Source organism: Mesorhizobium sp. P2_C4, from assembly GCF_056404575.1.
The window spans coordinates 396847-509448 of record NZ_JBFUDT010000004.1 but is presented as its reverse complement, the minus strand read 5'-3'; the positions used below and the strand labels follow the sequence as shown (position 1 = coordinate 509448).

The following is a 112602-nucleotide window of genomic DNA, read 5'->3' as shown; positions in this document are numbered from 1 at the left end:
GACGATGAGGCGGGCATCGAGCGCGCCGGCATTGTTCATCGCCTCATAGGCCATGCCGGCCGACATGGCGCCGTCGCCGATGACGGCGATGACATTGTTGCGGCCGCCGGAGAGATCGCGCGCGGCCGCCATGCCAAGGCCGGCGGAAATCGAAGTCGAGGAGTGCGCGGCGCCAAACGGATCGTATTCGCTCTCGGCGCGCCGGGTGAAGCCGGACAGACCACCCTCCTGGCGCAGCGTGCGGATGCGGTCGCGGCGGCCGGTCAGGATCTTGTGCGGATAGGCCTGGTGGCCGACATCCCAGATCAGCCGATCGTCCGGCGTGTTGAAGACGTAGTGCAGCGCCACCGTCAGTTCGACCACGCCAAGGCCGGCGCCGAGATGTCCACCGGTGTGGGACACCGCATCGATCAGCTCGGCACGAAGCTCCGCGGCCAGCTGCGGCAGCTCGCTTTCGGCAAGCGTGCGCAGGTCAGCCGGAATGCGGACCTTGTCGAGAAGCGGCGTGTTAAGCGTTGCGTTCACTTGTTGAGGGGCCTGCTCAGATATGATGTTCATGCGCGTCGATCATGGGCGAAATATGCCTACGACCGGCGAATGTAAATGCGTGTCAGTGACGCGGGTGGTTGTGACGTTAATTGTCCGGTAACGGAATGAACTCTTCCTCGTCTCCAGGAACGATATCGAAGCGACCTGTCTTCCATTCCTGCTTGGCCTGTTCGATGCGTTCCTTCGACGACGAAACGAAGTTCCACCAGATGTAGCGCGGCGAGCCGAGCGAAGCGCCGCCGAACAGCATGAAATGGGCACCAGCTTCCGACGAGACGATGATCTCGTCGCCCGGCTTGAACACCAATAGCCGCTCGGCCGGGAAGCGATCGCCTGAGATCGAAACCTCGCCTTCCAGCGTATAGATGGCGCGTTCCTCGGCATCGGCGGGGATTTTCACGCTGGCGCCGGGCGCCAGCCTGAGGTCGGCGTAAAGCGTATCCGAGGCGGTGGCGACCGGCGACCGCAGCCCGGAAAAGGCGCCGATGACGATGCGGCCGCTGACGCCTTCGGCGTCGACTTCGGGCAGACGTAGCGCTGCGGTGTTCTCGAACACCGGCGCCACCTCCTCCTTGCCGTCGGGCAGCGCCAGCCATGTCTGCAGGCCGGAGACCGACATCGGCGCGCCACGCAATTCTTCCGGGGTGCGCTCGGAATGGACAATGCCGCGGCCGGCGGTCATCAGATTCACATCGCCGGGCTGGATGACCATTTCGGTGCCAAGCGAATCGCGATGCCTGATCTTGCCGTCGAACAGATAGGTGACGGTGGACAGGCCGATATGCGGATGCGGCCGCACATCGAGCGCCTGGCCGGCGCGCAGGATGGCAGGCCCCATGCGGTCGAAGAAGATGAACGGGCCGACCAGCCGGCGTTTGGCAGTCGGCAGGGCGCGGCGAACCTGAAAGCCGCCAATATCCTTGGCGTTCGGAACGACCATCAGCTCGATCTGGTCGCTGGCGAAGGTGTCACCAGGCTGCGGGTCGTTGCCGGGGAAGAAGCTCATCGGATGTCCTCAGGCGAAGCGGAGTGCGGATTTGGCCTTTGCCTTGGCCGCCACCTCCTCGCGATTGCGCGGATGATGATGGGTTTCCATGGAATGGAGCAGCTCGTGCGCCGATGCGGCAATTGCCTCGACTGCACGGTCGAAGGCCGCCTGATTGCGCTGCGAGGGCCGCGTCGTTCCGCTCAATTTGCGCACGAACTGAAGTGCGGCGTCGCGGATCTCGTCATGGGTTGCCGGCGGCTCGAAATTGAACAGGGTCTTGATGTTTCTGCACATGCTTGAACTCCTTACCTGCTTTCTCTGCCCGCCCCGTTTTGCAACCTATTCTGCGTCGAGTGGCTCCGTCCCGACCGGCTTGCCGTCGCGTGACAGCCTGATCTTCTCGACCTTGTCCTCGGCCGCCTTCAGCAGCCGGTCGCAATGCAGCTTCAGCGCCTCGCCGCGCTCATAGATCTTGATCGACTGGTCAAGCGGCACGTCGCCGCGTTCCAGATCATCGACGATCTTTTCCAATGCGTCGAGTGCCTGCTCGAAGCTCATCGCCTTGACGTCTTCGTTCACTTCGCCAGCCATCCTCTATCCTTTCATCAGTCGCCCGACATGGGCGGCGACCGAAAATGCCAGTCCCTGCAGATCGTAGCCGCCCTCAAGCAGGCTGACGAGCCGGTTGCCGCTGTGGCGCGCGGCGCGCTCGAGCAACTGGCCGGTCGCCCAGTCGAAATCGTCCTCGGTCAGGTTGATCTGCGCCAGCGGGTCGCGATGGTGCGCGTCGAAGCCGGCGGAAATTATGATCAGGTCGGGCGCGAAATTGTCGAGCGCCGGCAAAACCCTGGACAGGAAGGCATCGCGGAACAGCTCCGAGCCGGTCTCCGGCGCCAGCGGCGCGTTGACGATGTTGCCGGCGCCGGTCTCGCTCTTGGCTCCGGTGCCGGGATAAAGCGGCATCTGGTGCGTCGAACAATAGAGCACCGACGGATCGTCCCAGAAAATGTCCTGCGTGCCGTTGCCGTGATGCACGTCCCAATCGACGACGGCGACGCGCTCGACGCCGTGCCTGTTCTGCGCATAGCGGGCGGCGATCGCCGCGGTGTTGAACAGGCAAAAGCCCATCGCTGTGGTCTTTTCGGCGTGGTGGCCGGGCGGCCGCGCGGCGACAAAGACGTTGTCGGCACGGCCCGAAAAAACATCGTCAACAGCGGCATTGGCGGCGCCGATCGCCGTCACCGCGGCCTGCCAGCTTTTTGGGCTGGCGCTGGTGTCGGCGTCGATCGAGACGATGCCGGTCTCGGGTATGGCGGCGCGGACGCGGGCGACGAAATCCTGCGGGTGGGCATAGAGGATGGTTGCCTCGTCACCTTCCGGCGCCTTGACGCGATCGAGCGCGGCAAAGGCCTCGTCGTCGAGCACACGCTCGATGGCGCGCAAGCGGTCGGGCCGTTCCGGATGACCGGGCGGCGTCAGGTGTTCGAGAAAGATCGGGTGGGTGTAGAGCCTTGTGACCATGTCCCGATATAGGCGCGCCCGGCCGCTTTGACCATGTTTTCGCGTTGGGAAAGGACGACGTTCAACAGAGTTTAGGTGCCGGGCGTCGGCTGGGTCCAGCGCGAGCCGCCGAACGAGGCCAGTGCCTTTTCCTTAAGCTCCCTAAACTTCGACGAAGCCTCGGCCAGCCGCCGGTCCCAGTCGGGATTTGGCACCTGGCCCTGGATGGTCTTGAAATAGACCTGCATCAGGCAAGCGATAGCAAAGGGTTCGATGAAGGCGGCCTTGAAGGCCCAGGCAAAGACGATGGCGAGCACGAAGGCCCAGCCTGCGAGTTGCCCCGGCATGAGGTACAGGATGGCGGCGGCTGGTGCCAGCATCAGCAGGAAGATGACCAGGGACACGCCCCACATGATGACCGCCAGCCAGACGGCGTTCTTGACCATGGTCTTGCCGTTCTGCGCATAGAGCACGACGCCTTGCCGCGCCGTCTCGAAGGGCGAGGCAGAATTGATGCGGATGTTGTAGCCGAGGATGATCTCGTCGACATAAGTCAGCGACAGGCGGATGACGGTGTTGATGAAACTGACCACGCCACTCAAGCCGGGAATGGGCAAGAAGGCGGCAATGCCGCCGATCAGGCCGGTAATGGCGCGGATAGCGCCCTTGACCAGCTGGTCGAGCACGAAAAGGATGTTGGCTTCGGCGAAACGCTGCGTCACCACATCCCTGGCATAGGCGATCTGGCTCTGGCCGCCGGGAACGTCGCGGCCGTCGATCAGGTGGACCATCACCGCGATGTGGCCGGCCTTGACGATGTAGAGGATGTATTCGCGGATCCAGTAGACGGCGATCGAAACGACCCCGATACCGACCACGCCGCCCCACAGGGCAAACGACATTGGCCCGTCAGGATCGGTCGAGATATGGCCGACGCCATAGCCAACGCTGGCGCCGGTGCCGGTCGCCACGATGTAGGCCAGCGTGATGCCGAAATAGACGATCATGCGAAGGACGATGAAGGGCCATGTCCGCATCATGATGGACACCGACCTGCCGATCTCGAAATCCCACATGTCCCGAATCTCCGCTCAGAGATGGGGGCAGAGGATGAACCCAGGCTGGCGATTGTCAATCTCAAGCCGACCGACGACCACCGATTATCCCGGCAAATTGCCAGCTCGCTTGAGCAGCCCTTCGAGAAGAACGTTGAATGCCTTCACCGCCTTTTTCGACGTGGCTTCGGGATCGTCGGAATTTGCGATCCACTGCGCCGCATGCAGCGAAGCGCCGCTGACCAGCCTTGCCGCGGCTTCGGCATCGACGCCGATGATGGTGCCCTCATCGCTGAGCCGTTGAAGGTTCTCCGTCATCAAGCGGATGCATTCGTTCTGGCTCGGCCATTGCGAAGGATCGCCAAGCACCGCCGGCCCGTCGCGCAATACGATACGCTGGATCTCCGGCTCGAGCGCCATCTCGATATAGGCCGTGCATTCATCGACAAAGCCGCTCCAGAGCATGTCCGCTTTGGCTGAAACGACTTTCAGCCGGGCAAACATCTCGGCGTCGATCTCTGCGATCACCGCCTGAAGAAGCCCCTTCTTGTCGCCGAAGTGATGATAGAGCGCACCGCGCGTCAGCCCGGCCGATGCGGTGAAATCATCCATCGATGCCTCGGCATAGCCGACGGTGCCAAAGGCGTGGCGCGCAGCCGCCACCAGCTTGGCACGAGTCTCGGCGATCATCTCCTTGCGGGGTTTGTGCATGGTTCTGGCCCTACTAACATACGTCTCGTATGCCAATTGACATACGCGGCGTATGCTCTATTTGACATTCATACGCAACGTATGTAATTGTCAAACCGGCCTTTGTCGAGGAGCCAGACCATGCGAAATCCCTATTCGGAAATCTTTCGCGCCCCTGGCGCCAAAGGTTTCGCCGCCGCCGGCTTCGTTGCCCGGCTGCCGATCGCCATGGCGCCGATCGGGATCGTCGCCATGCTGTCGCAGACGCATGGCGAATACTGGCTGGCCGGCGCTGTCTCGGCGACATACGCACTGACCAACGCTTTTCTGGCGCCGCAGATATCCAGGCTGGTGGACCGCCTTGGCCAGACCCGCATCGTCGTGCCGACCACGATCCTTTCCGTGCTGGCTTTCGTGATCCTGATCGCGGCGGCCAATCAGCACTGGCCGACATGGACGCTGTTCGTGTCGGCGCTGCTGGCCGCCGCCATGCCCAGCATTCCGGCAATGGTGCGCGCGCGCTGGACCGAGATTTTTCGGGATCGCCCCGAGATGAACACCGCGTTCGCCTTTGAATCGGCAGCTGACGAGCTGGTCTATGTCGCCGGGGCGTCGCTATCGGTGGGCCTGAGCGTCGCCCTGTTCCCGGAAGCGGGCATGCTGGCGAGCACGTTGTTCCTCGCCTTCGGCTCGATGGCCTTCATCCTGCAGCGCTCGACCGAGCCACGGGTGCGGCCGGTGGGACACGGTTCGCGCGGCTCAGCAATCCGCCTGCGCGCCGTTCAGATCATCACCTTCGCCCTGATCTTTATCGGCGCGACTTTCGCCACCACGGAAGTGAGCACCGTGGCGATCACCAAGGAGCTTGGCCTGCCAGGTGCTGCCAGCCTCGTCATCGGCGTCTATGCGCTGGGATCGTTCGTCGTCGGCATCATCATCGGCACCTTGAACCTGAAAACGCCGCTACAACACCAGCTGGCCATCGCGATCGCCGTCATCACGCTCACCACGCTGCCGCTGCTGATTGCCGACACGGTGCCGCTGCTGGTGCTGGCGGTCTTCGCCAGCGGCGTGGCGATCTCGCCGACCTTCATCACCGCATTCGGCCTGATCGAGCGGCGCGTGCCGGAGGCGATGCTGACCGAGGGCATCACCTGGGTCACCACCGGCATCGGCATCGGCATGGCGCTGGGTTCCTTCGCCGCCGGCGCGGTGGTGGATGCGTTCGGTGCACAGAACGGCTTCTGGGTTTCCGTCGCGTCGGGTGGGCTAGCGCTGACAACCGTGCTGCTCGGCATGCGCAGCCTGGCCACCCATGGCTGCGAACTGGACGGATGCGCAGCTGCAATCCCGACCGAGTGACGTGGACAAGCATCCAGCCGTCTGTGTCGAACGCGGACGTTCAGAATTGGCAGCGGCCTCCGGGACGTCGTCATCCCAGGGCGAAGCAGGAGCGAAGCTCCGTCGCGGAGACCCTGGGATCCATGCCGCGACTTTTTGCCGTAAAGTGCAGCGGAGCAGAGTTCTGAACCGTCGCAGCGTGTCGAATTCACGGCATGGATCCTATGGTCTGCGCCGCGTCGCTTCGCTCCTTGCTTCGCCATAGGATGACGACTGCACGGAGGCTTCAGCCAATCGCCAACGCATGCGACCTGCCCGCAATCCTTCCGATGCGTCACGCTTGCACGAACTACAAAATCTCGGTCTTGGCGATATGGATGCCAAAACCTTCGAGGCCGACATAGTGGCGCTCGCGAGAGGCGATCAGGTTGATCGAGGAAATGCCGAGATCCTTGAGGATCTGCGCACCGAGGCCGATCTCGCGCCACTCGTTTTCGCGGCGGCGCGCTTCTTCGTGATCCTCGCGATCGGTGGGAGCGGGACGCTTGCGCTCCTGATGAGCGACGCCGACCGAGCCCTCTCTGAGATAGACGATGACGCCGCGCTTGCGCTCGCCCATCGCTTGCATGATGCCGTCGAGCTTGTGACTGGTGCCGAACACGTCGCTGACCACATCCTCGGAATGCAGCCGCACCGGCACATCCTCGCCGTCGCGGATGTCGCCGAAGACGATCGCCACGTGGTGCATCGAATCCCAGGGCAGCGTGTAGGTGAAGACCTGCGCCTTGCCGCCGGGCGTATCGATGTCGGAACAGGCGACGCGCTCGACCAGCGTTTCCTTGCGCTGGCGGTAGGCGATGAGGTCGGCGACTGAAATCTGCTTCAGGGTGTGCTTTTCGGCGAAGGCCTGCACCTGCGGGCCGCGCATGACGGTGCCGTCGTCATTGACCAGTTCTGAGATAACGCCGATCGGCGGCAGGCCGGCGAGCTTACACAGGTCGACCGCGGCTTCGGTATGGCCCGAACGCATCAGCACACCGCCCTCGCGGGCGATCAGCGGAAAGATATGGCCGGGGCGGACAAAGTCGGAGGCGCCGACATTGCCGTTGGCGAGGTTGCGCACGGTCAGCGTGCGATCGTCGGCCGAAATGCCGGTCGTGGTGCCATGCTTGAAATCGACGCTGACAGTGAAAGCGGTGGTGTGGGCCGAATCATTGTCGGCGACCATCGGCGACAGGTTGAGCCGTTTGGCCTCCTCGCGCGGCATCGGCGTGCAGACGATGCCGGAGGTGTTGCGGACGATGAAGGCCATCTTTTCCGGCGTGCAGTGGACGGCGGCGACGATCAGATCGCCCTCGTTCTCGCGCCCGTCATCGTCCATGACGACGACGATCTCGCCGCGCTCGAAGGCGCGCAGGGCCTCGACGATTTTCTTCTGGTCGTAAGGCATGTCGTCCCGCTTCCGCTCGAATGGCAAGGTTGAAGATCAGACGCGTCCGGTCTGGCCGCGATGACGCAGATAGTGATCGGCAATAGCGCAGGCAACCATCGCCTCGCCGATCGGCACGGCGCGGATGCCGACGCAGGGATCGTGGCGGCCCTTGGTCATGATATCGACGTCGTTGCCGTCCTTGTCGATCGACTTTCGCGGCGTCAGAATCGACGAGGTCGGCTTGACGGCGAAACGCGCGATGATCGCCTGGCCGGTCGAGATGCCGCCAAGAATGCCGCCGGCATTGTTGGACAGGAAGACCGGCTTGCCGTCATTGCCCATGCGCATCTCATCGGCATTCTCTTCGCCGGTGATGCGGGCGGCCTCAAAACCGTTGCCGATCTCGACGCCCTTGACGGCGTTGATCGACATCAGGCCGGAAGCGATGTCCTGATCGAGCTTGGCGTAGATCGGCGCGCCAAGGCCGGCCGGCACGCCGTCGGCGACGATCTCGATGACCGCGCCGACCGAGGAACCAGCCTTGCGAATGCCGTCGAGATATTGGGTGAACACCGCGACCGATGCCGGATCGGGGGTGAAGAACGGGTTTTCGGCGTCGCCGATGAAATTCCAGTTCCAGTTGGCGCGATCGATCGATTTGACGCCCATAGACACCAGCGCGCCGCGCACCACCATGCCCGGCACCACCTTGCGGGCGAGCGCGCCTGCCGCCACCCGCGCTGCCGTCTCGCGGGCCGAGGAGCGGCCGCCGCCGCGATAATCGCGCACACCGTATTTGGTTTCGTAGGTGTAATCGGCATGGCCCGGCCGGTATTGGCGGGCGATCTCGCCATAGTCCTTGGAGCGCTGGTCGACATTGTCGATCTGCATCGACACCGGCGTGCCGGTGGTGATCATCGTCTCGCCATCCTCATCGAGGATGAAGCCGGACAGGATTTTCACCTCGTCGGGTTCGCGACGCTGGGTGACGAAACGCGACTGGCCCGGGCGGCGCTTATCGAGATCGGCCTGGATTTCTGCGCGGGTGAAGCGGATGCCGGGCGGGCAGCCATCGACGACGCAGCCGAGCGCCGGGCCATGGCTTTCGCCCCAGGTGGTGACACGGAAAAGATGGCCGAACGTGTTGTGAGACATAGAAACCAGCCCTGACCGACTTCAGGTCGATCCATGGGCTGCCTTCTATTGGCGTTTTCCACAGGGGTCAAACTGTGATCTGGCGGATTTAGTTTTGACACATTCGGTTGGTTTCTGCTCTGTTCCATTCACCCGTTGGACACTCGCCGCCATCGTGCCGGCGCAATGACAAAGAGGACGATGATGCGTAGCCTGATTGGCGCTGTTGCCGCCGTGTTGCTGATTTCCACTGCCGCCTATGCCGGCCAGACCGAAGGCCTGATCAAGACGGTCGACAAGGACGCGCTGACGCTGACGCTGGAGGACGGCAAGTCCTACAAGCTGAACGCCGAAACCGATCTCGATGCGCTGAAGCCGGGCATGGACATCGTCATCGCCTATGATGTGAGCAATGGCGAGAATGTCGTGACCGATATGGAACTTCCGGACACCGAGTAGTATTTCCGGCTCTCCAGTGACGGGCACCAGCCTTTGTAGGGCGCTTGCGCCACTTTGGAGCGGCTGCTGAGCCGTCGTCTGTCATCACCCCGTTTCGACTCCCGGCGTTGAGGCGCTTTGGGCAAAGGCTGGACCTTGCCAGCGCCGTTTCTTGGGCGCAATCTCAGTTTGCAGATAAAGCCACGGTGGATTTCGACCACCATCAGAAGATCGGCGATGGAGCCGAACAATGTGCAGCGACTGCAAGCGTAAAGGGGTTGACCGGAGGGGCTTTCTCAAGGTCGGCGCGGGACTGGTCGCGATCGGTCTTGGTGGGGTTTCCTGGTCGGCACGCGCCGCAGAGGCTGCGCCCGCGGTGCCCCCCGATGAAGCGCTTGCTGCGCTGAAATCCGGCAACGAACGCTACATCAGCCACCCGGAACTCTGCTCGATCGACCTTGCCGCGCAGCGGAACGCTGTCGCCGCACATCAGGCACCCTGGGCCACGATCATCAGTTGCGCCGACAGTCGCGTTCCGCCGGAGCTGATCTTCGGCGGCCACGGCGTTGGAGAATTGTTCGTCGCCCGCAATGCCGGCAATCTCGTCGACACAGCCACGCTCGGCACAGTCGAATACGGCGCGGCGGTGCTCGGCTCGCCGTTGATCGTCGTCCTCGCGCACACAAGCTGCGGCGCCGTCAAGGCGGCATGCGACGTGGTCGCCAAGAACGCGACTTATCCGGGCGCCATCGGCCCAATGATCGAACCAATCCTGCCCGCGGCGATCGCCGTGCGAAGCGAAAAAGGCGATTTCGTCGACAACGCCGCCAAGGAGAGCGCGCGCAGGACCGCGCGGCGCCTGACCGTTTCGAGCAAGCTGTTGGCCGGTCTCACCGCGGCGGGGACGCTGAAGATTGTCGCGGCGATCTATGACCTACAAACGGGTACGGTCACCTACATCGAATGACAGCTACAGCCACGCCAGGCTCCGGCCATCCAGCCGGAGCACGCGATCCTGCCGCACTTCCAGGCGCGCCGCCTCTCGTTCGGAAACACCTTCCACCAGACGAAACAAGGTCCGTATGACGCCGCCATGGGTGACGCAGACTGTCTGGCGGTCGAGCGCATCGAGCCACGGCTCTATCCGTTCGAGCAGCATCTGGTAGCTCTCGGCGCCCTCGCCCGGTGGCTGGAAATTCCATTTGTTCCGGCGGCGCGCCTTGGTCGAGCCGGGATCCCTGGCCTCGATTTCGGCAAAGGTGAAACCCTGCCAGTCGCCAAAGTGCACCTCGACCAGGCGCGGATCGGTGCGGTAGGCGTGCGGATCGAGCTGCATCGCCGCACGGATGCGCTCCATCGTCTCGCGCGTGCGGCGCATCGGGCTGGCGACAAAGTCGAAATCTTCGGGGTTGTGGACCAATTCAGCCAGATGTCGGCCATTTTCAGTCGCCTGCTCGCGGCCGAGCGCGTTTATGTCTGTGTCGGCCTGCCCTTGTAGCCGGAAGTCAGCGTTCCACTGCGTCTGGCCGTGGCGCACGATGTAGACGAGCGGATACATCAGGTCTTCCGGAAGAACGTCGTGGCAGGCGGGCGAGCGGCGGTGTTCGCGGGGGGCTAGTCCTTGACCGTCGAAATATCCGGTGCGTCGACCGCCTTCATGCCGACGACATGGTAGCCGGAATCGACATGATGGATCTCGCCGGTGACGCCGCGCGACAGGTCGGACAGGAAATAGACGCCGGAATCGCCGACCTCTTCCTGCGTCACCGTCTGCTTCAGCGGCGAATTGTATTCGTTCCACTTCAGGATGTAGCGGAAGTCGCCGATGCCGGACGCGGCAAGCGTCTTGATCGGGCCGGCGGAGATGGCGTTGACGCGGATCTTCTTGGCCCCGAGGTCGACGGCGAGATAACGCACGCTGGCTTCGAGCGCCGCCTTGGCGACGCCCATGACATTGTAATGCGGCATCACTTTTTCGGCACCGTAGTAGGTCAGCGTCAGCAGCGAGCCGCCATCGGCCATCAGCGCCTCGGCGCGCTTGGCGATGGTGGTGAAGGAATAGACGGAAATGTCCATGGTGCGCAGGAAATTGTCGCGAGTCGTCTCGACATAGCGGCCGGTCAGCTCGTCCTTGTCGGAAAAGGCGATGGCGTGGACGAGGAAGTCGAGCTTGCCCCAGTGCCTGGCGATGTCGGCGAACACCGCATCGAGGCTCGCCGGATCGGTTACGTCGCAATGGCCGGCGATATGCGCGCCCAATTCCGCCGCCAGCGGCTCGACGCGCTTCTTGAACGCCTCGCCCTGATAGGTCAGCGCGATCTCGGCGCCATGGTCGACGCAGGCCTTGGCGATGCCATAGGCGATCGACCTGTTATTCGCGACGCCAAGGATAAGCCCGCGCTTGCCGGCCATAATGCCCTGTCCACCCGCCATGTGAGCGCTCTCCGCAAGATTTTCTGCTTTGTGGAGAGCCTATCGCACAGGCACAGAGTCCCTTCAAGCGCACAAAACCGACAGTTCGGGGGACAAAACGCCGGCTCTAGCCTTTTCGGCTGCGCATCAGCGCCTCGAGTTCGCTGTCGCCGCCCTCCGGCAGCATCAGCCGCACATGGGCGTAGAGATCGCCGTGACCACCGGCTTTTTCAGGCAGGCCGCGGCCCTTCAGCCGCAAAACCTTGTCCGAGCTCGACCAGGCGGGAATGTTGACCGCAAGCTTGCCGGTCGGCGTCTCGACCGGCACTTTGGCGCCCGACACCGCATCGGCCAGCGCCACCGGCAGGTCGGCATGCAGGTCGCGGCCCTCGACGCGGTAGCGCGGATGGCGGCGGATGTGGATCTTGACCAGCGCATCGCCCGGCTGTCCCGGCCCTTGCTCGCCTTGCCCCTTCAGCCGGATGGTCTGGCCGTCCTCGACATAGACGGGGAGCTTGACCGCGACCTTGCGGCCGTCAGGGAACATCGCCGTCACCTTCTCGGCGGTCGCCGCTTCCTCGATGGTGACGTCAAGCGTCACGTTGAGGTCGGCGCCGGTCGGCGCCTGGCGGCGGTCGCCCGCGCCGGCGCCGCGCTGCCCGGAGAAGGCATCGCCAAAGATCTGGCTGAAGATGTCGCTGTTGCCATCGAACGGATCGCCGCCCGGACGCCCCGAGCGAAACTCGAATCGCGAGCCGCCCGCGCCACCCTGCTGTCGGCGAAAGCCGCCGAAGGGATCGCCGCCACCGCCCGCTGCACCCTCAAAGCCCTGAAAACGCGGCTTGCCGTCGCCGTCGATCTCACCGCGATCGAAAGCAGCGCGATTCTTCTCGTCGCCGACGATCTCGTAAGCCTGGTTGGCAGCGGCAAACCGGTCCTTCGCCTTGGGATCATTCGGGTTCTGGTCCGGATGATGCTTCTTGGCGAGTTTGCGGTACGCCGATTTTATGTCCTTGGCCGATGCGTTTTTGGCAACGCCCAGCACCTCATAGGGGTCGCGCATGATTCCTGCCTGCAAGAAGGGTGAATTTACAGTCGCCTTTCATATGCGTCTGTATAGGAAGAAATTCCAGTGCCGTGAACCTGATATCGACGCGAATCTCAGAGTGCCTTGAAGTCCTGCACAAGCCAGGCACCGGCACCGGCCAGGCACACTTCGCCCTGGAACATCGTGACGCCATCGAAGCTTTCGCGCGAGGCTTTGAAGCGGCGGCAGGTCTGGCCGTTGTCCTTGAGTTCTGCCAGCTCGGTGATCGAACCGCGCGATCCGGTATCGGAATTCGCCCACGGCACGGCCTGGCCGGCAAGTTCCTCGATGTCGGCGGAAGACACGGCGTTGCGGATGGTGGTCTGGTCGGAGGCGCGATCCTGGTCGAGCGGCGCGGTCGGGTCAGGCGCGCTTGCGGTGAGGATCGAACGGTCGACCTCGGCCTTTTCAAGGCTGAAGCCGCCTGCCCCGCAAGCGGCGAGCGGTAAAGCGGTCGCCACGATCGCAGCCCTCATGATCGCAGCTTTGACGCTGGCCGAAGCGATAACGCTCCAGTGCCTGCTGTCAAAAGCTTGCGCGATACGCGACAATCGGCAATCTCCCCCAGCCAGCGACAAATTTGGGAAAACTATGAGCGACTCAGAGTTAACAAGCGGTGACTTTACCGAGGCGGCCGAACCTTTCCGCCTCTTTGCCACGTGGCTGAACGATGCGACGAAGAGCGAAATCAACGATGCCAACGGCGTGGCGCTGGCGACCGTCGATGCCGATGGCATGCCGGATGTACGGATGGTGCTGCTCAAGGGGTTCGATGAGGAGGGATTTGTCTTCTACACGAATTTCGAGAGCGCCAAGGGCCGCGAGATTCTTGGCAGCATGAAGGCGGCGATGTGTTTCCACTGGAAATCGCTGCGCCGGCAGGTGCGCATCCGCGGGCCGGTGGAGATCGTCAGCGACGCGGAAGCCGATGCCTATTACGCGACACGGCCGCGCGGCAGCCGCATCGGCGCCTGGGCCTCGAAACAGTCGCGGCAACTGGAAAGCCGATTCGCCTTGGAAAAGGCCGTTGCCGAATACACGGCGCGCTATCCGATCGGCGAAATCCCCAGGCCAAAACACTGGTCGGGCTTTCGCATCGTGCCGCAGACGATCGAGTTCTGGCACGACCGGCCGTTCCGGCTGCACGACCGCGTCGTCTTTTCGCGCAACGCCGAGCGCGGCTGGGACAAGACAAGGCTTTATCCATAGGTGTTTCCGAAAAGCCATCTCGGCTCAAAGGGTGTCCCCATGAACCTGTTCCTTGCCTTTCTCGGTGTCTCGTTCTTCGTGATTGCCACGCCCGGCCCCGACACCGCCATCACCATTCGCAACACCTTGCTCGGCGGACGCATGGGCGGCGTGTTTACCGCGCTTGGCATTTCCAGTGGCCAGATAATCTGGGCTCTGGCCACCAGCGCCGGCATCGTCGCGCTGCTCGTCGCTTCAGAACCTCTGTTCCTTGCGGTCAAATATGTAGGTGCCGCCTATCTCGTCTATCTCGGCTTCAAGGCGTTGCAAGAAGCGGTTCGACCATCACATCGTCAGAGTGCCGGCGCTATTGTCGGACAAGCACGACGGCTGACGGCGGCGAACGCCTATCGGCAGGGTTTGATCAGCGATCTCGGCAATCCCAAGATGGCTGTGTTCTTCGCCAGCCTGTTGCCACAATTCGTGCCGTCGGGCGGGGAGAGTTTTTCAGCGTTGCTCGGTCTCGGAGCGGTCTTCGCCGTCATGACGTTCACCTGGCTGGCACTCTACGCAACGCTGGTCGCCAAGGCGGGAGATTTCCTGCGCCGCCCATCGATCCACCGTTGCATCGAAGGTGTGACCGGCGTCGTGCTGATCGGTTTGGGCATCCGCATTGCGACCGAGCACCGGTAGGCTGGCTAGCTTCACCCCCACCCGGCCCGCGGGCCGACCTCCCCATCGAGGGGAGGTAGAAGGCTGAGCTACTTCTTTCTGGTCATGAACGCGGTGAGCGCTGCGCGCGCCTCGTCCGACTTCAGCCGCTCGCGGAAATGCGCGCTTTCCTCGCCAATGCGGGCGACGAGGTCGTCGCGCGAGCCGCGCATCAGGTCGCGGGCGATCTTTAGCGCCTGCGGCGGCTTGGCCGCGATCTGGCCGGCAGCGGCCAGCACCGAGGCTTCAAGCGCGTTTTCCTCGACGACTTCATAGATCAGCCCGGCGGCTTTTGCCCGTTCGGCGGAAAAACCCTCGCCAAGGCCAAGCAGCGCGAAGGCGCCTTGGCGTCCCAGCACCTGCGGCGCGAGCAGGCTGGAGCCCGCCTCGGGCACCAGGCCGAGATCGACAAAGGGCGTGCGGAACACGGTGCGCGGCGTGGCGAAGGTCAGGTCGCAGTGGAGATTGAGCGTGGTGCCGATGCCGACGGCGATGCCATCGACGCCGGAGACCATCGGCTTTTCCACCTTGGCCAGTGCCATCAGGAAGTCCCAGACCTCGGTGCCACCGTCGCCGCCAGTGGCGACGACCAGGAAATCGGCGAGATCGTTGCCTGAGGAGAAGGCGCCGGGTGCGCCGAGGAAGACATGGACGCGGACCGCCGGATCGGCGTCGCCCGCGGCCAAGGCCGCCGACATGGTCGCGTACATGGCGCGCGTCAGCGCATTCTTCTTGTCGGGACGGTTCATGCGGATGATCTGGATGGCGCCCTGGCGCTCGACGAGAATATGGTCTGTCACGGTCTTTTTTCCCTGGTGAACGTCAAGCGGAGAATTCAGGCGGAGATCAGCGTCTTGCCGGCAAGAGCAACGCTTTCGGCGCCGTCGAGAATGCGTGCCTTCAAAGCATGTGTCTCGCCAAGCAGGTTTTCGGCGAAGAAGCGGCAAAGCGCGATACGGTTCTGGTCGGCAAGCCCACCGCGCGCCAGATAGGCGCCGCCGGCGGCAAGCGAGATCAGTCTGAGATAGGGCGTGGCACCGGCCATCGCGTCGTCGGAGCGACCGTCGGCCAGCAATTTCTGCAGGAAGCGCGTCGCTTCGATCAGATCGTCGAGCGTCCGGTCGAGGTTCTCCGCGGTGCGGCCGAAACCCTCAAGGTTGGAGGTCCGCACCGCATTGGCGACGGCCGCAAGTTCGGCGATGTAGCCGTGCACATGCTCGCCGCCACCGAGCGGCAGTTTGCGCGCCACCAGATCGATCGCCTGGATGCCGTTGGTGCCCTCATAGATCGGCGCTATGCGGGCGTCACGGTAAAGCGCTGCAGCCCCCGTCTCCTCAATGAAACCCATGCCGCCATGCACCTGAACGCCAAGCGAAGCGACGTCGACGCCGACATCGGTCGAAAAGGCCTTGGCCAGCGGCGTCAACAGATTGGCGCGGTCGCGCCAATGCGTCGCCGCCTCGCCGGTGGACACGCGCGCGCTGTCGATGGCGTGGGCGCAGGAATAGCTGATGGCGCGCGCGATCTGCGTCAGCGCCTTCATGGTCAAAAGCGTGCGCTGCACGTCCGGGTGATGGACGATCGGCGCCATGCCGGCGCCGTTGTAGCTTGCGGCCTTGCCTTGCCGGCGGTCATTGGCATAGGCGATCGCCTTTTGCGTTGCGGCTTCGGCGACTGCGACGCCCTGCATGCCGACGCAAAGCCTTGCATTGTTCATCATGGTGAACATGCAGGCGAGGCCCTTGTTCTCCTCGCCGATCAGCCAGCCGATGGCGCCGGGTGCGGCGCCTTCAAAACCGTCGCCATAGATCATGGTGCAGGTCGGCGAAGCGTGGATGCCCAGCTTGTGCTCGAGCCCGGAGCAGAAGACATCGTTGCGGGCGCCGAGCGACCCATCGTCGCCGACCAGGAATTTCGGCACCAGGAACAGCGATATGCCACGCGTGCCGGCCGGCGCATCGGGCAACCGCGCCAACACCAGATGGATGATGTTGTCGGTGAAATCGTGCTCGCCATAGGTGATGAAGATTTTCTGGCCGAAGATGCGATAGGTGCCGTCGCCGGCCGGCTCGGCTCGGGCGCGCAAGGCAGCTAGGTCCGAACCCGCCTGCGGCTCGGTCAGGTTCATCGTGCCCATCCATTCGCCGGAGACGAGCTTAGCCAGATATTTGGCCTTGAGCGCCGGTGAGGCATGCTTGTCCAGCGCTTCGACCGCGCCCATGGTCAGCGTCGGCCCGATGCCGAAGGCCATGGCGGCGGAGTTCCACATTTCGAGCGCGGCGACGCCGAGCATAGTCGGCAGCCCCTGGCCGCCAAACTCTTCAGGCCCCGACAGCGCGTTCCAACCGCCGTCGATCCAGTGGCGATAAAGCGCTTTCCAGCCTGGCGGCATGGTGACGGCGGCGTCCTTCAGCACCGCACCGTGCTCGTCACCGATCTTGTAGAGTGGCGCTACCTCTTCGCTGGCAAAGCGGCCGGCCTCGGCCAGGATGGCGTCGACAAGGTCTTCGCCGAGATCGCCAAAGGTGCCAGCATCGAGCGCAGGCTTGAGGCCGGCAACGTGCTTCAGCGTGAAGGCAATGTCCTCGACCGGTGCCCTGTACATGCTGCTTGCTCCTCCCTAACTTTGCGGGCCGACCCTAGAACCAGCGCGGCCGCAAAACCATCCGCCTTTGGGCGGTCTCCCCTCTTCTTTTTACGTAAACGTCAAACTTTGTCACGCGGATTTTGCAATCTGCGAGGCGCGCCTGAGGCCGTCTCAGCTGTGGCTCAGACCCCAAAAGCATTTCCTTAACCATAGCGGTTCACCATCGGTGTTTGGTCAGCGGGGATTCCCTGTTTGAAAACGCCGGCGCATCTTTTTCGCCGCTCAGCGCTCGCTCTCGCGGCGATGGTGACGCTGACAACGGCCGCACAGGCCTCGGATTTCGCCGAGCCGTGGAAGAGTGCCGACCGCGCTCTGGTCATCGACGCCTACGAATACAATTCCATCGACTGGGGGCAACTGGCCACCGACAAGCGCGTCGTCGGCTTCATCAACAAGGCCTCCGACGGACTGCCGCCGCCCTATTTCTGCTCCGGCGACGAGACCGAAATCAGGCTCTGCAAGACGCTGTGGAAACGCTATGCGGTGACGCGCGAACTGTTCCAGACGCGCAAGGTGGTGGCCAAGGCGCTCGGGCTGAAATGGGGTGCCTATCACCTCGCCCGCCCCGGCAACCCGATCGATCAGGCCAATAGTTTCATCGATTTCGCCGAACCGGCGCCGGACGATCTGATGGCTCTGGATGTCGAGGGCAACGATCCGACGCAATGGATGTCACTCGAGGATGCCGAAGAGTTCGTGCGCCAGGTGCATCGACGCATTGGCCGCTTCCCGGTGCTCTACACCAACGGCAAGACTGCCCAGTACATTGCAGACAACCGCTACAAGTACCGGCTCTTGTCGCGGCTGCCGCTTTGGTATGCGCGCTACAAGCCCGACATCGACGTGCATTTTCCGATGGGCAACTGGCAAGGCTACGCGCTCTGGCAGTTTTCGGCGCAAGCCAATTGCGGCCGGTTGCACTGCCCCTATCGGGTCGCGGGCACACCTAACGACATCGACGTGAATGTGGCGCCGATGGATGCAGCTGCGCTGCGCCAACAATGGGCCTTTGGCGGCCTGATCGACGTGCCGGCGGACTATCTCGCCTCGATACCGGTGCCGGTTTCGCGCCAGGCGGGGCTGGCCGGCAATGTCACCATCACCTACGCTTCGGTGGCGACACCGCCGACGGTCGAGGAGATGGTCGCAGTGATCGGCGCACGCTGGTCGAGATTCCGCGACGGCTTCCGCATCCCGGTGGTGAAGACGGTGCCGCGGCGGCCGAGTTTCGGCATTGTCCAATATGTCGCCTGGAAGCGGACGGAACAGCGTTCACCGGCACAGCTCGAGGCCGCCTTCACCGCGGCGGCCGACCCGGTCAGTACTGCTTCGACGGGACTCGCCAGCGGCAAAGGCCCGTCTCGCCCATTTTAGAGGGTCAGCCGACCTTCTCGCGCGCCACAGCCTGCCAGCCGATATCGCGGCGACAAAAACCTTGCGGCCAGTCGATGCGGTCGAGCGCGGCATAGGCTTTTTTCTGCGCCTCGCCGACGGTCTTGCCGGTCGCGGTGATGTTGAGCACGCGGCCGCCATTGGCGACCAGCGCGCCGCTGTTGATGGCCGTGCCGGCATGAAAGATCTCGACGCCATCGCTGGCGGCTTCGTCGAGGCCGCGGATGACCGAGCCCTTTTCCGGTGCACCGGGATAGCCCCTCGCCGCCATCACCACTGTCAGTGCCGCCTCATCGCGCCAGCGCACTGAGGTATGGGCAAGCTGGCCATCGGCGGAAGCATTGAGCAGGACCAGCAGATCGTCCTTCAGCCGCATCATCAGCACCTGGCATTCCGGGTCGCCGAAGCGGGTGTTGTATTCGATCAGTTTTGGGCCCTTGTCCGATATCATCAGCCCGGCAAACAGCACGCCTGAAAACGGCGCGCCTGTTTCAGCCATGCCGCGCATGGTCGGCTCGATGATCTCGCGCATGGTGCGTTCGATCATCTCTGCCGTCATTACCGGCGCCGGCGAATAGGCGCCCATGCCGCCGGTGTTGGGGCCGGTGTCGCCGTCGCCGACGCGCTTGTGATCCTGCGCGGTGCCGAAGGGCAAGGCAGTAACGCCGTCGCACAGGCAGAAGAAGCTGGCCTCCTCACCGGTGAGGAACTCCTCGACCACGACCTCGGCGCCGGCCTGGCCGAAGGAGCCGTCGAAACAGGCATCGAGTGCGGCCAGCGCCTCATCCAGCTTCATGGCGACGGTGACGCCTTTGCCGGCGGCGAGACCGTCGGCCTTGATGACGATCGGCGCCCCCATCTTCTCGACATAGGCTTTCGCCGAGGCCAGATCGCCGAAGCGGCCATAGGCAGCGGTCGGGATGTTGTATTTGGCGCAAAGATCCTTGGTGAAACCTTTCGAGCCTTCCAGCCGCGCCGCAGCCTTCGAAGGGCCGAAGACGCGGATGTTTGCGGCACGAAGATCATCGGCAATGCCGGCAACCAGCGGCCCTTCCGGCCCGACCACGACGAGGTCGATTTTCTTCTCAGCGCAGAAGGCGGTCACCGCCGCATGATCTTTGATGTCGAGCGTCACCAGCTCGGCTTCGCGGCCGATGCCCGGATTGCCCGGCGCAGCGTAGAGTTTGGTCAGCAGCGGCGATGCGGCAAGCTTCCAGGCCAGGGCATGTTCGCGGCCGCCTGAGCCGATCAGTAAAACGCGCATGCCAACATCCCTTGCCATTCCAAGACAAGGACTGCGCTATTGCCCGCCGGGCGATGGGTCAAGACTTTTGCGGTTCTTGAGACCGATTGCGCACGGGAACGTTGGGCAATCAACGTCCCCGATGCGTCGAACCGGCGGTTCTGTCAGCTCCGGAAGACGGCTTAGCTGCTGAAGATGGTGGGAAACCAGTCCTCGCGTAGTTTCTGCCCCGGCTTCATGTCATGGCCGGGATAGGGCGGCGAGGTGCGGCCGGGCCGTTCGACATAGCGCGCATCGTCGCCGACCCAGCGCAGCGACAGCGCCCGGCGCCGGGCCGCGGTCATGTTGCCGCGCGCGCCGTGTGCGGTCCTGAAGTCGAACAGGATGGCGTCGCCCGGTTCCATCTCCCATTCGAGAACCTTCAGCGATGGGTCGTTGTCGGGGTCGGGCACCGGCCGATAGTCGCCCTCGCCGGCGTAGAAATTGGCATCGTTCAGCCAGCGCACCGGCAGGACCATCTTTTCCCATTTGTGCGAACCGGCGATCAGCCTCAGCGTCGCCTCCTTGACCGGATCGATCGGGATCCAGAAGCTGACGGTCTGGCTGCCATCGACGAAGTAGTACGGGATGTCCTGATGCCAGGGCGTCGGCTTCTGGGTGCCGGGCTCCTTCACCAGCACGTGGTCGTGGAAGAACTGGGCGCTGCGCGACTGCATCACCGCCGCGGCCAGTTCGGCAGCCGGCGAATGGCGCACCACGTCGACGAATTCGGGAATGCGTTCCCAGTTGCAGTAATCGTCGAAGAAGCTGCCCTTGCCATTGGCGATATCCGACGCCGCAGCGCTACGGTTCTGCATGTTGCGCTCGATGCCGGCGGCGATGGTGTCGACCCAATCCTTGAAGGCGCCGCGGATGCAAACGGCGCCATCACGCTGGTAGTCGGCAATTGTCTCGGCATCGATATGTTGGGCAGCCATCAGTTCGCTTCCTTCTCTCAGGGGATGACCGACTATCGCAGCAGCTGTCCATCAGGTAAAATAATAACTTTCCATGCAAGGCATAGAACCAGACTATGAATTTGACCCTGGTACAGCTGCGTTATCTCGTCGCCGTGGCGCGTCACGGCAGCGTCACCGTGGCGGCGCGAACGCTGAACGTCTCACAGCCGTCGATTTCGGTGGCCATCGACAACGTCGAGAAGAATTTTGGCCAAAAACTGTTTGTCCGCCAGCGTGGCAGCGGCATTTCGCTGACCTCGTTTGGCCGGACAGCGGTGGCGAAGGCGAAGCAAGTGCTAGCCGAGGCGGACGAACTCGCCGGCCTTGGATCGCGCGAAGCGGCTGTCGCCGGCGAGCTGGTGCTGGGATGCTTCGAGGATCTTGCGCCCTATTTCGCGCCAGCTCTCATCCGCGCCTTCTCGGAGCGCTGTCCGGGCGTCGAGATCGTCATTCGCGACGAGACGTTCGAGACGCTTGGACGGCGGCTAAGCGACTCTGCGATCGATCTCGGCCTCAGCTATGATCTCGGCCTGCCCAGCCATTTTGCCCGTATCCTGCTGCATGAGCTCAGGCCGCATGCGCTGCTGCCGGCCGGGCACGCACTGGCGAGCCGTGCCACCGTCAGCCTGGCGGACCTCGCGGCCTACCCATTGATCACCACCGACCAGCCGCACAGCTGGCAGCATATGCTCGACCTGTTTCGCAGCCGTGGCCTTTCGCCGGTGGCCGACGCCAGGACAAGTTCGTTCGAGCTGCAGCGCAGCATGGTGGCCAATGGTTTCGGCGTCGCCGTCAGCTACACCCGCCCGCATGGCGACCTGAGTTATGACGGCCTGCCGCTGATCTGCAAACCGCTCTCGGACCCGCTGCCCATGCAGCGCATCATCCTGACCCACGATACGCGCCAGCGCCTGTCGAATGCCGCGCTGGCGTTCATCGATGTGGCGAAAGGCTGGTTCTCCGCCCACGATATTTTCACCTGACGAGATCGGTCTTGACGGCTTTCGCCGCTGCTGCCACTCCAGCGGTATGGAAACCGTGCAATCGAAAGCAGCGCAGGGCCGCGTCGCCGACGCGCCGAGCGGCCATTGGGTCTACCGCGTTCTGCCGCGCTGGCTATGGCCCTTTGCGCAACTGGCCCGATGGGACCGGCCGATCGGCTGGCAGTTGCTGTTGTGGCCGTGCTGGTGGTCGGCTGCCCTGGCGGCAAGCGCCTATCCCCGCCCCGGCGATCCGCTGCTCTCGCTCCTGCCGGCGCCATGGTATCTCGTGCTGTTCCTGATCGGCGCCATCGCCATGCGCGGCGCCGGCTGCACCTATAACGACCTGGTCGATCAGGACATCGACAACCAGGTCGAGCGCACGCGCTCGCGGCCGCTGCCGTCGGGCAAGGCGACACGCCGGCAGGCCTGGATATTCCTCGTTATCCAGGCATTGGTCGGCCTGGCGGTGCTCTTGCAGTTCAACGACTTCGCCATCCCGCTCGGCATCGCTTCGCTGTTGATCGTCGCCGTCTATCCGTTCATGAAGCGGTTCACCAATTGGCCGCAGCTGGTGCTTGGCCTCGCCTTTTCCTGGGGCGCGCTGATGGGATGGGCGGTGGAGTTCGGCGATCTCGATGGGCCGGCCGTGATGCTCTATATCGGCTCGATCCTGTGGGTGATCGGCTATGACACGATCTATGCGCATCAGGACAAGGAAGACGACGCCATCGTCGGCGTGCGCTCGACGGCGCGCCTGTTCGGCGACAACACCAAGACCTGGCTCGTCGGGCTCTATGGCGGGGCGCTGGTCTGCTTTGCCATCGCCTTTGCCTCGGCGCAGGCACCGGTGCCAGCGCTGGCCGGGCTGATCGCCGCCGGCGCCCATATGGCGCGGCAGATAGCCAGGCTCGATATCAACAATCCGGACCAATGCTTGCGGCTGTTCAAATCGAACAACCAGGTCGGCTGGCTGATCTTTCTCGGCCTGCTCGGCGGCGCGCTGTGGGTGACGCTGAAACCGCTGGTGTAAGCTCCCTTCTCCCCGTCACTATACGGGGAGAAGGTGGCGGCAGCCGGATGAGGGGCAGCGCCAACCTTTGAGGCAAAGTGAAATGCACGGCGGCGATAGCGCGTGCGTCAGATCAATTTTGAATTAGACAACCGGCTTGGTCAGCGCCGCCCCTCATCGCCCTGCCGGGCACTTCTCCCCGTATAGTGACGGGGAGAAGAAGCTGTCGTTGGCGGTTTCGCCAATCGCCGGCCAAGCTACTCTCTGGAAATAATCTCATGGCCGTCGACGACCAGCCTGAGGCCGAGATCGCCGGCCCTGCGGCGGGCAAGGAACCGCGGCCGGCGGGTGGTCGAGACGCGGCCCTTGCGGCGGTCCTGCGGCGGCAGCGCCTTGATGGCGGCGCCGAGTGATTCTTCCAGCGTGCGGGCAATGCCGTCGGCTTCGATCAGCAGCATCTGCAAGCGATAGGCTTCGGCCCAGGCGCGCCAGTCGGCGGCGACATCGTCGAGATCGTCGGCGACCAGCAACGGCACCGACAGCATCGGATCATTGTGCAGAAGTTCCAGTGTCACCGTGACATTGCCTTCCGGATCTTCCATCGCGCGGGCGGCGACGCCGCGAAACGCGTTGGCGGGCAGAGCGATGATCGCCGGCACGCCGCTCATCTCGAGCGTGCGGCGGATAACGGCACCACGCTGGTCGATGGTGAAAGTCACGTCGCCATAGTCGTCGCGCGTGGCATAGCTCACCACTTGCGGCAGGCGAAATGGGTCGAGGCGCATGTTGCGCCCAGCCCAGATGGGCTTCAGTACACTGTTCATCTACTGCCTTCCTGTGTTTCTCCTGAGAGCCGTTTTCACGGATCCCACCGGGCCGGTTTTCCCAGCCTCGTTATGGCGAAACAGTAGCGCGGGCTCCTTACCGCCCGGCTTAAGAAAGTCGGTTAAATTTTGCTGATCTCAGGGGATGGTTATCGGAATGAGACTGAGCGCAAGATGTTGAAAGGATCAGATAACCTTACCGGGATTCATGATCCCGGCGGGGTCGAAAGCAGCCTTCACTCTGCGCATCAGGTCGATCGCCATTGGCGGCGCGGTCGCGATCAATTCGTCGCGCTTCAACTGGCCGATGCCATGCTCGGCCGAGATCGAACCGTGAAAGGAGCGCACGACGTCGTGCACGGCCTTGTTCATGGTGTGATAGAGGCCGAGAAAGGCCTCGTCATCGCCGTCGACGGGCCGGGAGATGTTGTAGTGCAAATTGCCGTCGCCCATGTGGCCGAAGCAGACCACCCGCGCACCGGCACTGACCGAAGCCACGGCGCCGGCGGCTTTTCCAATGAATTCTGGGATCGATGATATCGGCACGGAAATGTCATGCTTGATCGAGGCGCCCTCGGGTTTCTGGCACTCGGGCAGCACCTCGCGGAAATTCCAGAAGGCGTCGCCCTGGGCGAGGCTCGCCGCAATCACCGCGTCGCCGACGATGCCTTGCTCCAGACCGGCCGACAGCACCTCCTCGATCAGCGCCTTGCCGTCCTCTTCCGAACGGCCGGAGGAGACCTGCATCAGCACATACCAGGGCCAGTCCTCGGCCAGCGGACGGATAACGCCCTGCGCATGCTTCAGCGTGTAGTCGTAGGGCCTTTTGGCGATCAGCTCGAAAGCGGTGAGCGACGCGCCGGCCCGGCCCATTGCCAGGCTGAACAGCGACAGTGCCGCCTCGGGCGACGGCAGACCGGCAAAGGCCACTTCGCGGCCCTTGGGCTTGGGGAACAGCTTAAGCACGGCGGCGGTGATGACGCCGAGCGTGCCTTCGGCGCCGACAAACAGGTTCTTCAGATCGTAGCCGGTGTTGTCCTTCTTCAGCTTGCGCAGATCGTCGAACACCTCGCCGGTCGGCAGCACCACTTCGACGCCGAGGCAGAGTTCACGTGCATTGCCGTAGGCAAGCACACCGGTGCCGCCGGCGTTGGAGGAGAGATTGCCGCCGATCTGGCAGGAGCCTTGCGCGGCGAGCGACAGCGGAAACAGCCGGTCGGCGGCATCGGCCGCTTCCTGCAAAGTCTGCAGGATGACGCCGGCCTCGACGGTCACCGTGTTGGAGAGGACATCGATCTCGCGGATGCGGTTCAGCCGCGATAGCGACAGCACGATTTCGCGACCGGATGTGTCCGGCACCTGGGCGCCGACCAGCCCGGTGTTGCCGCTTTGCGGCACGATGGGCGTTCCGGTCTCGCTCGCCAGGCGCATGATACGGCTGACCTCGTCGACGCTGCCGGGCCTCAGCACCAGCGCCGTCCGGCCGTGCCAAAGTCCGCGCCGCTCGGTGAGGTAAGGCGCGATGTCCTGCTGGTCGCGCAACGCATATTTGTCCCCGACGATGGAAGCGAAGCGATCGATGAGAGCGGGGGCGAGGTCTGCGAGAATTTCGGTCATGGCTGAAAGCTATGTCTCGGACGCGGAGATGTCACGAGGGGCGGCGGCACGCGCAAGCCGGTCGTTGATCGCTTCGCCCAAGCCGTCGAACGGGATCGGCTCGACGGCAATGCTTGTCGCGCCGCTGCGGTCGAGCTCCTGAAGCTGCGCGAAGAGATTGCTGGCGGCTTCGCGCAGGTCGCCTGATACGGACAGGTTGAGCACGGCGGCCGCACCTTGCCAGCCTTCGGCACGGCGGCCACCAAAGGCCAGCAGAGCCTCGCCCTTGGCGATTTTTTCGGCGTTGAGCCGCACCGCGGCACTCGGCGCATAGTGCGAGGCGAGCATGCCGGGTGCCTCGATGCCCGCTGTCGCGCCGCGCAGCAGTTTTGTCCCCGCGACCGCCTCGATCTCCCTGGCGGCGATGCCGCCCGGCCGCAGCAGCCGCAGCGTTGCGCCTTCTACCTTGACGATGGTCGATTCCAGCCCGACCGGAGTCGCGCCGCCATCGACCACCAGCCTGATCCTGGCACCGAGATCGGCGGCTACTGCCTCAGCTGTCGTGGCGCTGATTTTTCCCGAGGAATTGGCGCTGGGCGCCGCCAGCGGGCGGCCAAGCCTGGCAATCAGGTCGCCGCCAAAACCTTTCGGCATGCGCAGCGCGATCGTGTCCAGCCCGGCGGTGACCAGCGGATGGATGCCGTTGCCGGCCCGCTGGGGCAGCACCAGCGTCAGCGGCCCCGGCCAGAACGCCTGCGCCAGCCTTTTCGACAGCGGATCGAACAGCGCAATGCGCTCGGCCATCGCCAGATGGGCGATATGGGCGATCAGCGGATTGAAGCGCGGGCGGCCCTTGACCTCGAAAATGCGCGCCACGCCGATGCCATTGGTCGCATCGCCGGCCAGCCCATAGACCGTTTCGGTGGGGATGGCGACGACATCGCCACCTTCGAGCAATGCCAGCGCCCGCTCCATCGCCTCGCCGGCGGCAACTATCTCAGCCACTGTCATCACCTCGCAGATGCCGGGTGCGTAGTACGGTGGCGCTTATGGGGCAAGTCCGGGCGTTGGCGAATTATCAATCCCTAAAATGCTATGCTTCCTCGCAAGCCGGCATCAATTCCCTAACGCTATCGTGTCGGCTTTATGGCAAGGGGGAATATCATGGTGTCAGTGCGTATGCTTGGAGCGCTTGGTTTCACCCTGGCGGCGATGACCGGCGGGGCGCAGGCCTCTTCAATTCTCGTTCTCGGCGCATCGACGTCGACGCCGTCCGTGGTCAGGCTTGGCTCGCCCGAACCGGTAAAGATCGCTGCCTCCACCACGCCATCGATTGTGGCGCTCGGCGACCCTGAGCCCGACGTCACCTATGAAAAGGTCGCGGCGATCCCGGGCGAACACAAATCTGGCTCCATGCAGCCTCCGATGATCATTCGTGGCGGCGTCGTCGGCGGCGCCTTCGCGTCGCCCGCCGCACCGGCCAAGGCCGCGACTGCCGCCGCGCCGGCAGCCGGCGACAAACCTGCGGTTGACACCAAGCCTGCAGGGGCAACGACCGAAGCCTATGGCAAGCCACAGCCTGAAGCACAATCGCAGCCTCAACCGGCAGCAGCGGCTCAGCCGGCGACACCGCCGGGACGCCCTGCAGAAAAACTCATGTAGACCGTTCGGCTTGACGCCGATCCGCCGGCGGGCGCACCATCACGCCATAGCGCCGCGCCGGGTCTCCCGGCTCAGGACAACGGGGGGTTATCATGAACAAGGCTAGATCATTTGCCGTCGCCGGCCTGTTGCTGACATCATTGCTGGGCACGGGAGCTGCCCGTGCCGATGACATGCTGGGGTCCTATGTCGCGCGCATTTCCGACCGGGACCACCATGCCAGCGATGGCTACGAACTGGACAGTGCCGCGCAGATGGTGCGGCAGGACCGCGCCAACTGGCACAAGTTTCACCGGCGCGACGCCGACGACCAGGGTGACGACTGGTTCGGGAGCAATGATGACCGCGCGAATTTGCAGCGCATGCTGCAGCGCGGCGGCGCGATGAGTTCCTCGACCAAGCGCGCCATCGTCAATGGCGAGCCGCTGATCCAGGTCGACGTCTACGAAGACAGCGTGCACGTCAGCATTCTCGAGGATTGACTTCGTCAACCTCGGGAGGACTGACGAAGTCAGCTTCCGGGAGACCGACAAAAAACAGGGCGGCTGATGTGCCGCCCTGTTTCGTCACCGCAGTCGATTGAGAAATCTCAGGCCGCTTCATCCTTGTCGTCGGCGGCCTCGTCGGACTCTTCCTTCTCGTCAGCGTCGTCGCCTTCGGCCTTCACGCTGTCGTCGTCCTCGTCGTCATTCTCTTCGTCTTCTTCGTCCTCGTCGTCGCCTGACAGGACGGCAGCCTTGTCGTCTTCCTCGTCGGTATCTTCGCTGTCTTCGTCATCGCCATCCTCGTCGTCATCCGACAGATCGGCAGCTTCGATTGCAGCGGCAGCGGTTTGATCGAGGGTGGTTTCGGAAGCGGATTCAAGCGCCTCGGCGTCGCCCGAGGTTTCTTCTGTCACTTCGATTTCGTGAGCGGAATTCATGGAAGCCTCCGTTGGGTTGGGGAACATGTCCCTTTTGCCACGGAGAGATCATCGTCATATGACTGTAAGCCGGCTCGAACGCCGTCCGGCGAATTTTTTCCAGCGGTTTTTGTTGGGCATGATCTTATCCGAAAACCGGTTCCCACTTTTCGGGATCATGCTCTTAACCGGCGATCTTCGAGAAATCCGCGACCTGATCGGTCGCCGCGCGGATACGGGCGAGCAGCGCCAGGCGGTTGGCGCGCACGGACTGGTCCTCGTCATTTACGAGCACTTGCTCAAAGAATGAATCAACCGGTTCACGCAATACGCTAAGCGCCAGCATGGCGGCGGAAAAGTCTTCATTCTGAATCGCTTCGCCGGCTTGCTTCTCAGCCTGATTCACCGCCGCAAACAGCGATTTCTCGGCATCTTCCCTGAAAAGATCCGGCTCAACAGTGCTTGCAATCGCCGTTTTCTTCTTCTCCTCGGCGGCCAGAATGTTGGCCGCGCGCTTGGTGCCGGCCAGCAGGTTCCTGCCATCCTCGGTGTCGAGGAAAGAGCCCAGTGCTTCGACCCGGCGAACGATCTGCAGGAGGTCGTCGGATTGCGGCGTGATGACCGCATCGATGAGATCGTGCCGCGCACCCTGGTCGCGGAGGTAGACCTTCAGGCGGTCGTGGAAGAAGGCGAGGAGGTCGCCAATGAATGGGACCAGCGAGGCTTGCAGCTCCATTATGCGCTGGCCGTCGAAGAACTCCCGCTCCGGATCGGAAGAGCCAAAGGTTTCGGCAATTGCCTTCTCGAGACCGTTCTTCACCAGATCAGCGACAAGACCCGCTTCCGGCAAGAGACGGCTTGTGCCTCTGTAATCGTGAATGCGAGAATCCAGCATGGCAACCACGCCACGACTTTCTGCGCCCTCACCGAGACGTTCATATGCCGCGAGCGCCGATGAGACCGTCGCCGCTATGGCAACCCCGAAGGAAAGCTTGATCCTGTTTTCGAGCACGATCCTGACCACCCCCAGCGCTGCTCTTCGCAGCGCATAGGGATCCTTTGACCCCGTCGGCTTTTCGTCGATGGCCCAGAAGCCGACCAGCGTGTCGAGCTTGTCGGCAAGCGCTACGGCAATCGAAACCGGATCGGTCGGCACGCGGTCGGACGGGCCCTGCGGCTTGTAGTGCTCTTCGATGGCCGCGGCGACGGAAGCATGCTCGCCCTGCAGCAGCGCATATTTGCGGCCCATCGCGCCCTGCAGTTCCGGGAACTCGCCAACCACTTCGGTGGTGAGGTCGGCCTTGGCCAGTACGGCAGCGCGTTCGGCGCGCTCGCGCAGGTATTTTTGCTCGGTGTTCAGATCGTCGGCCGACAGCAGCTTGCCGTCGAAGAAGCTCGCCTGCTTCGAAAAGATGTCGGCAATCTCGCCGGCCAGCCCTTTGATCCGCTCCACCCGCTCGCCCTGGGTGCCAAGCTTGGCATGGAAGGTGACGCCAAGATGGTCGAGGCGGGCCATGCGCTGGTCGAGCGGCTTGTTAAGATCGAGGGCGAATTTTGCCGCCGAAGCTTGCAGCTGGTCGAGATCAGGCACGTTGCCCTGGTCGGTCTTCCAGAAATAGAGCGCATCGGACAGGCGGGCGCGCACCACCTTGCCGTTGCCGTGCGCGATCTCCTTGCCGCCATCCTTGGCCTCGATGTTGGCGGTCAGAATGAAGCGGTTGGAAAGGCCTTCATTGGTGCCTTGCGGGCGCGTGACAAAGCACTTCTGGTTGGCGCGGATGGTGAGCCTGATCACCTCGGCCGGAATGGCGAGAAAATCCTGCTCGAATTCGCCCATCAGCACGACCGGCCATTCGACCAGGCCTGACACTTCCTCTAGCAGGCCCTCGTCCTCGACCAGGTCGAGCCCGTTGGCGAAAGCGAGGTTCCTGGCGTCGGCGAGGATGATCTCCTTGCGGCGGTCGCCATCGAGCACGACCTTCGCCGCTTCCAGCTTGGTCACATAGTCATCAAAGCGACGCACGGTGATGGCATCCGGCGCATGAAAGCGGTGACCGTAGGTGACATTGCCTGCGCGGATACCGTCGATCTCGAAATCGACCACGACCGGTTCCTCGGTCTCCGGACCAAACGTGCACAGGATCGACTGCAGGGGGCGCACCCAGCGCAAGGAGCCGGGCTTTGCCGAGGCCGGGCCCCAGCGCATCGATGTCGGCCAGGGGAAGCTGCGGATGATGGCCGGCACCAGTTCGGCGATGATTTCTTCCGCCGCCCTGCCCGGCTTCGCGATATGCGCGACATAGAAGTCGCCCTTCTTCGGATCGGAGTGGACATGCGCCTCGGCGATCGAGGCCAGCCCGGCCTTGCGCAGGAAACCCTGGACCGCCTGCTCCGGCGCCGAGGTCGCGGGGCCCTTGATCTCCTCGTGAATGTCCTTCGAACGCGCGGTCAGGCCGCGAATATCGAGCGCTAGGCGGCGCGGCGTCCAGTATTCGCGCGCGGCGTCATAGGTCAGCCCGGCCTCGACCAGACCATCGGTCAGCATCTTCCTGAGGTCGCCCGCCGCCTTGCGCTGCATGCGGGCGGGAATCTCTTCCGAGCGGAGTTCTAGAAGCAAGTCAGGCATGGATAGGGCTCACGCGGCAATGGTCCGGGCGGGGCATAGCAACTCGGCTGGCCGCTGTCACCCTTTCCCGCGCCGATCGTCGGCTTCAACCGATTTCCGGGAATTTTCCCTGCCCTGTCGGGACGACGCCGGCCCGCCCGTCCTTGGTTCAAAGATTTCCATGAACCGAACGCCGCGCTGAAGCGACCCACGCTCAGGCAGAGAGCTATTGGCTGAACGACCATGAAGACGATATCGACATTGCTGCAGATCCTCGCACTCAGCGCCTGCTTCACGGCGCAGGTTCATGGTGCATTCGCGATGCCGGGCGTTCGCCGCGCCTTGCAGACGATGGAAGCCTTCACCCTCCAGTCAACGGCGCGCTAAGCTGCCAGGCCGCCTGCCTGCGTCAGCAAGAACGCCTCGCCGCAGGCTTTCGCCAGATTGCGCACCCGCAAGATGTAGCTCTGCCGTTCGGTGACAGAAATCACGCCGCGCGCGTCGAGCAGGTTGAAGACGTGGCTGGCCTTGATGCACTGGTCGTAGGCCGGAAAGACCATGCGGTGCATCGGCAGATTGTCGTTCGAAGCCGGCGCGCCGGCATCGAGCAGCGCCTTGCACTCGGCTTCGGCGTCCTCGAAATGGCGCAGCAGCATCGCCGTGTTGGCGAATTCGAAATTGTGGCGCGAATATTCCTGCTCGGCCTGCAGGAAGACGTCGCCATAGGTCACCTTGTCGGCGCCTTCGCGGCCGTTGAAGTTGAGGTCGTAGACATTGTCGACGCCTTGCACATACATGGCCAGCCGCTCCAGCCCATAGGTCAGCTCACCCGCCACCGGCGCGCATTCGATGCCGCAGACCTGCTGGAAATAGGTGAACTGCGACACTTCCATGCCGTCGCACCAGCACTCCCAGCCCAGCCCCCAAGCGCCCAGCGTCGGGCTTGCCCAGTCGTCCTCGACGAAGCGGATGTCGTGCAGCAGCGGATCGACGCCGATCGCCTTGAGCGAGCCGAGATAGAGCTCCTGCAAATTGGGCGGATTGGGCTTCAGGATCACCTGGTACTGGTAATAATGCTGCAGCCGGTTCGGGTTCTCGCCATAGCGCCCGTCCTTGGGCCGCCGCGAGGGCTGCACATAGGCGGCGTTCCAGTGTTTTGGCCCGAGCGCGCGCAGCGTCGTCGCCGGATGAAAGGTGCCGGCGCCGACTTCCATGTCGTAGGGCTGCAGGATGACGCAGCCATAGTCCGCCCAGTAGTTGTGCAAGGTCAGGATCAGCCCCTGGAAGGAGCGGCTGGGATGCATGTGGGCGGGAATAGTGACGGTCACGGCGGCCTCGACGGAGCGGCGGAATGGGGCATTCCCTAGAGGCCTGGCCGGCAAGCGTCAAGGCGAGGCATGCCGGCACGGGATCGCTGCGAGGGTGCAAAGGGCACGTTGAAAGCTTTGCCGGCGGCTGGCCCATTGCCGCCTATGGCAGGCTGCGGTCTGTTCGATGCTCATATCGCCCGTGTCAACGACAGCAGGTTCAGCAATGTCCAGCCCCATCACCGTCCGCCCAGTCACGCGACAGGATTTCGAGCAATGGCTGCCGCTGTGGGACGGCTACAACGCATTTTACGACCGCTCGGGTGAGACGGCCCTGCCGCGCGAGATCACCGAGATGACATGGTCGCGCTTTTTCGACGCCTATGAGCCGATGCATGCGCTGGTTGCCGAGAGCGACGGGCAGCTGCTCGGCCTGGTGCACTACCTCTATCACCGCACCACCACGGCGATCGCGCCGAACTGCTATCTGCAGGATCTGTTCACGTCAGAGGCTTCGCGTGGCAAGGGCGTCGGCCGAGCCCTCATCAACGCCGTCTACGACATTGCCAAGGCCGCAGGCTCAGGCCGGGTCTACTGGCTGACGCATGAGACCAACCACACGGCGATGAAGCTCTACGACAAGATCGGTGACCGTTCCGGGTTTGTCGTCTATCGCAAGCTGTTCTGATCAAAAAAAACGGGGCCGACATCGGCCCCGTTTTTTAGAATAGTCAGGACAGACCGCTCAGCCCTTCGGAGCCGTCGCCGGCTCGGGCTTGACCTTCGGGGTTTCCTGCGCCGTGTTGGATATGATCGGCGGCAGGCCCTTCAAGAGCTTCTGCTGCAGGACCGCGAGCACATCGGGGTCCGGCTTCAGGTCGCGGGCCTGGTTCCACTGGAAGGTGGCTTCAAGCTTGCGGCCAACGCGCCAATAGGCATCGCCGAGATGGTCGTTCAGCACCGGATCTTCCGGCTTCAACGACACGGCCCGCTCCATTTCGCGCACGGCGTCTTCGAACCGGCCCATGCGGAAATAGGCCCAGCCCAATGAATCGACGATGTAGCCATCGCTCGGCCTGAGATCGACGGCCTTCTGGATCATCGCCAGGCCTTCCTTGAGGTTCATGTTCATGTCGACCCAGGAATAGCCGAGATAGTTCAGAACCTGCGGCTGGTCGGGCAACAGTTCCAGCGCCTTGCGGAAATTCGGCTCGGCCTTCGGCCATTCCTTCAGCCGCTCATAGGCGATGCCGCGCTGGTAGTAGACGTTCCAGTTGGCCGCGCTCGGGGTCTTCAGCACCGCGACCGCCTTGTCGTAGAGATCGGCCGCCGAGCGGAAATCGTCCTTCGAGGAATAGACGCCGCCGAGCGCCAGATAGGCGCGCATGTCGTCTGGGTGAGCGGCGACGAACGCCTTCAGATGGGCGATCGCTTCATCATGGCGGTCGAGATCGGCAAGGTTCAGACCGAGTTGCAGGTCCGAAAGCTCCTTCAGCGGCGAAGTTGCGGGGATACGGCGATAGAGCGCGATGGCGCCTTCGCCGTCCTTCAGCTGCTCGGAGACGGCGGCGAGCTGCACCAGGGCAGCGTCGCTCTCGGGCTTCAGCGCCAAAGCGTATTGCAGATACAGGCGGACGAACGGCTCGCCGCCGCCGCGATTGAGCGCGGTGGCGAGGTCGAGCAGGATTTCCGAAGCGCCGTCCGACGGACCGGTAACGAAAGGCTCAATCTTTTCGCCCTTGCTGATCTTGCCACGCAGCGCCGCTATTTCCAGCTTGCCTGGCGAAAACGCCTCGGCCTGGTCGAGCACCGACAGCGCCTTGTCCTTGTCGCCCTTGCGGGCGAGGAAAGAAGCGTAAGCCTGCGCATTGCGCATCCAGGTTTCGGGCGAAGCGCCACCGGCGGTGGTGTCGGCCAAGGTGGCGGCGTAGATCGCATCGGCTTTTTCGGACTGGCCCGAGGCGTCGGCGATCAGCGCGCGATGGAAGGATTTGAACAGGCCGAACCAGTCCGGGCCCTGGAGCTTGTCGACGGAGGCCATTGCTTCGGTGGCGTCGCCGGCGCCCTGCTGCGCCCAGCCGGACATGACACCGGAGATGAGCCGGTCGAGATCGGATTCGAGCGACAGCTTGAGCCAGTACTGCGCCTTGGTAAAATCCTTCTTGTGGAAGGAATCGACCGCCAGCGCCAGGCGCGAAAAGCGCTCGACGTCGGGAACTTCCTTGAGCTTGTCGGCATAGGCCAGGGATTCGTCGAAGCGGCCCTGCGCGATCAGCGACAGCATCAGGCTCTGCTGCAAGGAGGTGTCGCCGGGAGCGAAGGCGAGCGCCTGCTTGTAGTAGGCGATGGCATTGTCGAGGTCGTTGTCGCCTTCGGCGATCCGCGCGGCCAGATAGGCTCCGGAAAAGGATGTGATCTTGACCGGTTCGGTGGTCTGTTTGGCGTAGGCCGGCAGACCAGAGATCGCCATGCCCGTCACAATTGCCAGCCCTGTCAGCCAGCGCGCACGTCCTTGCCGCATCGTATCCCTTTCAGCCAAACGCGAGCCCCGCGTCAGCGGGACCGCCGTAGACTCGATCTTTTCCCGACAAAGCATGGCCTTTTTGGGGTCAGGCTTCAATCCGCCTCAAATTCACAATCGAGTCATGCGATTAACAAACCATCGCAAAAGTGGCATCGAACGACGCCATCCGGCTAAAAAGGCGGATGGCCGGGCTCAGATCGAGATCGGGAGCCGCTCAGTTCACTCTGGCGATGCAGAAATCGATGACGTCGATCAGCGCCGATTTCTGCGGCGTCGCTTCCAGCGGCGCCAGCGCATCGCGGGCGATCTCGCCGAAATGGCGGGCGCGGCCGATGGTGTCGGCAATGGCGCCATGACGGGTCATCAGGCCGATCGCCTTTTCCAGCCCGGCATCGTCGGTGACATTGTCCTCGATGGCGCGCTTCCAGAAGGTGCGCTCGGCCTTGGTGCCGCGCCGGTAGGCGAGGATCACCGGCAGCGTCACCTTGCCCTCGCGGAAATCGTCGCCGACATTCTTGCCGAGATCCTTGCTGGAGCCGCCATAATCCAGCGCATCGTCGATCAGCTGGAAGGCAAGGCCGAGGTTCATGCCGTACGAACGGAGTGCCGCGCGATCGTTGCGCGTCGCCAGCGCAATCACCGGACCGACTTCGGCGGCGGCGGAAAACAGCGCCGCGGTCTTGGCCTTGATGACCGCAAAATGCTCATCCTCGGTGGTCTCAAGGTTCTTGGCGGCGGCAAGCTGCATCACCTCGCCCTCGGCGATGATTGAGGCGGCGCTGGACAGGATGTCGAGCGCCTCGAGCGAGCCGACATCGACCATCATGCGAAAAGCCTGGCCGAGCAGGAAATCGCCGACCAGCACGCTCGCCTGGTTGCCCCAGATCATGCGGGCGGTCTTCTTGCCGCGCCGCATGCCGCTCTCGTCGACGACGTCGTCATGCAGAAGTGTCGCCGTGTGCATGAATTCGACCGAAGTGGCGAGCTTGACGTGACCCTCGCCGGAATAGCCGAACATCTGGGCGGCGGCGAGTGTCAGCATCGGCCGCAATCGCTTGCCGCCGGACGAGATCAAATGGTTGGCAACCTCCGGGATCATCTCGACGTCGGAGCCGGCCTTGGACAGGATCAGTTCGTTGACGCGACCCATGTCGGCCGCCGTCAGGTCGATGAGATCCTTGATGGAGGCGGCTTCCCGCTTCCCGTTTTCGATGTTGAGAACGACACCCACTACAATCACTCCCGTCTGATAGCACGCGCGCGACGGCCCTTGTCCCTACATGACTCTAGGGCTGCACCCACGGGCACGGCAAGAGGCGAATTGGCGCGGTTGCGACGACGGCGTGTCAACCTGTGCGTTTACATCAACGCCGCAAGCTGCGAGTTTCATCCGATGATAGAGCTCATCCGCACCAACGACGCCGTCATCATCTCCTTTGTCGAATCGCTGATGCGCGATGCCGGCATCGGCTGTTTCGTCGCCGACCAGAACATGAGTGTGCTCGACGGGTCGATCGGCATACTGCCGCGGCGCATCATGGTCGACGCCGATCAGGCTGATATGGCCCGGCGCATCCTGACGGATGCCGGCATCGCCAACGAGATCCGTCAAAAATAATGGCCGCGTCATCAGCCGCCTCCGTCCCGGACACGCCGGCCCACACCGTCGACGCCTTCCATCGCGGGCGGTTCTGGCTGGTGCAGCCGCGGCAGGCAGGCCATCGCGCCGGCATGGACGCCATGATGCTGGCGGCTGCCGTTCCATCCGCCTTTACCGGGCGCCTCGCCGATTTCGGCGCCGGTGCGGGTGCCGCCGGGCTGGCGGTGCTGTCGCGCTGTCCGGCAGCCGAGGTGGTGCTGGTCGAACGCTCCGCCGAAATGGCAGCCTTCGCCACAACCACGCTTGCCCACCCCGGCAATGCGCATCTCGGCAACCGCGGCTCGGTGCTGACAGCCGATGTCACGCTGTCGGGCCGGGCGCGAACGCAAGCCGGCCTTGCCGACAATTCCTTCGATTTCGTCATCATGAACCCGCCTTTCAATGCCGCCGAGGACCGCGCCACGCCCGACCGCTTGAGGAGAGAGGCGCATGTCATGGAGGACGGGCTGTTCGAGAGCTGGATCCGCAGTGCGGCGGCGGTGGCCAGGCCGCGCGGCGGGCTTGCCGTCATCGCGCGGCCGGAGCAGCTCGGCGTCCTGCTCGAGGCGATTTCAGGCCGCTTCGGCGACGCCGAAATGCTGGCAGTGCATCCTCGCCCCGAGGCGGCGGCGATCCGTATCGTCGTCAGGGCGGCACTCGGCGCGCGCGGCAAACTGTCGATCCGCCCGCCGCTGATGCTGCATGAACAATCGGGCGATGGGCCATCGGAACGAACCGAGATGATCAACAACGGACTGGCGTCGCTGTTCGGCGACTGATTTTGCCCAGCCGGTGCGGCGGCATTGCCGTTGGCCGGCGAATCCCTACATGCGCTCGAGCAATTGACCGGAGATAGTGCCCTCGTGAAACGCCTTTTGAACCGCCTGCTGCCAAAATCCTGGCGCTCCACCGTCGTCACCGTTCCGGTCATCCGGCTGCACGGCACCATCATGTCGGGCGGCGGCCAGTTCCGGCAGAACCTGTCGCTGGCCTCGACCGCCGGTCTCATCGAAAAGGCGTTTTCCTTCGACGCGCCCGCGGTCGCCATCTCGATCAATTCGCCTGGCGGCTCGCCGGTGCAGTCGCGGCTGATCTTCAAACGCATTCGCGACCTGGCAACCGAGAAGAACAAAAAGGTTCTGGTGTTCGTCGAGGACGTGGCGGCGTCGGGCGGCTACATGATCGCGGTCGCCGGCGACGAGATCTTTGCCGATCCGTCCTCCATCGTCGGTTCGATCGGCGTGGTGTCGGCCTCGTTCGGCTTTCCCGAACTGATGAAGAAGATCGGCGTCGAGCGGCGCGTCCATACTGCCGGCCAGAACAAGGCGGTGCTCGACCCGTTCAAGCCGGAGAAGAAGGAAGATGTGGAACGGCTGAAGGCGCTGCAGCTCGAGGTTCACGACACCTTCATCGACTTGGTCAAGGAGCGGCGCGGCAGCAAGCTGAAGAACGACCCGGACCTGTTCACCGGCCTGTTCTGGACCGGCAAGAAGGGGCTGGAGCTTGGCCTGGTCGATGCGCTGGGCGACATGCGCACCGTGCTGAAGACACGTTTCGGCGCCAAAACCCAGCTCAAGCTGATCACGACGCCGCGCGGCTTCCTCAGCCGGTTCGGCCTGTTCGGTTCGAGCCAGGGCTTTTCGGCGCCGGATATTGCCGCCGCCGCCGCGACCGGCGTGGTCGATGCGGCGGAAGAACGCGCGCTGTGGGCGCGCTTCGGGCTTTGAAAAACCGTGGAAAACGTCTAGCATGAGTGCTTGACCGACCCCACCGGCCGCGTTTGCCAGCCCTGCGAGGGAGGAGTTTTGACATGCCACAGATCATTTTCTTCGCCGCTGTCGGGGCGCTGGCCTATGTCGGATACCGTTCCTTCGTCAGGGAAGCGCAGCGCGTGACGGCCAAGATACGGCGCACTGAAAAGCAGGCGGCCAACGGCACGATGGGCACGCTGGTCAAGGATCCGAAGACCGGCGAATACCGCCTGGCCAAGGACTGACCGTCATTTCCCTCGCCGCCGAGACCGTGAATTCCGACGCCCGGACGTGGCATGCGCATGCCAAGATCAACCTGGCGTTGCACGTCACCGGCAGGCGGCCGGACGGCTACCATCTGATCGAAAGCTTGGCCGTGTTCACCCGTTTCGGCGACAGGGTGGAGACGGCGCTTGCCGACAGCGATCAGTTTTCGGTGTCCGGCAAATACGCAGCCGCGGTGCCTCTCGACGGCGACAATCTGGTGGTGAAAGCGCGCGATGCGCTGCGCAAGGCGGCCGGCGTCCGGCAGACGCCACCGGTGACCATCCGGCTCGAAAAGAACCTACCGGTTGCCTCCGGCGTCGGCGGCGGCTCGAGCGATGCGGCGGCGGTGCTACGCGGGCTGGCGCAGACATGGCGACTGGACATCGACGAGGCTGAACTGGCGCGCATCGGCCTCTCGCTTGGCGCCGACGTTCCGATGTGCCTTGCGGCAAAACCGCTGATCGCGCGCGGCGTTGGCGACGAGCTGTCGATGGTGCAGGATTTTCCCGCCCTCGGGCTGGTTCTGGTCAATCCCGGCACCGCCATCTCCACCGCCGATGTGTTCGCAGCCCTTGCCCGTCGCGACAATGAAGGGCTGCCGCCGCTGCCGCGCAGTTTCGATTTTCACAGCGTCCGCAACTGGCTGGAGATCACCCGCAACGATCTTGAGCCGGCGGCCAGCGCCATCCTGCCCGCCATCGGCAGGGCGCTCTCGGTGCTGAACAGGGCCGGATCGGGGTTCTCGCGGATGTCGGGTTCCGGCGCTACCTGCTTCGGACTGTTCGAGACCGGCAATGTGGCCAAGCGCGCGGCCGCCGAAATCCGCAGCCGTGAACCGAACTGGTTTGTCGCCGCGACGCGCAGCATCGCATCGGAGGGAGCTGATGGCCAGAATTGACGAGAGCCGCGCCTTTGTTCCGGTGCGCATCGCGGTGCTGACCGTTTCCGATACGCGCAGCCTTGCCGACGACAAATCCGGCCAGACGCTGGCCGATCGCATCACTGAAGCCGGCCATATCCTGGCCGCGCGCGACATCGTCACTGACGACCGGGACAAAATCCGCGACACGGTTTTAGCCTGGTCGCGGGACAAGGATATCGATGTGGTGATCACCACCGGTGGCACCGGCTTCACCGGCCGCGACGTGACGCCGGAGGCACTGGAGCCGATCTTCGAAAAGCGCATGGACGGCTTTTCCGAAGTGTTCCACCGCATCTCCTACGACAAGATCGGCACTTCGACGATCCAAAGCCGGGCTACGGGCGGCGTCGTCAACGCCACCTTCGTCTTCGTGCTGCCGGGCTCGCCCGGCGCCTGCAAGGATGCCTGGGACGGCATTTTGAAGCCACAGCTCGACTACCGGCACATGCCCTGCAACTTCGTCGAGATCATGCCGCGCCTGGATGAGCATCTGCGGCGCGGCAAGTAAGGCGTGTTGATATTCAGGTGATGCCGGCCTGCAAACGACGGCTTTCTGCGCTTCCGGTGCTCACGTACCTTAAGTACGCTCCGCTCCGGTTCTCGAAAACCGTCGTTTTCGGCTCGGCCTGACCAGAATCTCAACACACCTTAATCCGGTTTTAGCGAATGACCGGCTCGCCATGAAAACGCCGGCGCGAGGGTGGTGAAACGCCGAAGCCGACCTCCATCATCAGCCGCGGCGTGCGCGTTGGCACGGTGCCCATGTGGAAGCCAAACGGGTCCTCGACAAAGCCGAGACCCGCCTCGCCGGTCAGCGTGACCGGGCTCTCGTCGCCATAGACGCCGAGCACGTCCCGCGCCGGATGGCCGACGAGCAGCGTCAGCTGATGCTTGAGGGCGCGGCGCTTGTGGCTGCCTCTGACATAGACATGCGGACCGGTGTCGGCATCGACAGGCTTCAGATAGAAGAAGAATTTCAGCATCCGCCAGTCGTCGAGATCGAAATGGTATTTGCCGAGCGAGGCCAGGTTCTTGTCGGCGTCCGAGGCAGCGCCGGTCGGAAAGCTCCACCAGACGCGCGTGGTGATCAGTTTCGCCTGGCCACCGAGATAGCGCGCGGCAATGTCGAGAAGCAGTGGATCGCGCTGGATGGCGAGTGCTGCGTCGCAGTCCAGGATACGTTCGAAAAAGTGGCCGCTGAGCAAGGAGCGGCCGAAGCGTTTTTCGGCCTCGGCATGATCGGCCGGCATGAATTCGAGACGGCGGTCGAAATTGCCGAAGCAAGGCGTGCGCTGCGCAAAGCTGGTGATTTCCTCATGGATCGCCTGCGGCAGGACAAGCCCGGAAAACAACCCATCCGATTTCAACGCGCCAACAACCGCGGCGCGATCGACGCCGGCAAACATCGTATCCCCTGCGTTGCGTGCCGGCCTGGCCGTTTTGGCGCCAAGCCAGTGCAGGCGCCGCCCCGGCATGGTGCGGGCCAGCATGAACATCGGCAGCCAGGCCGGATTCTCGCGAAGATCGGTCAGATAGGTCGGGATCCGCGCGGCTATGCGGCGCAACAGGCTGCCGTTTCGCGCAATTGCCTCCAGGCTGGCGGCGCCGGATTTGTCAGGGCTTGTAAAGGTCATCGGGTCCTCGGGTATGAACGCGGCACCGACGCAGCATCGGTGCTCACCGCTCCGGCATTACCCAAACCCTGATATCCCGCATCGAGGGAATGCTACGCCCGCGTCAGATTTTGTGCAATGCACAATAAAAGTGTGCCCTGCAAAATCTGGTGAGAGGAGGCGTAGGCTCTCACTTCCTCGGCGCCACCCAGATGTCGGCGTTGAGCCGTTTGGTGGCGAGGCCGCGTGCAATGGCCTCGGCGCTGCGCGCGTTTTTCGACAGGGCCGTCGCCTGCCGCTTGCTGATCACCAGCCCTTCGGCCAGCGCCCGGTTTCCCGAAAAGACCCGCGACAGGAACGGTGTGCGGCTGCCGCGAGCGCGTGAGAACCGCGCCGGCATGGTCTGCCTGGCCGTGTGGGCGACGACTTCGTCGATCCAGCCTTCCGCCAACCGCGCGCCCGGTTCCAGCAACAGCAGCCACTCGCCTTTCGCCTGCCTGATGCCGGCCGCAACGCCGCCGCTGACATAATGGCAGCCGGCATGTTCGGCCACCCGGTGCGTCTGGTCGGTGGAACCGGTGTCGCAGACGATGACATCGCGCACCACGCCCTCGACCGCACCGCCGATCAGCGAGGCGAGCGTGCGGGCAAGGCCCTCTTCGTCATCAAGGGTTTCGATCAGGACGGTGAGCATGGTTAGCCGCATAGCGGAAAGCTGCGCTCGGCGCCAGTTTTCGCATCGCGGCATAAAAAGTTCTTGCTTTGTTCTCATCGACAAAATAGGAATAGTTTCATGAACAGAGCGATTCGACAGCCGACCGACAGTCCCTGGGAGAGGGCAAAAATGGAACATATCGTGCGTGCGGACATTGCAGCCTTCGGGGCAGGACGAGCCGAGATGGCCAATGCGATGATCGAGCAGAGCGGCATGCGCGTCCGTCCGGACCGCAATCGCGGCCGCTCGGCCGGCATCAATCCGTCCGGCCGCTTCGAGCCGGTCAGCCGGCATGTCTTCGACGATGGCTGGAATTCACTGGAGGAACTGCCGCCTTTCAAGACCGAGGTGCAGGTCGAAAAGCCGCGCACCATCATCACCCGCAACGAATCGCCGGACATTTCCTTCGACCGTTCGATCAATCCCTATCGCGGCTGCGAGCATGGCTGCGTCTATTGCTTCGCACGGCCGACGCACAGCTTCATGGGCCTGTCGCCGGGGCTGGATTTCGAATCGAAGTTGTTTGCCAAGCCGGATGCGGCACGGTTGCTCGACAAGGAGCTGTCGAAGGACGGCTACCAGCCGCGCACCATTGCCATCGGCACCAACACCGATCCCTACCAGCCGATCGAAAAGCAGTACCGGATCATGCGCGAGATCCTCGAAGTGCTTGAGGCGCGCGGCCATCCGGTCGGCATCGTCACCAAATCCGCTCTGGTGACGCGCGACATCGACATCCTGTCGCGCATGGCCGAGCGCGGTCTGGCCAAGGTGGCGCTGTCGGTAACGACGCTTGACCGCATGCTGGCCAGAACGATGGAGCCACGCGCCTCGACGCCGACCAAGCGGCTGGAGGCGATCAGGCAGCTTTCGGACGCCGGCATTCCAGCCTCCGTCATGGTGGCGCCGATCATCCCCGGCCTCACCGACCAGGAGATGGAGCGCATCCTTGATTCGGCACGCGCTGCCGGCGCACGCGAGGCCGGCTATGTCGTGCTGCGCCTGCCGCTGGAGGTCAGCCCGATCTTCAAGGACTGGCTGCTGCGCCATTATCCCGACCGCTATCGCCATGTGATGTCGCTGATCCGTTCGATGCGCGACGGCAAGGACTACGATTCGGAATGGGGCAAGCGCATGAAAGGTGCTGGCCCCTATGCCTGGCAGATCGGCCGGCGTTTCGAGATCGCCGCCAAGCGGCTTGGCCTCAATGCCGAGCGGCGCACGCTTCGGACCGACCAGTTCGTCGCCGCCGCCAACGCAACCGAGCAATTGATGCTGCTTTAAAAATCATCATCTGCCTGCCCTCGCTGGCCGGCAGATGAAGAAATCCCGTCCGGCCTGTCCCCCGGCCTGCAGACGGTGCCCTCCCGGTCTTGCCCCACCTGACCCTGGAGGGACTTGCGGAGAATCGGAGCCGATGCGAACCTCGCCGCAACATGGCTCGCGCGCGTTCCGATTCTCCGCTTCTTTTCGAAATCGTCGAGAAGCCCGACTTCTCCTTCGAGACGAAGGCGATGGCCGAAGGCCTGTGGCCGGTGGCGGGGATGGACGAGGCCGGTCGCGGACCGCTGGCTGGGCCAGTGGTGGCGGCAGCGGTGATCCTCGATCCCGCCAACATTCCCGAAGGACTAGACGATTCCAAACGGCTCAGCCACCTGCAGCGCGAGGCTCTGTTTCTCAAGATCCTCGGTTCCGCCTTCGGTGTGTCGATGGCCTCGATCAGTGCGGAAGGCATCGACGGCAGCAATATTCTCAAGGCCAGCCTGGAGGCGATGCGCCGCGCGCTGGTCGGCCTGCCCATACAGGCGAAACTGGCGCTGGCCGACGGCCGCGACGTGCCGCCGGGCCTGCCTTGCCTGGGGCGCGCGCTGATCAAGGGCGACCAGCGCTCGCAGTCGATCGCCGCCGCCTCGATCGTTGCCAAGGTGATGCGCGACCGCATGATGTGCGGCTGCGGCAGCCACCACGAGAACTACGGTTTCCAGGTTCATATGGGCTACGCCACCGCCCGCCATCGCACGGCGATCGAAGCGCACGGACCGGTGGCACGGCTGCACCGCGTGTCGTTTGCGCCGTTCCGGCTGGGTGGGGCTGAGGTTGTGGAAGAAGAAAGCTTCGCCGGACTGGACTAGCGCCGACGGCGGTGCTCTCGTCATCCTCGGGCTTGACCCGAGGATCCATGCCGTGACGCTTGCCGAGGAATGCGGCCTATCAGAATTCGGGACAGTCGCAACGCTCGAAGGTCGCGGCATGGATCCTAGGGTCTACGCGCGTCGCTGCGCTCCTTGCTCCGCCCTAGGATGACGAACTGCTAGGCCTGCAAACAAAAAAGCCGCCAGGTTGCCCGGGCGGCTTTCGATGATCCGATCGATGCGATCGTCTAGTTCAGCTTGGACTTCACGTCCTGCAGCGAGGCCTTGAACAGGTCGGCGCCGGCCTTGGCGTCGATCTTGCCGGCGAGCAGGGCGCGGGCGGCTTCGACGGCGATGTCGACAGCGCTGGCGCGCACTTCGGCAACCGCGTCGCGTTCGGCTTGGCCGATCTTCTGCTCGGCAAGTGCTGTGCGCCTGACGACATAGTCCTCGGTCTTCTTGTGTGCCTCGGCGGCAAGCAATTCGGCCTCGCGCTTGGCGGCGGCGACGATGCTTGCTGCCTCCTGCTCGGCTTCCTTGCGCTTGCGCTGGTATTGGCCGAGCAATTGCTGGGCCTCCTCGCGCAGCCGGCGCGCTTCCTCAAGCTCGTTGCTGATCTTGGCGGCGCGGGCGTCGAGCGCCTTGGCGATCAGGCCCGGCACCTTGATGTAGACGGCAATGGCGAGGAAAATGACGAGGGCAACCGTGGCCCAAAGCGTCGCGAGAGATGTGGCGTCCATAATGCGCTCCTCACCGGGCCACGGATTTGACCGCAGCCGCGATCTCGGCCTTGCTGGTCTTGCCGCCGACAAGCGCCTCGACAATGGCCGAAGCCGTATCTTCGGCGATGCTGCCGACTTCCTTCATGGCGTTGGCCTTGATGGAAGCAATGCTGGCCTCGGCCTCACCGAGCTTCTTGTCGAGGGCGACCTCGACCTTCTTGCGCGCGGTGTCGGCTTCCGCCTTGGCCGCGTCGTTGGCCTGCTGGCCGATCGCGTTGGCCTTGGCCTTGGCTTCCGCCAGTTCCTGCTCATAGGCAGCAACGGCGGCGTCAGCCTCGCCCTTCAGCCTGGCGGCATGGTCGAGATCCTGAGAAATGCGATCGTTGCGCACGTCGATGATGCCACCAAGGCGCGGCATCACCACCTTCTTCAGGAACAGGTAGAACAGCCCGAAGGTGATCGCCAGCCACAGAAGCTGCGACGGGAACGTCGCCGGATCGAATGGCGGGAACGCGCCGTGCGCTTCGGCAGGCACACCGGTGCCGGAATGCGTGTCGCCTTCCGTCGCGGCAGGCGCTGTCTCTTGCGCAAAGGCAGATGTCACGAACATGGACTATCCCCGAAATTCAGGCTTGGCCGCAGGATTGCGGCCGGCCTGTCCAATCTTCTCAACGCTTGCCTGAAGGGCTCAGCCGAACAGGGCCAGAAGCGCGATGAGAAGCGAGAAGATGCCCAGAGCTTCGGTCACGGCGAAGCCGAAAATCAGGCGACCGAACTGGCCATCGGCTGCCGACGGATTGCGCAGCGCGCCCGCCAGGTAGCTGCCGAAGATGTTGCCCAGGCCAATGCCCGCGCCACCCATGCCGAGGCAAGCGATGCCGGCGCCGATGTACTTTGCTGCTTCTGCGTCCATTTGTTCAACTCCTTTGGATCTGAAATTCCGTTGCGATTCCATCCGGCACGACTGCCGGAAACTCTTGATCAGTGCCCCGGGTGCAGGGCGTCGTTCAGGTACATGCAGGTCAAGACGGCAAAGACGTAGGCCTGCAGGAAAGCGACCAGCAGTTCCAGCGCCGTCAGCGCCACCGCCATGGCCAACGGCAGGATCGAGCCGGCGATGCCGACAGCGCCGAGCGCGCTCAGGCTGACGACGAACCCCGAGAACACCTTCAGCGTGATGTGGCCGGCCAGCATGTTGGCGAACAGACGAACCGAGAGGCTGACCGGGCGCGAGACGAAGGAAATCACTTCGATCAGCACCACCAGCGGCAGCAGGAAGACAGGAACGCCGTGCGGCACGAACAGTTTGAGGAAGCCGAGGCCGTGCTTCATGAAGCCGTAGACGACCACGGTCCCGATCACCAGGGCGGCGAGGCCGAAGGTGACGATGATATGGCTGGTGACGGTGAAGAAGTAAGGAAAAAGCCCGAGCAGATTGGCGACCAGCACGAACATGAACAGCGAAAACACCAAGGGGAAGAACTTCAGCCCCTGGGTTCCCGCGGCGTCCCTCAGCATGTTCGAGACGAACTCGTAGGCCATTTCCGAAACCGACTGCAGCCGGCCGGGAACCAGGCTGCGGCTCGACGTCGAGAGGTAGAGAAAGGCGGATGCGACGGCCACGGTCGCGAGCATGAACAATGCCGAATTTGTGAAGGAAAGGTCATAGCCGCCGATGTTGATCGGCAGCAGTTTGATGATATGGAACTGGTGGATCGGATCGACCTTGTCAGCAGCCACTTTACATCCCCGTCAAAGCCGCGCGCGGCTTGAGTGTCTTGTTCATTGCGCCGGCAAGCAGCGCCTTCATTCTTTCGGATCGCGCGATTTGTCGCCCTGTCCGAATTCCGCCACGACGCCTGCCGTACGCAGGACATTGAGCACACCGGCGCCAAATCCCAGCAGCAGACCCACGATCAGACCCCATGGCGATGATCCCGCCACACGATCCAGAAACCAGCCAAGGCCCACGCCCACCACTATACCGGCGATAAATTCGCTGGACAGCTTCAGGGCCTGGCCATATCCGGCCACCGCTTTCGCGTCGTCTTTCCCCTCGCTCCGGTCCGGCCGTCTTGTCGCAAGCGTTGCTTCAAGGTCGCGCCGGCGGCGCTCAAGTTCGTCGTCGCGGATGTCGGCATCGTGCTGTTTGCCGCGGCCGGTTTCTCCGGTTCCGTCTGGCCCGTTCTTGTCGGCCATCGAACCCCCCTGCCCGGTCAGAACGTCGCCGTCCGTCCGCTTCTAAAGTCGCCGGCAACATAGTTAGAGGGTTTGCGCCCGTCAAGCCACGGGCGGAACTTCAAAGCCATGTATTTTCTATAGTAAAATCAATGACTTGAAAAGGTGCGACATCGTGCCCGGCGCAGCAGCGGGGATGCAGGCCCCGAATCCTCCCGGCAATGGCGGTTTGACCGACCTGATGTCAGCGAAAAGATATGGCGGTTGGCGAGCGCTCAGCTCCAGCCGCCGCCATAGGTGCGGTAGAAGATGTGCAGGCCGATCTTGGTCATCTTCTGCATCGTGCGCGCCCAGCCCGGATGGACATAATTGGCGTAATAATGGGTCGACGACCCGACTTCCGGAATGAAGATCTTGCCGGCGGTGACCGCCATGGCGACATCCTGCGCGGTCTTGTAGTGGGCGGGGCTGTCGATGCGCTTCTTCCTGCCGTCGCAGGCGAAGGAGAACTGGCAGCGGTTGAGCCAGTTGTCGTTCTGGTAGACGACGCCGCAGATCGAATTCGGATAGGCCGGGTTGCGGACGCGGTTGAGGATGACCTGGGCAACAGCCGCCTGGCCGCGCACGGTCTCGCCGCGCGCCTCGAAATAGATGCCGTTGGCAAGGCATGTCTGCTCCTTGCTGGAGAAGACGCTTGCCGGCAGCGGGTTCTGGATCCACGAATGATCGCCCTTGGCCATCGGTGGAATGAAGCGGCCGTTGTTCGGCTCCTCGTCCTGCAGCAGGGCTTCGAAGGGCGAGGCCTTGGCATAGTCGGGCTCGGCCGATGCATAGGCGGTGGCCAGCACGTCCGGGTGATCGTTGTTGACCAGCGCGGCAAGCATTGCTGGCATGCCGGGATCGGGCTTCTTGTCCTCACGCGTATGGAACGCCTGGGCGATCTGGATTTCCTTGCCTTTGATCTGCGGCCTGGCGAAGGCCATCTTGAGGCCGCTGTCCATGCTGGGGCGCAGCAGCGAGGAGGTGCGCTGGAAGATCGAGCCGGCGTTGAAGTCCTTCGGCGGCGACACCGGCGAGACCTGGATGATGCGGCCCTTCTTGTCGGAGCGCATGACGCGATCCTCGTCGGGCGTCACGCCGGCGACGCTGCCCTTGCCGCGAAACGAGATGGTGCCGATGCCGGGCAAGCGGACGCCGGAGCCCGAGATCGAGCCGGTGCTGACGGAATCGACGAACGGCATTTCGGCGGCATGGACGGAACCGGCGACGGATTTCTCGACATAGGAGTTCCAGCGCGCATTCGGCGCCTCGAGGCCGGAGACCAGGCTCGTCATATCCTGGTAGGCAATATCGGTCGGAAAGCCGACCCAGATGCCGAGCCCGATGATGAACGGAGACAGGAAGGAACGTTTTTTCTCACCGGCGGCGGCGATAAGCCGCTTCAAAACACGTCGATGCACTGAACTCTCCAGAAACGCAGAACCGAACCCACTGGAGAGGGACAATGATGCATTAACCTTGATGGGGCGTTAACGCGTCCGATCGTGTTTTTTTCATGTTGGAGCGACAAGGACAGGGAAAGCCGGCGAAGGAATCAGGCGGGCCGCAGGAAGATCGGCCAGGCAATCAGCGCGCATGCGGCGCCCGCCAGCCACACACAAGTCCACGACCCGACCAACACCAGCAGCCCCGGAATGGCGATCGGCACCAGGAAGAAGGCAACGAAGACGAAGCTGTTGGCGAGGCCCAGCGCGGTGCCGGCATGGCTTGCGCCGGCAAGTGTGACCAGTTCGGTGTAGGCAACACCGTGCCACGAGGAGACACAGATGCCGGCGACAACCAGCAGGGCGACCAGCGCCGGCAACAGCATCGACACGGGCAAGTCGGCGGATGCCATGACCAGCAATCCAAGGGCGGCGAAGGCCAACACGCTCAAGACGCTGCAAAGACGCAGGAACGATCGGCGGTTGCCGCGGCGATCGGTGAAGCGTCCGCTCCAGACTCGCATGACCATTGCGCCGACCTGGACCGTGGCCAGGCTGGCGCTGATCACGGCCGTGCCCATGCCGGCGAAGTCGTGCAGGAAGACGGAAGCGAAAGTCAGCACCGCCACTTGCGGAACGCACAGCATGCCGATGGCAATTGCGATGCGCCACACCGCGACATTGCGCAGGGGCGCCGGGCCGACTGATGTCGCGGCCCGTGTCGCATTGGTCTCCCCGCCCTGCGGCGGCTGATGCAGCCAGAGCCAGGTGAAGAAGACTGAGACAGCGGACGCTGCCGCCAGCAGACCGAAGACCGCGGCAAAGCCATGGACTGAGGCCAGTGACGGCAGGACGACGGCGCCGAGCCCGCCGCCGAGTGGCACCGCCGTCTGCCTGATGCTCATGGCAAAGCCGCGCTCGCCTTCACGAAACCAGGCCATGATGGCGCGGCCGCTCGACCCGTTGACGCTGCCGCCGAGCAGGCCGGTGACCAGCAGGCTTGCTGCCAGAAGCGGAACGCTCGGAATATGTGCAGCTGACGGCACGACAAGGAATGCCATGAACAGGAGCCATGCGGCGGTTGCGCCGAGCCCTGTCAACAGCACGCGGCGGTCGCCCCAGCGATCAGTGAGCAGCCCCCATGGCAGTTCGCTCAGCATCACCCCAAGGCCCATGAGCCCCAGCACCAGACCGAGTTGGCCGTTGCCGAGGTGATAGCCTGAACGCAAGAACACCGCCGTCGCCGGGATGCCGGAGAAGATGGCGGAGAAGCAGGCATTGGCGGCGACCCCGATGCCCAGCACCTTCCAGCGATGATTGCTGCGAAATGCCGGCGCGCTGGGTGCGGCAACGGTCAGGCCCGGCTTGCAAGGAGATTCGGAAACGACAGCGGACATGGGACAGGCTCCATGGATGGATCGGCAAGGCTGGGCCTTGACGCACTGTCTCTACCGCCATAGCTTTGTCCCGAATATCAGGAAGTTTTTGATCGTATGTCCTAAAAAACAGGATCATTGCTATGCGACGCGTAGCCCTCGACCTAGACGTTCTCCGCAGTTTCGTCACCGGCATGGAGCTGGGCAGCTTCGCCAAGGCTGCCGACCGGCTCGGCCGCTCGACCTCAGCGGTGAGCGCGCAGTTGAAGAAGCTGGAGGAGCAGGCGGCGACGCCGATCTTCCGCAAATCGGGACGCGGCCTGGCCTTGACGGAGGCCGGCGAGACCATGCTTGGCTATGCGCGCCGGCTGCTCGATCTCAATGACGAGGCGGTATCGGCCATCCACGACGTCGAGCTGGAAGGCTGGGTGCGGCTCGGCCTGCAGGAGGATTTCGGCGAGGCAGTGTTGCCGGAGGTGCTTGGGCGCTTCGCCCGCGCCCACGCTAAGGTCAAGATCGAGGCCAGGATCGCGCGCAGCGCCGAACTTGCCGAACGGATCACCTCGGGCGGCCTCGACATCGCGCTGGCCTGGCACAATGGCACGACGCTGCCCTACAGCCGGCATGTCGCCGATGTTCAGATGCGCTGGATCGGCCCGGCGAAGGTTATCGAGACCGGCCTGCGCGATGGCGAGGCGCTGCCGCTGGTGGCGCTGGAAGCGCCGTGCCTGTTGCGCACGGTGGCGACGGAAGCACTCGACCGCGCCGGCCTGTCATGGCGGATGGCCTTCTCCAGCCCGAGCCTTGGCGGCGTTTGGGCGGCGGTCGCGGCCGGGCTGGGCCTGACGATCCGCACCGATATCGGCCTACCGGCCACTGTCAGGGCGATGACATCAGAGATTGCCGGGCTGCCTGCCCTGCCCAAAATGGCGCTGGTGCTGCATCGCAAGGAGGCCGAACTCGATCCGGTGGCGGCGCGTCTCGGCGACATCCTGCTGCAGGCAGCCCTGCAAGCGCTGCCGGAAGGTGCGCAGCTGCGCAACGCGGCCTGACGCCTGGGCCTTGCCCCTCAACTGCGCTTCTTGGCCCTGCCGGCGAACGGATTGTCCGAGGTGCGCAAGGCGATGCGGATCGGCACGCCGGGCATGTCGAAGGCCTCGCGCAGGCTGTTCGAGAGATAGCGGACATAGGATTGCGGCATCGCATCCGGCCTTGAGCACTGGACGACAAAGCCCGGCGGTCGCGTCTTGGCCTGCGTGACATATTTGATCTTCAGCCGGCGCCCGGCGACGGCGGGCGGCGGATGATGCGCCAGGATGCCTTCCAGCCAACGGTTGAGCTTGCCGGTGGAAACGCGGCTGTTCCACACCTTGTGCGTCCGGATGACAGCATCCATCAGCTTGTCGAGACCGCGTCCGGTTTCGGCCGAAACCGTCACCGCCTGCATGCCACGCGCCTGCGGCAGCAGCCGCTCGGTCTTCTCGCGCAGTTCCGCCAAGAGTTCCTGCGGGTTGTCGATGAGATCCCATTTGTTGAAGGCGATGACTGGCGCGCGACCCTCGCGGATGATCAGGTCGGCGATCTGCAGGTCCTGCTTCTCGAAGGGGATGGTGGCGTCGAGCACGATGATGACGATCTCGGCAAAGCGGATGGCGCGCAGGCCGTCTTGCACCGACATCACTTCCAGCTTTTCGTGGATCCTCGCCTTGCGGCGCATGCCGGCGGTGTCGAACAGTTTTAGCCGGCGGCCATGCCAGTCCCAGTCGACGGAGATGGAATCGCGAGTGATGCCGGCCTCCGGTCCGGTCAACAGCCGCTCCTCGCCGATCAGTGCGTTGATCAGCGTCGACTTGCCGGCGTTCGGGCGGCCGACGACGGCGATGCGCATTGGCTTGGTGTCGTCATAGGCGGGCACATCTTCGGCGTCCGGGTCGAGGATGTCCTCGCCGATCAGCACTTCGCCGGCGGCAACCTCCTCGTCGCCGCCCTCCTCGTCGAAGGCGCGCGCCTCGCCAAGGGCCAGGATCACCGCGTCGCGCAAATCGGGCATGCCCTGGCCGTGCTCGGCCGAGATCGGGATCGGCTCGCCAAGGCCAAGTTCCCAGGCTTCCAGCATGCCGGCCTGGGCGCCCTTGGCCTCGGCCTTGTTGGCGACCAGCACCACAGGCTTGCCAGATTTGCGCACGATTTCGGCAAAGGTCTTGTCGTCGGGCATCAGGCCGGACTTGGCATCGACGGTGAAGAAGATCAGGTCGGCCTCGCGGATGGCGATCTCGGTCTGCGCGCGCATGCGGCCCGGCAGCGTCGAGGCCGCGGCATCTTCGAAGCCGGCGGTGTCGATGACGTCGAAATGCAGGTCGTAGAGCTTGGCGGCATGGACGCGACGGTCGCGGGTGACGCCCGGCGTGTCATCGACAAGCGCCAGCTTCCTTCCCACCAGCCGATTGAAAAGGGTCGATTTGCCGACGTTAGGCCGGCCGATGATGGCGACTTTGAATGTCATCCTGCATTACGACGCGCTGCCCGACCCGCGGATCAGCTCGGACATCAACGTCGCCCGCTCGCGCGTGTTGCGCGGGGCACCGTCATCCGAAGCGATCTGGTCGAACAGTTTGAGTGCATCCTGGGTCTTGCCTTCCTTCCAGGCGGCAAGGCCGAGTGCTTCGCGCGCCGTATGGCGCAGCGTGTTGGTGTCTGATGTCAGCGCCTCGACACGGCTGGAGACATCGGCGAAGGAGCCATGATCGACGAGCAGGAGTGCTGCCCTGAGGCGCGCCATATCGCGAATGCCAGACGGGATGGCGGTGTCGGCGGCGACGCCGTCGAAATCCTTGACTGCCGCATCGAAGTCGCCCTTGTCCGCCTTGACGGTCGCCGCGCGCATGCGGGCGAGCAGCGGATAGGCGCCGTAGCCGTCCGTTTCCAGCGCGGCGAGCGCGGTCAGCGCGTCGTCGCTCTTGCCGTCATTGGCCAGCTTGAGCGCCTGCGAGAAGGCATCACCCGAGCGGTTGGCGCGGGTCTCGTCCCAATAGCGGTAGCCGACGACAGCGGCGGTGCCGATCACAACCAGAATGGCAAGGCCAAGCAAGGCAGGGCCAAAGCGGTCCCACAGCGCCTGCGCCTGGTCGCGCCGCATCTCTTCGTTGACTTCGCGGATAAAACTGTCGTCCGACATCGATCAAAACCATTCCTGCCCGGTCCGGGCCCGTTCTTGAGCCCGCGTTTTAGCGAAATTTTGTCGGCATGGAAGGGGTACGCCACGAAAATCGGCTAATCGCCACCCAGGCCACTGCCGGCTGCGACCGCACCCACGCCACATTTTGTCGATAGCCGGCCTTTGACCGCTTCCAGATGCAGATCAGATTGCCGATGCCTCGTTTGTCCCGCGTTCTTGCGTTTTCCGTCGCCGCGCTCGCCACGGCGGGTGCTGCGTTCGCCGATCCGCCAGCGGCGCCACCGCCGGCCAAGCCGAAGCAGATCGTCATCATCTCGTTCGACAGCGCCCGCGAGATTTCGCAATGGCAGCGCAGCCGCGCACTGGCACAGCGCACCGGCGCCCACTTCACCTATTTTCTCTCCTGCGTCTTCCTGCTGTCGCAACAGACGCGCGCGGAATACACGGCGCCTGGTAAGACCGCAGGCAAATCCAATATCGGCTTTGCAGCTTCCCAGCAGGAGGTGGCGGATCGGCTCGACGAGATCGGGCTCGCCGCCACTGAGGGCCACGACATTGCCAGCCATGGCTGTGGCCATTTCGACGGCAAGGACTGGAGCAAGGCCGACTGGTTGCGAGAGTTCGCCTCGTTCGAGCACATTTTCGAGAACGCCTATTCGATCAACAGCATTGTGCCTGAGCCCAAGGGCTGGCGCGACTTTGCGCGCCATGCGGTGATCGGCTTTCGCGCGCCGTATCTGTCGGCCAACAAGGCGCTCTATGAAGCGCTGCCGGCGGCCGGCTACCAGTTCGACGCCAGCGGCGTCTCGCAAGGCCCGATGCTGCCGCCGACCAGCAAAGGTCTCACCCATTTTTCGCTGCCTGAGATCCCGGAAGGCCCCAACTCAAGGCCGGTGATCGCCATGGACTACAATCTCTTTGTCCGCCATTCCGGCGGCTTCGAGCGGCCGAGCGGAGCGGCGGAGTTCGCTGAGCGGAGCTATCAAGCCTTCCACGCCGCTTTCGATGCGCAATACCGGGGCAAGCGCATGCCGCTGGAACTCGGTTTTCATTTCACACAGATGAACAACGGCGCCTACTGGACCGCGCTGGAGCGCTTCGCCGGCGAGGTTTGTGTGAAGGCCGATGTCGAGTGCATTAGCTTTCGCGACTATGTTTCGCGGCAAGGCGAGAAACAGGCGTCGGTGGGCGGCTAAGCCGCCCACCGACGCGAACGGCTGTTAGGCCGGGTCGGGCTCCTTTGCCTGGCGCTCAAGATAGCGCTTGTCGATATCAGGCAGAGGTGCACCTTCAAGCGTCGCCTCGAAGGCGCGGAGGCGCTTGTAGATCGAGATCAATTCGACGATGGTCGGCCATGAATTGACAAGGTACTGGAATGAATTGGTAACCTGCGAAAAGGCCGCTACCACCTGCTGAAAGACGCCCAACGTAATTCTGCCAGCGGCTACAGTCGGCACAAGGATGAACATAGCAAATATGTTGTCAACTTGCAGATATAGATAACGCACCATGTCGAAATAGACATAGTTCAAGTATAGCGTGAAGTAATTCTTGCGCACATTTCTGAACAGCTCCGCCAGCACAGGCGGCTGAGCGCGGTTCGGATCGTCTTCGCCGAAAACAAGTTCCTTCCGAAGGGCAGCTTCGACACGCTGGTTGCGAAATTCCAGGCCTGGAAGCTTGATGCCGACAATAGCCAACAAGAATGTGCCGAACAGCGACCACAAGATAGCCACGATAACAAGGGGATACGGAATTGAGCCTACGATGGGCAGTTCCTTCACATGCACGGAGAGGGCGGCGAGAACGGGGAGAAATGCAATCAACGTCATTACGGAATCGACCAGGTTAATGCCCAGGTCTTCCATAGTGCGCGAAAAACGCATCGTGTCGTCCTGTACTCGCTGAGATGCTCCTTCCAGGTGGCGCAGCCTCGGCCAGTAAGACGAGAAATAGTCGTTCATCGCTGTCCGCCAGCGAAAAACGTAGTGCTTGGCAAAGAACAAGTTCAAAACAGCAATAGACATGTAAACGGTGGCAAGTGTCAGGAACTGCCAAACCCCTAAATATAATTCACCGGGTGAGACCGAACCGGGCGTCGCCAAGGCTCGCTGAACCATGTCGTAAAACATGCCACGCCAATCGTTCAACGCGACGCTGATCTGAACTATGAAATTGGTAACGAAAATAATCAGGGCTGAACCAAGGATCGACCAATTTTGCCAACGATGCGGCGCATGCCATGCCCAGAACAGGTAGAAGATCATGATGCCGGCGAAAAAGTAGGTGTAGAACCACAAGAAAGATGGCGTCAGGAAGCGCAACGGGCTGATGATTGGCGGCGCCTGCGGATCAATGGGCGGCATACCGAGCATCGCACCCAGATGCTCACCCCCCAAAAACCACAAGATGACGAGCAGCAGACTCCAGACGACTGCCGAGGTGAAAAACAGCTTCGGCTGCGGAAAAAACGATACGAACACTGTGGTGAAATCCTCGAGTCGGTGGGCAAATCAGCTGATATCGGCGGGCATAAGGTCACACATTAGTTGGAAAGAAAATGCCGTGCCCGATGCCCGGCATCGAGCAAGACCACAATCATGGCGATTTTGGCGCAGCCGACCAGGTGATCACGCCCGAAACCAGCAACACAGCAGCAGCTACGATCGAGGCGAGGACAAAGTTGCCGGATGCCTGCGCCAGCAAACCGGCGACGATCGGGCCGACGATCTGGCCGAGGCCGAAGGAAGCCGTCATCACGGCAAAGATCCGGCGCGGCGCCTGCGGGACAAGTTGCCTTGCAGTCTGCAGGCCAAGCGCGGTGATGGCGATGAAGGTGCCGCCGAGCAGGAGGCCGCCGAGCAACGGCCCGACGGTGCCGCCCATGGCGACGCTGGCCGTGACGCCGACCACTTCGACGAGGCAGCCCAAGGCATAGGCCGCGTAGAGGCCGATCCGTGCTGATATCTTCTGCCAGAGCCAGACGGAGGGAAAGCCGGCAAGGCCAGTGACCAGCCAGACGATGGCCTCGAAGACGCGGCCGCCGCCACCCTGGCGGACAATGGCAACCAGGAACGTCGCCGTCACCACATAGCCGAAGCCGAACAGGCCGTAGGCGACGATGATCTTCAGCAACGACCGGTCCTTCGGCAGCGCCGGTTCGCGGCCGGTGACGCCATTGGCGGGCGCGGTGCTCCCGACCAGCAAGGCGACGACGGCAAAGCCGCAGACCGAAAGCGCGGCCGACCACAGCCAGCCCGCCGCCCAGCCGGCATGATCGGTGACGAGAACCGCCATCAGCGCCGAGGACGCCGCAATGCCGAGGCCGACGCCGCCGAAATGCAGCGCCTGCAGATCGTTGCGGCTGGCCGCCAGCAGATGGCCAAAGACGATGCTGGACATGAACACCATGACGAAGGCGCTGGCCAGCCCGGCAAGAAAGCGGATGAGGAGAAAAGCAGCCATGCTCTCGGTCAGGCCCATCGACCCGGCCAGCACTGCGCTGGCGGCAAGGCCGGAAAACATCAGCAGGCGCTCGCGCCCATGCGCCCAGCCGCCGGCGGCGGCAAGTGCCCCGACGAGGTAACCTAGGTAATTGGCAGAGGCGATCCAGCCGGCATCGGCCGTCGACAGGCCGAGCTCTTCCATCATGCCGGGCAGGATCGGCGTGTAGACGAAGCGGCCGATGCCCATGGCGACGGCCATGGCAATCATGCCGGCCACGGCGAGACGCAAGGGTGAAGCGGCTTTCATCGCAGCGCACAATAGATTTGCCGGGTGCCGAAACAATCCGCTTTTGTTGGGCCAGCCCCTTGCTTCGTCGCGCGCGCAGATCTTCAACGCAGCGCCGCCCCTCATCTGCCTGCCGGCATCTTCTCCCCGTGAACGGGGAGAAGGGAGCTGACCGCAACGTCGGCGCCTCTCCCTGCAACGCTGGCGACCAACGAAATCGGCGATGACGGCGTCCTTCTCCCCGTCACCATACGGGGAGAAGTGCCCGGCAGGGCGATGAGGGGCGGCGGGGCGTCGACAATATCGGCTCTTCCCTGTCACCGCGTCCGTGATTTTCAGTAGCAGCTGACCGCGCCCGTCTCGTAGGCGGTGCGCCGGGCCGTTAGCCGGAACGGCACGTCGCCGAGTTCACGCTCCGACATGGTGTCGAGCACCGGATGCGACAGCGGATCGGTCACCCAGTTGGCGATCTCGTCATGGCGTGGGCCTTGCCCTGCTCCCGAAACCGAAAAGGCTCTTAGCAATGACAAAATCTTGACCATCCTTGCCTCCTCGGTCTGACTGGCCTTACTAAAATCTGCCTTCCCGACCTGTCTTTCAATTGAGATTTCGGCCGCCTCGGTTTAGAAAAACTGTATGGCTATTTTGAACCGCGTCCATCTCAACGGCTTGCGTGCCGTCGAAACCGTCGCCCGGCTGGGGTCGCTTGCGGCGGCGGCCAGAGAGCTTGGCGTTTCCGTCAGCGCCGTCAGCCAGCAGATCAACCGAACGGAAAAACAGCTCGGCCAGGCTCTGTTCGAGCGAACGGCGAGCGGCCTGGTGCCGACCGAATTCGGCACTGTCTTCACGACCCGCCTGGGCGCGGGCTTCCGCGAACTCGCCCAAGCGGTGGCGCTCGCCGACGAGGCAAGCGAATGCACGCTGGTGGTTTCGGTGGCGCCGGCTTTTGCCTCGAAGTGGCTGCTGCCGCGGCTGTCCCGTCATTTTGCCCGGCACCCGAACGTACTGCTGCGCATCGACGCTTCGGGGCGGATCGCCGATCTCGACCGTTCCGACATCGACGTCGGCATCCGGATGGGCGACGGCAAATGGGCCGACGTGCGCGCGGAACTGCTGCTGGCGCAGGAGGTGTTTCCGGTCTGTGCGCCATCGATCGCGGCCAGACTGACATCGATCCAGGACCTGGCACAGACCTGCGCCATCACCGACGAGCGGTCGATGATCAGCTGGGACAGCTGGTTCGCGGCAGCGGGCGTCGAACCGGTCACTTTCCTCAAGGGCGCCCGCTTCACCGATCCGATGCTGTGCCTGGAATCGGCGATTGCCGGTCACGGCGTGATGCTCGCCTGGCAATTGCTAACGGCCGACGCTCTCGCCGACGGCCGGCTTGTCGCGCCCTTCGGCGTGCGCGCGGACAGCGGGCTCGGCTACTGGATGGTGACTTCCGCCGCCAAGAGCGAAAGCCGCAAGGTCCGGGATTTCAAGGTCTGGGTGCGCGAGGAAATCGAGGCGACCATGGCGCAGTTCAGGTCGCTCGAAAGCGCGGCCTAGGTCTGGACCAGCGCAATCGCGGTGGAAAGGACGGTGGCGTCGGTCTATGTAGAGTATCGGACCCCACATCACGGCAGGCAAATTCATGACCACACATTCGCGCGGCGTTTCCGCAACGATCGACCCGGTGAAGCTCGACAGGCTGGCCGAGGTTGCCATCAAGGTCGGGCTGCAATTGCAGCCGGGGCAGGATCTGGTGCTGACCTCATCGATCGCCGCGCTGCCGCTGACGCGGCGGATCGTCGAGCACGCCTACAAGGCCGGTGCGGGCCTGGTGACGCCGATCTTCAACGATGACGAGATGACGCTGGCGCGCTACCGTTTCGGAGCCGATGCCGGCTTCGACCGCGCCGCCGGCTGGCTCTATGAGGGCATGGCGAAAGCTTTTGCCAACAATGCAGCGCGGCTCGCCGTGCGCGGCGAGGACCCGTCGCTGCTGTCGGCGCAGGACCCGTCGAAAGTGGCGCGCGCCAACAAGGCGAACTCGATGGCCTACCAGCCGGCGCTGGAAAAAATCACCGGCTTCGACATCAACTGGAACATCGTCGCCTATCCTGATCTCGCCTGGGCCAAGCAGGTTTTCCCTGACGATGCCGACGACGTCGCGGTGGCCAAACTCGCCGACGCGATCTTCGCGGCGTCGCGGGTGGATGTGGAAGACCCGATCGGCAACTGGACAGCGCACAATGCGGCGTTGCGCGGCCGCACCGAATGGCTGAACGGCCATAATTTCCATGCGCTGCATTTCACCGGCCCGGGCACCGACCTGACCGTGGGGCTGGCCGACGGCCATGAATGGATGGGCGGCGCCTCGACCGCCAAGAACGGCATCACCTGCAATCCCAACATCCCGACCGAAGAAGTGTTCACTACGCCGCACGCAAGGCGCGTCGAGGGACATGTCTCCTCGACCAAGCCGCTGTCCTACCAGGGCACGCTGATCGACGAGATTTCGGTGCGCTTCGACGGGGGCCGCATCGTCGAAGCCAAGGCTTCAAAGGGCGAGGACGTGCTGAAGAAGGTGCTCGACACCGATGAAGGCGCGCGCCGGCTCGGCGAAGTGGCGCTGGTGCCGCATTCGTCACCGATCTCGGCCAGCGGCCTGTTGTTCTTCAACACGCTGTTCGACGAGAACGCCGCCTGCCACATCGCACTCGGACAATGCTACTCCAAGTGCTTCGTCGACGGCGCCTCGCTCAGCCAGGACGAGATCGCGGCGCGTGGCGGCAACAAGAGTTTTATCCACATCGACTGGATGATCGGCTCGGACAAGATCGACATCGATGGCGTCCACAAGGATGGCCGCAAGGTGCCGGTGATGCGCAAGGGGGAGTGGGCGTAAAGTTCGCGGCTGGCGTTTAGGCGTCGGCGGGACAGCGCCCCCCTCTGTCCTGCCGGACATCTCCCCCACATGGGGGGAGATCAGACGTCACGTGGGGCTTCGCCAATCGCCAACGTTGCAGGGTAAGCGAGGCGCCCAAACCGCCAATCTCCCCCCTCGTGGGGGAGATGTCCGGCAGGACAGAGGGGGGCGCGAAGGATCGCGGCGATTAAGGGTCTACTTCACAGCCACCTCATAAGCCTCCGGCTTGAACCCAACCAAGATCGCGTCGCCAACCTCCAGCACCGGCCGCTTGATCATGGTCGGCTTGGCCAGCATCAGCTTCTTGGCCTTCTTCTCGTCGAGACCCGCCTTGTCCTTGTCGGGCAGCTCGCGAAACGTCGTGCTGCCCTTGTTGAGCAGCTTTTCCCAGCCGACCTTGCCGACCCAGCCGTCCAGCTTGCCCGCGTCGATCCCTTCGGCCCGGTAATCATGGAACCGGTAGGGCACATCATGGCCCTCCAGCCAGACGCGCGCCTTCTTGATCGTGTCGCAGGTGGTGATGCCGTACATGGTGATCGTCAAAGGCGTGCTTCCCAGGCTGACAGTCGAATCTGCGGATCAGCCTAAAACCGCCTTTCCCGCTTTGCCAGCATCCCGACCGCCATCGATGCATATTTAGGCTTGCCAATACTAAGGGATTTTCCTAAGTATTGGCAAGAACGGGAAAGGAAAAATCATGGGCAGGATCGTCGTATCCGAACTGATCTCCGTCGACGGCGTCATGGAGGCGCCCGGTGGCGAGCCGGGCTACCGGCACACCAACTGGGTCGGCAAGCGGCACGAGGCCGGACAGATCGACTACAAGTTCCAGGAGGTGCTCGACCATGAAGCTCTGCTCATCGGCAGGGTTACCTATGAAAGCTTCGCCAGCGGCTGGCCGACCTATAAGGGGCCGTTCGCCGACCGCATGAACGGCATGCCGAAATACGTCGTCTCCTCGACGTTGAAGAACCCGGCATGGAACAACACCACCGTTCTGCAAGGCGAGCTCATGGCCGCGGTGCGCAAGCTCAAACAGGATCTGAAGGGAGATCTCATCGCCTGCGGTAGCCGCAGGCTGGTCAATGCGCTCAAGCAGCACGGTCTCGTCGACGAATACCGGCTGATGATGTTTCCGGTCATTCTCGGCAGCGGCGCGCAGTTGTTCGACAGGACCGAGGACGCGACCGACCTCAAGCTGGTCGACACGCGCTCCTTCGCCAATGGCGCCGTGGTGCTCACCTATCATGTGGAGACGACATCGCCATGAGCAGTCTGCAGCACGCTACGCCTGGCCCGCCGCCAATCGATGGCATCTTCCGTGCGCTGGCCGATCCGACGCGGCGGCGCGTTGTCGAGCGGCTGAACCGCAGCCCCGCGTCGGTCAGCGAACTGGCCCAGCCCTTCGAGATGGCGCTGCCATCCTTCATCGAACATCTCAAGGTGCTCGAAGGCTGTGGGCTGGTGCGCTCGGAAAAGATCGGCCGCACCAGGACCTATCAACTGGCGCCCGAGCCGCTGCAGCTTGCCGAAAACTGGCTGGCCGAACAGCGCGCGCTGTGGGAGCGCCGCCTCGACCAGTTCGACGCTTATGTGATGAGCCTCAAGGAGCAGGAAAAGTGAGCTACCCCTTCAAGACCGACCCCAGGCTGGATCTGACGCTGGAGCGTGTGCTCGACGCGCCGCGCGAACTGTTGTGGCGCGCCATGACGATGCCAGAGCATGTCAAGCAATGGTTCACGCCGAAGCCATGGTTGATCACCGACTGCGAGATCGATCTGCGGCCAGGCGGACTGTTTCGCACCCGCATGCAATCGCCCGACGGCAAAGAGGTCAACGACCGCCATTGCTGCTATCTGGAAATCGTGCCGAACGAACGCTTGGTGTGGACGGATGCGCTGCTGCCGGGCTACCGGCCGTCAGGCGAGCCCTTCATCACCGCGGTGATTTCCCTCCAGCCGGACGGCAAATGCACGCGCTACACCGCCACTGCCATCCACCGTGATCAGGCCACCCGCAACAACCATGAAGAGATGGGTTTCTTCGACGGCTGGGGCACGGTGGCCGATCAGCTGGCGCAGTATGTGAAGACGATTTGAGCTTTTCACAGGGCGGCCAGGACGATGTCCCGGCCGCCATATTTAGATCATGCAAGCGAGCAGGAAGCCGGCGTGTTCCGGCTTAGTAGTAAAAGCGCTCTTCGGTGATCTTGCCGTTCTTGACCGTGTATAGGCCAACCTCGTCCATGGTGGCGCGCTCGCCGGTGGCCTTGGGCGTTATGTCGAACTTGAAGCGCACCGCGAACTGATCGCCGTTGACATAAGGGCCCTCGACCGAGCCGCCATGCACTTCGTTGTTCGCTTGCCACCATTCGCCTTTTTGCCTGAGAGCCTCCTTGCCACGGACCATTGCCATCGGCCCTTCCATGGCTTCGTAGCTGGCGATGTCGTCGGCATTGTATTTTTCACCAGCACCCAGGTGATCGCCCTGCTTGAGCAGCTCGGTGAAATCCTTGGCAATTTCCGCGATGGACATGTGTGTTCCTCCTGTTGAGACTGGGTTGAAGTAGGGAAGCGCTTGCCGGCCCGCCACCTTTGCCCGCCCGACAGCTGACAAGCCGTGTCAGGACGATTGATATAGCTCGGTTATGTGACGACGATTTGCGGGAAAGCCGACAGCGACTTCGGTTGCAGACACAAGCCAAGTCCGCAATGCTAGGCGCATGTGCAACCTCTACAACATCACGACGACGCAAGAGGCGGTCCGCCAATGGACCCGCACATTGCGCGATATCAGCGGCAACCTTGAGCCTTCGGTCGACATCTATCCCAACCAGGCGGGGCCGGTCGTTCGCAACGCGGCGGACGGGACGCGTGAGCTGGCGAAACTGCTTTGGGGTTTGCCGACGCCGCCGGAGCGCATGAAAGGTAAGGCCGACTACGGCACGACCAACGTTCGCAATCCACAATATTCGCACTGGCAACAGTTCGTCGGCGTCGAGCATAGATGCGTCGTGCCGGTGACCAGCTTTGCCGAGCCTAGCCCTACCCCGAACGACAAGGACCCGGAAACTGGTATTCAGCGCAATTACTGGTTTGCCCGTGACGAAGGCCGGCCGCTGTTCTTCTTCGCTGGTTTCTGGACACGCTGGCAGGGCGTGCGAAAGGTCAAGGACGGTCCCGGCGACTTCGAACTATACGCCTTCATGACAACCAAGCCTAACGCTCTCATCGCGCCGATCCATGAGAAAGCCATGCCGGTGATCCTGACCACGCCGGAAGAGACTGAGGCCTGGCTGACAGCGCCGTGGGCAGAGGCACGGCATTTGCAGCGGACAGCGCCTGACGATGCATTGGTGATTGTCGAGAAGCCAGCCACACAGATCAAGTTTCCTCAGCAGCTGCCAGCCCAGGGGTCTCTGTTTTAGGCTGCGGGATCAGCTTGCAGGCCGCTGCCTCAATCGTCGTCTCGCCAGATCACCCGACGAACCATGCGGATTTCGACAAGGCGTCTGACACGAATTTTCAAGCGTTCAGCGGCGCTCGGAAGGATGATGCCGGCGTCAAGTTCGCGACGTTTGCAGCGCTCGCACCGCATGTGCCGTTCCACGTCCCAAAAAGGAATGTCACCGACCAGCTTTGCGAGGTCGCCGGGCAGATAGTGTCGAGTGATGTTGCAGTTCAGGCATCGGACACGAACTAGCTGCCCGACTTCGTGGGCCAAGGAAAGGGTTTGCACATTTCGGCGCGGCCGGCTGCTTGGTTCGGGCATTGGCCAAACTAGGAATGAATTCTTATCCGAGTCAATTCACACTTAGTTCCATGGTCTTTTTGTTCACAGCCGGCAGGAAGGACCACATAGGCGGCCCACCCGGCCGGCGTGATTGATCCGAAGCCTACGCCCCGTAGCCGATGATGCCCTTGACCTCGAGGAAATCGTGGATTGCCCAATCGGCATATTCGCGGCCGTTGCCGGACTGCTTGTAGCCGCCGAAGGGCGCGAACGTGTCCCATTCCGGATAGTTGATCGAGACCTGACCGGCGCGCAGCTGTCCGGCAACCTTGCGCGCATGCTCGATATCCTGCGACTGCACATAGGCGGCAAGGCCGTAGACCGTGTCGTTGGCGATCTTCACCGCGTCGTCGTCGTCGCTGTAGGAAATGACCGACAGCACCGGGCCGAAGATTTCTTCCTTTTCGATGGTCATGCCCGGCGTGACATGGCCGAACACGGTCGGCCTGACATAGTAGCCACGGTTGAGGTGTTCCGGCCGGCCGGGGCCGCCGGTGACCAGCGTCGCACCTTCAGCGATGCCGGCTTCGATCAGCCGCTGGATCTTGTCGTACTGGATGTTGGAGACCACCGGCCCGAGCTTGGTGTCCTCCGAGCGGGGGTCGCCGACATTGTGGGCTTCGGCCGCCTTCTTGGCGATGGCCAACGCCTCGTCGTGGCGGGCGGCCGGCACCAGCATGCGGGTCGGCGCGTCGCAGGACTGGCCGCTGTTGCCGAAGCAACCCTCGACGCCTTTCCTCACCGCGGTCTCGAAATCGGCACCGGGCAGCACGATGTTGGCGGACTTGCCGCCAAGCTCCTGCGCCACGCGCTTGACCGTTTCGGCCGCCGTCTTGGCGACGATGATGCCGGCGCGCGTCGAGCCGGTGAACGAGACCATGTCGACATCCGGGTGGCCGGCCATGACCTGGCCGACATCGGGGCCGTTGCCGTTGACCATGTTGTAGACGCCCTTAGGCACGCCGGCGGCCTGCATGACTTCGGAAAAGACGATGCCGCTGATCGGCGCGATCTCCGAGGGCTTCAGCACCACGGTGCAGCCGGCGGCGATGGCCGGCGCCACCTTGCAGACGATCTGGTTGAGCGGCCAGTTCCATGGCGTGATCAGCGCGCAGACGCCGATCGCTTCCTTGACCACCATGGTGCCGCCGCGCTTCTCCTGGAATTCATAATCCTCCAGCGCCTTGATGGTAGCTTCCATATGCGCCCGGCCCGCCCAGGTCTGCGCCTCGCGTGCCCAGGTGATCGGCGCGCCCATCTCCTGGCTGACGGCCTGGGCGATGTCTTCATAGCGCTCATTGTAGACTTCAAGGATGCGCTTCAGAAGCTTCAGGCGCTCGGCCTTGCTGGTTTGCGAGAAGGACGGGAAGGCCGCCTTGGCCGCTGCCACTGCCTTGTCGACATCGGCTTTCGAGCCGACCGAAATCCTGGTGTAGGCCTCTTCCGTCGACGGATCGATCACGTCCAGCGTCGCCGGCACGACGGGCGCGACCCACTTGCCGTCGATGAAGAAATTCAAATGATTGCTCAAGATCGGGCTCCGATTTTTTCTGGAAATGGAAGGAAGATCAGTTGGCCAGCATAGGGCAGTTGGCGCCACGGCGCAGGCTGATATGCGCCACGTCGCCGACGCTGAATTGAAAACCCTCGGCCTGACGCGGGGCGTCGATCACCACCGGCATCCCCTGCCCGAGTTCAGCGTGCAGGCGCAAGGTGCGGCCGTGGAAGACGATGCTGTTGACCCGCGCTGGCGCAGTTCCTTCGGCCGCCTCCGTGGCCGCCAGCAGATCTTCCGGGCGCACGCCGATGGTGCGCACCGCGCCTTCGGCCAGTGCGTCGCCGGTTTCTGAAACGGCTTCCAGCGGCAAGGCGCCGGCGGCGAAGCGCAGGCGCTCGCCATCGCGGCCGACGAAGCGCGACTGCAAAAGGTTCATCGTGCCGATGAAGCTCGCCACGAATTTGGTGGCGGGCCGGTCATAGAGCGTCGCCGGTGCTGCGATCTGCTCGATGCGGCCCTTGTTCATGACGACGATGCGGTCGGAGATCGACAGCGCCTCGGTCTGGTCATGGGTGACCATGACGAAGGTGGTGCCGAGCCGTGACTGCAGCCGCTTCAGCTCGACCTGCATCTGTTCGCGCAGATGCGCGTCGAGCGCCGACAGCGGCTCGTCGAGCAGCAGCACGCGCGGCTCGCAGACGATGGCGCGGGCGAGTGCGACGCGCTGGCGCTGGCCGCCCGACAGTTCGGAGACGCGGGCGCCGATCTTGTCGGCGAGGCCGACCATGTCGAGGGCCGCGCCGACGCGCTTGGCTTGCTCGATGCCGGAGAGCTTGCGCAAGGACAGGCCGAAGCCGACATTTTCGGTGACATTCATGTGCGGAAACAGCGCGTAGTCCTGGAACACGGTGTTGACCGGCCGGTCGAAGGGTCGGAGCGCGGTGATGTCACGGCCGTCCAGCAGCACACGTCCGCTCGACGGGCTTTCGAACCCGGCGATGACGCGCAGGCTGGTGGTCTTGCCGCAGCCGGAAGGGCCGAGCAAGGTAAGGAACTCGCCGCTGGCGATGTCGAGGTCGACAGCGTCCAAGCCGACGATGCCACCGGGAAAGGTCTTCGATACGGCCTGCAGCCGCACCAGTGGATCAAGCGCCATCGCGAACCTCGGAGGGTTTTGTCGTGTTGACCCAGAGGATCTGGCAGCGCTCAGCACCCGGGTTGCGGAAGGCGTGCAAAAGCGTGCTCTTGAAGGCAAAACTGTCGCCGGTCTTCAGCCCGTAGGTGGTGGAATCGACAACGAGCTCGACCTCGCCCGACAGGACGAAACCGAATTCATGGCCGGCATGGGCGTAGGCTTCGGCGGTGCCGCCGCCGGCGTCCACCGTTACCAGCATGCCGGTGAGTGTCGCGGCGGGCGGCGACAGCAGTGCCTTGGCGATGCCTTCCGATTTGACCGGGATCTGCCGCCGGCTGTTGGCACGCACGCAATAGAGATCGTTGACGGCATCGTTGCCGTCGGCGATCAGCGCCGACGGCTCGATGTCGAGGGCAGCGGCAAGCGGCCAGATCACTCGCACCCGCAAGGAAGACATGCCGCGCTCGATCTGGCTCAGCGCCCCGATCGACACCCCTGCCTTGGCGGCAAGATCGGCCAGCGACAGATTGCGCTCCAGCCGCAGCGCCCGCACGCGCCGGCCGACGCGAACGTCGGCGTCGTCCTTCAGCTTTCCCGCGGCTTCGTCCAGCATGTCCATGCGTAATTCCTCGTAACTGTCCTATTAGCGCGGCGCCGCGCCGAAGAGCTCCCCTTCTCCCCTTGTGGGAGAAGGTGTCGCCGGAGGCGACGGATGAGGGGGGCTCCAGCTTGGCGATGACGGCGATCCGTCCAACACCCCTCATCCGTCTCGGCGCTGCGCGCCGATCCACCTTCTCCCACAAGGGGAGAAGGCGAGGTCAGCGCTGCGTCAGCCGCCCGCCTTCACCTTTTCGAACATCTTGGCGAGGTCGTCATTCTGTTTCATCGGTCCGGTGAAGACGGTGGTCTTCAGCATCACTTCGGGATCCGACGGCAGCTGCAATTTCTCCAGCTCCTCCTTCGGCACCGCGGCAAAGGCCGAGCTGGTCGAGCTGCCATAGCCATAGGCCTCGATCAGGTATTTTCCGGAGTCCGTTTCCAGCCGGCTGTTGATGAAGTCATAGGCGAGGTCGACATTCTTGGCGTCCTTGAGCATGACGAAGCCGCAGGACCAGGTCAGCATGCCTTCCTTCGGCTTCATGAACTCGACCGGCACGCCCTGCTTCTTCAGCGAGGTGGCCGAGGCGTTCCAGGTCATGGCGGCAACCAACTGGCCGCTGGCCAGCGCCTGTTCCACCGAGGTCATGTCGGTGGTGTAGTTGGAGAGCAGCGGGCGCTGCTCGCGCAGCTTTTCCGCCACCTTGTCCATTTGCTCCGGCGTCATGTCGAACGGGTTGACGCCGGCCAGAAGGGCCGCCACCACCGGTGTGTCATGCACGGCGTCGATGGTCGCCATGCGGCCGGCATACTGCTTGTCCCAAAGCAGGTTCCAGCTGGCCTCCGGGTTCTTCACCAGATCGGTGCGGTAGAGGATCGAGGTGTTGCCCCAGTCCCACGGCACCATCCAGACCTTGCCGTCGCCGGCCTGAATGTCAGGAAGGTTCTTGAAGACCGGGAAGATCGAATCCCAGTTCTTGATGCGCTTGGTGTCGATCGGCTGCAGCAGGCCTTCCTTGTTCCAGCGCGCCACTTTGTCGTAGCAGGGATGCGCAATGTCAGGCCGGAAGCCGGCCTTGACCTTGGTGAAGGCATCGTCGTCATCGCCGAACATCGAGGCCTCGACGCCATCGGGATGCGCGGCCAGGAAGCTCTTGTTGAAGTCGGGCAGTTCATAGCCCGACCAGGTGAAATATTGCAGCTTGTCGCCCGCAAACGCGACGGTCGACGACAGCGCCAGTGCCAAGGCGGCCAGTCCGGCGCGAGCTTTGTTTCCGGTTATCGATTTCAGGTCGAATGCCATTGCAGTTCTCCTCTTTTGGTTTCTTCTGGTTTGGACGGATTGGCGGGCGCCGGCCGCTGAGCGGCGGTGAGCCCGCGATGGCGCAGGAATTCGGCAAGGCCGGCAATGATGAAGGACACGGCGAGGATCGCGGTGCCCAGCGCCATGACTGTCGGCAGCGATTTCGGGAAGCGCAGCTGGCTCCAGATGTAGAGCGGCAGCGTCGGCTCGGTGCCGGCAAGAAAGAAGGCGACGATGAACTCGTCGAACGAGGTCAGGAAGGCCAGCATGAAGGCCGAGACGATGGCCGGCAGGCTGAGCGGCAGCATGACCCGCCTGAACGTCGTCCAGTCGGAAGCGCCGAGATCAAGCGCTGCCTCGCGGATGGTCTTGGGGATGACGGCAAAGCGGCTGCGCATGACCACCACCGTCGTCGGCAACCCCACCAGTATGTGGCCGAGCACGATCGCAATGCGCGACGGGCCGAAGCCGAGCAGGTTGACCAGGATCAACAACGATATGCCGACAATGACGCCGGGGATCAGGATCGGCAGCCGGGCGATGGTGCTGATGGTGGCGGCAAGCGGGGAGCGGCCGTAGAGATCCATGTAGGACACCGTGATGCCGCAGAGCGTGGCGCCAGAGGCGGCGATCACACCGATCACCAGGCTGTTGGCCAGCGCGCCGGACAGTGCCGAATTGCCGAACAGCGTCGCATACCATGCAAGGGTAAAGCCTTGCAGCGGAAACGCCGCCTGGATCGAATCGTTGAAGGAAAACAGCGGGATCAGCGATACCGGCAAATAGAGGAAGACCAGATAGGCAAGCACGTAGACGCCGAGCCAGCGGCCGCCGGATTCTGTCCGCGCCGCACTCATGTGCGGCTGCCAAAGCGGCGGTCGGCAAAGCGCACGACCAGCACCACGCAGAGGATGACCAGCATGACGGCGACGGAAAGTGCGGCGCCGAAGGGCCAGTCATTGGCCTTGCCGAACTCGGCCTGGATCAGCGTGCCGATCATGGTGCTGGCGGGGCCGCCGACCAGCGCCGGGGTGACATAGTCGCCGACCGTCGGCACGAAGACGACGAGTGCGGCCGCCAGCACGCCCGGCATCGAATTCGGCAGCACGACGCGGCGGAAGCTGCTGAACGGTTTTGCGCCAAGGTCTGACGCGGCTTCGAGCAGCGATTTCGGGATCGTCTCCAGCGCCACATAAATGGGCAGGATGGCGAAGGGCGCATAGGCGTGCGCAAGCGTGACGACGACGGCGGCCGGTGTGTTGAGAAAGGCGAGCGTCGGCTCGGACCAAATGCCGCTTTCGATCAGCGCCGAGTTCAGCACGCCATTGTAGGCAAGCACGATCTTCCAGGCGAAGACGCGTAGGAGGTAGCTGGTCCAGAACGGCAACGTCACCAGAAACAGCAGCAGGCCGCGGCGGCGGCCGGCATGGAAGGCAAGATAGTAGGCGACGGGATAGGCGGTGACGACGGTTGCCAGCGTCACCAGGCCGGCAATGGTCAGCGAGCGCAGCGTCACCGTCCAGTAGAGCGGATCGGACACCACGCTGACGAAATTGGCCAAAGTGAAACCGGCGCCGAGCAGCGAACCGTCATTGTTGCGGAAGGCAAGGAAAAGCACGAGGCCAAGCGCAAACAGGATCAGCAGGAAGGTGACCAGCGCGCCCGGCAGCAGCATGGCGAAGCGGAACCCCGAAGACGATCGGGATGTTGCCGGCGCTTCTGTAGCAACGATGGTCGACATCGGACTGTCCATCGGCAATCTGAAATTGCCTAAGCTTTTTTCATATTCATGAAACTGTCAAGACAAATCAGCGCTCGAACGCATCCAGCATGCGGTACCAGGCGATCGTCGCGGCAACGCCGACCTGCCGAAAGGCGTGGAACGGGATCGGCCGGATCGGCGAAATGGGGAACGGCAACTGCATGGCGTCGCCGCTGTGGAGGTAGAGTGCCACGCGCGCGCCTAGCGCGGTCATCAGGCCGAGGCCACGGCCCTGGCAGCCGACCACGGCCAACAGGCCCGGCTCGGGCTCGTGGATATGCGGGAGATGGTCCGGCGTCATCGCCAGCCGACCGAACCACCGCTTCTCGATGGCGACATCGGCCAATGCCGGATAGAGCCGCCGCAAGGCGCGCTCGAGATGCGCCCAGTCGGCCGGGCTGGTCGGCAGCGCCATGCGGCCGCGCCCGCCAAGCACCAGCCGGCCATCGGCGCTCTTGCGGTAATAGACGAGGATGCGGCGTGAATCCGACACCGCTTGTCCCTCCGGCAGGATGGTGGCCGCCAGATTGGACGACAGCGGCGCTGTGGCGACCTGGAAGGAATGCAGCGGAACGATCGTCTGAGCCAAGCCTGGGACGAGACCGCCGGTATAGGCGTTGGTCGCCAGGACGACCGCCTTGGCTTGAAATTCCGTGCCGTTTTCAGTCGAGATACGCCAGAGACCAGCACTCTTGCCAAGCCGCACAACCTTCTGACGCTCGCCGATCTTCACGCCCGCCGCCGTGGCAATCCGGGCCAGTTCCGAGACATAGGCGAGCGGATCGATGACGCCGGCGCGACGGTCGAGCCAGCCGCCGAGATAACCATTTGCGCCGGTCTTTGCTGCGATCTCGCTCTGGCTCAAAAGCCGGACATCGGCGCCACGCGCCCGCCATTGCCGGTCCCGGTTGGCCGCCGCCTTCAGCGCCGTCTCTGTGTGCGCGGCCTGGATCCAGCCGTTGCGAACGAAGGGCACCGCCAGTTTCTCGTCGCGGATCAAATCGAAGACGGCGTCCGCCGTCGAGGCGGCGAAATCGACCAGCGCCTCGCCGTGTTCGGGACCAAAATTCTGCAGCAGCCATTCCGGATCGTATTTGAGACCGGGGATGACCTGGCCGCCATTCAGGCCGGACGCGCCCTGGCCGATTTCGCCGGCGTCCAGCACCTGCACGGACATGCCGAGACGGGCGGCATGCAAGGCCGTCGATAGGCCCTGGATGCCGCCACCGACAATGACGACATCGGCGGTTTGGCCGCCGGGGAAAAGCGACCGGAATTTGGCTGCAGTTTGCGGCTTCTGCCAGATCGGATCGGAAAACGGCACGGGCAAGGGCTTCACCTGAAATGCGCTTCGTGAAATGAAAATCCTAGTGACGATTTCATTATTTTGAAAGAGCGTTTTCGGCTCAGCGTCGACCTATTGCAATCGAAGAGCATCCGGTGAAGCGAAATGCGGTCGAAAAAGCGGCGTATTTCGATCGTCGGGACGGGTAGACCTTTGCGGGGAATTTGTTGAAAGTGCCGCCGCCGATCCGGCCAAGCTCACCTTTTCTGTCTCTCAGAGGATTCCAAGCCATGACGAACCCGACGCATCTGCCGACCGAGGGTCTTTTCGTCGGCCGCGCCAGGGCCAGCGATGCCTCGCATCCGCTGGTGGCGACGGTGCGCGACGGCACGGTCTTCGACATCACCTCGAGCGCGGCCCCGACCGTGCGTGACATCTGCGAGCTGGCTGACCCGGCAGGCCACGTTCGCGCGGCCAAGGGCAAGCCGATCGGTTCACTCGACGCGATCGCTGCCAACAGTTTCCAGGCTGCTCGCGATCCGGCAAAACCCTACCTGCTCTCCCCGGTCGATCTGCAGGCGGTCAAGGCGTCGGGCGTCACCTTCGTCGTCAGCCTGCTGGAGCGGGTCATCGAGGAGCAGGCGCGCGGCTCCGCGGAGAAGGCCGACGCCATTCGCGCCGACATTGCCGGGCTGATCGGCCATGATCTGTCGAAGCTGAAACCCGGCTCGCCGGAAGCGATGGAGATCAAGGCCAAGCTCATCGCGCGCGGCGCCTGGTCGCAATATCTGGAAGTCGGCATCGGCCCGGATGCCGAGATCTTCACCAAATGCCAGCCAATGGCCTCGGTCGGCTTCGGCGCCGATGTCGGCCTGCATCCGGTTTCCACTTGGAACAATCCGGAGCCGGAGATCGCCATGATCGCCGCCAGCAGCGGCAGGATCGTCGGCGCCACGATCGGCAACGACGTCAATCTGCGCGATGTCGAGGGGCGCTCCGCACTCTTGCTCGGCAAGGCCAAGGACAACAACGCCTCTGCCTCGCTCGGACCGTTCATCCGGCTGTTCGACGACACGTTCTCGATCGACGATGTGAAGCAGGCCATCGTGCGCTTGAAGGTCGAGGGCGAGGACGGGTTTTCGCTGGAGGGCGCAAGCTCGATGGCAGAGATCAGCCGCTCGCCTGAAGAGCTGGTTGCCGCTGCCATGGGACCGCATCACCAATATCCCGACGGCCTGGCGCTCTATCTCGGCACCATGTTCGTGCCATCCAAGGATCGCGGCGAAAAGGGCAAGGGGTTTACCCACAAGGTCGGCGACATCGTCACCATCTCGTCGGAGAAATTCGGTGCGCTGGTCAATCGCGTGCTTCTTTCGCCGGACTGCCCGCACTGGAACTATGGCGCCAGCCATCTCATGCGCGACCTCGCCCGGGCCGACCTCATCTAGCAGCGGCCAAGAACCGGCGGCAATCAGCACAATTTTATGTTGTACCCCCGGTGACTGCGGACGCAAATCACTCCAAGATCGCCGCGCGGTCGGGGGGCCGCTCATATGGCAGATACGCCGCTGGTCTTGGTACGCAATGCCGCCAAACGCTTTGGCGGCACCACCGTGCTCGAAGACGTGAGCCTTGCCGCCAGGCGTGGAACCATCCACGCCATTGTCGGCGAAAGCGGCGCCGGCAAATCGACCTTGGTCAAGCTGCTGGCCGGCATCTTGAGGCCTGACAGCGGCACGATCGAGATCGGCGGCCAGAAGGTGGCCCTCGACAGTCCGAATGCCGCGCGCAAGCACGGCATCGGCGTGGTGCTGCAGCAGTCGGCGCTTTTTCCCGACCGCCCCGTGCTCGCCAATCTCTTCGTCAACCGCGAGCCGCTGCGCAGCGGCCTTGTCTCCCGCCGCGAGATGGCGGCGCGCAGCTTCGACCTGCTTCGCCAGCTCGGCCTTTCCGTCGACGTCCGCGCCCCGCTTGGCGAACTCGATGCGGCCGAACGCCAACTGGTCAACATCGCCCGAGCGCTTTTGGAGAACCCGAGGCTGCTCTTGCTCGACGAGCCGACCGAAGCGCTCGACCGGCGCCAGAGCGAGCGGCTGTTTTCGGTGCTCAACGGGCTGAAGGCCAGGAGCATGACCATGCTCTATGTGTCGAACCGACTGGAGGAAACGCTTGGCCTTGCCGACGAACTGACGGTGATGCGCAACGGCCGCGACGTGCTGTCGAAGGCGCGGCACGAACTGACGGCATCCGAGGAAGCCATGATCGGCCGGTTGCGCCACGCGCTGTTCCCGGTGCCGTTGCGCTCATTGTCGACCGTCGCCGGCACGCTGCGGCCGCAGCTTGCCGTGACAGGCTTGAGCGGCGGCCGGCTTGCCGGCGCCGACTTCAGCGCCCGTGCCGGCGAGATCGTCGGTCTTGCCGGGCTCGCCGGCTCCGGCGTGTCGGATCTGCTTGCCATGCTGTTCGGGCAGCGCAAGGCGCGCAAGGGCAAGGTGCGTTTTCCCGATGGCGATGGCCTGCCGAAGAACCGGACCGAAGCGGCGCGCCGCAGCATCTGCCTGATCTCGAACCAGGGCGGCGACGGTCTGATGCCCGACAGATCCATCGCCTTCAACCTCTCCAGCGTGGTTGTCGGCGCGCGCGACTGGGGGCGGCGCTGGTATTCACCGGCAGCGGCAACCGAGCGCGCGGCGCGGCAGATCGAGGCGCTGCGTGTCCGCAGCGGTCCCGATGAACTTGCCGGCACGCTGTCGGCTGGCGGCCGGCAGAAGGTGGCCGTCGCCAGGTGGCTGGAGATCGGCCCGCAGGTGGTGCTGCTCGACGATCCCGCGCGCTGCATCGACATTTCCAGCAAGCAGGAGATCTACGGCTCAATCCGCCAGATGGCGGCGAGCGGCTGCATCGTGCTCATGCACTCGACCGAGATGTCCGAACTGGCCGGGCTTTGCGACCGCGTCCTTGCTTTCCATCGCGGCCGGCTTGCCGGTGAGGTGGCGGGCGCGGATATGGATGCGGTTGCCGTTCGCAGGCTGATCACCGGCGACGAGACGGCCGCGCCGGCCGAGCAGGCGACCACAGGCCGGAGGGATGCGGCATGACCGAAACCGTCACCGTCCCGCGGCTGGCGGGGTCGGCCGTGCCCAAGCCAAGGCGAAGCTTTCGCCTGCCAGGGGCGATGGGCGTGGTCCTTATGCTGGCCGTGCTCATCGGTCTGCTCGGCCTGCTGCACCGCCCCTTCCTTGAGCCCGCCAGTCTCGTCGCGCTGCTGGAGCAGGCCGCCCTGCCCGGCCTGCTCGCCATCGGCATGGTGTTCGTGCTCGCCGTTCGCGGGATCGACCTGTCGGTGGCTGCCGTGTTCCACATCACGGCGCTGCTTGCCGCGCTGCTGATGAGTGGCGGCGTCGATCCCTGGCTGTCCGCTGTGGCCGGCGTCGCGCTCGGCGCCGGCATCGGCCTCGTCAACGGGCTGCTCGCGCTGGCACTGCGTGTCCCGGTGCTCATTGTCACGCTCGGCACCTGGTGGATGATCGACGGGCTGTCGCTGGTCCTCGGCAAGGGACAGGCGATTGCCCCGCCGGCGGGAGACAGCAGCCTCTTTGCGACGCTCTCCGGCAAGGCCTTCGGGATCGTGCCGGCGACGGTCGTGATCTTTGTCCTGCTGGCGCTTGCGTTGCAGGTGGTGCTGCAGCGGACCCGCTTCGGCTACCGGGTACAGGCGACTGGCAGCAATCCCGAAGCCGCCGCCCATGCCGGCATCGCGACCGGCAAGGTCCGGCTGACGGCGCTGGCGCTGATGGGCGCGCTTGCGGGGCTCGCCGGCGTCGTCCATCTCGGCGCGCAGGGCTCGATTTCGCCCAATGATGGCAACGGCTTTGCGCTGCTGGCGATCGCCGCGGCGCTACTTGGCGGCACGAGACTGTCGGGCGGCCACGGCAGCGTCATCGGCGCCGCCATCGGCATGCTTGTCATCCAGGCGGTGCTGAGCGGGATCGCTCTGCTCGGCATCGATGCCACATGGACCAGTTTCGCCGTCGGCGCGCTGCTGGTGCTGGCGCTGGCGGTCGACCGGCTGGGCAGGACATGGCGCGGCTGGCGCGCTGAGCGCAGGCAGGACGGCGCCCGCGGCTGAGGCCTACCCCGCCTACCTCACACAAATATCACCCGAACTGATGCAATCTGATGGGACCGCTGATGGCGCCTGCGATTGCGTTGACTTCCACTGATCGATGGAGGCTTGCCAACCGTCGAAAAAGGGAATGCTCTGCTGCATCCAGATCGGCGCTGGCAAGAAAATGCGATCAGGGCTTTGCCGTGATCAAACGTCGGATGCGGGAGGTCATTTCAACATGGGAGGAAAGCAAATGCTGACGAGGCTACGATTACTTGTGCTTGGCTTGATTGTGGCGCTGGCCATTCCGGCAGCGGCGCAGGCCAAGACCTTCTACTGGATTTCGCATGGCGGCCCGGCCGACCCGGTGTGGACCTACTTTCTCGCCGGCGCCAAGCAATGGGCGAAGGATACCGGCAACACCGTCAACACCTCGTTCCACAATGGCGACGTGGCATCGCAGCAGGAGGCTGTGCGCGCGGCGATATCCGCAAAGGCCGACGGCATCGTCACCACCAGCCCCGATCCGGGCAGCCTGGTCGAGATCGCCAAGGAAGCCAACACCGCCAAGATTCCGATCATCAACTTCAACACGCCCGATCCCAAGGCGAGCTTCAACGCCTATGTCGGCGGCGACAACACAACCTTCGGCAAGCACTGGGCGCAGTATCTGGTCGACAAGGGCCTGGTGAAGAAAGGCGACTTCGTCTGGATGCCGGTCGAAGTGCCCGGCGCCACCTATGGCGTTCAGGAAGAAGAAGGCATCAAGAGCGTCTTCGAACCGCTCGGCATCACCTATGAAATCACCGAAGCCACGCTCGACCAGGCCGAAGTGATCAACCGCATGGTCGACTACCTCACCGCCAACAAAGCCAAGGTCAAGGCGATCATCGGCCTCGGCGATCTGGTGACCGGCTCGATCAAGCGGGTGTTCGACCAGGTCGGCATCAAGCCGGGCGAAATCCCTGTCGTCGGCTGGGGCAACTCGCTCGACACCACCCAGGAAGTGCTGAACGGCTACGTCAATGCCGGGCAGTGGCAGGACCCGCAGGCGACCAGCTATGTGGCGCTTTCGCTCGCCGCCATGGCTTCTGCCGGCATTCCTCCGGGCTTCAATGTCATCACCGGCGCGCTCTACGAAAAGGACACCGCGCAGGTCTACGACAACATCCTGTCCGGCAAGTAATCCGAGACCCAACAGTCGCGACCGTATCCGCGGTCGCGGCTGTCTTGTCCCTTCCGCCGAGCCTGCGCAGACGATGTGCAGATCTCAGCCAATTCCCCATCATGCCGCGGGTCCCAATTGGAAAATCGTTCGCTCATTCAACGCCTGATCGCGAGGCCGGAATTCGGGCCTTTCGTGCTGCTGGTCATCGAGCTCGCCGTGTTCTGGGGGTTCAACCACGACTTCCTGTCGCCGCAGAACATCTCCAACATACTGGCCTTCACCGTCGAGCTCGGCCTGATTGCGCTGGCGATGACGCTGCTGATGACATCGGGCGAATTCGACCTTTCGGTCGGCTCGCTGTTCGGCTTCTCGCCGGTGCTGATGTGGACGCTGTTCAACAGCGGCCTCACCTCGCTGGAGGTCGGCTTCGTCGTTGCCTTGCTGGTCGCCGCCTTCATCGGGCTGATCAATGGCTGGTTCGTGACGCAGCTCAAGATTCCGTCCTTCCTGGTCACGCTCGGCATGCTTCTGGTGGTGCGCGGCACCGCCTTGTTCGTCACCGACGGATTTCCGCAGCGCACCTGGAGCGCCGAGGGCAGTTGGCTCGCAGAAGTGCTGGTCGGCGATTTCTTCATCGGTCCGTTCCGCATCTACATGTCGCTGTTCTGGTTCATCGCCGCCGCAATAGCGCTCGGCTACGTGCTGACGCAGAGCCGGACCGGCAACTGGATCCAGGCCGCCGGTGGCAACCCCAGTGCTGCCAGGGCGCGCGGCGTCAATGTCAGCGGCGTCAAGATCGGCCTGTTCGTGCTGTCGTCGCTGATGGCCTCGTTCGCCGGCGTCATTTCTTCGCTGCGCACCTCGGCAGCCAACCCCAACAGCGGCACCGGCTACGAGCTCGAAGTCATCGCCATGGTGGTGATCGGCGGCACGGCGCTGACTGGCGGACGCGGCACCATCATCGGCACCGTGCTCGGCATCCTGATCCTGCGCGTGATGCGCAACGGCATCGTGCTGATCGGCGTGCCCGGCCTTGCCTACAACATCTTCATCGGCGCCATCATCCTCGGGATGATGGCGCTGCATTCATGGCTGGAACGCCGGCATCAGGCAGGGACTTGAACCATGGCTGAACCGCTTATCCGCATGGAAAACATCCGCAAATCCTACGGGCGCGTGCAGGCGCTCGAGGACGCCAATTTCCATGTCAACGAAAGGGAGATCGTCGGGCTACTCGGCGATAATGGCGCCGGTAAGTCGACGCTGATCAAGGTTTTGTCGGGGGCGGTGCCGCTGACAAGCGGCGACATCTTCATCCGCGGCAAGAAGGTGAACCTGCGCAGCACCAGCGACGCCATCGCCCATGGCATCGAGACGATCTACCAGGATTCGGCGCTGGTCACGCAACTGTCGATTGCGCGCAATCTGTTCCTCGGGCGCGAACCGATCAAGCCACCGCGTTTCCTCAACCGGATGGACCAGGAGGCGATGAACGTGGTTGCCCGCGACCTGCTCAAGCAGGTCGGCATTTCGAAGAACATCCCGCCGACGACGCCGATCGGCTCGCTGTCGGGCGGCGAGCGGCAGGCGGTGGCGATCGCGCGCGCCATGCATTTCGACAGCGACCTCATCATCCTCGACGAGCCGACCAACAATCTCGGCGTCGCCGAGACGCAAGGCGTGCTGAGTTTCGTGCGCAGCGCCCGCGATTCCGGCCATTCCTGCATCTTCATCGCCCACAACATCCATCACGTCTTCCAGGTGGTCGACCGCATCGTCGTCATGCGCAGGGGCAAGGTGGTTGCCGACGACATCGACCCGAAAAAGACCAATGTCGCCGAGGTCGAACGCATCATCACCGGCATGTCGGACAAGGAGATCCACGACGCCGTCGTCGAAGGCACGCAGCGGCCCGGCTAAGCAGCCATCGCGGCTGCTTCACGTCGCTGTCTGGCAGGAGATCGCATCAGCTCTAACTGTTTGTGGAGCATGATTTTTGGGACAAACGGTTCCCGTTTGCCCGAGTAAACCGGTTCCCACTTTTCGGGATCATGCTCTATGACTGTGACCATGAAAGCCACCGTTGCCGATATCGCCAGGAGCTGCGGGCTGTCGACGGCGACCGTCGACCGGGTGCTCAACAACCGGCCCGGCGCCAGTGCCGCCAACCGGCAACGGGTGATGGAGGCGGCCAAGCAGCTCGGCTATCTGCCCGTCGTCGACCAGGTGACGCTGCCCTCGCGGCCGGCACATCTCGAATTCTTCCTGCCGATCGGCAGCAACGCCTTCATGATGGATCTGGCCGGCCACATCGAGGACTACGCGGCACGCCTGCCGCTGGTCGCCTCCTGCCGGATCCACAATCTTGCTGGCATCTCGCCAAGCGCTTTGCAGGCGGCTGTCGAAAACCTCTCGCTTAGGGCGAACGGCGTCGGCGTCATTGCGGTCGACCATCCGAGAACCCGCAACATACTGCGCGAGATCGTCGACGCCGGCATACGCCTCGTCACGCTGGTGTCCGACGTTCCGGCGGCACCGCGCTCGGCCTATGTCGGCATCGACAACCGGGTGGCCGGGCGCACCGCGGCATTGCTGATGGGACGCTTCCTGGCGGGGCGCCCTGGCCATCTGGCGATGGTCGTCGGTTCACGCTCCTACCGCGGACATGAGGAACGCGAAATGGGCTTTCGCTCGGTACTGAGCGAAGAGTTTTCCAACCTGACCATCACCAGCGCGGTCGAGATCAACGACGAACCTGAGGGCAGCTACACGGCGACGATGAAGGCGCTGCACAACGAGCCGGAATTGCTCGGCATCTATTGCGTTGGCGCCGGGCGCTCAGGCGTGGCGAAAGCGCTGCGTGAAGCCAAGCCGCAGAAGAAACCGGTGTTCATCTGTCACGATCTGACCAAGGAAACGCGCGGATACCTCGTCGACGACCTGCTCGATGTCGTCATCGACCAGAATGCACGGCTGATCGCCGAACAGTCGGTCATCCGCCTGCTCGGCTCGATCGCCTCATCGGCGCCCTATTTGACGAAGAAATTCATCGAGCCGCGGCTGATCTTCAAGGAAAACGTTCCGGTTCAATAGCTTAGCGCACCGGGGCAAGATCGCTTTGCCCGGATTTGTCAGAGGATTGGCGGGCGATGCGGCAATTCTGCACACCAGCTATGCAACTTTTATGGTTGCCGAATCATTAAGCAATCGGTAGATATCTGGGTGTCGGCCATCTACTCCTCCCAGATGCGATGCCGACGCTGAATGCGGCGCACCTCCTCCCGCGTCTCATTCGAAATCGAGCCCGCTGCCACCTCCTCCCGGCAGCGGGCTTTTTTCGTTCTGGCCTATCGGTCAGAGGCAAGGAGGGCGAGGCTCCGTGGGGGAAGACGGAGCCTTCGGCGGCAATCTATCGTGCCGCGGCGCCCCTGAAAGAGGCGATGAGCCCTTCCGCCATGCGCACGAACTGAGCGCTGGGGCCTTCGGCGCCGACGCTTTGCTGGCTGACGCGGGCGCCTTCAAGCAGCAACGACAAGGTATCGGCGAGCAGTTCCGCCTGACCGATGCCGGCATCCCGACACAGCGTCACAAGGCGATCGCGCTGGGCCTGCTTAAGCTCCTTGATCACGCGTCTGGCCGGATGGTCGGTTTCGCTCAACTCGACGGCGGCATTGGCCATGTCGCAGCCGCGGCCGTCGGCCCGGAGCATATCGGCGGCCTTGCCAACCCAGGCGTGCAGCTGCGCGAGCTTGTCGCCAGGATGCTGAGCCTCAAATGCATCCCACATCGCGCCGGCCTTGGATGCGGTGGCGCGCAGGCATTCGATGATCAGATCGTCCTTGGACTCGAAATGACGGTACAGCGTCATCTTGTTGGTGCCGGCGGCTTCGGTGATGGCGTCGACGCCGACGCCCTTGATGCCATGCTTGTGAAACATGTCCTGCGCCGTCTCCAGGATTCGATCCCGGGGGCGCACGCGTTCCGAAGTGCCGTCTGTCATCGAAGTCTCCTTGTCTCCCTAAAAATCCGGCACGCCTCTTGACTAGGGTGTTACCGGTCTGTAACGTCATGAATGTTACTTACTGGTAACACCCATATTGCCTCCCGTCAACGACAGTATCGCCACAGGGCCTGCCGGGACGAAATAGGGCAGGAACACTGCAAGTCATGCGGCTTCGGCCGGTGAGAACGACAAAAAACGGTTCGCGATCATCCGATGCGAATCGCAAGCCAAGGAGCCGCTCCAATGTTGCAGCGCAAGGATCTGACGATCGATGAAGCCATCCGGGATCCGATGATCCGGCTGGTGATGAGGGCGGACCGCGTCGACCCGCAGTCGTTTGAAGCGATGCTGCGGTCGCTGGCCGATGAGCAAGGCCTGAGCCGCAAAGCGCCGTCGGGTTTTCTGACGGACCCCGGTTCGGGGCGCAGCCGGCGTCTGTCGAGGGTTGCCAGGGCGTTTGGTGAAGCCAAGGCATTTGGCGAGGCGTGCGTCTCATGGTGAACTTCTTCATCCACCGTCCGATCTTCGCCTCGGCGATCGCCATCATCATGGTGCTCGCCGGGACGATTTGCTATTTCCTGCTGCCCGTCTCGCAGTTTCCCGACATCACCCCGCCCCAGGTAGTGGTCAGCGCCCACTATCCCGGCGCCAGCGCGCAAGTCGTCGCCGACACCGTGACGACGCCGCTCGAACAGCAGATCAATGGCGTCCAGGGCATGACCTACATGTCGTCGTCGAGCTCCAATGACGGCTCGTCGACGATCACCATCACTTTCGACGTCGGCTACTCGCTCAGCACTGCCGCCGTCGACGTCCAGAACCGGGTATCGCAGGCGGCGTCCTCGCTGCCGGCGATCGTCAACCAAGGCGGCGTGACGATCAAGAAGCAGAACCCCAACTTCGTGCTGATCGTCGACCTAACATCGCCGGACGGCTCCGTCGATCCGGTGGCGCTGAGCAACCTTGCCTATCTGCAGGTCGTCGATCCGCTGAAGCGCCTGCCCGGCGTCGGCGACGTGCAGATCTTCGGCGAGCGGCGCTATTCGATGCGCATCTGGCTCGACCCCGACAAGCTCGCCAATCTCGGCATCACCGCCGTCGACGTGCAGAACGCCATCGCCGAGCAGAACGTCCAGGTGGCGGCCGGCAAGATCGGCCAGTCGCCGGCTCCGGCCGGCACTGCCTTCGAAATGCAGGTCAACGCGGTCGGCCGGTTGAGCGATCCGAAGGAATTCGGCGACATCATCGTGCGCGCCAATGCCGCTTCCGGCTCGCTGGTGCGGCTGCGCGACGTCGCCCGCATCGAACTCGGCGCGCTGCAGTATTCGTCGTCGGCCTTCTTCGGCAAGGATCCGACCGTGGTGCTCGCCGTCTATCAGATGCCGGGTTCCAACGCGCTCGATCTGCAGCAGCGCGTCAAAGACAAGATGCAGGAGCTGTCGGGCCGTTTCCCCAAGGGCGTCAGCTACGCCATGCACTACGACACGACGCGCTTCGTCTCGGCCTCGATGCATGACGTGCTGATCACGCTCGGCGAGGCGCTGATCCTGGTTGTCGCCGTGGTGTTCATCTTCCTGCAAAGCTGGCGCACCACGATCATCCCGACCATCGCCATTCCGGTGTCGCTGATCGCAACGCTCGTGGTCATGGAGATGCTGGGCTTCTCGCTCAACATGCTGAGCTTGCTCGGCATGGTGCTGGCCATCGGCCTCGTCGTCGACGACGCCATCGTCGTGGTCGAAAACGTCGAACGACAACTCGAGGCCGGCCTCAAGCCACTGGCCGCGACAAAGGCGGCGATGGCAGAAGTCACCGGTCCGATCATCGCCACCACCGCCGTGCTGATGGCGGTGTTCGTGCCGGTTGCCTTCATTCCCGGCGTGTCCGGTCGGCTCTACAATCAGTTTGCGTTGACGGTGGCGATTTCCGTCGGCATTTCCGCCTTCAATTCATTGACATTGAGCCCAGCACTCAGCGCCGCCTTCCTGCGCCATCGCGGCGAGACGCAGTTCGTGTTGTTCCGCTGGTTCAATACGGGCTTCGACCGGCTGTCGCATGCCTATGCCCACGGCGTGCGCATCCTCATCCGTCTGCGTTGGATCATGCTCGGCCTGTTCGCGGCCGGACTGGTCGCCACCTATTTCGTCTGGCAGCGCCTGCCCTCGACCTTCCTTCCGGTCGAGGACCAGGGCTACTTCTTCGTCGTCATCCAGTTGCCCGACGGTGCCGCACTTGAGCGCACCGACGCGGTGGCGAAGAAGGCGCGCGACATCCTGCAGTCGACGCCCGGCGTCGATATCGTCGGCTCGATCTCAGGCCTGAACTTCCTGACCAGTGCCGCACAGTCGAACTCGGCGGTCGAGTTCGCCATCCTCAAGCCATGGGATGAACGCGGACCAGACCAGAGCGCCTCGAAACTCGTCGCCGACGTGCGCATGAAGCTGTTGCAGATACCGGAAGCCTTTGCGCTGAGCTTCGATCCGCCGTCGATCCCCGGGATCGGCACCACTGGCGGCTTCGAATTCCAGGTCGAGGACCTGACCGGCCGCGGCGCCATTGCGCTCAACGATGCGACGCAGGCCGTGCTGGCCGAAGCGCGCAAACAGCCCGAGCTCAACCCGCAACAACTGTTCTCGTCGTTCTCAACCTCGACGCCGCAGTTCAACTATGAGCTCGACCGTAACAAGGCCAAGCTGCTCGGCCTCAACCTGCCGGATGTGTTCAACACGCTGCAGATCTATCTCGGCTCGCTCTATGTCAACGACTTCAACCTGTTCGGCCGCACCTTCCGGGTGACGATGCAGGCCGACAAGGATGCGCGCGCCGGTGCCGCCGACATTTCGCGGCTCTATGTGCGCAACGCCTCGGGCGGCATGGTGCCGCTGAGCACGCTGGGCAAGCTGGTGCCGATCGTCGGTCCGGAAACCGTGCCGCATTACAACAACAATGCGTCGGCGTTGATCAACGGCGGTGCCGCACCCGGCTTCTCCTCGGGCCAGGCGGTGGCAGCGATGGAACGCGCGGCGGCGACGGCCCTGCCGAGGGATTTCGGTTTCGAATGGACCGGCATCACCTATCAGGAGCTCAAGGCAGGCTCGATTGCGTCGGTCGTCTTCGGGTTGGCCATCGTCTTCGTCTTCCTGATCCTCGCCGCGCAGTATGAGAGCTGGGCGATGCCGTTCATGGTGCTGCTGGCGGTGCCGCTAGCCCTGTTCGGCGCCTTCGCCGTGCTCTGGGTACGCGGCATGCAGATCGATGTCTATTCGCAGATCGGATTCGTCATGCTGATCGGCCTGGCGGCCAAGAACGCCATTCTGATCGTCGAGTTTGCCCGGCGCCGGCGCGAGGAAGGTCTCAGCATCGTCGACGCGGCGATGGAAGCGGCACGGCTGCGGCTGCGGCCGATCCTGATGACCGCCTTTGCCTTCATCCTCGGCGTGCTGCCGCTGATGTTCGCCACGGGTGCCGGTGCTGCGAGCCGTCAATCGATCGGCACCACCGTGTTTGGCGGCATGGTCGCGGCGACCATCCTGTCGCTGGTGTTCGTGCCGGTCTTCTACGCGGTGATCGAACAGCTGCGCGAACGCCGCAGCGTCGGCGAAGCCGTTTCTGAACCAACCGTACCAGATGCCGAACCCGTTTTTGCGCCCCTGGCGCAAGCGGCTGAATAGGATTGGAGACTGATCATGCGTAAATGGAAAATCGCGTTGGGCGCAGCTGTCGCCCTGGGGGCGATCTCGGTGGCGAGCGTTCACTGGCTCGACATGGGCAATCTTAGCCTCAATGCCGGCACGGCAGCAGCGACGCCCGCTCCAGCGGCATTCGTCATGCCGGTGCCGGTGGTCAGCGTCGTCAAGAAGACGATCCCGATCTATCTCGACTATGCCGCCCGCACCGAGCCGATCCGCAGCATCACGCTGCAGGCGCGCGTGCCGGGCTATCTGCAGGAGCAGGCTGCCGCCGACGGTGTCGACGTCAAGCAAGGCGACCTTCTCTACAGGATCGCCCCGCAGGATTTCCAGGCGGCTCTCGACCAGGCGAAGGCGCAGGTCCAGCGCGACACGGCAACGCTCGACTATGCCCGCTCCAATCTTGGCCGCGGCAGCGAGCTCGCCAAGAGCGGCTACATCGCCAAGGATGCGTTCGACCAGCGCACCAGCACCTTGCGCGAGGCGGAGGCGTCGCTGGCCGTCAACCAGGCGGCGGTGCGGACGGCCGAGCTCAATCTGAGCTATGCTGAAATCAAGGCGCCGTTCGCCGGCCGCATCGGCCGCAATCAAGCCTCCGTCGGCACGCTGGTCAGCGTCGCCGGCACGGTGCTCAACACGCTGGTGCAGCTCGACCCGATCTACGTCACCTTCAATCCGAGCGAAACCGACCTGGCGCAGATCGAGGAAGCGCGTGCGACGGGGCCGATCGATGTCGACATCCTGCTGCCCGGCGATACCGAAGCGCGCCAGAAGGGCGAACTCACCTTCATCGACAACACGATCGATCCCTCGACCGGCACGATCACGGCGCGGGCGACGATCGGCAATGGCAAGTTCACGCTGCTGCCCGGCCAATATGTTCGGGTCAGGCTGCACATCAAGCAGCAGCCTGATGCGCTGATGGTGCCGCAGACGGCGCTGGGCTCGAGCCAGCTCGGCAAATATCTCTACGTCGTCGGCAAGGGCAACACAGTCGACCAGCGCATCGTTTCGCTCGGCCCGATCAACGGCGATCTGGTGGCTATCCTGAGCGGCGTGACCGAAGGCGACCAGGTGATCACAGGCAATCTGCAGAAGATCGGACCCGGAATGCCGATCTCGCCATTGCCTCAGGAGAAACCGGCCACCTGACAACCCCCATCAGGTCTGGTCGTGTGGCGCCCTCGGTTCCCACGCCGAGGGCGCCGTTTTCTATATTTGTATTACGCAATTCCCAAGGGAAAGCGCTACGCGCTTTGCCCGGGAAAACCGCTGCCCACTTTTCCTGGAATTGCTCCAAGGAGTGCGACGAGCCCGGCGACATCGGCGCGATCAGCCTTGGCCGCAGGCATGAAGGCGCAATAGGGATGGCCAAGGCGCACCGACACGGATGAGAGCGCGATGAGGCGGCCGGCTTCCAGATCGGCGTGGGCCATGACCCGCTGGCCAAGCGCTATTCCCAGGCCCAGCCTTGCCGCTGATATCGCCAGGCTGGACAGGCCGACGCGCCGCCCATGCGAAGGATCGGGCGAGCGGTTGCCTCCTGAGGCCGCGAACCAGTCCGCCCAGCTCGGATGCGTGGCATAGTTCGGACCCCAGTTGGTGTGGATGAACAGGCTCTCGTGCAGCTCGGTCAGGTCGGGCGCGCCGCTGCCATGCCGGTGCCAGAACTCCGGAGAGCACACCGGCAAGACGTCGTCATGGACGAGACGGACAAGCTTCAAGCCGGGATAGTGATAGTCGCCATAGGAGATGCGCAGATCGATGTTCTGGCGCGCAATGTCGACCGGGTCATCCTCGACGCGGACGTCGATGGCCATGTGCGGAAAGGCCTCGAGCAACACGGCCAGTCTTGGCGCCAGCCACAGTTCGGCCAGCGAAAACGGCACGCTGACGACAAGCCGCGTTCTCAAAGTCCCTTCCAGCATGCGCTGGCCGATCGCGGCGATGTCGCCCAAGGCGCGTGCGGTTTGCGGGTAGATCGCATGGCCGGCATCGGTCAGCGCGATGCGGTTTTCCGTGCGCACGAACAGCTGCTTGCCGAACCAGGTCTCGAGATTGCGGATCTGCTGGCTGACCGCGGCGGAGGAAACACCAAGTTCTGTCGCCGCCAGCGTGAAGCTGCCGGCACGCGCCGCCACTTCAAAGGCCTTGATCGCGTTCAGCGGTGGCAACCGTTCCATCAGGGATCCATAGGTTTTTCTTTCGCAACCCTAATAATTTTCGGCGTTGAGAGAAAGATTTTTTTGCCGTCTTCTGCGGTCTCAGCTTTGGAGCAAGAGACATGAAAGACATTCTCGACCTGGACCGCTACCCGCTCGACCGCGAAGGCAGCGCCGAATGGAAACACCTCCTGGAAACCTCCAGAGCGGCGCTGGCCGCCGACGGCATGTTCAACCTCGAAGGTTTTCTGCGGCCCGGCGTCGCCGAAAAGGCGGTCGGGGAAATCCAGCCGGTGATGGACACGCGCTCGCATGTGCACAAGCGCATGCATAACATCTACTTCAAGCCTGACATTCCCGAGCTTTCGCCCGACCATCCGGCGCTACGCAAGGTCGAGACCATCAGCCATACGGTATGTGCCGACCAGATCCCCGGCAGCGTCGTGCTCGCCATCTACGAATACGAACCGCTGCTGCGCTTCCTGGCGGCTGCGATGGGCAAGACGAAGCTGCATGTGATGCAGGACCCGCTGGCGCGCGCCAATGTCATGGGCTATCGCGCCGGCGAAGCGCTGAACTGGCATTTCGACCGTTCGGAATTCACCACGACGCTGCTGTTGCAGGCGGCCGAGGGTGGCGGCGATCTCGAATACCGCACCGATCTCCGCTCGGACGACAACCCCAACTATGACGGCGTGGCGAAACTGCTCGAAGGGCGCGACCCCGAGGCCAAGATCCTGCGCATGAAGGCGGGCACGCTGAACGTCTTTCGCGGCAAGAACACCGCTCACCGCGTCACCACCGTCGAAGGCGAGCGCGAACGGATGATCGCGGTGTTCTCCTACTACGAGAAGCCTGGTGTGATGTTCAGCAACGAGGAGCGGGTCGGCTTCTACGGCCGGGCGGCCTGAGAGACCGCTTGGAAATTCTACTCTGGCGGCCATCTGATGGCGGTTTCTGCGCTTCCGGTGCTCACGGACCAATGTCCGCTGCGCTCCGGTTCTCGAAACCACCACCATATGACTCGCCAGAGCGAATTTCGAAACGGTCTCGGGTGCGTCCGCCAATCTAAAAAGTCAGAATCCCGAAAACGCCCTCTTGTTAGATTGTCGACAATCTGCTTGTCTTGCTTTCGGTTCCATCTGGAGTGGCCGAATGGCGAAGCTGGATTTCAGTCCGATCGCGGATACGACACGCAGGGCCGAGATCGTGGCGCTGCTCAGGCGCGCGATCCTGACCGGCCAGCTGGAACCCGGGCAGAAGCTCAACGAACTCAGAATCTCCGAACAGATGCGGGTCAGCCGCGCGCCGTTGCGCGAGGCGATGCGCGAACTGGTGCAGGAAGGCATCCTGACCAGCATCCCCTATGCCGGAACCTTCGTCATCGACGTCACCGCCAAGGACATCGACGATGCCTATTCGTTCAACAAGGTGATGGACGAGTTCGCCATCGAGCAGACCTGGAAGCTGCGCGACCAGCGCTTCTTCGACGAGCTCGACCGCCGCCACGAGGCAGTGAAGCAGGCGACGCGCGATCTCGACACCACAAGACAGATCGAAACGGCGCTGCAATTGCACGGGCTGATCTATGAGTGGGCCGACAATTCGGTGCTGCTGGAGACCTGGCAGCGGCTGACTAGCCGGCTGCAAATGTATTTTGCGCTCCACCAGCATGCGCGCAACGAGCCGGTGCCGGCCGAGGACGTGCACGAGACCTATGTGCAACTGCTGAAGGGCACGGACATGCGCGCTGCCCAGCGCCACGCCAGGGAGCATATCGGCCTCGACTACGAGGAACTGATCGCCTATGCGCGCGGCCTCGAACAGCGGACGTCCAAGGGCGGAGGAGCCGATCGTGCCGGCCCGGCGCGCCGCCGGCCGGAAGGCGGCTGAACCGCCGCCGGTCCAACCGCCCCACTCCGACACAATAGACAACGGACAGACAGCGTGCAGATCAAGACCATAAAAACCTACCATGTCGTGCAGCCGTTCGTGGACGGACCCTACCGCATGTCCAAAGGGCGCGAGGCCGACGCCTTCGACGCGGTGATCGTCGCCATCACCTCGGACAGCGGCGTCACCGGCTGGGGCGAGATGGCGCCACTCGGCAACTTTTACTCCGCCGCCTTCCCTGCCGGCACGCGCGCGGGCGTCGTGGAAATCGCGCCGCATCTGATCGGCCACGACCCGCGCGGACTGGCCAGCGTCGGTCGGCTGATGGACACGGTGTTCAAGGGCCATCCCTACATCAAGTCGGCGCTCGACATGGCGTGCTGGGATCTGGCGGCGCGCGCCGCCGATGTGCCGCTGGTGACGCTACTCGGCGGACGCGAGAGCGAGACGGCGGAGCTCTACAAGGTCGTCACCCATGGCGGCGTCGACGCCATGGCGGCACTCGCCAAGCGCATCGTCGCCCAGGGCTTTCACCGGCTGCAGGTCAAGGTCGGCGGCAACGTCAATGACGACATCGAGCGCGTTGCCGCCGTCGCCGCTTCGGTGCCGAAGGGCACCGTCATCTTCTGCGACGCCAATGCCGGCTGGACGCCCTATCAGGCGCGCCAGTTCGCGGATGCAACACGCGCCATCGACTATACGTTCGAACAGCCCTGCACGACGATCGATGAGAACATGTCGGTGCGCCGCATGCTCGACAAGCCGATGGTGCTCGACGAATCCGTGACGTCGCTCGAGGAAATGCTGGAAATTCATCGTCTGGGCGCGGCCGACGGGCTGACGCTGAAGATCTCGCGGCTGGGCGGCATCAGCAAGACCCGCCAGATCCGCGATGTTGCCGTCGACCTCGGCTTCATGATCACCGTCGAGGATACCGGCGGCGCCGAGATCGATACCGCCGCGATGGCGCATCTGTCGCTGTCGACGCCGGAGGAACGCAGGCTGCACGCCATCGCCTTCCACGAATGGGTGACGGTGCGCACCGCCTCCAACAAGCCGCCGGTCACCGGCAGCCGCATGGGCATTCCGGACGGTCCGGGCCTCGGCATCGATGTCCTGCCCGACCTGCTGGGCAAGCCCTTCTTCGAAATCGGCGGCTGAGATGAAGATCCGCCGCATCCATGCCACGCCAATCAACCTGCGGCTCGAAGCACCCTACGCCTGGGTGTTCGGCGAGCTCGACGGCTTCTCACCGACCATCGTCGAGGTCGAAACCGAGGACGGCCTCGTCGGTCTCGGCGAGGCGCCGACGCCAGCCGCCGCGGCGATCATCAACGATGTTCTGGCGGCACGGCTGGTCGGCCGCGACGCCTTCGACATCGCCGGCGCGGAAGAAGTCTGCCTGCCCTACTGGACCGGTGTCCAGTCCATCAACGATCGCACTCGCATCATGGCCTTCGGCGCCATCGAGATGGCGCTCTGGGACCTGCGCGGCAAGGCGTGGAAGCAGCCGCTCTACCAGCTGCTCGGCGGCGCGGTGCGCAAGGACATCCCGTTCACCGATTATTTCTCGCTGCGCGGCGATGGCCCAAAGGTCAAAGGCGAGACAACGCCGGAGCAAGTCGCCGACTATTGCGTCGAACTGCACGAGACCTATGGAACGACGTTCTTCGAAGGCAAGTTCTCGACGCAGGATCCGAAAATCTCGCTCCGGATGGTCGAGCTGGTTCGCCAAAAGCTCGGCGACGATGCGATGATCCGCATCGATTCCAACCAGGCCTATTCGCTGGCGACAGCGCGGCGGCTGGCGCGGCCGCTGGAGGAACTCGGCGTGCGCAACTGGGAAGACCCGGTGGCGACCATCGAGGAAATGCGCGAGCTGCGCCGCCATTGCTCGATCCCGTTTTCGACCCACAACATCGACATTGCGCGCGCCATGGAGACCAAGGTGCCGGACGCTTTCGTCGGCAACCCGACGGTGCATGGCGGCATCGGCCGCATGCTGCGCTTCGTCGGCGCCTGCGAACATTCCGGCATCGACTACTGGTGCTACAGTGGCGACAGCGGCATCGGCAGTGCGGCCTATCTGCATCTGTGCGCGACGCTCGGCTGGATCAGGGAACCGAACCAGTCGCTGTTTCGCATGCTGCCGATGGACGTCATCGAGGAAGGACCGTTCTCGCCGAGGAACAATGTCGTGCGGGTGCCCGAAGGCTACGGCCTCGGCGTCACCCTGTCGCGCGCAAACCTCGCCGCCTGCCACCGCGACTTTGCCGAGAACGGGCCGTGCAACAAATATCACGATCCGGTGAAGCCCGGGACGTATCGCCGCCTGCCGCTGAACTAGGAGGACAGGACACCAGGAGACGAACACCAGAAAACAGAAGCCTGCAGCCGGGATTTCGATCGGAATGCAGGACGAAACGGGTGGAAGCAGTGCCTCGAAGAAACCCGGTCTCTCCTCCGCAAGGACCGGATGGACCAGGAAAGATCGCATGCTACAGTCCCGGTCGGCAGACCTCATTGACGCCCGGGATACGGAGAACATCCACGGTACTCGTCAATCACAAAGAGCGTTCGTAGTTACAAAAAACACAGGGGAAAGGGTTAAGCCCATGAGCAACAATTATCGCATTCTCGACTTCATCCGGCGCAGCCGCTCGCCGCTCGAAAACCACCTGATCGACGGGCTGGTCGATGGCCGGGTCAGCCGCCGCGATTTCATCCGCCACGGCAGCCTGCTCGGCCTGTCGCTGCCGCTGCTCGGCCGCATCGGTGCCGCCGCCGGCTTCGGCGCCATGCCGTCTCTGGCTCGTGCAGCGGGCGCGGCCGGCGCCACCATTCGCGTGGCGAGCAGCGTGCCCGCCGCGGCGATCGACCCGGTGACCATCGCCGATGCCGGCGGCCTCGTCGTCCTGCAGCAGGTCGCTGAATTCCTCTGCGTCGACGGCCCCGACCTGGTGCTACAGCCGTCGCTCGCCGAAAGCTGGAAGCCGAACGACACCGGCACGGTGTGGACCTTCACGCTGCGCAAGGGCGTGAAATTCCACAGCGGCGGCGAGATGAAGGCGGACGACGTGGTGGCCAGCATCGACCGGCTCGCCGACCCAGCGAACTCGTCCAACGCGCTGTCGGTGTTCACCGGCATCCTGCAGAAGGGCGCCACCAAGAAGGTCGACGACTACACAGTGGAATTCCACCTGGACGCACCGAACGGCAACTTCCCCTACATGCTGTCGTCCGACAACTACAACGCCGTCATCCTGCCGGCGAGCTACAAGGGTGACTACGAAAAAAGCTTCGACGGCACCGGGCCATTCAAGCTGGAGAAATACACGCCCAAGGTCGGCGCGTCGTTCGTGCGCAATGACGGTTACTGGGGCGAAAAGGCGTTGCCGGACCGCACCGAGTTCACCTTCTTCGCCGACACGCAGCCGATGATCCTGGCGTTGCAGGGCGGCCAGGTCGACATCATCAACCAGTTGCCGGTGCTGGCCGGCGTCGGCCTGCTCAGCGATCCGAACATCGACATCATCAGCCTGAAATCGGTGGCGCATCAGCAGGTGCACATGCGCTGCGACTCCGATCCGTTCAAGGATCCGCGCGTGCGCCGCGCCATCGCGCTCTGCCTCGACCGCGACAAGCTGGTGGCCGGCCTGATGAAGGGCCGGGGCGTGGCCGGCAACGACAGTCCGTTCGCCTCCGCCTACCCCTCGACCGATGCGAGCGTGCCGCAGCGCAAGCAGGATATCGCGCAGGCCAAGCAGTTGATGGAAGCGGCGGGCGCCGGCGCGGGCTTCAAGGTGACGCTGACCACCGAGCGCTATCTGGAAATCCCCGAATACGCCCAGCTGATCCAGAACTGGGTCAAGGAGATCGGCATAGAGCTCGAGCTCAACATCCTCGACCAGGGCGCCTACTATGGAGACGCGGTATTCGGTAAGTCGAACTGGCTGGATTCGGTGATGGGCATCACCGACTACGGTCACCGTGGCGTGCCGAACGTCTTCCTGGCCGCGCCGCTGAAGAGCGACGGCACCTGGAATGCGGCGCATTTCAAGAACAAGGATTACGACACGCTGGCGACCAGCTACATCGCAGCCCTTGATCTCGAAGCGCAAAAGGCGGACGCCGGCAAGATCCAGACCCTGCTGCTCGAGGAAACGCCGGTCCTGTTCGGCTATTTCTACGACTATCTGACGGCGACCTTGAAAGGCGTCGCCGGCGTGCAGCCGACGGCCATGTCGCAGCTCTTCCTCAGCGGAGCATCGAAAGCCTGAACGGGAGGAGAAGCCCACCCCGCAACCGCCAGCCCCATGTTGGGGCTGGTGCTTTCGTGGCCAGTCAGGCAAGGCGCGGCGCGCTCGCCTGACGTGGAGCCTCGCCGTTGCGGGGCGATCCATCATTGACGCGTCCCATGGAGTCCGAAGCCCTGCTCACCACCTTGCATTGGGGGACATACGAAGTCAGTGCCGAGAACGGCAGGCTTGTCGGCGTCGAACCATGGAGTGGCGACGCCGATCCGTCGCCGATCGGCAGGTCGATGCTCGGCACGGTACAGGGAGACCTGCGGGTTTCCCGCCCCGCCATCAGGCGCGGCTGGCTGGAGGGAGACAGATCCAGCGCCAACGGCAAGCGGGGCAGCGAACCCTTTGTCGAAGTTCCCTGGGAAACCGCATTGGACATCGTGGCAGCCGAACTGGACCGGGTTCGCGTCGCGCATGGGAACACCGCGATCTATGCGGGGTCTTACGGATGGGCGAGTGCGGGGCGATTCCACCACGCCCAAAGCCAGGTCCACCGTTTCCTCAACACCATCGGCGGCTATACAAGATCGGTCCTCAGCTATTCCTACGGCGCGGCCGAGATCATCCTGCCGCATGTGCTTGGCGGGACCGACGGGCTGACGGGCAATCATTCCACCTGGGACGGGATCGAGCGTCATAGCGAGCTCATCGTCGCCTTTGGCGGCCTGCCCTGGCGCAATGCGCAGATACAGGGTGGCGGCGCGGCACGGCACGAGGCGGCGGCAGCCTTGCGCAACGCCGTCGGCAACGGCGCCCGGCTCATTAACGTTTCGCCCGTGCGCGATGACGCGCCGCGTGGCGTCGAGACCGAATGGCTGCCGCTTCGGCCGAACAGCGACACTGCTGTGATGCTGGCTCTATGCCATGTCCTCATCAACGAGGGCCGCCACGACGAGGCATTTCTGGCGCGATACTGCACCGGCTTCGAAGTGGTGCGGGCCTATGTCATGGGGGGAACCGACGGCCAGCCGAAGAGCCCCAAATGGGCTGCCGCCCTGAGCGGCGTGGCCGAGGACAGGATCGTCGCACTGGCCAGGGAAATGGCTGCCAAACGCACCATGCTGATGGTCAGTTGGTCGCTGCAGCGTGCCGACCATGGCGAGCAGCCATACTGGGCGGCAATCACCCTGGCCGCGCTGCTTGGCCAGATCGGATTGCCGGGCGGCGGATTTGGCTTCGGCTATTCATCGACAAACGGTGCCGGAAGACCGGAGATGGGATTTCGCTGGCCGTCCCTGCCGCAAGGCAAGAACGGGGTGCCCCACTTCATACCCGTCGCGCGCATTGCCGACATGCTGCTCGACCCAGGCGGCGCTTTCGAATTCAACGGCGCCGCCATGTCCTATCCTGACATCAGGCTCGTCTATTGGGCCGGCGGCAATCCATTCCACCATCATCAGGATCTGAACCGCCTTGTCGAGGCGTGGCAACGTCCGCAGACAATCATCGTTCACGAACCCTTCTGGACAGCAACAGCGCGCCACGCCGACATCGTGCTGCCGGTCACCACACCTCTGGAACGAAACGATCTCGCCTTTTCGAACCGCGAGAACCTCGTGGTCGCCATGAAACAGGCGATCGACCCGGTCCAGGAGGCACGCGACGATTATCGCATCTTCGCCGGCCTGTCGGCGCGGCTGGGCACACATGAAGCCTTCACAGAAGGGCGCGAGGCCGACGAATGGCTTCGGTTGCTTTACGACCAGGCCAGAAGGAATGCGAGCGCCGCCGGGATCGAGATGCCGCCATTCGACCGGTTCTGGCATGAGGGGCACGCCGAGCTCGTCCGGCAGGTCACGTCGCAGACATTGCTTGGCTCCTTCCGTGCCGATCCGGATCGGCACCGGCTGGCGACCCCGTCGGGCCGCATAGAGCTGTTCTCCTCAACGATCGATTCCTTCGGCTATGACGACTGCCCGGGCCATGCCGTGTGGCGAGAACCGCGGGAATGGCTGGGCAGCGACCTTGTTGGCCGGTTCCCGCTGCATCTTTTGTCACCGCAGCCAGCCGACAAACTTCACAGCCAATACGATCACGGGTCGGTCAGCCGCGCGGGGAAGGTGTCGGGCCGCGCGCCGTTGTGGATAAATCCAGTGGATGCCGAGGCGCGCGGCATCGAAGACGGAGCGGTCGTCCGCGTTTTCAACGACCGAGGAGCATGCCTCGCCGGCGCCGTGCTGACAGATGGCTTGATCCCTGGCGTCGTGCAGTTGCCTACCGGGGCATGGTTCGACCCTTTAGAGCCAGGACAATCGGGCAGTCTGGAAAAACATGGTAATCCGAATGTCCTGACAGCCGACCGAGGTACGTCGCGCCTCGCCCAATCGCCGACCTGCAATTCGACACTGGTTCAAGTGTCGCGATTTACGCAAGCTGTCCCGCCCGTGACAGCATTCGATCCACCTGTCACAGTGAGTTTACCCGACGTGTCCGGCATGCCCGGGCCAAAGGGTGCTTCATAAGGAGTCGATGCCATTTTCTCCTTTCTCGTCCGGCGTGTTTTCCTGTCGCTCGTCACGCTGTTCCTGCTCTCGATCATGGTGTTTCTGGGCGGCCAGGTGCTGCCCGGAAATGTCGGGCGCGCCATATTGGGGCCGTTTGCCGACCAGCGCGCCGTCGACACGCTCAATCACACGCTCGGCGTCGACCGGCCACTGCTCACCCAATATGGCAGCTGGATCTGGAACTTCATCCAGGGCGACATGGGCACGTCCTATATCTTCCGCTCGCCGGTAGCGCCCTTCGTCATCGATGCGCTGGGCAATTCGATGAAGCTGGCCGCGGTTGCCTTCGTGCTGGTGGTGCCGATCGGCATTCTCGGCGGCGTCATTGCGGCGCTCAATCTCAACCGGCCGCTCGACCGCATCATCAGCCTCGGCGGCCTGTCGGTGACGGTGCTGCCGGAATTCGTTACCGGCATCATCCTGATCCTGATTTTCGGCGTCTGGTTGCGCTGGCTGCCGATTTCCGCCGCATGGCCACCCAATGCCGGCTTCTTCACCCAGCTCTATTACCTGATCCTGCCTTCGCTGCCGCTGTTCCTGGTGCTGTTTGGCTATATCGCCCGCATGGCGCGCTCGGGTATGATCGAGGCGCTGGATTCCGACTACACCAGAACCGCCGTGCTCAAGGGCCTGCCGTGGCGCACGGTGATCTGGCGGCATGTGCTGCGCAATGCGCTGCTGCCGACCATCACCGTCATTGCGACGCAGACCGGCTATCTCATCGGCGGTCTGGTCGTCATCGAAACGCTGTTCCGCTACCAGGGCATCGGCTCGCTGATCTTCACCGCCGCGCGCGGCAAGGATTTTCCGATCCTCGAAGCCGGCATCCTGACCATCGGCATCGTCTATGCGGTCGCCACTTTGGCCGCCGACTTTCTCTATTCCGTGCTCAATCCGCGGATCCGGCTGGGGACAGACCAATGAGCGCCACCGATACCAGCCTGCCGACGCCCGACGACACCAGCCGGCGCGGCCCCATGGCCGAGGTGTTCTTTTCGCTGCTGCGCTCCGGCACGTTCCTCACCGGCCTTGTCATCGTACTGTTCTGGGTCGCCTGCGCATTGTTCGGCGAGCATTTCGCGCCCTACGACCCGCTTGCCGACGACATCATCAACGCGCTGGCGCCGCCTTCGGCCGAGCACTGGTTCGGTACCGACCAGATCGGCCGCGACGTGTTCTCGCGTGTCATCGTCGGCTCGCGCGACATCCTGACGGTCGCACCTCTGGCGACCTTGCTGGCCACCATTGCAGGAACGGCACTAGGCCTGTTCACCGGCTATTTCAGAGGCATCGTCGACGACATCGTCAGCCGCATCCTCGAAGCCTTCATGGCCATCCCGGTGGTCATCGTCGCGCTGCTTGCCATCGTCGCGCTCGGCACGTCCAAGACCACGGTCATCGTCGTCATCGGCCTTAGCTTCGCGCCGATCATCGCCCGCACGGTGCGCTCGGCGGTGCTGGCCGAACGCGAGCTCGACTATGTCGCCGCCGCGCAGCTGCGGCACGAAAGCGCGCTGCACACGATGTTCGTCGAGATCCTGCCGAATGTCGTTCCGCCGATCCTGGTCGAGACGACGGTCCGCCTCGGCTATGCGATCTTTGCCGTCGCCACGCTCAGCTTCATGGGTTTCGGCATCCAGCCGCCCTCGCCCGACTGGGGGCTCTCGATCTCCAGCAACTACGGCATGATCGGCGGTGGTTTCTGGTGGACGGTGCTGTTCGATGCGCTCGCCATTGCCTCGCTGGTGATCGCCGTCAATCTGGTGACCGACGGCGTGCAAGGGGCGCTCAATGACTGAGAAGGCCGCCAACGCGCTCGAACTCTCCGACCTCTCCGTCGCCTACCGCGTCGCCGGCCGCAACCGCGCGGTGCTGCGCAACCTCAGCCTGACCATCGGCCAAGGCGAAGCCTATGGGCTGGTCGGTGAATCCGGCTGCGGCAAATCGACGGTGGCGCTTACCGTCGTGCGCTATCTCCCCAGGAACGGCTCGATCACCGGCGGCGCGATCTCGCTCGACGGCCAGGACGTGATGAAGCTCGACGCCGAGGCGCTCAGGCGCGCCCGCGCGGAAAGCGTGTCGATGGTCTATCAGGATCCCGGCAAGGCGCTGAACCCGTCGATCCGCATCGGCCGTCAACTGACCGAGATTTTCGAGCTTGGCGGCGTTACGGGACAGGCCGCCGCCGACAAGGCGATCGCCATGTTGAACCGGGTGCGCATTTCCGATCCGGTCAGCGTCATGCAGCGCTATCCGCACCAGCTGTCGGGCGGCATGCAGCAGCGCGTGGCGATTGCCATGGCGCTGGCCAACGACCCGACCATGTTGATCCTCGACGAGCCGACGACCGGCCTCGACGCGACGGTGGAAGCCGAAGTGCTCGACCTGATCGCGCAGCTGCGCCAGGAACTGTCGGCCTCGATCCTGTTCATCAGCCACAATCTCGCCGTCGTCTCCAACATGTGCGACCGCGTCGGCGTGCTCTATGCCGGCATGCTGGTCGAGGAAGGGCCGACGGAGGTCGTGTTCAACGATCCGCGCCACCCCTATACGGTGGCGCTGTTGCGCTGCCTGCCGCGCGGCGGCCAGCGCAAGGATCAGGGTCGCCTCGACACCATTCCGGGCTTCCTGCCCAGCCTTGGCGCGGCTATCAAGGGCTGCGCCTTCGCTGATCGCTGCGCGCTGGCCACAGACCGCTGCCGCACCGAATTGCCACCGCTCTACGATCTCGGCGGCCGGCTGTCGCGCTGCCACTACCACGAACAGGCGCAGTCGCTGCCGCGCGCCACACCGAGCGATGCTGCTGCCGCGCCGAAGGCCGCAGCCGAAGCCGTATTGCGCGTCGAGGGGGTGAACAAGACCTATGCCAGCCATGGCCATGCGCTGCGGGCGGTGAAGGATGTTTCGGTCAGCCTGAGGCCCGGAGAGACACTTGGCCTGGTCGGCGAATCGGGCAGCGGCAAGACCACATTCGCCAGGCTGCTGCTCGGCCTGGTGCCGCCGGACGAGGGCGGCAGGATCGAACTCGAGGGCAAGCCGCTGGCGCCGCGGCTGGACAGTCGCACCGCCGACCAGATCAAGGCGATGCAGATCGTCTTCCAGAACCCGGATTCGGCGCTCAACCGCTCGCACTCGATCCGCCATCTGATCAGCCGGGCGCTGAAACGGCTGGCGGGCTTGAGTGGCGCCGCATTGCAGGCCCGCCTCGATGAACTCGTCCGTTCGGTCCGGCTTACCGACCGGCACCTTGCCGTCAAACCGCGCCAGCTCTCGGGCGGGCTGAAGCAGCGCGTCGCCATTGCCCGCGCCTTTGCCGGTGAGCCACGCATCGTCGTCTGCGATGAACCGACCTCGGCGCTCGACGTCTCGGTGCAGGCGGCGATCCTCAATCTGCTCGCCGACCTGCAGTCGAAGGAAGATGTCAGCTATATCTTCATCTCCCATGATCTCGCGGTGGTGCGTTATCTCTCCGACCAGATCGCCGTGCTCTATCTCGGCCGCATCATGGAACTCGGGCCTTCGGAAAATGTCTTTGCCGGCCCGCATCACCCCTATACGGAAGCGCTGCTGTCGGCGGTGCCCAAGCTCGACCAGACGGAGACGTCGCGCATTCGTCTCGACGGTGAAATCCCCAGCGCCACCCATCCGCCATCGGGCTGCGTGTTCCACACACGCTGCCCGCGCAAGATCGGCGCGATCTGCGAGCAGCAGGAACCGCCGCTGGCCGAGGCTGAGCCCGGCCACACGATCCGCTGCCACATCCCCTATGCGGAGCTGGCGAGATTGCAGAAGCAGGTGGTGCAAGCGGAGCCGGCCTGAGCGTCGTTTCGGTAAAGCGCAATTCGCCATGTCGTTTCCGCAGATGGCCGGAACGCGGTGATCCTTCGCGCCCCCCTCTGTCCTGCCGGACATCTCCCCCACTTGTGGGGAGATTGGCAGTTTTGGCGCCCCGCTCATCTTGCGACGTTGAAGAACAACGACAGCGGCCGGGCGACGGCCAATCTCCCCCCTCGTGGGGGAGATGTCCGGCAGGACAGAGGGGGGCGCTGCCCCGCCAGCGTCAAAGGTTCTCACCGCCGCGAGCCCTCGCCATCAATTTGTATCCTGCCGCGATTGCCAAAATTGCCGGTTGAAATATTGTTCATTTGTAAATAGGAATGTTCAAAATGATGACCTCGACGCTGTGGCGCGTCAGGAACTGGAGGAAGCGACATGTCCCATCCGCAATTTGCAGCGGAACTTTTGCAGCGCGCTGAAAGCCAGGGACCGATCACCATCGGTCTTGCCGGCGCCGGGCAGATGGGTACCGACATCGTCGTTCAGGTCGCCTTGATGCCGGGCATGCGGATCGGTGCCATTTCCGAGGTCAGGCCGCAAGCGGCGATCGACGCCGCACTGCTCGCCGGCCACGACCGTTCCGACATCGTCCATGCGCCCAATGCCTCGGCCATCGACCGCGCCATCGAGGCCGGCAAGATCGCGGTGACCGAAGATTTGCATGCGCTGGCGGCAGCCGGCCGCATCGACGTCATCATCGATGCGACAGGTAATCCCAACATCGGCACGCTGTTTGCGCTCGAGGTGATGAAGAACGGCAAGCACATCGTCATGCTTAATGTCGAGGCCGACATCACCATCGGCCGTTTCCTCAAGGAAGAAGCGCGCAAGGCCGGCGTCGTCTATACGGGTGCTGCCGGCGACGAGCCTGCCTGCACGCTGGAGATCATCGGCTTTGCCAGGAGCCTCGGCTTCAACATCATCGCCGCCGGCAAGGGCAAGAACAATCCGCTGAAGATCGATGCCATGCCGGCCGACTATGAGAAGGAAGCGGCCGAGCGCAACATGAATGCGCGCATGCTGGTCGAATTCGTCGATGGCTCGAAGACGGCGATCGAAATGGTGGCGATCGCCAACGCCACCGGCCTGGTGCCCGATGTGCCCGGCATGCACGGCCCGACGGCAACGCTCGACGAACTCGCCAGCGTGCTCTGCCCGCGCGAGGATGGCGGCGTGCTGCACCGCAAGGGCGTGGTCGACTACTCCATCGGCAAGGGTGTGGCGCCCGGCGTGTTCTGCATCATCGAAACCAGGCATCCGCGCGTGCTGGAGCGCATGGTCGACCTCAAGGTCGGCAAGGGTCCGTATTTCACGATCTTCCGCCCCTATCATTTGACCAGCCTGGAAGTGCCGCTGTCGGCGGCGCGCGCGGTGGTCTACAAGCGCGCCGACATGGAGCCGCTCGACCATCCGGTCGCCGAGGCGGTGGCTGTCGCCAAGAGCGATCTTGGCCAGGGACAGTCGCTCGGCATGATCGGCGAGAACGACTATCGCGGCTTTGCCATGACCTGGGAAGACGCGCGCGCCAAGGGCGCGCTGCCGCTCGGCCTTGCCGAACGCGCCAAGGTGGTCAAGCCGGTCAAGACCGGCGACTTCCTGACCTATGAAAATTGTGTACCCGACGATTCGATGGTGATAACCCAGATCCGCCGCCGTCTCGACCAGTCGGATGGACGGTTCGTGACCAACGCCGCCTGACGCCGCCGGATCTCCGCCTGATGGACGATGTCGTAATCGGGATCGACGCCTCGACGACGGCCGTGAAGGCGATTGCCTTCACGCGCGACGGCGAAGAACTGTTCCAGGCGCGCGAGGCCTATCCGCTCGCCAATCCGAGACCCGGCCATTTCGAGCAGGACGCCGAACATTGGTGGACGGCGCTGCTTGGCGCGCTGAGGCAGGTCACTGAAAAGGTTGGCGCTTCCCGGGTGGCGGCGATCTCCGTCGCCCATCAGCGCGAGACCTTCACGCTGATCGATCATGCCGGCAAGCCGCTCATTCCCGCCATCCTGTGGCTCGACGAACGCGCCCGCCCGCAGGTCGCCAGGCTCTCGGCCGAGCTCGGCCGCGAGGCGATCCGCGACTGGAGCGGCAAGCCGCCGGACCCGACGCCGGCGCTCTACGCCATGGCCTGGCTGGCCGAACACCAGCCGCAGGCGCTCAACCAGGCAGCGGCGCTGGTCGACGTGCACGGCTTCTTCGTCCACCGTTTGACCGGACGGCTGGTCACCAGCACGGCAAGCGCCGATCCGCTCGGACTTCTCGACCTTGGGAGCGGCATCTGGCATCCCAAGCTTGTCGCGGCCGCGGGGCTGCGGCCAGAGCAACTGCCGGACCTTATCGCGCCGGGTGCCGTCTGCGGCGGCCTTGGTGAAAGTGTGGCACGGCTGACCGGGCTGAAGGCCGGCACACCCATTGTTGCCGGCGCCGGTGATGGCCAGGCGATGGGCCTCGGCATGGGCGTCTATGGCGAGGGCAAGACCTATCTTTCGCTTGGTTCCGGCGTCGTCAGCGGCTGCTATTCCAGCACCGTCACCACCTCGGATGCGTTTCGCACACTGGTCTCACCGACCGGCTTCGGCTTCATGCTGGAGACCGTGCTGCGCTCGGGCATGCAGCTGGTCGACTGGATCGTGCGCACCACCGGCTCGCCATCCGCAGCAATGCTGGAGAAGGCAGCGGTCGATGTTGCCGCGGGCAGCGACGGCCTGCTGGTCATGCCCTATTGGGCCGGCGTCATGAGCCCCTATTGGGACGGTGCTGCGCGCGGCGCCATTGTCGGCCTGTCGCTCGACCACCAATCGGCGCATCTCTTCCGCGCGGTGCTGGAAGGCATCGCTTTCGAACAAGCCATCGCCACCGAGGCGATGGAAGCACAGACCGGCGGCAAGCCGACTGCAATGATCGCTGCCGGCGGCGGCACCAATTCGGCGCTGCTGATGACGATCATGGCCAGCGTGCTTGAGCGACCGATCTCGGTTTCGCCGGTCAACGAAGCCGCCGCCCTTGGCGCCGCCATGCTGGCGGCTTGCGCGATCGGATGGTTTGCTTCGCCGCAGGCGGCGGCAGCGGCGATGACGGCTGCACCCACCAGGCACGTCGATCCCATCGACGAACTTGTGCCTTTCTACCGCGCCCGCAAAGCGATCTACCGCGACCTCTATCAGGCGACGCGCGACATCCACACAAGGCTCGGCAACGCGTGAGCCCCGCTCGCCGCTGATTTTGCGTGTACTCCCGCCAATGCTAGAATCGCTGGATCATGAAGACAGCGTTTCCTCTTGCGGCCCTGCTTTGGATTGCTTTCGCCGCAGTCCCGACGTCGGCGCTCGCGCAAGATGAGCCGCCGGCCGAGGCGCCATTGCAGGCGACGCTCGACATGGACCATGACGGTCGGATGGACCGCGTCGTGGTGGTTCAGGATGCCGACAGCGGCGAAGCCGTGCTTGCCATCTATCTGGGCGCCGGCGACGAAAAGCTCGACCCGTCGCGCAAGCCGACCTTCGTCAAGAAAGCCGTTACCGAAGGCCGGGTTCTCGAGCTCGCAGCCAAGGGCAAGGGCTCGCTGACCATCACCTCCTGTTTCGGCTGCGGCGCCAACAAATCATGGGAAGAGACGCTGACGATCGTCTATCGCGGCGGCAAATTCCTGGTCGCCGGCTTCAGCCGCAACTGGGACTGGAACGTGCAGAAGGCCGACCGCACCGTCGAGACCACGCTCGGCAGTTGCGACATCAACTATCTCACCGGCAAAGGCGTAGCTTCGCAGGATTTGAGCGACGGCAAGCCGGTCGCAGGAAAGTTCACGCTGAAGTCGCTGGCGAACTGGTCAGCCGACAAGCGCCCCAAGCCCTGCGAATTTTGAAACACCTCAACCGTTGAGCAGGCCCTTGGCCGCATCCTCGTCGGTGATCAGGACCGAGATCTTGTTGCTGGCAAGTGCTGCCCGCATGACGGCGATTTTTTCCTGACCGCCTGAAACCAGGATGATGTTGGGAATCTCCGACAGATCCTGCAGCGGATAGGCACAGACCCGCCGATTGACCTCGTGGTCGACCGGACGGCCCTCGGCGTCAACGAAATGGCACAGAATGTCGCCAACGGCGCCGGCGGCCTGCAATTCCTCGAGCTCGCTGGGCTTGATGAAGCCGTAATTGGCAATCGGGCTCTCGTTGGAAAACGAGCCGACGCTGAGCACGGCGATGTTTGCCCTGCGCGCACGAAAGACAACGTCCTGAACGCTGCGTTGGCTCATGAAGGCGTCGCGCTGCTCAGGCCTGTCGGCATAGACCGGCACCGGCAGCAGGAAACACTCGGCACCGATCTTTTCGGCGAACTCCCAGGCGCTTTCGGTCGGGTTGAGTGGTTGGGCGTGGGTGAGGCCACCCAGCATCGAGACCACGGTGGTCCTGGCGATCGGCCGCCGCGGCAGTTCCTTGATGGCAAACTTCAACGTGCGGCCCCAGCCCAGCGCAATGACGTCGCCGATGTTCACATTGTCGGCGAGATAGGTAGCAGCGGCATGGCCGATCATCAGCGGCGCGTTGCTCCTGTCGGCGGCCGACGGCACCACCACGGCCTGGCTGAGGCCAAAACGCTGCTTCAGGCTCTCCTCCAGCACCACGCATTCGACGACTGTGTCGCGAATGCGGAACTGGACGATGCCCTCCTCGCGGGCGGCGGAAAGAATGCGATGCACCTTGATGCGGCCGATGCCGAGGATCTCGGAAATGCGCTCCTGCGTCAGTCCCTCGACATAATAGTGCCAGGCCGCTCGCGCCTTGAGCTCGGCGTCCGGGAAGCGCGAGGCCTTCTCGTTCTCCATCACCGCCATCTTTTTGTCCTCCCGCGGCCGTGCGTAGCGGCCCGATGCTTTTCAACCGGCATTTGCAAACGGAACAACCGCCAGGCGTCCCTCGACATATCGCCGCGCGAAATGAAAACCGAAATAGTCAACATTTACTTTGTCTTGGCCGTCCGCCTCTGTTTGGCCGGCTAAAATGATCGAAAGAGAAAATCCACGCTTAAAACTCGACATTCCGCGCCCTTTCGTAAGCCAAACCGAACTGCAGCGCAAACCAGCGTCGAATGAAGCGGCAGGCCTTGACAATTTTCCGACGACCGGTTTAGCTGAACAAAGTTGCATATCAAAGATAAATTGTTCACGGGGGAGGGGCCTGGTGAACAAGAGCGGATGGCGAGGCATCGCCGTTTTGCTGGTGGAGGAGACGAATTGGCTGTGAGCAACGACACAAGCGAGTTGAAAGCCGGCACCGGTGCGCAGGCCGCGGCGGGCGCCAGGCTTTCGGCGCTGTTTGCCGGAACCATGGGACCGCTGATCGGACTGCTGCTGCTGTGCCTGGCGCTGACGCTGACCACCGACACGTTCCTGACCATGCGCAACATCCTCAACGTGCTCGACCAGATCACCGTGCTCGGCATCATGGCGATCGGCATGACGCTGGTGATCCTGATCGGCGGCATAGACCTGTCGGTCGGCTCGGTGCTGGCGCTCGCCGCCATGGTGATGGGCTATGTCGCCCATCCCGACTATCTCAATCTCGGCCTCGCGGCGGGTGTCGTTGCGGCCCTTGTCGTCGCCGGGCTTTGCGGGCTGGTTTCCGGCATGCTGGTGACGATCACCAGACTACCGCCCTTCATCGCGACGCTGGCCATGATGTCGGTGGCGCGTGGCCTCGCCAACATGATCACCGACGGCTCGCAGATCGTCGGCTTCCCCGACTGGTTCACCAACCTGTCGATCATCCGCCATTTCGGCTTCCTGTCGGTCACCGTCGGGCTGATGATCGTGCTGGCGATTGTCTTCGCCATCTTCCTCAACTACCGCGCCACCGGCCGCAGCCTCTATGCGATCGGCGGCAGCGCCGAGGTCGCCCGGCTCTCCGGCATACCGGTGAAGTCGCTGACCAACTGGGTCTACGTAATCTGCGGCGTGCTGGCCGGACTTGCCGGCATCGTGCTGGCGGCGCGTCTCGATTCGGTGCAGCCGAGCTCCGGCCTGGGATACGAACTGGACACGATCGCCGCGGTGGTGATCGGCGGCGCCAGCCTGTCGGGCGGCGTTGGCTCGATCGGCGGCACCGTGGTCGGCGTCCTCATCATCGGCGTTTTGCGCAACGGGCTGAATCTGCTCGGCGTCTCGCCCTTCATCCAGCAGGTGGTGATCGGCGTGGTCATCGCGCTCGCCGTCGCCACCGACACCTGGCGGCGAAGGGCGCAATGAGATTCGCCCGATATTCGGGCGGAATACGGATCGGTTGATCCGAAACTGGGAGTGTTCGGCCAAGGCGCCAGGGTGCGCCGGCAGAACAGATTGACCTTATCAACGGAGGAATAACATGCTGACCAAACGTTCACTCTTGCTTGCCGCGGCCGCCGTCATTCCGCTGCTCGGCCTCACCGACATGGCTTCCGCCAAGGACGCCAAGAAGCTCGGCCTCGCCGTCGCCAATCTGCAGGCCGACTTCTTCAACCAGATCAAGCAGTCGGTCGAAGCCTACGGCAAGGAAAAGGGCATCGAGATCGTCACCGTCGACGCCAAGGGCGATTCGGCAACGCAGGTCAGCCAGGTGCAGGATCTGATCACGCAGAACATCGACGCGCTGATCTACATCCCGGCCGGCGCCACCGCCGCCACCGTGCCGACCAAGACGGCGAAGGCTGCCGGCATTCCGGTCGTCAATGTCGATCGCAACGCCGATGGCGCACCAGGCGACACCTTCATCGCCACCAACAGCGTCGCCTCGGCCCAGGCGGTTTGCGACTACATCGCCAAGCAGGCCGGCGGCAAGGGCGAGCTGATCATCATCCATGGCCAGAAGGGCACGACGCCCGAGGTCGACCGTTCGAAGGGCTGCGGCGAAGCGCTCAAGGGCTACCCTGATATCAAGGTGGTCGGCGAGCTGTGGAGCGAAGGCTGGCACCAGGACGAAGGCTTCAAGCTGACGCAGGACCTTTTGCAGGCGCATCCCGACGTCTCCATCGTCATCGGCCAGGCCGATGCGCTGGCGCTCGGTGCGGCACAGGCCGTCAAGGTCGCCAATCCCGGCCACAAGGTCTGGGTTGCCGGCTTCGACGGTGACGTTGCGGCGCTCAAGGCGCTGAAGGACGGCGTCTTCGACGTCACCGCGACGCAGCAGACGCAAGGCATGGGCCGGCTCGCCGTCGACGCGGCGATCAAGCTGGTGGCCGGCGAGAAAGTCCCCGCCGAAGATCTGCAGGACGCGACGCTGACCACCAAGGACAATGTCGAGCAGTTCATCGCCAAGCATCCTTGAGACTTGAGAGTTGACGAGCGCAACGATGTCTCCTGACCCACGCCTCAGCGAAAGCCCGCACAACGGGCTTTTCGTCCACGGCCTCTGCAAGAGCTACGGACCGGTGCAGGTCCTGGCCGATGCGAGCTTTGAGGTGCGGCCGGGCGAGGTCGTGGCGCTGCTCGGCGAAAACGGCGCCGGCAAGTCGACTGTTTCGAACATCATTGCCGGATCGACCAAACCCGATGCTGGCACCATCACCTGGCGGGGGAAACCCTATTCCCCCGCCTCTCCCGCCGCGGCCATCGAGGCCGGCGTCGGCATGATCCACCAGGAACTGAAACTGCTGCCGGATCTGTCGGTTGCCGAGAATGTCTATGTCGGGCGCCTGCCGATGCGCGGCGGCCGCATCGACCGTGCGGCCATGAACGCGCAGGCCTCTGCACAGCTCAAGCGCCTCGGTCTCGACGTCTCGCCGGAGCGCAAGGTGCGCACGCTGCGCATCGCCGCCCAGCAACAGGTCGAGATCGCCAAGGCGCTGACGCTGAATGCCGAACTCCTGATCCTCGACGAGCCGACCGCAGCCCTTGGCGGCGAGGAAACGGAGCTTTTGTTCCAGCAGATCCGCAAGCTCAAGGCCGAAGGCATGTCCTTCATCTATATCAGCCACCGGCTGGACGAGATCGCCCAAATAGCCGACCGCGTGGTGGTGATGCGCGACGGACGCATCGTCGCCCGGCATGAGCGCGCCGATATTCCGGTGCGCACCGTGGTCGAGCAGATGGTGGGGCGCAGCGTCGAGCGGATGTTTCCGCCGCTGTCGCCGCCGGGAGCGGACACGCTGCTCGCAGTCGAGAACCTGTCCTCGCCCGAACGCAGCTTCAACAACGTCTCCTTCTCGGTGAAGTCAGGTGAGATCCTTGGCATCGCCGGACTGATCGGCGCCGGACGCACGGAGCTGGTGCGGGCGATCGCCGGCGCCGACCCGATCTCGTCGGGCTCGGTGCGCGTTGCCGGCCAAGCGGTGCATCTCAGTGGACCGGCGGCGGCGATCAGGGCCGGCGTCGTGCTGGTGCCGGAGGACCGCAAGGCGCAAGGCGTGGTGCTCGACCAGACCATCGGCGAGAATCTGGCGTTCGGCAATTTCGACCATGTGGCGCCGAACGGCTGGGTGTTTCCCAAGGCGGTGCAGAAATTCGCCGAGGCCGGCATCGCCAGGCTCGGCGTCAAAGGCAAGCCAGGCCAGGCGGTCAGCAAGCTGTCCGGCGGTAACCAGCAAAAGGTGATCATCGCCAAATGGGTGTCGCGTCCGCCCAAGGTGTTCATCCTGGATGAGCCGACGCGCGGCATCGATGTCGGTGCGCGCGCCGCGATCTACGATGTCATCGCCGACCTCGCCCGCTCCGGCATGGCGGTGGTGGTGGTGAGCTCCGACCTTGAGGAAGTGCTCGGCCTGTCGCATCGCGTGCTGGTGCTGAGCCGTGGCCGCCAGCGCGGCATTCTCGACCGCAGCGAAGCCAGCAATGTCGCCGTCATGGAACTCGCGACAAGTTAGGGTGACAGCACAGCAGGTGATATCCTCCCAAGGACCGGACCGCGCGGGGCGCCAGCAAAAAAGACTGGCGCCCCTTCATTTCGAGCGGCCGGCAGTTGGAGCAGAGGGACCGACGATGAAACTATTCGATCTACATGGAGACGTAGCGCTGGTAACCGGAGCCGGCAGCGGTATCGGCCAAGCGATCGCCATTGGCCTGGCCGAAGCCGGCGCCGATGTCGTCTGTTTCGGCCACACCTCCAAGGGCGGGCTGGACGAGACCGCGCACAAGATTTCGGCGCTTGGCCGTAAGGCGCTGGTGCTGACCGGCACGGTGACCTCGGAGGCCGACCTCGCGGCGGCGATCGAGCGCACCGAGAACGAACTCGGCGCGCTGACCATCGCCGTCAACAATGCCGGCATTGCCGGGGCCGAACCGGCCGAGACGATGTCGCTGGAGACCTGGCAGAAAATCTACGACGTCAATGTCAGCGGCGTGTTCCTGTCCTGCCAGGCCGAGGCGCGCAGGATGCTGACGCGGCGCAAGGGCTCGATCATCAACATCGCCTCGATGTCGGGCTCGATCGTCAATCGCGACCTGACCCAGGCGCACTACAATTCGTCGAAGGCCGCAGTCATCCACATGTCGAAGAGCTTGGCCATGGAATGGGCCGATCGCGGCCTGCGGGTCAATGTGGTCAGCCCCGGCTACACGCTGACGCCGATGAACAAGCGCCCGGAGGTCGCCGAACAGGTCAAGATCTTCGAGCGCGACACGCCGATGGGGCGCATGGCAACGCCGGAAGAGATGGTCGGCCCGACCGTGTTCCTGGCCAGCCGCGCCGCGAGTTTCGTCACCGGCATCGACCTGATCGTCGATGGCGGCTTTGTCTGTTGGTAGGAGGAAGAATGCAGAAGCGTTTCGAGGGAAAGACGGTCGTCATCACCGGCGCCAGCGGCGGCATCGGGGCGGCGATGGCGAAACGCTTCGCGGCTGAGGGTGCAGCAGTCGTCGTCAGCGCCATCGACCCGCGTGTCGACGAGGTCGCCGCCAGCCTGAAGGCGGCCGGCGCCAAGGTGGCATCGATGCGGATGGACGTGACCAAGAAGGATGAGGTCGCCGCCCTCTATGATCTGGCCGAACGAGAATTCGGCCGCGTCGACATTTCGGTGCAAAATGCCGGCGTCATCACCATCGCCAGGATCGAGGCGATGACCGAGGCCGAATGGGACAAGGTGATGGCGGTCAACACCAAGGGCGTGTTCCTGTGCTGCCAGGAGGCGATCGCACGCATCCGCAAGCACGGCGACGGCGGCCGGCTGATCAACACCGCATCCGGCCAGGCGCGGCAAGGCTTCATCTACACGCCGCATTATGCGGCGTCGAAATTCGGTGTCGTCGGCATCACCCAGAGTCTCGCCAAGGAAGTGGCCAAGGAGAAGATCACCGTCAACGCCATCTGCCCGGGCATCATCGACACCGATATGTGGGCCTACAATGACGCGGCATGGGGCAGGCTGATGGGCGACTACAAGCCCGGCGAGTTGATGGCCGAATGGGTGAAGAACATCCCGATGGGCCGCGCCGGCAGCGGCGAGGATGTTTCGGGCCTGGTCAGCTTTCTCGCCAGCAACGACGCCACCTACATCACCGGCCAGACCATCAATGTCGATGGCGGACTGATCATGTCGTGAGCAAGCTGTTCACGCCGTAAGCAATGCCCGACCGAGCCGACGCTGGAAGCGTCGGCGACCAGGCAACGCCGCTCGAAATTCGCGCTACGGACGGCATTGTGCGTTGCGCGAAGTGAACGTTGGTATATATAATTTCATCCCATGAAACGGCTTTGGCGAGATGGGGCTTGCCAGGCTGACAGCCGAGATCATGGGACCTTGATGGCTCGCACGTCTCAGAGCGCCGCAAGAGCGGCGATCGATCCGCGGATGATTGCTCGCGCAGCAATCCATCGGCAGCCATGACGCGGTCCGCACGACATCTTCACGGAATTGGGCACCAAGCCCTCTGCGCCGGCATCAGCACCGGCAGCTTTGTGGTGCCAACGGCCTTGCGCAACGACGAGCTTTCCCAACACAATCAAGAAAAGACGCAAGAAGGGAACGACTGAGAACTTCCACGTGGTTTGACAGGAGAACAAGCATGTCATTTCGGAGTGTGATTTCGAGACTATCAATGGGAGCCTTCGCACTTGCCGCGGCAAGCGCACTGACATCTTCGGCCCAGGCGGCCGCGCCTGAATCCAACGACCCAATCAAGATCGCGCTGTTCGACTGGACCAGCGTTAATCTGAACGCCAAGATCCTCGGCGGCATTCTCGAAAAGCTCGGCTACACCGTCGAATACCCGACCGCCGACTATCTCTCCAGCCTGACCACCGGCCTGACCAATGGCGACCTCGATGTCGGCCTGGAGTTCTGGGACACGACGGCAGGCGAAGCCATGAAGGCGTCCGACGCGACCGGACAGACGGAGCGCCTCGGCAAGCTCGGGCCGAAAGCCAAGGAAGAATGGTGGTTTCCCGAATACATGAAGGAAAAATGCCCGACCTTGCCGGATTGGCATGCACTGCTCGACGCGACATGCGCGGCATCGTTCTCGACGGCGGAGACCGCACCCAAGGGACGCTATCTCGGCGGCCCGGTGACATGGGAAGGGTTTGACGACGAGCGCGTCGAGGCGTTGAAACTGCCCTTCACCGTCATCCATGCCGGCACCGATGCGGCGATGTTTGCCGAACTGGACTCGGCCTATCAGCGCAAGGCGCCGATCATGCTGTGGATCTATTCGCCGCATTGGGCGCCGGCCAAGTACAAGGGCGAATGGGTGCAATTCCCCGAATACACGCCCGAGTGCTACAACGACCCGAAATGGGGCGTGAACCCCGACGCCAAATATGACTGCGGCAAACCGCATGGCGAGATCTGGAAATATTCCTGGTCCGGCATGAAGGACAAGTGGCCGGTCGCCTACAAGGTGGCGAAAGCCTTCACGGTCGACACCGACGAGCTCAACAAGATGAGCGGCGAAATCGATCTCGACGGCAAGACACCGGAAGATGTTGCCGCCGCCTGGATCGCCGCCCACGAAGCCGACTGGAAAGCCTGGGCACAGTAATCGACCCGACTGGAAAATGAGACCCGGCCGTGATCGGCCGGGTCCCAACTTTTGATGCTCCAGAAGGACGATTGGATGACGGATAGGACTGAACAGGCATCGCCGAAATCGGGCAAGGATGACCGCCCGATAAAACTGGCCTGCCGCAATGTGTGGAAGCTGTTCGGATCGAACGCGGCCAATTTCATCCGCGAGCGCGACGGCAAGGCCAGCATGGCTGATATCGCGGCGGCCGGACTGGTCGGCGCGGTGCGCGCCGTAGACCTCGAAATACGCCAGGGTGAGATTTTCATCATCATGGGCCTGTCCGGCTCCGGCAAGTCGACGCTGGTGCGCTGCATGTCGCGGCTGGTCGAGCCGACCCATGGCAAGGTCGAATTCGAAGGCAATGACCTGCTGAAAATATCCGATGCGGCGCTGATCGAACTCAGGCGCCACCGCATGGGCATGGTGTTCCAGAATTTTGCGCTGCTGCCGCATCTCAATGTGCTGGAGAACATCGCCTTCCCGCTCAGCATTCAGGGGCAGGACCGGCCGACGCGCGAAAAGCGCGCTCAGGAAGTCATCGAACTCGTCGGTCTGCGCGGCCGCGAGCATTTCTATCCACGCGAACTGTCCGGCGGCCAGCAGCAGCGCGTCGGCATTGCCCGCAGCCTGGCGACCAAGCCGGAAATCTGGTTCCTCGACGAGCCGTTCTCGGCGCTCGATCCGCTGATCCGCCGCGAGATGCAGGACGAACTGATGCGGCTGCAGACCATGCTGCACAAGACCATCGTCTTCATCACCCATGATTTCGACGAGGCGATAAGGCTGGCCGACCGTATCGCCATCATGAAAGACGGCGAGGTCATCCAGATCGGCACGCCGGAACAACTGGTGGTCAATCCGGCGACCGACTATGTCGCCGAATTCACCCGCGACGTCGACCGCGCCAAGGTGATCTCGGCGCGCAGCCTGATGCGTGCCTGCGACGGCTCGGAGCATGGCGGCACGGTGGCGCCTGAGGCCAAGATCGCCAGTTTCTCAGCCAGCATCGTTTCCGCCGGCAAGCCGTTCGCGGTGGTCAATGGCAGCGGCAAGCCGATCGGCGAAGTGACGCCGCAAGCGGTAATCGATCTTCTCGCCGGCATCGATCGTTCCGGAGCCGCCGCATGACGGTGACCGCAAGCACTAGCGCTGCAAGGCCTCGCCCGGTTCAGCTTTGGCTGCTGGTCTGGGCCTGCGCCCTCGCCGCCGTGCTCGTCGTCTTCCTGCTGCAGGACAGCCTGCCCTGGGCCGTCAACTATCCAGCCGACGCGATCGTTCCGGTCGCCGACTGGGTCAGCGCGCTGATGCGCTGGATCAAGCTGAACCTGTCCTGGCTGACGCGGTCGATCACCGCGGTGCTCGGCGTTCCCCTCGATTTCGCGCTCAATCTTCTGGCCAAGAATTTCAAGATCGGTCACGGTGCCGACGCCTATGTCCTGCCGCGCCTATCCTGGGTCGGCGTCTGCGCGGCTGCCTTCCTCGCCGGGCATGCCGCCGGCGGCCGCAAGCTCGGCGCATTGGTCGGTGGCTGCTTCCTCTACATCGCGCTGTTCGGCCAATGGACCAGCGCCATGCTGACGCTCGGGTTGATTTCCATCGCTGTGCCGTTCTGCATCGTCACCGGCCTGTTTGCCGGCATCTGGGCCTGGCGCAAGCCATGGGCCGAAAGGCTCATCGTCTCCCCTGCCCTCGATCTGATGCAGACGATCCCGACCTTCGCCTATCTGATCCCGATGCTGCTTTTGTTCGGCAACAGCCCGGTTTCGGCGATGATCGCCACCGCCATCTTCGCCACGCCGCCGATGGTGCGGGCAACGATGCTGGGCCTGTCCAGGGTGCCGTCCGAGATCGACGATTTCTCAGAGATGGCCGGCTGCACGGCGCGACAGAAACTGTGGCGGGTGCTTTTGCCATCGGCGCGGCCGACATTGATGGTCGGCGTCAATCAGGTCATCATGCTGGCGCTGAACATGGTCATCATTGCCTCGATGATCGGCGCCGGCGGCCTTGGCTACGATGTGCTTTTGGCGCTACGCGCGCTGAAGGTCGGCGAAGCGATGGAGGCCGGCCTTGCCATCGTGGCGCTGGCCATCGCGCTCGACCGGCTGAGCCAGGCCATCGCGCGCAAGCAGGCGCAGGGCCAGACACATCAGGCCGCGAGCCCTGTCTTCTGGCGCCGCTATCCCAATCTCACGCTTGCGGTAGCCATCCTTGCCGTCACGACGCTGCTCGGCCTGTTCGTGCCGGCCTTCGCCGCGGTGCCGAAGGCGATCACCTTCACCACCGCGCCGCTGTGGAAGGCAGCGGTGAGCTGGATCACCATCAACTTCTTCGACACGATCGAGGCGTTCCGCGTCGCGCTGATCCTCAACGTGCTGAACCCGGTGCGCGCCTTCTGCGAAGGTTTCCCGTGGCTGGGCGCGGTCGCCCTGCTCGGCCTTGCCGGCTACCAGCTCGGCGGGCTGCGGCTGGCCGCCCTGGTCGCGGCGCTGACAGCTTTTTGCGCCATCACCGGGCTCTGGGAAAAGACCATGGCGACGGTCTATCTCTGCGGCATCTCGGCCTTCATCGCGTGCCTGATGGGCATTCCGATCGGGCTCGCGGCATCGCGCAGCGACCGTTTCGAAAAGATCGTCACGCCGGTCATCGATACGCTGCAGGTGCTGCCGTCCTTCTGCTTCATCATTCCGGTGGTGATGCTGTTTCGGGTCGGCGACGTCACGGCGATGATCGCAACCGTTGCCTTCGCCGT

The 112602-nt window shown here is 63.6% G+C and carries 111 protein-coding genes (2 of these 111 cut by a window edge); 59 read left to right on the top strand and 52 right to left on the bottom strand.

All coding sequences use genetic code 11. The features are described from left to right. The 7 genes from dxs to AC1DX6_RS18795 form a co-directional block, all read right to left on the bottom strand. Positions 1-558 carry the start of a 1-deoxy-D-xylulose-5-phosphate synthase gene (dxs, locus tag AC1DX6_RS18825; RefSeq protein WP_477315975.1) on the bottom strand. It extends 1389 nt beyond the left edge of the window, so the window shows 558 of its 1947 coding nt (coding positions 1-558); its start codon is at positions 556-558; the stop codon falls past the left edge of the window. 76 nt (positions 559-634) lie between these two features. Continuing rightward, a complete protein-coding gene (locus AC1DX6_RS18820; protein ID WP_477315973.1) occupies positions 635-1555 on the bottom strand; it encodes a pirin family protein in 921 nt (306 codons plus the stop codon). A 9-nt stretch (positions 1556-1564) separates the two neighbouring features. Then, on the bottom strand, positions 1565-1831 hold the full coding sequence (locus tag AC1DX6_RS18815) for a DUF2277 domain-containing protein (RefSeq protein WP_477315971.1): 267 nt from the start codon (positions 1829-1831) through the stop codon (positions 1565-1567). Positions 1832-1876: 45 nt separating this feature from the next. Next, positions 1877-2128 carry an exodeoxyribonuclease VII small subunit gene (locus tag AC1DX6_RS18810; RefSeq protein ID WP_477243532.1) on the bottom strand — a complete coding sequence of 84 codons (252 nt, stop codon included), beginning with the start codon at positions 2126-2128 and terminating at the stop codon, positions 1877-1879. A gap of 3 nt (positions 2129-2131) precedes the next feature. Beyond that, positions 2132-3058 (bottom strand): histone deacetylase family protein, encoded by a 927-nt coding sequence (locus AC1DX6_RS18805; RefSeq protein WP_477315970.1) that lies wholly within the window; start codon positions 3056-3058, stop codon positions 2132-2134. A gap of 71 nt (positions 3059-3129) precedes the next feature. After that, entirely contained in the window at positions 3130-4113 is a 984-nt protein-coding gene (locus AC1DX6_RS18800) for a hypothetical protein (RefSeq protein ID WP_477315968.1), read from the bottom strand. A gap of 84 nt (positions 4114-4197) precedes the next feature. Continuing rightward, a complete protein-coding gene (locus AC1DX6_RS18795) occupies positions 4198-4803 on the bottom strand; it encodes a TetR/AcrR family transcriptional regulator (RefSeq protein ID WP_477315966.1) in 606 nt (201 codons plus the stop codon). A 120-nt stretch (positions 4804-4923) separates the two neighbouring features. Between AC1DX6_RS18795 and AC1DX6_RS18790 the strand changes: the two genes are divergently transcribed. After that, positions 4924-6144, top strand: coding sequence for an MFS transporter (locus AC1DX6_RS18790; RefSeq protein ID WP_477315964.1), 1221 nt, complete (start codon positions 4924-4926; stop codon positions 6142-6144). A gap of 328 nt (positions 6145-6472) precedes the next feature. Here the strand turns inward: AC1DX6_RS18790 and ribB are convergent, their stop codons facing one another. Then, positions 6473-7573, bottom strand: a complete 1101-nt coding sequence (gene ribB, locus AC1DX6_RS18785) for a 3,4-dihydroxy-2-butanone-4-phosphate synthase (protein WP_477315962.1) — start codon at positions 7571-7573, stop codon at positions 6473-6475. Between the two features lie 36 nt (positions 7574-7609). After that, entirely contained in the window at positions 7610-8710 is a 1101-nt protein-coding gene (gene aroC / locus AC1DX6_RS18780) for a chorismate synthase (RefSeq protein WP_477315960.1), read from the bottom strand. 183 nt (positions 8711-8893) lie between these two features. Between aroC and AC1DX6_RS18775 the strand changes: the two genes are divergently transcribed. Both AC1DX6_RS18775 and AC1DX6_RS18770 read left to right on the top strand, forming a co-directional pair. After that, positions 8894-9148, top strand: a complete 255-nt coding sequence (locus AC1DX6_RS18775) for a DUF1344 domain-containing protein (RefSeq protein WP_477315958.1) — start codon at positions 8894-8896, stop codon at positions 9146-9148. Positions 9149-9377: 229 nt separating this feature from the next. Beyond that, positions 9378-10094, top strand: coding sequence for a carbonic anhydrase (locus AC1DX6_RS18770; protein ID WP_477315956.1), 717 nt, complete (start codon positions 9378-9380; stop codon positions 10092-10094). 3 nt (positions 10095-10097) lie between these two features. Here AC1DX6_RS18770 and AC1DX6_RS18765 read toward each other — a convergent pair whose 3' ends face one another. From AC1DX6_RS18765 to AC1DX6_RS18750, 4 genes are all read right to left on the bottom strand, one after another. Continuing rightward, a complete protein-coding gene (locus AC1DX6_RS18765; protein ID WP_477315954.1) occupies positions 10098-10685 on the bottom strand; it encodes a histidine phosphatase family protein in 588 nt (195 codons plus the stop codon). A gap of 56 nt (positions 10686-10741) precedes the next feature. Then, positions 10742-11560 carry an enoyl-ACP reductase FabI gene (gene fabI / locus AC1DX6_RS18760; protein WP_477315952.1) on the bottom strand — a complete coding sequence of 273 codons (819 nt, stop codon included), beginning with the start codon at positions 11558-11560 and terminating at the stop codon, positions 10742-10744. Positions 11561-11666: 106 nt separating this feature from the next. Beyond that, on the bottom strand, positions 11667-12602 hold the full coding sequence (locus tag AC1DX6_RS18755; protein WP_477315950.1) for a DnaJ C-terminal domain-containing protein: 936 nt from the start codon (positions 12600-12602) through the stop codon (positions 11667-11669). A gap of 98 nt (positions 12603-12700) precedes the next feature. Next, the gene (locus AC1DX6_RS18750) at positions 12701-13177 is read right to left on the bottom strand and encodes an RT0821/Lpp0805 family surface protein (RefSeq protein WP_477315948.1); all 477 of its coding nucleotides are present in this window, start codon (positions 13175-13177) and stop codon (positions 12701-12703) included. A gap of 40 nt (positions 13178-13217) precedes the next feature. Here AC1DX6_RS18750 and pdxH point away from each other — a divergent pair, with 40 nt between their 5' ends. Both pdxH and AC1DX6_RS18740 read left to right on the top strand, forming a co-directional pair. Then, complete coding sequence (gene pdxH, locus AC1DX6_RS18745) at positions 13218-13835, top strand: pyridoxamine 5'-phosphate oxidase (protein ID WP_477315946.1); 618 nt, start codon at positions 13218-13220, stop codon at positions 13833-13835. Between the two features lie 39 nt (positions 13836-13874). Continuing rightward, on the top strand, positions 13875-14507 hold the full coding sequence (locus AC1DX6_RS18740) for a LysE family translocator (protein ID WP_477315944.1): 633 nt from the start codon (positions 13875-13877) through the stop codon (positions 14505-14507). A gap of 68 nt (positions 14508-14575) precedes the next feature. Here AC1DX6_RS18740 and AC1DX6_RS18735 read toward each other — a convergent pair whose 3' ends face one another. Both AC1DX6_RS18735 and AC1DX6_RS18730 read right to left on the bottom strand, forming a co-directional pair. Next, positions 14576-15325, bottom strand: a complete 750-nt coding sequence (locus AC1DX6_RS18735; RefSeq protein WP_477315942.1) for a crotonase/enoyl-CoA hydratase family protein — start codon at positions 15323-15325, stop codon at positions 14576-14578. 35 nt (positions 15326-15360) lie between these two features. Continuing rightward, the gene (locus tag AC1DX6_RS18730) at positions 15361-17130 is read right to left on the bottom strand and encodes an acyl-CoA dehydrogenase (RefSeq protein ID WP_477315940.1); all 1770 of its coding nucleotides are present in this window, start codon (positions 17128-17130) and stop codon (positions 15361-15363) included. 285 nt (positions 17131-17415) lie between these two features. On the opposite strand from AC1DX6_RS18730, the gene AC1DX6_RS18725 reads away from it, so the two are divergent. Next, positions 17416-18546, top strand: a complete 1131-nt coding sequence (locus AC1DX6_RS18725; protein WP_477316470.1) for a glycoside hydrolase family 25 protein — start codon at positions 17416-17418, stop codon at positions 18544-18546. Positions 18547-18550: 4 nt separating this feature from the next. Here AC1DX6_RS18725 and purD read toward each other — a convergent pair whose 3' ends face one another. After that, complete coding sequence (gene purD / locus AC1DX6_RS18720; protein ID WP_477315939.1) at positions 18551-19828, bottom strand: phosphoribosylamine--glycine ligase; 1278 nt, start codon at positions 19826-19828, stop codon at positions 18551-18553. A 161-nt stretch (positions 19829-19989) separates the two neighbouring features. Continuing rightward, a complete protein-coding gene (locus tag AC1DX6_RS18715) occupies positions 19990-20784 on the bottom strand; it encodes a phytanoyl-CoA dioxygenase family protein (protein ID WP_477315937.1) in 795 nt (264 codons plus the stop codon). A gap of 95 nt (positions 20785-20879) precedes the next feature. Here AC1DX6_RS18715 and AC1DX6_RS18710 point away from each other — a divergent pair, with 95 nt between their 5' ends. Together AC1DX6_RS18710 and ubiA are read left to right on the top strand one after the other, a co-directional pair. Continuing rightward, the gene (locus AC1DX6_RS18710) at positions 20880-21788 is read left to right on the top strand and encodes a LysR family transcriptional regulator (protein WP_477315935.1); all 909 of its coding nucleotides are present in this window, start codon (positions 20880-20882) and stop codon (positions 21786-21788) included. Between the two features lie 46 nt (positions 21789-21834). Further along, positions 21835-22818 carry a 4-hydroxybenzoate octaprenyltransferase gene (gene ubiA / locus AC1DX6_RS18705; protein ID WP_477315933.1) on the top strand — a complete coding sequence of 328 codons (984 nt, stop codon included), beginning with the start codon at positions 21835-21837 and terminating at the stop codon, positions 22816-22818. Between the two features lie 236 nt (positions 22819-23054). Here ubiA and AC1DX6_RS18700 read toward each other — a convergent pair whose 3' ends face one another. From AC1DX6_RS18700 to AC1DX6_RS18690, 3 genes are all read right to left on the bottom strand, one after another. Continuing rightward, on the bottom strand, positions 23055-23621 hold the full coding sequence (locus AC1DX6_RS18700; RefSeq protein ID WP_477315931.1) for a DUF6101 family protein: 567 nt from the start codon (positions 23619-23621) through the stop codon (positions 23055-23057). 186 nt (positions 23622-23807) lie between these two features. Beyond that, on the bottom strand, positions 23808-25238 hold the full coding sequence (locus AC1DX6_RS18695; protein WP_477315929.1) for an FAD-binding oxidoreductase: 1431 nt from the start codon (positions 25236-25238) through the stop codon (positions 23808-23810). Between the two features lie 9 nt (positions 25239-25247). Continuing rightward, positions 25248-26222: an L-threonylcarbamoyladenylate synthase gene (locus AC1DX6_RS18690; protein WP_477315927.1), complete on the bottom strand. Its 975-nt coding sequence runs from the start codon at positions 26220-26222 to the stop codon at positions 25248-25250. 159 nt (positions 26223-26381) lie between these two features. Here AC1DX6_RS18690 and AC1DX6_RS18685 point away from each other — a divergent pair, with 159 nt between their 5' ends. Together AC1DX6_RS18685 and AC1DX6_RS18680 are read left to right on the top strand one after the other, a co-directional pair. Continuing rightward, positions 26382-26879: a hypothetical protein gene (locus tag AC1DX6_RS18685; protein WP_477315925.1), complete on the top strand. Its 498-nt coding sequence runs from the start codon at positions 26382-26384 to the stop codon at positions 26877-26879. A 92-nt stretch (positions 26880-26971) separates the two neighbouring features. After that, positions 26972-27361 carry a hypothetical protein gene (locus AC1DX6_RS18680; protein WP_477315923.1) on the top strand — a complete coding sequence of 130 codons (390 nt, stop codon included), beginning with the start codon at positions 26972-26974 and terminating at the stop codon, positions 27359-27361. A 107-nt stretch (positions 27362-27468) separates the two neighbouring features. On the opposite strand, the gene AC1DX6_RS18675 is transcribed toward AC1DX6_RS18680, so the two are convergent. Both AC1DX6_RS18675 and glyS read right to left on the bottom strand, forming a co-directional pair. Next, on the bottom strand, positions 27469-27801 hold the full coding sequence (locus AC1DX6_RS18675) for an ATPase (RefSeq protein WP_477315921.1): 333 nt from the start codon (positions 27799-27801) through the stop codon (positions 27469-27471). Between the two features lie 163 nt (positions 27802-27964). Next, entirely contained in the window at positions 27965-30406 is a 2442-nt protein-coding gene (gene glyS, locus AC1DX6_RS18670; RefSeq protein WP_477315919.1) for a glycine--tRNA ligase subunit beta, read from the bottom strand. Between the two features lie 222 nt (positions 30407-30628). Here glyS and AC1DX6_RS18665 point away from each other — a divergent pair, with 222 nt between their 5' ends. Then, entirely contained in the window at positions 30629-30772 is a 144-nt protein-coding gene (locus AC1DX6_RS18665; RefSeq protein ID WP_477315917.1) for a hypothetical protein, read from the top strand. Here AC1DX6_RS18665 and AC1DX6_RS18660 read toward each other — a convergent pair. Beyond that, on the bottom strand, positions 30769-31689 hold the full coding sequence (locus tag AC1DX6_RS18660) for a glycine--tRNA ligase subunit alpha (RefSeq protein WP_477316468.1): 921 nt from the start codon (positions 31687-31689) through the stop codon (positions 30769-30771). The two genes, AC1DX6_RS18665 and AC1DX6_RS18660, sit on opposite strands and share 4 nt — an antisense overlap. 229 nt (positions 31690-31918) lie before the next feature. Here AC1DX6_RS18660 and AC1DX6_RS18655 point away from each other — a divergent pair, with 229 nt between their 5' ends. Continuing rightward, complete coding sequence (locus AC1DX6_RS18655; RefSeq protein WP_477315915.1) at positions 31919-32380, top strand: N-acetyltransferase family protein; 462 nt, start codon at positions 31919-31921, stop codon at positions 32378-32380. 57 nt (positions 32381-32437) lie between these two features. Here the strand turns inward: AC1DX6_RS18655 and AC1DX6_RS18650 are convergent, their stop codons facing one another. Next, on the bottom strand, positions 32438-34213 hold the full coding sequence (locus AC1DX6_RS18650; RefSeq protein WP_477315913.1) for a tetratricopeptide repeat protein: 1776 nt from the start codon (positions 34211-34213) through the stop codon (positions 32438-32440). A gap of 217 nt (positions 34214-34430) precedes the next feature. After that, positions 34431-35447, bottom strand: coding sequence for a polyprenyl synthetase family protein (locus AC1DX6_RS18645; protein WP_477315911.1), 1017 nt, complete (start codon positions 35445-35447; stop codon positions 34431-34433). 162 nt (positions 35448-35609) lie between these two features. Between AC1DX6_RS18645 and AC1DX6_RS18640 the strand changes: the two genes are divergently transcribed. The 6 genes from AC1DX6_RS18640 (at position 35610) to moaB (ending at position 39303) form a co-directional block, all read left to right on the top strand. Then, positions 35610-35834, top strand: coding sequence for a putative signal transducing protein (locus tag AC1DX6_RS18640; RefSeq protein WP_477243474.1), 225 nt, complete (start codon positions 35610-35612; stop codon positions 35832-35834). After that, the gene (locus AC1DX6_RS18635; RefSeq protein ID WP_477315909.1) at positions 35834-36634 is read left to right on the top strand and encodes a tRNA1(Val) (adenine(37)-N6)-methyltransferase; all 801 of its coding nucleotides are present in this window, start codon (positions 35834-35836) and stop codon (positions 36632-36634) included. Before AC1DX6_RS18640 ends, AC1DX6_RS18635 begins: the two co-directional genes overlap by 1 nt. Before the next feature lie 84 nt (positions 36635-36718). Then, complete coding sequence (locus AC1DX6_RS18630; protein WP_477315907.1) at positions 36719-37582, top strand: S49 family peptidase; 864 nt, start codon at positions 36719-36721, stop codon at positions 37580-37582. An 83-nt stretch (positions 37583-37665) separates the two neighbouring features. Then, positions 37666-37851, top strand: coding sequence for a hypothetical protein (locus tag AC1DX6_RS18625; RefSeq protein WP_477243468.1), 186 nt, complete (start codon positions 37666-37668; stop codon positions 37849-37851). A 26-nt stretch (positions 37852-37877) separates the two neighbouring features. Then, positions 37878-38771 (top strand): 4-(cytidine 5'-diphospho)-2-C-methyl-D-erythritol kinase, encoded by an 894-nt coding sequence (locus AC1DX6_RS18620; RefSeq protein WP_477315905.1) that lies wholly within the window; start codon positions 37878-37880, stop codon positions 38769-38771. Continuing rightward, the gene (gene moaB / locus AC1DX6_RS18615; RefSeq protein WP_477315903.1) at positions 38758-39303 is read left to right on the top strand and encodes a molybdenum cofactor biosynthesis protein B; all 546 of its coding nucleotides are present in this window, start codon (positions 38758-38760) and stop codon (positions 39301-39303) included. Before AC1DX6_RS18620 ends, moaB begins: the two co-directional genes overlap by 14 nt. Positions 39304-39454: 151 nt before the next feature. Here the strand turns inward: moaB and AC1DX6_RS18610 are convergent, their stop codons facing one another. Next, positions 39455-40429: a hypothetical protein gene (locus tag AC1DX6_RS18610; protein ID WP_477315901.1), complete on the bottom strand. Its 975-nt coding sequence runs from the start codon at positions 40427-40429 to the stop codon at positions 39455-39457. A gap of 169 nt (positions 40430-40598) precedes the next feature. Further along, entirely contained in the window at positions 40599-41102 is a 504-nt protein-coding gene (locus AC1DX6_RS18605; protein ID WP_477315899.1) for a glycosyltransferase, read from the bottom strand. 150 nt (positions 41103-41252) lie between these two features. Here AC1DX6_RS18605 and AC1DX6_RS18600 point away from each other — a divergent pair, with 150 nt between their 5' ends. Together AC1DX6_RS18600 and AC1DX6_RS18595 are read left to right on the top strand one after the other, a co-directional pair. Continuing rightward, entirely contained in the window at positions 41253-42407 is a 1155-nt protein-coding gene (locus AC1DX6_RS18600; RefSeq protein WP_477315897.1) for a PA0069 family radical SAM protein, read from the top strand. Positions 42408-42559: 152 nt separating this feature from the next. After that, positions 42560-43255, top strand: a complete 696-nt coding sequence (locus tag AC1DX6_RS18595) for a ribonuclease HII (RefSeq protein WP_477315895.1) — start codon at positions 42560-42562, stop codon at positions 43253-43255. A gap of 248 nt (positions 43256-43503) precedes the next feature. Here the strand turns inward: AC1DX6_RS18595 and AC1DX6_RS18590 are convergent, their stop codons facing one another. The 7 genes from AC1DX6_RS18590 to AC1DX6_RS18560 all read right to left on the bottom strand — a co-directional run bounded on the left by AC1DX6_RS18590 (position 43504) and on the right by AC1DX6_RS18560 (position 49036). Next, positions 43504-43995, bottom strand: a complete 492-nt coding sequence (locus AC1DX6_RS18590; RefSeq protein ID WP_477315893.1) for a F0F1 ATP synthase subunit B — start codon at positions 43993-43995, stop codon at positions 43504-43506. A 10-nt stretch (positions 43996-44005) separates the two neighbouring features. After that, complete coding sequence (locus AC1DX6_RS18585) at positions 44006-44587, bottom strand: F0F1 ATP synthase subunit B (protein ID WP_477315891.1); 582 nt, start codon at positions 44585-44587, stop codon at positions 44006-44008. Positions 44588-44665: 78 nt separating this feature from the next. Next, positions 44666-44890, bottom strand: coding sequence for a F0F1 ATP synthase subunit C (locus tag AC1DX6_RS18580; protein WP_006206606.1), 225 nt, complete (start codon positions 44888-44890; stop codon positions 44666-44668). A gap of 68 nt (positions 44891-44958) precedes the next feature. Further along, positions 44959-45717: a F0F1 ATP synthase subunit A gene (locus tag AC1DX6_RS18575; protein WP_477315889.1), complete on the bottom strand. Its 759-nt coding sequence runs from the start codon at positions 45715-45717 to the stop codon at positions 44959-44961. Positions 45718-45783: 66 nt separating this feature from the next. Continuing rightward, positions 45784-46176 carry an AtpZ/AtpI family protein gene (locus AC1DX6_RS18570; protein WP_477315887.1) on the bottom strand — a complete coding sequence of 131 codons (393 nt, stop codon included), beginning with the start codon at positions 46174-46176 and terminating at the stop codon, positions 45784-45786. A 254-nt stretch (positions 46177-46430) separates the two neighbouring features. Continuing rightward, positions 46431-47615 (bottom strand): cell wall hydrolase, encoded by a 1185-nt coding sequence (locus AC1DX6_RS18565; RefSeq protein WP_477315885.1) that lies wholly within the window; start codon positions 47613-47615, stop codon positions 46431-46433. Between the two features lie 134 nt (positions 47616-47749). Then, positions 47750-49036 (bottom strand): MFS transporter, encoded by a 1287-nt coding sequence (locus AC1DX6_RS18560; protein ID WP_477315883.1) that lies wholly within the window; start codon positions 49034-49036, stop codon positions 47750-47752. Positions 49037-49158: 122 nt separating this feature from the next. On the opposite strand from AC1DX6_RS18560, the gene AC1DX6_RS18555 reads away from it, so the two are divergent. Beyond that, positions 49159-50067 carry a LysR substrate-binding domain-containing protein gene (locus tag AC1DX6_RS18555; protein ID WP_477315881.1) on the top strand — a complete coding sequence of 303 codons (909 nt, stop codon included), beginning with the start codon at positions 49159-49161 and terminating at the stop codon, positions 50065-50067. A 17-nt stretch (positions 50068-50084) separates the two neighbouring features. Here the strand turns inward: AC1DX6_RS18555 and der are convergent, their stop codons facing one another. Together der and AC1DX6_RS18545 are read right to left on the bottom strand one after the other, a co-directional pair. Beyond that, on the bottom strand, positions 50085-51518 hold the full coding sequence (gene der, locus AC1DX6_RS18550; protein ID WP_477315879.1) for a ribosome biogenesis GTPase Der: 1434 nt from the start codon (positions 51516-51518) through the stop codon (positions 50085-50087). Between the two features lie 6 nt (positions 51519-51524). Then, positions 51525-52190 carry a tetratricopeptide repeat protein gene (locus tag AC1DX6_RS18545; RefSeq protein ID WP_477315877.1) on the bottom strand — a complete coding sequence of 222 codons (666 nt, stop codon included), beginning with the start codon at positions 52188-52190 and terminating at the stop codon, positions 51525-51527. A 194-nt stretch (positions 52191-52384) separates the two neighbouring features. Between AC1DX6_RS18545 and AC1DX6_RS18540 the strand changes: the two genes are divergently transcribed. Further along, positions 52385-53386, top strand: a complete 1002-nt coding sequence (locus tag AC1DX6_RS18540; protein ID WP_477315875.1) for a polysaccharide deacetylase family protein — start codon at positions 52385-52387, stop codon at positions 53384-53386. Positions 53387-53410: 24 nt separating this feature from the next. Here AC1DX6_RS18540 and sbmA read toward each other — a convergent pair whose 3' ends face one another. From sbmA to AC1DX6_RS18525, 3 genes are all read right to left on the bottom strand, one after another. Next, on the bottom strand, positions 53411-54673 hold the full coding sequence (gene sbmA, locus AC1DX6_RS18535) for a peptide antibiotic transporter SbmA (protein WP_477315873.1): 1263 nt from the start codon (positions 54671-54673) through the stop codon (positions 53411-53413). Positions 54674-54788: 115 nt separating this feature from the next. Continuing rightward, complete coding sequence (locus AC1DX6_RS18530) at positions 54789-55943, bottom strand: YbfB/YjiJ family MFS transporter (protein WP_477315871.1); 1155 nt, start codon at positions 55941-55943, stop codon at positions 54789-54791. 314 nt (positions 55944-56257) lie between these two features. Continuing rightward, positions 56258-56464, bottom strand: a complete 207-nt coding sequence (locus AC1DX6_RS18525) for a hypothetical protein (protein ID WP_477315869.1) — start codon at positions 56462-56464, stop codon at positions 56258-56260. Positions 56465-56558: 94 nt separating this feature from the next. Here AC1DX6_RS18525 and AC1DX6_RS18520 point away from each other — a divergent pair, with 94 nt between their 5' ends. Beyond that, complete coding sequence (locus tag AC1DX6_RS18520) at positions 56559-57473, top strand: LysR substrate-binding domain-containing protein (RefSeq protein ID WP_477315867.1); 915 nt, start codon at positions 56559-56561, stop codon at positions 57471-57473. A gap of 85 nt (positions 57474-57558) precedes the next feature. Further along, the gene (locus AC1DX6_RS18515) at positions 57559-58815 is read left to right on the top strand and encodes an aminopeptidase (RefSeq protein ID WP_477315865.1); all 1257 of its coding nucleotides are present in this window, start codon (positions 57559-57561) and stop codon (positions 58813-58815) included. Positions 58816-59031: 216 nt separating this feature from the next. Here the strand turns inward: AC1DX6_RS18515 and AC1DX6_RS18510 are convergent, their stop codons facing one another. Beyond that, positions 59032-59379 carry an ArsC family reductase gene (locus AC1DX6_RS18510; RefSeq protein ID WP_477315863.1) on the bottom strand — a complete coding sequence of 116 codons (348 nt, stop codon included), beginning with the start codon at positions 59377-59379 and terminating at the stop codon, positions 59032-59034. A 154-nt stretch (positions 59380-59533) separates the two neighbouring features. On the opposite strand from AC1DX6_RS18510, the gene AC1DX6_RS18505 reads away from it, so the two are divergent. Genes AC1DX6_RS18505 through AC1DX6_RS18495 form a run of 3 tightly spaced genes read left to right on the top strand, consistent with a single transcriptional unit; the run spans position 59534 to position 60935 of the window. Next, the gene (locus tag AC1DX6_RS18505) at positions 59534-60106 is read left to right on the top strand and encodes a dihydrofolate reductase family protein (RefSeq protein ID WP_477315861.1); all 573 of its coding nucleotides are present in this window, start codon (positions 59534-59536) and stop codon (positions 60104-60106) included. Then, positions 60103-60459, top strand: coding sequence for an ArsR/SmtB family transcription factor (locus tag AC1DX6_RS18500; protein WP_477315859.1), 357 nt, complete (start codon positions 60103-60105; stop codon positions 60457-60459). Before AC1DX6_RS18505 ends, AC1DX6_RS18500 begins: the two co-directional genes overlap by 4 nt. Continuing rightward, entirely contained in the window at positions 60456-60935 is a 480-nt protein-coding gene (locus AC1DX6_RS18495; RefSeq protein ID WP_477315857.1) for an SRPBCC family protein, read from the top strand. The genes AC1DX6_RS18500 and AC1DX6_RS18495 overlap by 4 nt, the downstream gene beginning before the upstream one ends. Positions 60936-61017: 82 nt before the next feature. Here the strand turns inward: AC1DX6_RS18495 and AC1DX6_RS18490 are convergent, their stop codons facing one another. Then, a complete protein-coding gene (locus tag AC1DX6_RS18490) occupies positions 61018-61371 on the bottom strand; it encodes a SnoaL-like domain-containing protein (RefSeq protein WP_477315855.1) in 354 nt (117 codons plus the stop codon). Positions 61372-61558: 187 nt separating this feature from the next. Here AC1DX6_RS18490 and AC1DX6_RS18485 point away from each other — a divergent pair, with 187 nt between their 5' ends. After that, entirely contained in the window at positions 61559-62263 is a 705-nt protein-coding gene (locus AC1DX6_RS18485) for an SOS response-associated peptidase (RefSeq protein WP_477315853.1), read from the top strand. Between the two features lie 14 nt (positions 62264-62277). Continuing rightward, on the top strand, positions 62278-62538 hold the full coding sequence (locus AC1DX6_RS18480) for a hypothetical protein (protein ID WP_477315851.1): 261 nt from the start codon (positions 62278-62280) through the stop codon (positions 62536-62538). Positions 62539-62731: 193 nt separating this feature from the next. On the opposite strand, the gene AC1DX6_RS18475 is transcribed toward AC1DX6_RS18480, so the two are convergent. The 7 genes from AC1DX6_RS18475 to AC1DX6_RS18445 all read right to left on the bottom strand — a co-directional run bounded on the left by AC1DX6_RS18475 (position 62732) and on the right by AC1DX6_RS18445 (position 70253). Next, complete coding sequence (locus tag AC1DX6_RS18475; RefSeq protein ID WP_477315849.1) at positions 62732-64159, bottom strand: aldehyde dehydrogenase family protein; 1428 nt, start codon at positions 64157-64159, stop codon at positions 62732-62734. A gap of 37 nt (positions 64160-64196) precedes the next feature. Next, positions 64197-65282, bottom strand: coding sequence for an ABC transporter ATP-binding protein (locus tag AC1DX6_RS18470; RefSeq protein WP_477315847.1), 1086 nt, complete (start codon positions 65280-65282; stop codon positions 64197-64199). After that, a complete protein-coding gene (locus tag AC1DX6_RS18465; RefSeq protein WP_477315845.1) occupies positions 65272-65880 on the bottom strand; it encodes a cupin domain-containing protein in 609 nt (202 codons plus the stop codon). The genes AC1DX6_RS18470 and AC1DX6_RS18465 overlap by 11 nt, the downstream gene beginning before the upstream one ends. 210 nt (positions 65881-66090) lie before the next feature. Continuing rightward, positions 66091-67161, bottom strand: coding sequence for an ABC transporter substrate-binding protein (locus AC1DX6_RS18460; protein WP_477315843.1), 1071 nt, complete (start codon positions 67159-67161; stop codon positions 66091-66093). Next, a complete protein-coding gene (locus tag AC1DX6_RS18455) occupies positions 67146-68018 on the bottom strand; it encodes an ABC transporter permease (RefSeq protein ID WP_477315841.1) in 873 nt (290 codons plus the stop codon). The genes AC1DX6_RS18460 and AC1DX6_RS18455 overlap by 16 nt, the downstream gene beginning before the upstream one ends. After that, positions 68015-68902, bottom strand: a complete 888-nt coding sequence (locus AC1DX6_RS18450) for an ABC transporter permease (RefSeq protein ID WP_477315839.1) — start codon at positions 68900-68902, stop codon at positions 68015-68017. Before AC1DX6_RS18450 ends, AC1DX6_RS18455 begins: the two co-directional genes overlap by 4 nt. Positions 68903-68969: 67 nt before the next feature. Next, positions 68970-70253, bottom strand: coding sequence for an NAD(P)/FAD-dependent oxidoreductase (locus AC1DX6_RS18445; RefSeq protein ID WP_477315837.1), 1284 nt, complete (start codon positions 70251-70253; stop codon positions 68970-68972). Positions 70254-70498: 245 nt separating this feature from the next. Here AC1DX6_RS18445 and AC1DX6_RS18440 point away from each other — a divergent pair, with 245 nt between their 5' ends. The 7 genes from AC1DX6_RS18440 to AC1DX6_RS18410 all read left to right on the top strand — a co-directional run bounded on the left by AC1DX6_RS18440 (position 70499) and on the right by AC1DX6_RS18410 (position 78577). Beyond that, a complete protein-coding gene (locus tag AC1DX6_RS18440; RefSeq protein WP_477315835.1) occupies positions 70499-71656 on the top strand; it encodes a fumarylacetoacetate hydrolase family protein in 1158 nt (385 codons plus the stop codon). A gap of 105 nt (positions 71657-71761) precedes the next feature. After that, on the top strand, positions 71762-73306 hold the full coding sequence (locus AC1DX6_RS18435; RefSeq protein WP_477315833.1) for a sugar ABC transporter ATP-binding protein: 1545 nt from the start codon (positions 71762-71764) through the stop codon (positions 73304-73306). Further along, on the top strand, positions 73303-74337 hold the full coding sequence (locus AC1DX6_RS18430; protein WP_477315831.1) for an ABC transporter permease: 1035 nt from the start codon (positions 73303-73305) through the stop codon (positions 74335-74337). The genes AC1DX6_RS18435 and AC1DX6_RS18430 overlap by 4 nt, the downstream gene beginning before the upstream one ends. A gap of 232 nt (positions 74338-74569) precedes the next feature. Next, positions 74570-75502 (top strand): substrate-binding domain-containing protein, encoded by a 933-nt coding sequence (locus AC1DX6_RS18425; protein ID WP_477315829.1) that lies wholly within the window; start codon positions 74570-74572, stop codon positions 75500-75502. Positions 75503-75619: 117 nt separating this feature from the next. Continuing rightward, positions 75620-76606 (top strand): ABC transporter permease, encoded by a 987-nt coding sequence (locus AC1DX6_RS18420; RefSeq protein WP_477315827.1) that lies wholly within the window; start codon positions 75620-75622, stop codon positions 76604-76606. Between the two features lie 3 nt (positions 76607-76609). After that, positions 76610-77404: an ATP-binding cassette domain-containing protein gene (locus AC1DX6_RS18415; protein WP_477243398.1), complete on the top strand. Its 795-nt coding sequence runs from the start codon at positions 76610-76612 to the stop codon at positions 77402-77404. Positions 77405-77554: 150 nt separating this feature from the next. Further along, positions 77555-78577 carry a LacI family DNA-binding transcriptional regulator gene (locus AC1DX6_RS18410; RefSeq protein ID WP_477316466.1) on the top strand — a complete coding sequence of 341 codons (1023 nt, stop codon included), beginning with the start codon at positions 77555-77557 and terminating at the stop codon, positions 78575-78577. A 316-nt stretch (positions 78578-78893) separates the two neighbouring features. On the opposite strand, the gene AC1DX6_RS18405 is transcribed toward AC1DX6_RS18410, so the two are convergent. Then, positions 78894-79484, bottom strand: a complete 591-nt coding sequence (locus AC1DX6_RS18405) for a TetR/AcrR family transcriptional regulator (RefSeq protein WP_477315825.1) — start codon at positions 79482-79484, stop codon at positions 78894-78896. A 246-nt stretch (positions 79485-79730) separates the two neighbouring features. Between AC1DX6_RS18405 and AC1DX6_RS18400 the strand changes: the two genes are divergently transcribed. The 3 genes from AC1DX6_RS18400 to AC1DX6_RS18390 are packed head-to-tail and all read left to right on the top strand — an operon-like array spanning position 79731 to position 84328. Further along, entirely contained in the window at positions 79731-79988 is a 258-nt protein-coding gene (locus tag AC1DX6_RS18400; RefSeq protein WP_477315823.1) for a hypothetical protein, read from the top strand. Beyond that, positions 79982-83158 carry an efflux RND transporter permease subunit gene (locus tag AC1DX6_RS18395; RefSeq protein WP_477315821.1) on the top strand — a complete coding sequence of 1059 codons (3177 nt, stop codon included), beginning with the start codon at positions 79982-79984 and terminating at the stop codon, positions 83156-83158. The genes AC1DX6_RS18400 and AC1DX6_RS18395 overlap by 7 nt, the downstream gene beginning before the upstream one ends. A 15-nt stretch (positions 83159-83173) precedes the next feature. Continuing rightward, positions 83174-84328: an efflux RND transporter periplasmic adaptor subunit gene (locus AC1DX6_RS18390; RefSeq protein ID WP_477315819.1), complete on the top strand. Its 1155-nt coding sequence runs from the start codon at positions 83174-83176 to the stop codon at positions 84326-84328. Between the two features lie 95 nt (positions 84329-84423). Here AC1DX6_RS18390 and AC1DX6_RS18385 read toward each other — a convergent pair whose 3' ends face one another. Then, the gene (locus AC1DX6_RS18385) at positions 84424-85359 is read right to left on the bottom strand and encodes a LysR substrate-binding domain-containing protein (RefSeq protein ID WP_477315817.1); all 936 of its coding nucleotides are present in this window, start codon (positions 85357-85359) and stop codon (positions 84424-84426) included. 101 nt (positions 85360-85460) lie between these two features. Between AC1DX6_RS18385 and AC1DX6_RS18380 the strand changes: the two genes are divergently transcribed. The 12 genes from AC1DX6_RS18380 (at position 85461) to AC1DX6_RS18325 (ending at position 101744) form a co-directional block, all read left to right on the top strand. Beyond that, positions 85461-86249, top strand: coding sequence for a HalD/BesD family halogenase (locus AC1DX6_RS18380; protein ID WP_477315815.1), 789 nt, complete (start codon positions 85461-85463; stop codon positions 86247-86249). 244 nt (positions 86250-86493) lie between these two features. Continuing rightward, complete coding sequence (locus AC1DX6_RS18375) at positions 86494-87231, top strand: GntR family transcriptional regulator (RefSeq protein WP_477315813.1); 738 nt, start codon at positions 86494-86496, stop codon at positions 87229-87231. A 54-nt stretch (positions 87232-87285) separates the two neighbouring features. After that, positions 87286-88392, top strand: a complete 1107-nt coding sequence (locus AC1DX6_RS18370; protein WP_477315811.1) for a mandelate racemase/muconate lactonizing enzyme family protein — start codon at positions 87286-87288, stop codon at positions 88390-88392. Between the two features lies 1 nt (position 88393). Further along, entirely contained in the window at positions 88394-89578 is a 1185-nt protein-coding gene (locus AC1DX6_RS18365) for a mandelate racemase/muconate lactonizing enzyme family protein (RefSeq protein ID WP_477315809.1), read from the top strand. 268 nt (positions 89579-89846) lie between these two features. Continuing rightward, complete coding sequence (locus AC1DX6_RS18360) at positions 89847-91511, top strand: ABC transporter substrate-binding protein (RefSeq protein ID WP_477315807.1); 1665 nt, start codon at positions 89847-89849, stop codon at positions 91509-91511. A gap of 137 nt (positions 91512-91648) precedes the next feature. Then, the gene (locus AC1DX6_RS18355; RefSeq protein ID WP_477315805.1) at positions 91649-94000 is read left to right on the top strand and encodes a molybdopterin guanine dinucleotide-containing S/N-oxide reductase; all 2352 of its coding nucleotides are present in this window, start codon (positions 91649-91651) and stop codon (positions 93998-94000) included. 12 nt (positions 94001-94012) lie between these two features. Continuing rightward, entirely contained in the window at positions 94013-94966 is a 954-nt protein-coding gene (locus tag AC1DX6_RS18350) for an ABC transporter permease (protein WP_477316464.1), read from the top strand. Beyond that, complete coding sequence (locus tag AC1DX6_RS18345) at positions 94963-95841, top strand: ABC transporter permease (protein WP_477315803.1); 879 nt, start codon at positions 94963-94965, stop codon at positions 95839-95841. The genes AC1DX6_RS18350 and AC1DX6_RS18345 overlap by 4 nt, the downstream gene beginning before the upstream one ends. After that, positions 95834-97861 (top strand): dipeptide ABC transporter ATP-binding protein, encoded by a 2028-nt coding sequence (locus AC1DX6_RS18340; protein WP_477315801.1) that lies wholly within the window; start codon positions 95834-95836, stop codon positions 97859-97861. Before AC1DX6_RS18345 ends, AC1DX6_RS18340 begins: the two co-directional genes overlap by 8 nt. A 393-nt stretch (positions 97862-98254) precedes the next feature. After that, on the top strand, positions 98255-99577 hold the full coding sequence (locus tag AC1DX6_RS18335) for an NAD(P)H-dependent oxidoreductase (protein ID WP_477315799.1): 1323 nt from the start codon (positions 98255-98257) through the stop codon (positions 99575-99577). Between the two features lie 20 nt (positions 99578-99597). After that, positions 99598-101085 carry a xylulokinase gene (locus AC1DX6_RS18330; protein WP_477315797.1) on the top strand — a complete coding sequence of 496 codons (1488 nt, stop codon included), beginning with the start codon at positions 99598-99600 and terminating at the stop codon, positions 101083-101085. A gap of 56 nt (positions 101086-101141) precedes the next feature. Further along, positions 101142-101744: a hypothetical protein gene (locus tag AC1DX6_RS18325; RefSeq protein ID WP_477315795.1), complete on the top strand. Its 603-nt coding sequence runs from the start codon at positions 101142-101144 to the stop codon at positions 101742-101744. 6 nt (positions 101745-101750) lie between these two features. On the opposite strand, the gene AC1DX6_RS18320 is transcribed toward AC1DX6_RS18325, so the two are convergent. Together AC1DX6_RS18320 and AC1DX6_RS18315 are read right to left on the bottom strand one after the other, a co-directional pair. Continuing rightward, the gene (locus AC1DX6_RS18320; RefSeq protein ID WP_477315793.1) at positions 101751-102713 is read right to left on the bottom strand and encodes a sugar-binding transcriptional regulator; all 963 of its coding nucleotides are present in this window, start codon (positions 102711-102713) and stop codon (positions 101751-101753) included. A gap of 42 nt (positions 102714-102755) precedes the next feature. After that, positions 102756-103085, bottom strand: coding sequence for a hypothetical protein (locus AC1DX6_RS18315; RefSeq protein WP_477315791.1), 330 nt, complete (start codon positions 103083-103085; stop codon positions 102756-102758). 27 nt (positions 103086-103112) lie between these two features. Here AC1DX6_RS18315 and AC1DX6_RS18310 point away from each other — a divergent pair, with 27 nt between their 5' ends. The 8 genes from AC1DX6_RS18310 to AC1DX6_RS18275 form a co-directional block, all read left to right on the top strand. Beyond that, positions 103113-104123 (top strand): ABC transporter permease, encoded by a 1011-nt coding sequence (locus AC1DX6_RS18310; RefSeq protein ID WP_477315789.1) that lies wholly within the window; start codon positions 103113-103115, stop codon positions 104121-104123. 115 nt (positions 104124-104238) lie between these two features. Next, on the top strand, positions 104239-105177 hold the full coding sequence (locus tag AC1DX6_RS18305) for a substrate-binding domain-containing protein (protein WP_477315787.1): 939 nt from the start codon (positions 104239-104241) through the stop codon (positions 105175-105177). 25 nt (positions 105178-105202) lie between these two features. Further along, positions 105203-106711, top strand: coding sequence for a sugar ABC transporter ATP-binding protein (locus AC1DX6_RS18300; RefSeq protein WP_477315785.1), 1509 nt, complete (start codon positions 105203-105205; stop codon positions 106709-106711). A gap of 115 nt (positions 106712-106826) precedes the next feature. Continuing rightward, positions 106827-107591: an SDR family oxidoreductase gene (locus tag AC1DX6_RS18295; RefSeq protein WP_477315783.1), complete on the top strand. Its 765-nt coding sequence runs from the start codon at positions 106827-106829 to the stop codon at positions 107589-107591. A gap of 8 nt (positions 107592-107599) precedes the next feature. Beyond that, complete coding sequence (locus tag AC1DX6_RS18290) at positions 107600-108385, top strand: SDR family oxidoreductase (protein WP_477315781.1); 786 nt, start codon at positions 107600-107602, stop codon at positions 108383-108385. 463 nt (positions 108386-108848) lie between these two features. After that, positions 108849-109823, top strand: coding sequence for an ABC transporter substrate-binding protein (locus tag AC1DX6_RS18285; RefSeq protein WP_477315779.1), 975 nt, complete (start codon positions 108849-108851; stop codon positions 109821-109823). Between the two features lie 75 nt (positions 109824-109898). Next, on the top strand, positions 109899-110978 hold the full coding sequence (locus tag AC1DX6_RS18280; protein WP_477315777.1) for a quaternary amine ABC transporter ATP-binding protein: 1080 nt from the start codon (positions 109899-109901) through the stop codon (positions 110976-110978). Next, a protein-coding gene (locus AC1DX6_RS18275) for an ABC transporter permease (protein ID WP_477315775.1) crosses the window boundary here: on the top strand, positions 110975-112602 show its 5' portion. 355 nt of this gene lie beyond the right edge of the window; the window shows 1628 of its 1983 coding nt (coding positions 1-1628); the start codon lies at positions 110975-110977; its stop codon lies beyond the right edge, outside the window. The genes AC1DX6_RS18280 and AC1DX6_RS18275 overlap by 4 nt, the downstream gene beginning before the upstream one ends.

Coding starts and splice junctions, on each gene's coding strand:
- AC1DX6_RS18820 (WP_477315973.1), bottom strand. CDS start 1,555: ATGAGCTTCTTCCCCGGCAACGACCCGCAGCCTGGTGACACCTTCGCC.
- AC1DX6_RS18815 (WP_477315971.1), bottom strand. CDS start 1,831: ATGTGCAGAAACATCAAGACCCTGTTCAATTTCGAGCCGCCGGCAACC.
- AC1DX6_RS18810 (WP_477243532.1), bottom strand. CDS start 2,128: ATGGCTGGCGAAGTGAACGAAGACGTCAAGGCGATGAGCTTCGAGCAG.
- AC1DX6_RS18805 (WP_477315970.1), bottom strand. CDS start 3,058: ATGGTCACAAGGCTCTACACCCACCCGATCTTTCTCGAACACCTGACG.
- AC1DX6_RS18800 (WP_477315968.1), bottom strand. CDS start 4,113: ATGTGGGATTTCGAGATCGGCAGGTCGGTGTCCATCATGATGCGGACA.
- AC1DX6_RS18795 (WP_477315966.1), bottom strand. CDS start 4,803: ATGCACAAACCCCGCAAGGAGATGATCGCCGAGACTCGTGCCAAGCTG.
- AC1DX6_RS18790 (WP_477315964.1), top strand. CDS start 4,924: ATGCGAAATCCCTATTCGGAAATCTTTCGCGCCCCTGGCGCCAAAGGT.
- ribB (WP_477315962.1), bottom strand. CDS start 7,573: ATGCCTTACGACCAGAAGAAAATCGTCGAGGCCCTGCGCGCCTTCGAG.
- aroC (WP_477315960.1), bottom strand. CDS start 8,710: ATGTCTCACAACACGTTCGGCCATCTTTTCCGTGTCACCACCTGGGGC.
- AC1DX6_RS18775 (WP_477315958.1), top strand. CDS start 8,894: ATGCGTAGCCTGATTGGCGCTGTTGCCGCCGTGTTGCTGATTTCCACT.
- AC1DX6_RS18770 (WP_477315956.1), top strand. CDS start 9,378: ATGTGCAGCGACTGCAAGCGTAAAGGGGTTGACCGGAGGGGCTTTCTC.
- AC1DX6_RS18765 (WP_477315954.1), bottom strand. CDS start 10,685: ATGTATCCGCTCGTCTACATCGTGCGCCACGGCCAGACGCAGTGGAAC.
- fabI (WP_477315952.1), bottom strand. CDS start 11,560: ATGGCGGGTGGACAGGGCATTATGGCCGGCAAGCGCGGGCTTATCCTT.
- AC1DX6_RS18755 (WP_477315950.1), bottom strand. CDS start 12,602: ATGCGCGACCCCTATGAGGTGCTGGGCGTTGCCAAAAACGCATCGGCC.
- pdxH (WP_477315946.1), top strand. CDS start 13,218: ATGAGCGACTCAGAGTTAACAAGCGGTGACTTTACCGAGGCGGCCGAA.
- AC1DX6_RS18740 (WP_477315944.1), top strand. CDS start 13,875: ATGAACCTGTTCCTTGCCTTTCTCGGTGTCTCGTTCTTCGTGATTGCC.
- AC1DX6_RS18730 (WP_477315940.1), bottom strand. CDS start 17,130: ATGTACAGGGCACCGGTCGAGGACATTGCCTTCACGCTGAAGCACGTT.
- AC1DX6_RS18725 (WP_477316470.1), top strand. CDS start 17,416: ATGGTGACGCTGACAACGGCCGCACAGGCCTCGGATTTCGCCGAGCCG.
- purD (WP_477315939.1), bottom strand. CDS start 19,828: ATGCGCGTTTTACTGATCGGCTCAGGCGGCCGCGAACATGCCCTGGCC.
- AC1DX6_RS18715 (WP_477315937.1), bottom strand. CDS start 20,784: ATGGCTGCCCAACATATCGATGCCGAGACAATTGCCGACTACCAGCGT.
- AC1DX6_RS18710 (WP_477315935.1), top strand. CDS start 20,880: ATGAATTTGACCCTGGTACAGCTGCGTTATCTCGTCGCCGTGGCGCGT.
- ubiA (WP_477315933.1), top strand. CDS start 21,835: ATGGAAACCGTGCAATCGAAAGCAGCGCAGGGCCGCGTCGCCGACGCG.
- AC1DX6_RS18700 (WP_477315931.1), bottom strand. CDS start 23,621: ATGAACAGTGTACTGAAGCCCATCTGGGCTGGGCGCAACATGCGCCTC.
- AC1DX6_RS18695 (WP_477315929.1), bottom strand. CDS start 25,238: ATGACCGAAATTCTCGCAGACCTCGCCCCCGCTCTCATCGATCGCTTC.
- AC1DX6_RS18685 (WP_477315925.1), top strand. CDS start 26,382: ATGGTGTCAGTGCGTATGCTTGGAGCGCTTGGTTTCACCCTGGCGGCG.
- AC1DX6_RS18680 (WP_477315923.1), top strand. CDS start 26,972: ATGAACAAGGCTAGATCATTTGCCGTCGCCGGCCTGTTGCTGACATCA.
- AC1DX6_RS18675 (WP_477315921.1), bottom strand. CDS start 27,801: ATGAATTCCGCTCACGAAATCGAAGTGACAGAAGAAACCTCGGGCGAC.
- glyS (WP_477315919.1), bottom strand. CDS start 30,406: ATGCCTGACTTGCTTCTAGAACTCCGCTCGGAAGAGATTCCCGCCCGC.
- AC1DX6_RS18665 (WP_477315917.1), top strand. CDS start 30,629: ATGAAGACGATATCGACATTGCTGCAGATCCTCGCACTCAGCGCCTGC.
- AC1DX6_RS18660 (WP_477316468.1), bottom strand. CDS start 31,689: ATGCATCCCAGCCGCTCCTTCCAGGGGCTGATCCTGACCTTGCACAAC.
- AC1DX6_RS18655 (WP_477315915.1), top strand. CDS start 31,919: ATGTCCAGCCCCATCACCGTCCGCCCAGTCACGCGACAGGATTTCGAG.
- AC1DX6_RS18650 (WP_477315913.1), bottom strand. CDS start 34,213: ATGCGGCAAGGACGTGCGCGCTGGCTGACAGGGCTGGCAATTGTGACG.
- AC1DX6_RS18640 (WP_477243474.1), top strand. CDS start 35,610: ATGATAGAGCTCATCCGCACCAACGACGCCGTCATCATCTCCTTTGTC.
- AC1DX6_RS18635 (WP_477315909.1), top strand. CDS start 35,834: ATGGCCGCGTCATCAGCCGCCTCCGTCCCGGACACGCCGGCCCACACC.
- AC1DX6_RS18625 (WP_477243468.1), top strand. CDS start 37,666: ATGCCACAGATCATTTTCTTCGCCGCTGTCGGGGCGCTGGCCTATGTC.
- moaB (WP_477315903.1), top strand. CDS start 38,758: ATGGCCAGAATTGACGAGAGCCGCGCCTTTGTTCCGGTGCGCATCGCG.
- AC1DX6_RS18610 (WP_477315901.1), bottom strand. CDS start 40,429: ATGACCTTTACAAGCCCTGACAAATCCGGCGCCGCCAGCCTGGAGGCA.
- AC1DX6_RS18605 (WP_477315899.1), bottom strand. CDS start 41,102: ATGCTCACCGTCCTGATCGAAACCCTTGATGACGAAGAGGGCCTTGCC.
- AC1DX6_RS18600 (WP_477315897.1), top strand. CDS start 41,253: ATGGAACATATCGTGCGTGCGGACATTGCAGCCTTCGGGGCAGGACGA.
- AC1DX6_RS18595 (WP_477315895.1), top strand. CDS start 42,560: ATGGCTCGCGCGCGTTCCGATTCTCCGCTTCTTTTCGAAATCGTCGAG.
- AC1DX6_RS18590 (WP_477315893.1), bottom strand. CDS start 43,995: ATGGACGCCACATCTCTCGCGACGCTTTGGGCCACGGTTGCCCTCGTC.
- AC1DX6_RS18585 (WP_477315891.1), bottom strand. CDS start 44,587: ATGTTCGTGACATCTGCCTTTGCGCAAGAGACAGCGCCTGCCGCGACG.
- AC1DX6_RS18580 (WP_006206606.1), bottom strand. CDS start 44,890: ATGGACGCAGAAGCAGCAAAGTACATCGGCGCCGGCATCGCTTGCCTC.
- AC1DX6_RS18570 (WP_477315887.1), bottom strand. CDS start 46,176: ATGGCCGACAAGAACGGGCCAGACGGAACCGGAGAAACCGGCCGCGGC.
- AC1DX6_RS18560 (WP_477315883.1), bottom strand. CDS start 49,036: ATGTCCGCTGTCGTTTCCGAATCTCCTTGCAAGCCGGGCCTGACCGTT.
- AC1DX6_RS18555 (WP_477315881.1), top strand. CDS start 49,159: ATGCGACGCGTAGCCCTCGACCTAGACGTTCTCCGCAGTTTCGTCACC.
- der (WP_477315879.1), bottom strand. CDS start 51,518: ATGACATTCAAAGTCGCCATCATCGGCCGGCCTAACGTCGGCAAATCG.
- AC1DX6_RS18545 (WP_477315877.1), bottom strand. CDS start 52,190: ATGTCGGACGACAGTTTTATCCGCGAAGTCAACGAAGAGATGCGGCGC.
- AC1DX6_RS18540 (WP_477315875.1), top strand. CDS start 52,385: ATGCCTCGTTTGTCCCGCGTTCTTGCGTTTTCCGTCGCCGCGCTCGCC.
- AC1DX6_RS18530 (WP_477315871.1), bottom strand. CDS start 55,943: ATGAAAGCCGCTTCACCCTTGCGTCTCGCCGTGGCCGGCATGATTGCC.
- AC1DX6_RS18525 (WP_477315869.1), bottom strand. CDS start 56,464: ATGGTCAAGATTTTGTCATTGCTAAGAGCCTTTTCGGTTTCGGGAGCA.
- AC1DX6_RS18520 (WP_477315867.1), top strand. CDS start 56,559: ATGGCTATTTTGAACCGCGTCCATCTCAACGGCTTGCGTGCCGTCGAA.
- AC1DX6_RS18515 (WP_477315865.1), top strand. CDS start 57,559: ATGACCACACATTCGCGCGGCGTTTCCGCAACGATCGACCCGGTGAAG.
- AC1DX6_RS18505 (WP_477315861.1), top strand. CDS start 59,534: ATGGGCAGGATCGTCGTATCCGAACTGATCTCCGTCGACGGCGTCATG.
- AC1DX6_RS18500 (WP_477315859.1), top strand. CDS start 60,103: ATGAGCAGTCTGCAGCACGCTACGCCTGGCCCGCCGCCAATCGATGGC.
- AC1DX6_RS18490 (WP_477315855.1), bottom strand. CDS start 61,371: ATGTCCATCGCGGAAATTGCCAAGGATTTCACCGAGCTGCTCAAGCAG.
- AC1DX6_RS18485 (WP_477315853.1), top strand. CDS start 61,559: ATGTGCAACCTCTACAACATCACGACGACGCAAGAGGCGGTCCGCCAA.
- AC1DX6_RS18470 (WP_477315847.1), bottom strand. CDS start 65,282: ATGGCGCTTGATCCACTGGTGCGGCTGCAGGCCGTATCGAAGACCTTT.
- AC1DX6_RS18465 (WP_477315845.1), bottom strand. CDS start 65,880: ATGGACATGCTGGACGAAGCCGCGGGAAAGCTGAAGGACGACGCCGAC.
- AC1DX6_RS18460 (WP_477315843.1), bottom strand. CDS start 67,161: ATGGCATTCGACCTGAAATCGATAACCGGAAACAAAGCTCGCGCCGGA.
- AC1DX6_RS18455 (WP_477315841.1), bottom strand. CDS start 68,018: ATGAGTGCGGCGCGGACAGAATCCGGCGGCCGCTGGCTCGGCGTCTAC.
- AC1DX6_RS18450 (WP_477315839.1), bottom strand. CDS start 68,902: ATGTCGACCATCGTTGCTACAGAAGCGCCGGCAACATCCCGATCGTCT.
- AC1DX6_RS18440 (WP_477315835.1), top strand. CDS start 70,499: ATGACGAACCCGACGCATCTGCCGACCGAGGGTCTTTTCGTCGGCCGC.
- AC1DX6_RS18435 (WP_477315833.1), top strand. CDS start 71,762: ATGGCAGATACGCCGCTGGTCTTGGTACGCAATGCCGCCAAACGCTTT.
- AC1DX6_RS18430 (WP_477315831.1), top strand. CDS start 73,303: ATGACCGAAACCGTCACCGTCCCGCGGCTGGCGGGGTCGGCCGTGCCC.
- AC1DX6_RS18425 (WP_477315829.1), top strand. CDS start 74,570: ATGCTGACGAGGCTACGATTACTTGTGCTTGGCTTGATTGTGGCGCTG.
- AC1DX6_RS18415 (WP_477243398.1), top strand. CDS start 76,610: ATGGCTGAACCGCTTATCCGCATGGAAAACATCCGCAAATCCTACGGG.
- AC1DX6_RS18410 (WP_477316466.1), top strand. CDS start 77,555: ATGAAAGCCACCGTTGCCGATATCGCCAGGAGCTGCGGGCTGTCGACG.
- AC1DX6_RS18405 (WP_477315825.1), bottom strand. CDS start 79,484: ATGACAGACGGCACTTCGGAACGCGTGCGCCCCCGGGATCGAATCCTG.
- AC1DX6_RS18400 (WP_477315823.1), top strand. CDS start 79,731: ATGTTGCAGCGCAAGGATCTGACGATCGATGAAGCCATCCGGGATCCG.
- AC1DX6_RS18395 (WP_477315821.1), top strand. CDS start 79,982: ATGGTGAACTTCTTCATCCACCGTCCGATCTTCGCCTCGGCGATCGCC.
- AC1DX6_RS18390 (WP_477315819.1), top strand. CDS start 83,174: ATGCGTAAATGGAAAATCGCGTTGGGCGCAGCTGTCGCCCTGGGGGCG.
- AC1DX6_RS18385 (WP_477315817.1), bottom strand. CDS start 85,359: ATGGAACGGTTGCCACCGCTGAACGCGATCAAGGCCTTTGAAGTGGCG.
- AC1DX6_RS18380 (WP_477315815.1), top strand. CDS start 85,461: ATGAAAGACATTCTCGACCTGGACCGCTACCCGCTCGACCGCGAAGGC.
- AC1DX6_RS18375 (WP_477315813.1), top strand. CDS start 86,494: ATGGCGAAGCTGGATTTCAGTCCGATCGCGGATACGACACGCAGGGCC.
- AC1DX6_RS18365 (WP_477315809.1), top strand. CDS start 88,394: ATGAAGATCCGCCGCATCCATGCCACGCCAATCAACCTGCGGCTCGAA.
- AC1DX6_RS18360 (WP_477315807.1), top strand. CDS start 89,847: ATGAGCAACAATTATCGCATTCTCGACTTCATCCGGCGCAGCCGCTCG.
- AC1DX6_RS18355 (WP_477315805.1), top strand. CDS start 91,649: ATGGAGTCCGAAGCCCTGCTCACCACCTTGCATTGGGGGACATACGAA.
- AC1DX6_RS18345 (WP_477315803.1), top strand. CDS start 94,963: ATGAGCGCCACCGATACCAGCCTGCCGACGCCCGACGACACCAGCCGG.
- AC1DX6_RS18340 (WP_477315801.1), top strand. CDS start 95,834: ATGACTGAGAAGGCCGCCAACGCGCTCGAACTCTCCGACCTCTCCGTC.
- AC1DX6_RS18335 (WP_477315799.1), top strand. CDS start 98,255: ATGTCCCATCCGCAATTTGCAGCGGAACTTTTGCAGCGCGCTGAAAGC.
- AC1DX6_RS18330 (WP_477315797.1), top strand. CDS start 99,598: ATGGACGATGTCGTAATCGGGATCGACGCCTCGACGACGGCCGTGAAG.
- AC1DX6_RS18325 (WP_477315795.1), top strand. CDS start 101,142: ATGAAGACAGCGTTTCCTCTTGCGGCCCTGCTTTGGATTGCTTTCGCC.
- AC1DX6_RS18320 (WP_477315793.1), bottom strand. CDS start 102,713: ATGGCGGTGATGGAGAACGAGAAGGCCTCGCGCTTCCCGGACGCCGAG.
- AC1DX6_RS18315 (WP_477315791.1), bottom strand. CDS start 103,085: ATGCCTCGCCATCCGCTCTTGTTCACCAGGCCCCTCCCCCGTGAACAA.
- AC1DX6_RS18305 (WP_477315787.1), top strand. CDS start 104,239: ATGCTGACCAAACGTTCACTCTTGCTTGCCGCGGCCGCCGTCATTCCG.
- AC1DX6_RS18300 (WP_477315785.1), top strand. CDS start 105,203: ATGTCTCCTGACCCACGCCTCAGCGAAAGCCCGCACAACGGGCTTTTC.
- AC1DX6_RS18295 (WP_477315783.1), top strand. CDS start 106,827: ATGAAACTATTCGATCTACATGGAGACGTAGCGCTGGTAACCGGAGCC.
- AC1DX6_RS18290 (WP_477315781.1), top strand. CDS start 107,600: ATGCAGAAGCGTTTCGAGGGAAAGACGGTCGTCATCACCGGCGCCAGC.
- AC1DX6_RS18285 (WP_477315779.1), top strand. CDS start 108,849: ATGTCATTTCGGAGTGTGATTTCGAGACTATCAATGGGAGCCTTCGCA.
- AC1DX6_RS18280 (WP_477315777.1), top strand. CDS start 109,899: ATGACGGATAGGACTGAACAGGCATCGCCGAAATCGGGCAAGGATGAC.